This is a genomic window from Pseudoalteromonas galatheae, from assembly GCF_005886105.2.
GTDB lineage: Bacteria > Pseudomonadota > Gammaproteobacteria > Enterobacterales > Alteromonadaceae > Pseudoalteromonas > Pseudoalteromonas galatheae.
On record NZ_PNCO02000001.1, the window covers coordinates 1,614,731 to 1,730,073 of the forward strand.

General features: G+C 42.8%; 106 protein-coding genes, 1 tRNA gene and 2 pseudogenes (2 of these 109 running past the window's edge). 83 read left to right on the forward strand and 26 right to left on the reverse strand.

Annotated elements, in window-relative coordinates:
* The 21 genes from CWC29_RS07000 to CWC29_RS07100 all read left to right on the forward strand — a co-directional run.
* Positions 1 to 481 carry the 3' portion of an Hcp family type VI secretion system effector gene (locus CWC29_RS07000; RefSeq protein ID WP_010377064.1) on the forward strand. It extends 5 nt beyond the left edge of the window, so only the last 481 of its 486 coding nucleotides appear in the window; the start codon falls outside the window, past its left edge; the stop codon is at positions 479 to 481.
* Positions 482 to 559: 78 nt separating this feature from the next.
* Positions 560 to 961 (forward strand): type VI secretion system baseplate subunit TssE, encoded by a 402-nt coding sequence (gene tssE / locus CWC29_RS07005; RefSeq protein ID WP_039495807.1) that lies wholly within the window; start codon positions 560 to 562, stop codon positions 959 to 961.
* Entirely contained in the window at positions 961 to 2,685 is a 1,725-nt protein-coding gene (tssF, locus tag CWC29_RS07010; RefSeq protein ID WP_128728169.1) for a type VI secretion system baseplate subunit TssF, read from the forward strand. Before tssE ends, tssF begins: the two co-directional genes overlap by 1 nt.
* Entirely contained in the window at positions 2,686 to 3,651 is a 966-nt protein-coding gene (gene tssG, locus CWC29_RS07015; protein WP_235956540.1) for a type VI secretion system baseplate subunit TssG, read from the forward strand.
* A gap of 28 nt (positions 3,652 to 3,679) precedes the next feature.
* Complete coding sequence (gene tssH, locus CWC29_RS07020; RefSeq protein ID WP_138522810.1) at positions 3,680 to 6,367, forward strand: type VI secretion system ATPase TssH; 2,688 nt, start codon at positions 3,680 to 3,682, stop codon at positions 6,365 to 6,367.
* A gap of 26 nt (positions 6,368 to 6,393) precedes the next feature.
* Positions 6,394 to 8,433 (forward strand): type VI secretion system Vgr family protein, encoded by a 2,040-nt coding sequence (locus CWC29_RS07025; protein ID WP_128728167.1) that lies wholly within the window; start codon positions 6,394 to 6,396, stop codon positions 8,431 to 8,433.
* Between the two features lie 16 nt (positions 8,434 to 8,449).
* Complete coding sequence (locus tag CWC29_RS07030) at positions 8,450 to 8,872, forward strand: hypothetical protein (protein ID WP_128728166.1); 423 nt, start codon at positions 8,450 to 8,452, stop codon at positions 8,870 to 8,872.
* 17 nt (positions 8,873 to 8,889) lie between these two features.
* Positions 8,890 to 10,041 carry a hypothetical protein gene (locus tag CWC29_RS07035; RefSeq protein ID WP_128728165.1) on the forward strand — a complete coding sequence of 384 codons (1,152 nt, stop codon included), beginning with the start codon at positions 8,890 to 8,892 and terminating at the stop codon, positions 10,039 to 10,041.
* Complete coding sequence (locus CWC29_RS07040; RefSeq protein WP_209319032.1) at positions 10,028 to 11,068, forward strand: DUF2169 family type VI secretion system accessory protein; 1,041 nt, start codon at positions 10,028 to 10,030, stop codon at positions 11,066 to 11,068. The genes CWC29_RS07035 and CWC29_RS07040 overlap by 14 nt, the downstream gene beginning before the upstream one ends.
* Entirely contained in the window at positions 11,058 to 11,960 is a 903-nt protein-coding gene (locus tag CWC29_RS07045) for a hypothetical protein (protein ID WP_128728164.1), read from the forward strand. Before CWC29_RS07040 ends, CWC29_RS07045 begins: the two co-directional genes overlap by 11 nt.
* Positions 11,957 to 12,979 (forward strand): DUF4150 domain-containing protein, encoded by a 1,023-nt coding sequence (locus CWC29_RS07050; RefSeq protein ID WP_128728163.1) that lies wholly within the window; start codon positions 11,957 to 11,959, stop codon positions 12,977 to 12,979. The genes CWC29_RS07045 and CWC29_RS07050 overlap by 4 nt, the downstream gene beginning before the upstream one ends.
* A complete protein-coding gene (locus tag CWC29_RS07055; RefSeq protein ID WP_128728162.1) occupies positions 12,976 to 16,791 on the forward strand; it encodes a toxin VasX in 3,816 nt (1,271 codons plus the stop codon). The genes CWC29_RS07050 and CWC29_RS07055 overlap by 4 nt, the downstream gene beginning before the upstream one ends.
* A gap of 96 nt (positions 16,792 to 16,887) precedes the next feature.
* Complete coding sequence (locus tag CWC29_RS07060; RefSeq protein WP_128728161.1) at positions 16,888 to 17,841, forward strand: hypothetical protein; 954 nt, start codon at positions 16,888 to 16,890, stop codon at positions 17,839 to 17,841.
* A 51-nt stretch (positions 17,842 to 17,892) separates the two neighbouring features.
* Complete coding sequence (locus CWC29_RS07065; protein WP_128728160.1) at positions 17,893 to 18,849, forward strand: hypothetical protein; 957 nt, start codon at positions 17,893 to 17,895, stop codon at positions 18,847 to 18,849.
* A gap of 51 nt (positions 18,850 to 18,900) precedes the next feature.
* Positions 18,901 to 19,863 carry a hypothetical protein gene (locus tag CWC29_RS07070; protein ID WP_128728159.1) on the forward strand — a complete coding sequence of 321 codons (963 nt, stop codon included), beginning with the start codon at positions 18,901 to 18,903 and terminating at the stop codon, positions 19,861 to 19,863.
* 49 nt (positions 19,864 to 19,912) lie between these two features.
* A complete protein-coding gene (locus CWC29_RS07075; protein ID WP_128728158.1) occupies positions 19,913 to 20,866 on the forward strand; it encodes a hypothetical protein in 954 nt (317 codons plus the stop codon).
* A 136-nt stretch (positions 20,867 to 21,002) separates the two neighbouring features.
* Positions 21,003 to 23,519, forward strand: coding sequence for a DUF5666 domain-containing protein (locus CWC29_RS07080; RefSeq protein ID WP_128728157.1), 2,517 nt, complete (start codon positions 21,003 to 21,005; stop codon positions 23,517 to 23,519).
* Between the two features lie 319 nt (positions 23,520 to 23,838).
* On the forward strand, positions 23,839 to 25,878 hold the full coding sequence (locus CWC29_RS07085; RefSeq protein WP_128728156.1) for a bifunctional 2',3'-cyclic-nucleotide 2'-phosphodiesterase/3'-nucleotidase: 2,040 nt from the start codon (positions 23,839 to 23,841) through the stop codon (positions 25,876 to 25,878).
* A 326-nt stretch (positions 25,879 to 26,204) separates the two neighbouring features.
* On the forward strand, positions 26,205 to 27,245 hold the full coding sequence (locus CWC29_RS07090; protein WP_128728155.1) for an efflux RND transporter periplasmic adaptor subunit: 1,041 nt from the start codon (positions 26,205 to 26,207) through the stop codon (positions 27,243 to 27,245).
* Between the two features lie 9 nt (positions 27,246 to 27,254).
* A complete protein-coding gene (locus tag CWC29_RS07095) occupies positions 27,255 to 30,371 on the forward strand; it encodes an efflux RND transporter permease subunit (RefSeq protein WP_128728154.1) in 3,117 nt (1,038 codons plus the stop codon).
* A 166-nt stretch (positions 30,372 to 30,537) separates the two neighbouring features.
* Positions 30,538 to 31,419, forward strand: coding sequence for a patatin-like phospholipase family protein (locus tag CWC29_RS07100; protein ID WP_128728153.1), 882 nt, complete (start codon positions 30,538 to 30,540; stop codon positions 31,417 to 31,419).
* Positions 31,420 to 31,462: 43 nt separating this feature from the next.
* Here the strand turns inward: CWC29_RS07100 and CWC29_RS07105 are convergent, their stop codons facing one another.
* Together CWC29_RS07105 and CWC29_RS07110 are read right to left on the reverse strand one after the other, a co-directional pair.
* Entirely contained in the window at positions 31,463 to 32,293 is an 831-nt protein-coding gene (locus tag CWC29_RS07105) for a CvfB family protein (protein WP_128728152.1), read from the reverse strand.
* A gap of 2 nt (positions 32,294 to 32,295) precedes the next feature.
* Entirely contained in the window at positions 32,296 to 33,627 is a 1,332-nt protein-coding gene (locus CWC29_RS07110; protein ID WP_128728151.1) for a DEAD/DEAH box helicase, read from the reverse strand.
* Positions 33,628 to 33,835: 208 nt separating this feature from the next.
* On the opposite strand from CWC29_RS07110, the gene trhO reads away from it, so the two are divergent.
* The 9 genes from trhO (at position 33,836) to CWC29_RS07155 (ending at position 43,914) form a co-directional block, all read left to right on the forward strand.
* Positions 33,836 to 34,819, forward strand: a complete 984-nt coding sequence (gene trhO / locus CWC29_RS07115; protein ID WP_128728150.1) for an oxygen-dependent tRNA uridine(34) hydroxylase TrhO — start codon at positions 33,836 to 33,838, stop codon at positions 34,817 to 34,819.
* Positions 34,820 to 35,123: 304 nt separating this feature from the next.
* A complete protein-coding gene (locus CWC29_RS07120; RefSeq protein ID WP_128728399.1) occupies positions 35,124 to 36,506 on the forward strand; it encodes an NAD-dependent succinate-semialdehyde dehydrogenase in 1,383 nt (460 codons plus the stop codon).
* A 101-nt stretch (positions 36,507 to 36,607) separates the two neighbouring features.
* On the forward strand, positions 36,608 to 37,618 hold the full coding sequence (locus CWC29_RS07125; protein WP_128728149.1) for an L-threonylcarbamoyladenylate synthase: 1,011 nt from the start codon (positions 36,608 to 36,610) through the stop codon (positions 37,616 to 37,618).
* A 204-nt stretch (positions 37,619 to 37,822) separates the two neighbouring features.
* Positions 37,823 to 38,860: an efflux RND transporter periplasmic adaptor subunit gene (locus CWC29_RS07130; RefSeq protein ID WP_128728148.1), complete on the forward strand. Its 1,038-nt coding sequence runs from the start codon at positions 37,823 to 37,825 to the stop codon at positions 38,858 to 38,860.
* A gap of 45 nt (positions 38,861 to 38,905) precedes the next feature.
* On the forward strand, positions 38,906 to 41,956 hold the full coding sequence (locus tag CWC29_RS07135; RefSeq protein WP_193554586.1) for an efflux RND transporter permease subunit: 3,051 nt from the start codon (positions 38,906 to 38,908) through the stop codon (positions 41,954 to 41,956).
* Between the two features lie 234 nt (positions 41,957 to 42,190).
* Positions 42,191 to 42,562, forward strand: a complete 372-nt coding sequence (locus CWC29_RS07140; protein ID WP_010379077.1) for a hypothetical protein — start codon at positions 42,191 to 42,193, stop codon at positions 42,560 to 42,562.
* Positions 42,563 to 42,652: 90 nt separating this feature from the next.
* A tRNA-Ser gene (locus tag CWC29_RS07145) sits at positions 42,653 to 42,743 on the forward strand.
* Between the two features lie 53 nt (positions 42,744 to 42,796).
* A complete protein-coding gene (locus CWC29_RS07150; RefSeq protein WP_010604797.1) occupies positions 42,797 to 43,180 on the forward strand; it encodes a hypothetical protein in 384 nt (127 codons plus the stop codon).
* A gap of 119 nt (positions 43,181 to 43,299) precedes the next feature.
* Positions 43,300 to 43,914, forward strand: a complete 615-nt coding sequence (locus CWC29_RS07155) for an FKBP-type peptidyl-prolyl cis-trans isomerase (RefSeq protein ID WP_010379072.1) — start codon at positions 43,300 to 43,302, stop codon at positions 43,912 to 43,914.
* Between the two features lie 95 nt (positions 43,915 to 44,009).
* Here the strand turns inward: CWC29_RS07155 and asnS are convergent, their stop codons facing one another.
* Complete coding sequence (gene asnS, locus CWC29_RS07160; protein WP_010379069.1) at positions 44,010 to 45,407, reverse strand: asparagine--tRNA ligase; 1,398 nt, start codon at positions 45,405 to 45,407, stop codon at positions 44,010 to 44,012.
* A 228-nt stretch (positions 45,408 to 45,635) separates the two neighbouring features.
* Here asnS and CWC29_RS07165 point away from each other — a divergent pair, with 228 nt between their 5' ends.
* Positions 45,636 to 46,070: an AAA family ATPase gene (locus CWC29_RS07165; RefSeq protein ID WP_128728398.1), complete on the forward strand. Its 435-nt coding sequence runs from the start codon at positions 45,636 to 45,638 to the stop codon at positions 46,068 to 46,070.
* 272 nt (positions 46,071 to 46,342) lie between these two features.
* On the opposite strand, the gene CWC29_RS07170 is transcribed toward CWC29_RS07165, so the two are convergent.
* A complete protein-coding gene (locus CWC29_RS07170; protein ID WP_128728146.1) occupies positions 46,343 to 47,302 on the reverse strand; it encodes an integron integrase in 960 nt (319 codons plus the stop codon).
* 328 nt (positions 47,303 to 47,630) lie between these two features.
* Between CWC29_RS07170 and CWC29_RS07175 the strand changes: the two genes are divergently transcribed.
* Entirely contained in the window at positions 47,631 to 48,623 is a 993-nt protein-coding gene (locus CWC29_RS07175) for a hypothetical protein (RefSeq protein WP_128728145.1), read from the forward strand.
* 80 nt (positions 48,624 to 48,703) lie between these two features.
* On the opposite strand, the gene ltrA is transcribed toward CWC29_RS07175, so the two are convergent.
* The gene (gene ltrA / locus CWC29_RS07180) at positions 48,704 to 50,041 is read right to left on the reverse strand and encodes a group II intron reverse transcriptase/maturase (protein WP_138522546.1); all 1,338 of its coding nucleotides are present in this window, start codon (positions 50,039 to 50,041) and stop codon (positions 48,704 to 48,706) included.
* Between the two features lie 919 nt (positions 50,042 to 50,960).
* A complete protein-coding gene (locus tag CWC29_RS07185; protein ID WP_128725700.1) occupies positions 50,961 to 52,115 on the reverse strand; it encodes an IS110 family RNA-guided transposase in 1,155 nt (384 codons plus the stop codon).
* A 130-nt stretch (positions 52,116 to 52,245) separates the two neighbouring features.
* Here CWC29_RS07185 and CWC29_RS07190 point away from each other — a divergent pair, with 130 nt between their 5' ends.
* The 5 genes and pseudogenes from CWC29_RS07190 to tnpC form a co-directional block, all read left to right on the forward strand.
* Entirely contained in the window at positions 52,246 to 53,598 is a 1,353-nt protein-coding gene (locus CWC29_RS07190) for a DUF5336 domain-containing protein (RefSeq protein WP_128728143.1), read from the forward strand.
* Positions 53,599 to 53,711: 113 nt separating this feature from the next.
* Positions 53,712 to 54,074 (forward strand): hypothetical protein, encoded by a 363-nt coding sequence (locus CWC29_RS07195; protein WP_010606842.1) that lies wholly within the window; start codon positions 53,712 to 53,714, stop codon positions 54,072 to 54,074.
* 257 nt (positions 54,075 to 54,331) lie between these two features.
* Positions 54,332 to 54,634 (forward strand): IS66 family insertion sequence element accessory protein TnpA, encoded by a 303-nt coding sequence (gene tnpA, locus CWC29_RS07200; RefSeq protein WP_128728142.1) that lies wholly within the window; start codon positions 54,332 to 54,334, stop codon positions 54,632 to 54,634.
* The gene (tnpB, locus tag CWC29_RS07205) at positions 54,631 to 54,975 is read left to right on the forward strand and encodes an IS66 family insertion sequence element accessory protein TnpB (RefSeq protein ID WP_128728141.1); all 345 of its coding nucleotides are present in this window, start codon (positions 54,631 to 54,633) and stop codon (positions 54,973 to 54,975) included. The genes tnpA and tnpB overlap by 4 nt, the downstream gene beginning before the upstream one ends.
* 80 nt (positions 54,976 to 55,055) lie before the next feature.
* Positions 55,056 to 56,483: pseudogene (gene tnpC, locus CWC29_RS07210) on the forward strand (IS66 family transposase); the annotation flags it as partial.
* A gap of 359 nt (positions 56,484 to 56,842) precedes the next feature.
* Here tnpC and CWC29_RS07215 read toward each other — a convergent pair.
* Both CWC29_RS07215 and CWC29_RS07220 read right to left on the reverse strand, forming a co-directional pair.
* Positions 56,843 to 57,271: pseudogene (locus CWC29_RS07215) on the reverse strand (lysine 2,3-aminomutase); the annotation flags it as partial.
* A 214-nt stretch (positions 57,272 to 57,485) separates the two neighbouring features.
* Positions 57,486 to 58,457 (reverse strand): transposase, encoded by a 972-nt coding sequence (locus tag CWC29_RS07220; RefSeq protein WP_138524840.1) that lies wholly within the window; start codon positions 58,455 to 58,457, stop codon positions 57,486 to 57,488.
* Positions 58,458 to 58,605: 148 nt separating this feature from the next.
* On the opposite strand from CWC29_RS07220, the gene CWC29_RS07225 reads away from it, so the two are divergent.
* The 4 genes from CWC29_RS07225 (at position 58,606) to CWC29_RS07240 (ending at position 60,756) form a co-directional block, all read left to right on the forward strand.
* On the forward strand, positions 58,606 to 59,049 hold the full coding sequence (locus tag CWC29_RS07225; RefSeq protein ID WP_128728138.1) for a hypothetical protein: 444 nt from the start codon (positions 58,606 to 58,608) through the stop codon (positions 59,047 to 59,049).
* 209 nt (positions 59,050 to 59,258) lie between these two features.
* Positions 59,259 to 59,642, forward strand: a complete 384-nt coding sequence (locus tag CWC29_RS07230) for a hypothetical protein (RefSeq protein WP_128728137.1) — start codon at positions 59,259 to 59,261, stop codon at positions 59,640 to 59,642.
* Between the two features lie 131 nt (positions 59,643 to 59,773).
* On the forward strand, positions 59,774 to 60,199 hold the full coding sequence (locus CWC29_RS07235) for a hypothetical protein (protein WP_128728136.1): 426 nt from the start codon (positions 59,774 to 59,776) through the stop codon (positions 60,197 to 60,199).
* Positions 60,200 to 60,402: 203 nt separating this feature from the next.
* Positions 60,403 to 60,756 carry a hypothetical protein gene (locus CWC29_RS07240; protein ID WP_138524762.1) on the forward strand — a complete coding sequence of 118 codons (354 nt, stop codon included), beginning with the start codon at positions 60,403 to 60,405 and terminating at the stop codon, positions 60,754 to 60,756.
* A 475-nt stretch (positions 60,757 to 61,231) separates the two neighbouring features.
* On the opposite strand, the gene CWC29_RS07245 is transcribed toward CWC29_RS07240, so the two are convergent.
* On the reverse strand, positions 61,232 to 62,569 hold the full coding sequence (locus CWC29_RS07245; protein WP_128728134.1) for a KamA family radical SAM protein: 1,338 nt from the start codon (positions 62,567 to 62,569) through the stop codon (positions 61,232 to 61,234).
* A gap of 188 nt (positions 62,570 to 62,757) precedes the next feature.
* Positions 62,758 to 64,047, reverse strand: coding sequence for an adenosylmethionine--8-amino-7-oxononanoate transaminase (gene bioA / locus CWC29_RS07250; RefSeq protein ID WP_128728133.1), 1,290 nt, complete (start codon positions 64,045 to 64,047; stop codon positions 62,758 to 62,760).
* Between the two features lie 148 nt (positions 64,048 to 64,195).
* Here bioA and bioB point away from each other — a divergent pair, with 148 nt between their 5' ends.
* Genes bioB through bioD form a run of 4 tightly spaced genes read left to right on the forward strand, consistent with a single transcriptional unit; the run spans position 64,196 to position 67,853 of the window.
* A complete protein-coding gene (gene bioB / locus CWC29_RS07255; protein WP_010379433.1) occupies positions 64,196 to 65,239 on the forward strand; it encodes a biotin synthase BioB in 1,044 nt (347 codons plus the stop codon).
* Positions 65,240 to 65,242: 3 nt separating this feature from the next.
* Positions 65,243 to 66,385 (forward strand): aminotransferase class I/II-fold pyridoxal phosphate-dependent enzyme, encoded by a 1,143-nt coding sequence (locus CWC29_RS07260; protein WP_128728132.1) that lies wholly within the window; start codon positions 65,243 to 65,245, stop codon positions 66,383 to 66,385.
* Positions 66,382 to 67,161 carry a methyltransferase domain-containing protein gene (locus CWC29_RS07265; protein ID WP_128728131.1) on the forward strand — a complete coding sequence of 260 codons (780 nt, stop codon included), beginning with the start codon at positions 66,382 to 66,384 and terminating at the stop codon, positions 67,159 to 67,161. Before CWC29_RS07260 ends, CWC29_RS07265 begins: the two co-directional genes overlap by 4 nt.
* Complete coding sequence (gene bioD, locus CWC29_RS07270) at positions 67,158 to 67,853, forward strand: dethiobiotin synthase (RefSeq protein WP_128728130.1); 696 nt, start codon at positions 67,158 to 67,160, stop codon at positions 67,851 to 67,853. Before CWC29_RS07265 ends, bioD begins: the two co-directional genes overlap by 4 nt.
* 295 nt (positions 67,854 to 68,148) lie before the next feature.
* On the opposite strand, the gene CWC29_RS07275 is transcribed toward bioD, so the two are convergent.
* Positions 68,149 to 69,654 carry a hemolysin gene (locus CWC29_RS07275; protein ID WP_128728129.1) on the reverse strand — a complete coding sequence of 502 codons (1,506 nt, stop codon included), beginning with the start codon at positions 69,652 to 69,654 and terminating at the stop codon, positions 68,149 to 68,151.
* Positions 69,655 to 69,841: 187 nt separating this feature from the next.
* Complete coding sequence (locus CWC29_RS07280) at positions 69,842 to 70,045, reverse strand: hypothetical protein (protein ID WP_010604778.1); 204 nt, start codon at positions 70,043 to 70,045, stop codon at positions 69,842 to 69,844.
* A 114-nt stretch (positions 70,046 to 70,159) separates the two neighbouring features.
* On the opposite strand from CWC29_RS07280, the gene CWC29_RS07285 reads away from it, so the two are divergent.
* The gene (locus CWC29_RS07285) at positions 70,160 to 70,639 is read left to right on the forward strand and encodes a GNAT family N-acetyltransferase (RefSeq protein ID WP_128728128.1); all 480 of its coding nucleotides are present in this window, start codon (positions 70,160 to 70,162) and stop codon (positions 70,637 to 70,639) included.
* A gap of 44 nt (positions 70,640 to 70,683) precedes the next feature.
* Here the strand turns inward: CWC29_RS07285 and htpX are convergent, their stop codons facing one another.
* Together htpX and CWC29_RS07295 are read right to left on the reverse strand one after the other, a co-directional pair.
* Positions 70,684 to 71,544 (reverse strand): protease HtpX, encoded by an 861-nt coding sequence (gene htpX / locus CWC29_RS07290; RefSeq protein ID WP_010604776.1) that lies wholly within the window; start codon positions 71,542 to 71,544, stop codon positions 70,684 to 70,686.
* A gap of 137 nt (positions 71,545 to 71,681) precedes the next feature.
* Entirely contained in the window at positions 71,682 to 72,215 is a 534-nt protein-coding gene (locus CWC29_RS07295) for a TetR/AcrR family transcriptional regulator (protein WP_128728127.1), read from the reverse strand.
* 129 nt (positions 72,216 to 72,344) lie between these two features.
* On the opposite strand from CWC29_RS07295, the gene CWC29_RS07300 reads away from it, so the two are divergent.
* From CWC29_RS07300 to CWC29_RS07315, 4 genes are all read left to right on the forward strand, one after another.
* A complete protein-coding gene (locus CWC29_RS07300) occupies positions 72,345 to 72,551 on the forward strand; it encodes a hypothetical protein (RefSeq protein WP_128728126.1) in 207 nt (68 codons plus the stop codon).
* A 132-nt stretch (positions 72,552 to 72,683) separates the two neighbouring features.
* On the forward strand, positions 72,684 to 73,166 hold the full coding sequence (gene purE / locus CWC29_RS07305; protein WP_128728125.1) for a 5-(carboxyamino)imidazole ribonucleotide mutase: 483 nt from the start codon (positions 72,684 to 72,686) through the stop codon (positions 73,164 to 73,166).
* A gap of 1 nt (position 73,167) precedes the next feature.
* Entirely contained in the window at positions 73,168 to 74,316 is a 1,149-nt protein-coding gene (locus tag CWC29_RS07310; RefSeq protein ID WP_128728124.1) for a 5-(carboxyamino)imidazole ribonucleotide synthase, read from the forward strand.
* 356 nt (positions 74,317 to 74,672) lie between these two features.
* Positions 74,673 to 77,156, forward strand: coding sequence for a S9 family peptidase (locus tag CWC29_RS07315; protein ID WP_128728123.1), 2,484 nt, complete (start codon positions 74,673 to 74,675; stop codon positions 77,154 to 77,156).
* 25 nt (positions 77,157 to 77,181) lie between these two features.
* Here the strand turns inward: CWC29_RS07315 and rrtA are convergent, their stop codons facing one another.
* A complete protein-coding gene (gene rrtA, locus CWC29_RS07320) occupies positions 77,182 to 77,766 on the reverse strand; it encodes a rhombosortase (protein WP_128728122.1) in 585 nt (194 codons plus the stop codon).
* Between the two features lie 82 nt (positions 77,767 to 77,848).
* Here rrtA and ggt point away from each other — a divergent pair, with 82 nt between their 5' ends.
* The 7 genes from ggt (at position 77,849) to CWC29_RS07355 (ending at position 85,421) form a co-directional block, all read left to right on the forward strand.
* Complete coding sequence (ggt, locus tag CWC29_RS07325) at positions 77,849 to 79,609, forward strand: gamma-glutamyltransferase (RefSeq protein WP_128728121.1); 1,761 nt, start codon at positions 77,849 to 77,851, stop codon at positions 79,607 to 79,609.
* Between the two features lie 173 nt (positions 79,610 to 79,782).
* Positions 79,783 to 81,477, forward strand: coding sequence for an NAD-dependent malic enzyme (locus CWC29_RS07330; RefSeq protein ID WP_138524029.1), 1,695 nt, complete (start codon positions 79,783 to 79,785; stop codon positions 81,475 to 81,477).
* Between the two features lie 212 nt (positions 81,478 to 81,689).
* Complete coding sequence (locus CWC29_RS07335; protein WP_045963762.1) at positions 81,690 to 82,394, forward strand: SIMPL domain-containing protein; 705 nt, start codon at positions 81,690 to 81,692, stop codon at positions 82,392 to 82,394.
* 56 nt (positions 82,395 to 82,450) lie between these two features.
* Complete coding sequence (locus tag CWC29_RS07340; protein WP_128728120.1) at positions 82,451 to 82,825, forward strand: MAPEG family protein; 375 nt, start codon at positions 82,451 to 82,453, stop codon at positions 82,823 to 82,825.
* Between the two features lie 2 nt (positions 82,826 to 82,827).
* Positions 82,828 to 83,481, forward strand: a complete 654-nt coding sequence (locus CWC29_RS07345; RefSeq protein WP_128728119.1) for a sulfotransferase family protein — start codon at positions 82,828 to 82,830, stop codon at positions 83,479 to 83,481.
* Between the two features lie 41 nt (positions 83,482 to 83,522).
* On the forward strand, positions 83,523 to 84,095 hold the full coding sequence (locus CWC29_RS07350; protein WP_039495868.1) for a tRNA-(ms[2]io[6]A)-hydroxylase: 573 nt from the start codon (positions 83,523 to 83,525) through the stop codon (positions 84,093 to 84,095).
* Between the two features lie 45 nt (positions 84,096 to 84,140).
* Positions 84,141 to 85,421, forward strand: a complete 1,281-nt coding sequence (locus tag CWC29_RS07355) for a S41 family peptidase (RefSeq protein WP_128728118.1) — start codon at positions 84,141 to 84,143, stop codon at positions 85,419 to 85,421.
* 145 nt (positions 85,422 to 85,566) lie between these two features.
* Here the strand turns inward: CWC29_RS07355 and CWC29_RS07360 are convergent, their stop codons facing one another.
* A complete protein-coding gene (locus CWC29_RS07360) occupies positions 85,567 to 85,860 on the reverse strand; it encodes a hypothetical protein (protein WP_010605427.1) in 294 nt (97 codons plus the stop codon).
* Between the two features lie 1,287 nt (positions 85,861 to 87,147).
* Here CWC29_RS07360 and CWC29_RS07365 point away from each other — a divergent pair.
* From CWC29_RS07365 to CWC29_RS07385, 5 genes are read left to right on the forward strand one after another with little or no spacing between them, the layout of a single operon-like run.
* Positions 87,148 to 87,342 (forward strand): hypothetical protein, encoded by a 195-nt coding sequence (locus CWC29_RS07365; protein WP_138524031.1) that lies wholly within the window; start codon positions 87,148 to 87,150, stop codon positions 87,340 to 87,342.
* On the forward strand, positions 87,335 to 87,646 hold the full coding sequence (locus CWC29_RS07370) for a zinc ribbon domain-containing protein (RefSeq protein WP_010605425.1): 312 nt from the start codon (positions 87,335 to 87,337) through the stop codon (positions 87,644 to 87,646). Before CWC29_RS07365 ends, CWC29_RS07370 begins: the two co-directional genes overlap by 8 nt.
* Entirely contained in the window at positions 87,643 to 88,059 is a 417-nt protein-coding gene (locus tag CWC29_RS07375) for a hypothetical protein (RefSeq protein WP_138524033.1), read from the forward strand. Before CWC29_RS07370 ends, CWC29_RS07375 begins: the two co-directional genes overlap by 4 nt.
* Positions 88,034 to 88,684: a P-loop NTPase family protein gene (locus CWC29_RS07380; protein WP_138524035.1), complete on the forward strand. Its 651-nt coding sequence runs from the start codon at positions 88,034 to 88,036 to the stop codon at positions 88,682 to 88,684. Before CWC29_RS07375 ends, CWC29_RS07380 begins: the two co-directional genes overlap by 26 nt.
* A gap of 8 nt (positions 88,685 to 88,692) precedes the next feature.
* Positions 88,693 to 88,992, forward strand: a complete 300-nt coding sequence (locus CWC29_RS07385; RefSeq protein WP_138524037.1) for a hypothetical protein — start codon at positions 88,693 to 88,695, stop codon at positions 88,990 to 88,992.
* Here the strand turns inward: CWC29_RS07385 and CWC29_RS07390 are convergent.
* Complete coding sequence (locus CWC29_RS07390; RefSeq protein WP_138524039.1) at positions 88,989 to 89,441, reverse strand: hypothetical protein; 453 nt, start codon at positions 89,439 to 89,441, stop codon at positions 88,989 to 88,991. The genes CWC29_RS07385 and CWC29_RS07390 overlap by 4 nt on opposite strands.
* Before the next feature lie 313 nt (positions 89,442 to 89,754).
* Here CWC29_RS07390 and CWC29_RS07395 point away from each other — a divergent pair, with 313 nt between their 5' ends.
* The 11 genes from CWC29_RS07395 to CWC29_RS07440 are packed head-to-tail and all read left to right on the forward strand — an operon-like array spanning position 89,755 to position 95,147.
* Positions 89,755 to 90,564, forward strand: a complete 810-nt coding sequence (locus tag CWC29_RS07395) for a major capsid protein P2 (protein ID WP_138524041.1) — start codon at positions 89,755 to 89,757, stop codon at positions 90,562 to 90,564.
* A 9-nt stretch (positions 90,565 to 90,573) separates the two neighbouring features.
* On the forward strand, positions 90,574 to 90,894 hold the full coding sequence (locus CWC29_RS07400; RefSeq protein WP_138524043.1) for a hypothetical protein: 321 nt from the start codon (positions 90,574 to 90,576) through the stop codon (positions 90,892 to 90,894).
* 3 nt (positions 90,895 to 90,897) lie between these two features.
* Positions 90,898 to 91,020 carry a hypothetical protein gene (locus CWC29_RS23970; protein ID WP_017217398.1) on the forward strand — a complete coding sequence of 41 codons (123 nt, stop codon included), beginning with the start codon at positions 90,898 to 90,900 and terminating at the stop codon, positions 91,018 to 91,020.
* 20 nt (positions 91,021 to 91,040) lie between these two features.
* Positions 91,041 to 91,232 carry a hypothetical protein gene (locus CWC29_RS07405; RefSeq protein ID WP_235956542.1) on the forward strand — a complete coding sequence of 64 codons (192 nt, stop codon included), beginning with the start codon at positions 91,041 to 91,043 and terminating at the stop codon, positions 91,230 to 91,232.
* Positions 91,229 to 91,588 carry a hypothetical protein gene (locus CWC29_RS07410; RefSeq protein WP_010605418.1) on the forward strand — a complete coding sequence of 120 codons (360 nt, stop codon included), beginning with the start codon at positions 91,229 to 91,231 and terminating at the stop codon, positions 91,586 to 91,588. The genes CWC29_RS07405 and CWC29_RS07410 overlap by 4 nt, the downstream gene beginning before the upstream one ends.
* Positions 91,581 to 92,576, forward strand: a complete 996-nt coding sequence (locus tag CWC29_RS07415; protein WP_138524047.1) for a hypothetical protein — start codon at positions 91,581 to 91,583, stop codon at positions 92,574 to 92,576. Before CWC29_RS07410 ends, CWC29_RS07415 begins: the two co-directional genes overlap by 8 nt.
* A gap of 1 nt (position 92,577) precedes the next feature.
* On the forward strand, positions 92,578 to 94,014 hold the full coding sequence (locus CWC29_RS07420) for a hypothetical protein (RefSeq protein WP_138524049.1): 1,437 nt from the start codon (positions 92,578 to 92,580) through the stop codon (positions 94,012 to 94,014).
* Positions 94,014 to 94,472: a virion protein gene (locus tag CWC29_RS07425; RefSeq protein ID WP_017217403.1), complete on the forward strand. Its 459-nt coding sequence runs from the start codon at positions 94,014 to 94,016 to the stop codon at positions 94,470 to 94,472. Before CWC29_RS07420 ends, CWC29_RS07425 begins: the two co-directional genes overlap by 1 nt.
* Entirely contained in the window at positions 94,465 to 94,845 is a 381-nt protein-coding gene (locus tag CWC29_RS07430; RefSeq protein ID WP_138524051.1) for a hypothetical protein, read from the forward strand. Before CWC29_RS07425 ends, CWC29_RS07430 begins: the two co-directional genes overlap by 8 nt.
* Positions 94,846 to 94,848: 3 nt before the next feature.
* Positions 94,849 to 94,998, forward strand: a complete 150-nt coding sequence (locus tag CWC29_RS07435) for a hypothetical protein (protein ID WP_167815417.1) — start codon at positions 94,849 to 94,851, stop codon at positions 94,996 to 94,998.
* Positions 94,992 to 95,147 carry a hypothetical protein gene (locus CWC29_RS07440; RefSeq protein WP_017217405.1) on the forward strand — a complete coding sequence of 52 codons (156 nt, stop codon included), beginning with the start codon at positions 94,992 to 94,994 and terminating at the stop codon, positions 95,145 to 95,147. Before CWC29_RS07435 ends, CWC29_RS07440 begins: the two co-directional genes overlap by 7 nt.
* A gap of 63 nt (positions 95,148 to 95,210) precedes the next feature.
* Here CWC29_RS07440 and CWC29_RS07445 read toward each other — a convergent pair whose 3' ends face one another.
* Complete coding sequence (locus CWC29_RS07445; RefSeq protein ID WP_010605413.1) at positions 95,211 to 95,690, reverse strand: hypothetical protein; 480 nt, start codon at positions 95,688 to 95,690, stop codon at positions 95,211 to 95,213.
* Positions 95,691 to 96,088: 398 nt separating this feature from the next.
* Between CWC29_RS07445 and CWC29_RS07450 the strand changes: the two genes are divergently transcribed.
* The 9 genes from CWC29_RS07450 (at position 96,089) to CWC29_RS07490 (ending at position 108,382) form a co-directional block, all read left to right on the forward strand.
* Positions 96,089 to 96,472, forward strand: coding sequence for a response regulator (locus CWC29_RS07450; RefSeq protein WP_128728117.1), 384 nt, complete (start codon positions 96,089 to 96,091; stop codon positions 96,470 to 96,472).
* Entirely contained in the window at positions 96,469 to 97,374 is a 906-nt protein-coding gene (locus CWC29_RS07455; protein ID WP_138524053.1) for an AAA family ATPase, read from the forward strand. The genes CWC29_RS07450 and CWC29_RS07455 overlap by 4 nt, the downstream gene beginning before the upstream one ends.
* Positions 97,375 to 97,388: 14 nt before the next feature.
* Complete coding sequence (locus CWC29_RS07460) at positions 97,389 to 98,318, forward strand: DUF58 domain-containing protein (RefSeq protein ID WP_235956543.1); 930 nt, start codon at positions 97,389 to 97,391, stop codon at positions 98,316 to 98,318.
* Entirely contained in the window at positions 98,308 to 100,251 is a 1,944-nt protein-coding gene (locus CWC29_RS07465) for a transglutaminase family protein (RefSeq protein WP_138524057.1), read from the forward strand. Before CWC29_RS07460 ends, CWC29_RS07465 begins: the two co-directional genes overlap by 11 nt.
* A 1-nt stretch (position 100,252) precedes the next feature.
* On the forward strand, positions 100,253 to 101,581 hold the full coding sequence (locus CWC29_RS07470) for a Na+/H+ antiporter family protein (protein ID WP_128728113.1): 1,329 nt from the start codon (positions 100,253 to 100,255) through the stop codon (positions 101,579 to 101,581).
* 530 nt (positions 101,582 to 102,111) lie between these two features.
* Entirely contained in the window at positions 102,112 to 104,010 is a 1,899-nt protein-coding gene (locus CWC29_RS07475) for an EAL domain-containing response regulator (protein WP_138524059.1), read from the forward strand.
* The gene (locus tag CWC29_RS07480) at positions 104,000 to 105,139 is read left to right on the forward strand and encodes a response regulator (protein ID WP_128728111.1); all 1,140 of its coding nucleotides are present in this window, start codon (positions 104,000 to 104,002) and stop codon (positions 105,137 to 105,139) included. Before CWC29_RS07475 ends, CWC29_RS07480 begins: the two co-directional genes overlap by 11 nt.
* On the forward strand, positions 105,111 to 106,088 hold the full coding sequence (locus CWC29_RS07485) for a response regulator (RefSeq protein ID WP_138524061.1): 978 nt from the start codon (positions 105,111 to 105,113) through the stop codon (positions 106,086 to 106,088). Before CWC29_RS07480 ends, CWC29_RS07485 begins: the two co-directional genes overlap by 29 nt.
* A 2-nt stretch (positions 106,089 to 106,090) precedes the next feature.
* Positions 106,091 to 108,382 carry a sensor domain-containing diguanylate cyclase gene (locus CWC29_RS07490; RefSeq protein ID WP_138524063.1) on the forward strand — a complete coding sequence of 764 codons (2,292 nt, stop codon included), beginning with the start codon at positions 106,091 to 106,093 and terminating at the stop codon, positions 108,380 to 108,382.
* A gap of 236 nt (positions 108,383 to 108,618) precedes the next feature.
* Here the strand turns inward: CWC29_RS07490 and CWC29_RS07495 are convergent, their stop codons facing one another.
* Genes CWC29_RS07495 through CWC29_RS07505 form a run of 3 tightly spaced genes read right to left on the reverse strand, consistent with a single transcriptional unit; the run spans position 108,619 to position 110,721 of the window.
* Positions 108,619 to 109,053: an acyl-CoA thioesterase gene (locus CWC29_RS07495; RefSeq protein ID WP_010372783.1), complete on the reverse strand. Its 435-nt coding sequence runs from the start codon at positions 109,051 to 109,053 to the stop codon at positions 108,619 to 108,621.
* Positions 109,050 to 109,874 (reverse strand): M23 family metallopeptidase, encoded by an 825-nt coding sequence (locus CWC29_RS07500; RefSeq protein ID WP_138524065.1) that lies wholly within the window; start codon positions 109,872 to 109,874, stop codon positions 109,050 to 109,052. The genes CWC29_RS07495 and CWC29_RS07500 overlap by 4 nt, the downstream gene beginning before the upstream one ends.
* The gene (locus CWC29_RS07505) at positions 109,867 to 110,721 is read right to left on the reverse strand and encodes a 6-carboxytetrahydropterin synthase (RefSeq protein ID WP_138524067.1); all 855 of its coding nucleotides are present in this window, start codon (positions 110,719 to 110,721) and stop codon (positions 109,867 to 109,869) included. Before CWC29_RS07505 ends, CWC29_RS07500 begins: the two co-directional genes overlap by 8 nt.
* A gap of 240 nt (positions 110,722 to 110,961) precedes the next feature.
* Between CWC29_RS07505 and fabA the strand changes: the two genes are divergently transcribed.
* Positions 110,962 to 111,477, forward strand: coding sequence for a 3-hydroxyacyl-[acyl-carrier-protein] dehydratase FabA (gene fabA / locus CWC29_RS07510; RefSeq protein WP_010372774.1), 516 nt, complete (start codon positions 110,962 to 110,964; stop codon positions 111,475 to 111,477).
* 78 nt (positions 111,478 to 111,555) lie between these two features.
* Here fabA and rmf read toward each other — a convergent pair whose 3' ends face one another.
* From rmf to lolA, 5 genes are all read right to left on the reverse strand, one after another.
* Positions 111,556 to 111,726 carry a ribosome modulation factor gene (rmf, locus tag CWC29_RS07515; RefSeq protein WP_010372771.1) on the reverse strand — a complete coding sequence of 57 codons (171 nt, stop codon included), beginning with the start codon at positions 111,724 to 111,726 and terminating at the stop codon, positions 111,556 to 111,558.
* A 488-nt stretch (positions 111,727 to 112,214) separates the two neighbouring features.
* Complete coding sequence (gene serS / locus CWC29_RS07520) at positions 112,215 to 113,510, reverse strand: serine--tRNA ligase (protein WP_128728106.1); 1,296 nt, start codon at positions 113,508 to 113,510, stop codon at positions 112,215 to 112,217.
* Between the two features lie 7 nt (positions 113,511 to 113,517).
* Positions 113,518 to 113,898, reverse strand: coding sequence for a fluoride efflux transporter CrcB (gene crcB, locus CWC29_RS07525; protein ID WP_128728105.1), 381 nt, complete (start codon positions 113,896 to 113,898; stop codon positions 113,518 to 113,520).
* A gap of 2 nt (positions 113,899 to 113,900) precedes the next feature.
* Entirely contained in the window at positions 113,901 to 115,241 is a 1,341-nt protein-coding gene (locus CWC29_RS07530) for a replication-associated recombination protein A (RefSeq protein WP_128728104.1), read from the reverse strand.
* Positions 115,234 to 115,343, reverse strand: partial view of an outer membrane lipoprotein chaperone LolA gene (gene lolA / locus CWC29_RS07535; protein ID WP_128728103.1) — the end only. The gene runs 529 nt beyond the window's last position; only the last 110 of its 639 coding nucleotides appear in the window; its start codon lies off the right edge, out of view; it ends in the stop codon at positions 115,234 to 115,236. Before lolA ends, CWC29_RS07530 begins: the two co-directional genes overlap by 8 nt.

Below are 115,343 nucleotides of genomic sequence, written 5' to 3' on the forward strand. Positions count from 1 at the left end.
AATTCCAGCGTATATGTGGTTAAAGGACGACCAAGGTAACGACGTTAAAGGTTCAGTAACTGTAGCTGAGCGTGAAGGTTCAATTGAGATTTTGCATTTCGATCACGAATTGCGTATCCCAACTGATAACGACACGGGCGAGCTAACAGGTACTCGTAAGCACGAGCCTTTTGTTATCACAAAAGCTGTGGATGCTGCTACTCCGTACATGTACAAAGCGTGTTCAAACGGTCAAACATTAAAGCAACTTGAGCTTAAATGGTACCGTATTGATGACACGGGTACTGAGCGTGAGTACTTCCGCCATACGCTTGAAGACGTGAAAATCACTTCAATCACGCCAACAATGCACAACGTTAAAGATTTGGATAAAGAGCGTTATCCTCACCTTGAAACAGTGCACATGCGCTACAAGCGCATCACTTGGACGTACCTAGACGGTAACATTGAGTTCTCTGACTCATGGACTGAAGGTCGTTAATTTCGAGTGTTGGAGGCCTGTTGGCCTCCTTTTCAAGCTTATACTAGTTCGTGCAATGAATAGAGAGCGTATTTTTCTATGGCCTTATTTGATTTGCTAGCTCAGCCATCACGCCAAGCCTATAGTGATAACAATTTATCACATCTAAGCGACAGCGTATGTAAACACCTAACGCAACTATTGAATGCGCGTAGGGGAGTGCTTGAGCATTTAGGCGATTATGGTTTACCGGATGTGGAAGATCTATATGAAGGGCTACCTTATTCGCAGCAAACACTTGCCAATGAAGTAAAAAGAACCATAGAAAAGTACGAACCAAGAATTACCAACCTCATCGTTCGACCCATCGACATAAAAGAGGAAAACTGTGTGATTCGATTTGAGATAAGAGCGCAATTAAAAACCGGCGAGATAATCAGATTGAATACTAAGTTTGCGTCAGGTGGTAAAGCAAACGTCAATGCAGGAGGAGCAGACTAATGGATATGCAGCAATATTTTGATGCGCAAATGAGGCTGTTAACACAAGCAGGTAAACAATTTGCTCAGCAGTATCCTGAACATGCCGGTTTTTTAAATATTGACGCATTAAAGGATAGAGATCCTCATGTTGAGCGCTTGCTCGAAGGAGTCGCTTATTTAACGGCATTTACGCAAAAACGATTGGACGAGACGCTACCTGAAGTGTCTGAGCAAGTACTCAGACAGATTTGCCCAATATTATTAAACTACTATCCGTCTACGACGGTGCTAGAGTTTGCGCCAAAACTCACCATGCAAGGGTTGGTGAGTGTGCCAAAAGGCGCGAAAATCTCTTCCCATAAAAGTGACAACGCTCCTGTGGCTTGTCACTTTACTACCACCGCAGAAACGAAAGTGCTGCCGTTTGAGATCTATTCTGTGGACTATCATGAGATCCACACTGGTGCGACGTTAAACTTGCACCTCAAGCGGTTAGGCCAAGGCAGTTTAGATGATTACGATCTCTCTAAATTGCGGGTGTATTTACGTGGTGACACGCCGCTTTGTGCCAGCCTTTATCAAATGATGAAGAACCCAAACGCAGCGATAGAGGTTGAGACTGGAAGGTTGGGAAGTACGACGCAATATACCTTGAACAAGTCAAAAATAGATGCAGCTTTTCATAAAGACAGCACCGGAATGCTGCCGAACAGCGAACAGAGTCATCCCGCTTATGCCTTGCTACTTGATTACTTTAACTCTCGTGAAAAGTTCTATTTTGTTGAACTAACGGGACTGGATACGCTAAATATTGATCCAGACACTAATACTATCAGCATCAAAATAGCCAGTGATATTAAATTACCGCCCGGTAACAAAGTAAACGCAGATAATATTCTGCTTAATTGTGTACCCGCGGTAAATATCTATCCGGTAGATGCCGAGCCTATCCGAGTCAGTGAAAACCAAACCGAATACCAACTACATCCAGTGCAAAATAAGCTTGGAGAGAGCTTTTGTTATAGCGTTAAGTCGGTACAAGGCGCAAGCAGTAGCACTGGGGAAGCCATCGACTTTGTTTCTCGATATAGCACGGTATATGAAGATAACGCCCATTTGTATTCACTGATAAGCCGCGATATTGGCGGGGTATCGCCACAGACGTACATTCAGCTTTCAATGCAAGAAGTGGGTGATATTACTACTTTATCGACTGAGCTGTTGGCACATAACGCGGCGTGGCCAAGGCAAACACTGCAAGAGGGTGATATCAATGCACAAAGCGCTGATGTACCGTCGGTACTTAGCGTTAAAAATGTCGTAAGACCGAGCAAGTTGCTTAATTCTCCTGATCAGGCTTTACATTGGCAGCTCATTAGCTTGTTGAATATGCGTTTCTCTCAACTTGCGGAACCAACCCAGCTGAAAAAGCTATTGGCGCTGTTTGATTGGTCGGAGCGATCTGAAAATCGAAATCGTATCGAGAGCATCCAAGGCGCTGAGTCTAAACCTATCTCATTGCTACAAAAGGGCGTGTTTGTTAAAGGAATAGAGATACATTTAACCCTAAACGAAAAGAGCTTTGTTTGTACAGCCGACGCTTACCATTTTTGCGATGTGTTGCATCAGTTCTTTAAACTATATGCACCAATCAACGAGTGCTTAAAAACCCGAGTAACGCTGCTGCCAAGTTACCACGAGTGGGAGTGGGATGTGACTGCAGGCGATAGTTATCAGGTGTAAATGATGGAGCAGCAAAACCAACCTATTTGGGCAAAACTGCCAGAGCCAATCGCTAAATTGATGGCAACACCTTGGCGTTTTAGTTTGTACAAGGCGCTAACGCTTATTGAACAGCACTGGGCTAGCAATAACGAGTTACAAAGTGGCCACAGTCATCGCGTTGAAATTGCCCCCTATAAGGAACTTGGATTTCCAGCTTCAGATGTTAGACGCTGCGAATTACAAGTAAAGCAACGAGGCAAGCTAAGGCTCGAAACATCATTCCTCGGTTTGTATGGCGTTGATGCTGCGATGCCGCACTACTTGTTAGAACAAGCCGCAGGAGACGAGGAGATAGGAGCTAGAACACGTGCATTTTTAGATCTCTTCAATCATGTACTGTATTGCCAGCTATTTCAAAGTTGGAAAAAGTCTCAGATTAATCTCGCCGGCATTGGCGCGCAGCAATTTGACCAGATAGTTGCTGCGGTATTTGAAAATAATCAGTCAGATAAAAGCAAACTAAACCTCATTAGTGCTAAACAAACCAGTGCTGCTGGGCTTGAACAAGTATTAAAGCAAGCGCTACAAGATGAAAGCTTAACGATTAAAGACAATATCGTTGAATGGGAAGGTATTACTGAAGCGGGCAAGCTAGGGTCAAAACATAGCGGTTTTTCATTGGGTGGCAATGGCGTATTGGGTAAACGCGTACTGGTTACCGGCAATCGTATTTGCATTGAGCTTGGTCCAATGGACGAGGCTGAGGTGCACCTATATGAGCCAGGTGGTGTAAAGGCGAAACGTTTATCACAATTATTAAATTGGCACACCTCCACCAAAATGAACTGGCAGCTGTTAGTACAGATCAATCGCCAAGCACGCGAGGGGACTCGATTAGGGGCTGGCAAGCTTGGGATAAGTTGTGCGATAGGTAAAGTTAACGCACGCGTAGAGAAGAAAATATATTCACAATCACAGTTTTAATGCGAACGGGAATAGCAAGGATTAAAAGATGGACGCAACAGGCATAAAGAATCTCATAGACAAACTCAATCATCACAGCGCGACAGCGTTAGAAGCTGCAGCAGGATTCGCAGCGAGTCGAAAGCATTTTGAAGTGCTACCAGAGCATTACTTATTAAAGTTAATGGAAGAGCACAATGACGGCGATGTTGCGAAGATTTTACCTTTCTTCGAAGTTGATCAAGACGCATTGTGGAATAGCGCGCTAGAATTTATCAATCAACAAGATGCTGGTAACCCGAGCAAGCCGGTTTTCTCCCGTCGCCTCTATGAGTGGTTAGAAAAAGCATGGCTCAGTGCAAATATGCGCCATCAAAATGATTGGATCACAGGAGCTGCGCTGATTGACTCGTTCAAAGACATGGCGATATACAGCCCTGCATTTGGACTGGCGCGCGAGTTCGACAAGATTGATACGCACTTCTTAAAGCAGAACTTAAACAAGATCTGTAAAGGCTCGACTGAGCGTCAAGTATTTAGTAAGCCAAATGCTGATAACACGGTGTCGAATAGCCGTTCACAAGGTGAAAGCGCGCTAGAATCATTTTGTGAAGACCTCACTGAAAAAGCACGTTCTGGTGCAATTGACCCGGTTCTTGGGCGCAACGAAGAAATCCGTCTCGCAATTGATGTGTTGTGTCGTCGCCGCAAAAATAATCCAATCTTTGTCGGTGAGCCCGGTGTTGGTAAAACGGCAGTGGTAGAAGGGCTTGCTCAGCGCGTTGTTGAAGGGCAAGTTCCGCCAGAACTCAAAGAAGTTAAGATCTGCGTACTGGATATGGGGCTGCTACAAGCCGGAGCCGGCGTAAAAGGTGAATTTGAGCGTCGTCTTAAACAAGTCATTGATGAAGTAAAGAGTTCAGCGACCCCTGTTATCTTATTTATTGACGAAGCGCATACCTTGATTGGTGCTGGTGGCGACGCTGGCATGGGAGATGCCGCAAACCTACTAAAACCTGCACTTGCTCGTGGAGAAGTAAGAACACTTGCAGCAACGACATGGAGTGAATATAAAAAATATTTTGAGCGCGATGCTGCGCTTGAACGCCGGTTTCAATTAATTAAAGTCGATGAGCCAACCGAGCAAGCCGCAAAACTTATGCTCACGGGTCTTAAAGAGAAATACGAAAAGCATCACCAAATTCAAATCACAGACAGCGCAATTGAAGCCGCGGTTAGTTTGTCTGCACGATATATTACAGGTAGACAATTACCTGACAAAGCCATTGATGTACTAGATACTGCGGCTGCAATGGTCAGAATGGGACCGGCAACGTCGCCTGTGGTGATTGATAAAGCCAAAGAGCAGATCCGTTACTATCAAAGCAGAATTGAACGCTTGGCAATCGAGTCAAAGCTTGGGATTGCAGATCAAACTTGCATTCAAAGCCTCACCGATGCGCTTACACAAGCCCAAGAGCAGCTTGCTGAGCTTGAGCAAAGCCGTGAGCTGCAAATTGATACTTATAACGCCTTACACGGTGCGAGTGACGAAGAGAAACCTGCGATTAGACAAGCGCTTGCTGCGTTAAATCAAGATGATAATGCGATTTTCTCCGAAGTGACCAGCGATACGGTAGCGCAAGTGATCGCAAGTTGGACTGGGATCCCTGTCGGTAACATGGTGAAAGACGAGCTGGAGAACTTACTTAAGCTTGAGCAATCACTGGCACAAAGCGTTGTGGGTCAAAATGCTGGATTGACTGCGATTGCACAAACTTTACGGGTTGCAAAAGCGGGTGTATCGGCCTCATCTGGCCCATTGGGCGTATTCTTATTAGCGGGTCCTTCAGGGGTTGGTAAAACCGAAACCGCAAAACACATAGCCGAGCTACTATTTGGTGGTGAAAAATTCTTAACCACAATAAACATGAGTGAATATCAAGAAGCACATACGGTATCACAACTCAAAGGCTCACCACCGGGTTATGTGGGTTATGGTGAAGGTGGGGTGTTAACCGAAGCTGTGCGTCAACGTCCATATTCTGTGGTGTTACTTGACGAAGTGGAAAAAGCCCACGCAGATGTCATGAATATGTTCTACCAAGTGTTTGAAATGGGCGTAATGCGTGATGGTGAAGGGCGTGAAATCGATTTTAGAAACACGGTTATCATCATGACTTCTAATTTAGGGGCTGAGCAAATCATCAGTGCTTGTACACCAGAAACCGAGCAGCAGGCCATGCAACAAATGGTGGATGGGATCATTCAGCAAGGCGTACCCGAAGACGAAGAAGCACAAGACAACAACGAACAAGAAACACCGTTTGAGAGACCGAGCTTTCAGCAGCTAGTCAGCTTAATTAAGCCAAACTTGCTCGCGCATTTTGCACCTGCGCTTTTAGCGCGTATGCAGGTTGTGCCTTTCTTCCCGCTAGATACCGATGTGTTAAAACATATCGTGGCACTAAAGCTTGAGAAGGTCGCAGCACGACTTCGTGACAATCACGCAATACAACTGCGCGTAGATCAAACAGCGCTAGATTATCTAGCCGATAAATGCGCTATGTCTGATAGCGGCGCACGATTGGTTAACGCAACAATTGAACAACAAATTTTACCTGGGATCGCTCGCTCAATTTTGGGCTTCATGAGCGAAGAAGATATGCCAGACCTGCTGACGCTGACACTGGATGAAAATGGTGAAATTGAAGCCGTATTCGCCGACTTAAGCTAACGGTAGATACGAGTAAGGAGACAAAAATGGAAATGCTAGCATCACTTGCCGATAAACTGCCTAAGGCAAACGAAAGTCACTTTGCAATCGAAATTGCGGGGCTATCAGGAAGTTTATTTAAAGTATTGAGTTTTGAATCACACAATGACAGCTTATGCAGTGACTATCGCTTCGATATTGAGGTGTTAAGTGAAGAGCTAATTGAGCCTGATCTGGTGATTGGTAAAGATGTTACATTTTCCATTACGTGGGCTATGTCTGACAGAACGGTTTCGGGAATTATTACCGAATATGTTTGCCATGGTCGCAGTCATCAAGGCTACGTGTATACCTTATCTTTTCAATCTCTTTTGGTGTTGCTCAAACATCAACGATCAAATCGTGTTTTTACCGACATGTCTGCGGATGCCATCGTGAAAAGTGTGTTAGACAAGGCAGGATTCCCGTCAGGAAAATTGCAACTAAAGGCATCATCGCCAACCCTTGCTATGACAGTGCAGTATGACGAAAGCGACTTTGACTTTGTGACGCGTCTAATGCGCCGCTACGGTTTTGTTTACGGCAGCACAGAGTCAACGGGCAGTCAAGCCAATCTGTCAGTGTTTGGCAGCAGCAGTGATTTTTCTTCAGAGATGGAAGAGATAACTTTGCCTTACGCGTCACCTACTGGACAGGTTAGGCCGAGCGAGTCTGTTTTTGCCTTTTCTAAAAAGGCGAGCCTACTAAATAGCGGCTTTAGACTGTATGACGAAGACTATGAAAAAGGCTGTGCACTGTCTGTTAATAGCAATAATCAAACAGAGGTGGGCGGCTTTGGTGAAGACAGCATATTTGCTGAAAACTTCATGACAAAAGGAGATGGCGATACGCTTACCAAAGTGCACCAGCAAAGCATTGATTGTCAGCGAAACCTTTTTGTTATCGATACCGACTGTCGAGCGCTTCGTCCGGGTGTCGCTTTAACCATAACCGATCACCTTAATTACAGCGGTCGTTACTTAGTGGTGTCTGTTGCTCATAAAGGCTGCCAAGGCGGAAGCGTCGAATACGGCTCCAAGGTAAAAGGCTTAACCTATAAAAACCAAGCGACGATTATCCCAATTGATGTGCAGTTTAAAGCGCCTGTTATTAAGCGCAAAAAGGTCTTTGCATCGTTTAACGCCACGATTGAACAAGGGGTGGATGACAAAGGGCGCTATATAGTTAAACTGCCGTTTAACCAAGATGGTGAAGGGGAAGAGAGTAAACCGACTCGACTTATGCAGCACTATGGTGGACCTGGCGGGCATGGCATGCACTTTCCTTTAAACAAAGGAACCGAGGTTATGGTGGCGGGCGAAAATGGTGACTTAGACAGACCGGTCATTCTCGGTGCGCTATTTAACGATGAAGCGCTAAGCCCGGTTACTGCTGAGAATGCGACTGAAAATAAATTGGTGACAAAGGCAGAAAACACCTTGTTGATGGATGATAAACAAGGCGAAGAGAAAATCCAATTGTTCACTAAAGCACAAGAAAATATACTCGAATTTAATGCCACCGAAGGCAGCGAATTTATCAAGCTTGAAACCAAAAAAGGTTACATCGATATTAAATCGAAAGAAGCGATGACGCTGCAATCACAAGCAAATATTGTGGCACAAGCCGACAAAGAAATAAGCATTCGCGCAGAAGATGCGGTGTATATCCAAAGTATTGAGTCCAATATTGAGATCAATGCCAAAGAGGCGGTTCAACTCACCGCAGACACCGACATTAAAATTCAGTCTGCTGACAGCAATATTCAATTCGAAGCGCAGCAATCCATCAATCTTGAGGCAGCGCAAGACATCAGTTACTTCAGCGTTGATGGTAATGTTGAGCTTGCGGCGCAAAATGGTAACTTGACCATTAATGCCGATAGAAACATTTCTATCGTTGGCCAAGGTAGCGGCTCAATTCAGCTCTCTCAAGGTGGCGGAAAAATAGAAATCGATGCGGCAGGTAATATTACTATCGATGCGAACAACTTGAACTTAAGCGCCAGCAATATTTCAGTGTCTGGCTCAGCAATTAGCCATAACTAAGCAGGGAGCAAAGTCTATGAAAACCAATGTTGTACAATTTCCTCCGTCGTTAAGCAACATCGTATGGCGTGTATCCGCCATTGATAAATTAGGCAAAGTGTTACAAGTGAAGTGTGACGAATCAAAGGTAGAAATGAAGGTTAAAGGTCAACTAGACAGCGTGACACGCGTAAGTATTGACGATGAAGTGTTGCTTCATAGTGTGGCAATGCCTATCGTTATTGGTCGCTTAGCTGCACCGCAAGATTTTCCGGCAGCGTCGGTAACAAATAACAACGGCACTGTGGTGCTAAATGGCGAGCAAAAAGTCTGTGTCAAAACCAAAAATGGCAGCATTGCGATCAACGGCAATGGTGAGATACAGCTTGAAGGTAAACTGTTAAACGCCGATATTGAGCAAGATCTCAGCCTCCAAGGCTGGCCAATTCGATTAAATTAAGCTGATACGGTGTGACTATGTTTTTAGCTGCAACCAAATTGGCCGTTCACCGTCAACAACTTAAGTCGCTTTGGCGTCATTATCAAAAGTTTAATGCACGACAAGTAGTTGAGACTGGGCGTTTACATGCCCTTGAAAAACAACTATTAAATCATGTGTATACCTTAGCTGCGACGGACGAAGAACACTGGATAAACCGCTCACAACTAGATTGTATCGCGCATGGGTCGATTGATGATGTATTTAAGTTAACTCAAGAGATTGACTCACCTCAGCTGTTATTACTCATTAACCATCTTTTTGGGACAAGAGCGCTTGAAGATCAAGCCAGTGAAATAATCACGGCTATTAATCGCGAGCCTGCGCTTGCCGAGTTACTCATTCATAACTTATCAGCATGGCGCATTGATTTTGGTGATGCACTCAGGCAGAGAATTTTATCAACCGATGAAAATTGGCCTACGAGCCTTATCTATTTAGCATTTAGTACGGCTAACTTGTCGCGCCACCAACTTATGGCTGCACTTGAACATAGCAACCCTGAAATTGCCTACACGGCATTGGTTAATATGTGGCTGTGTAATACAGAGCAGCTTTCAGAGCACTTAGTGAAGCGGTTTGCGATGACAGATGATGCCGTGCTAAAAGCAAAATTATTGCAGCTTGCAGGTTTGCTCGACGAGCCTAAATGGGATGAGCCATGTTTACTTTATTGTCAGCACAATCCAAGCTACATTGCTGAAGTATTTCCGTACTTTTCTCATACCCGTTCGTTACAAAATCTAGTTAAGTTACTCGAAGCCCCCAGTACCGCACGTCCGGCTTACGAGGCGTGGAAACAAATCACCGATCTTGACTTACCTGAAGATTTCGCAATAAGTGATGCGAAAACTGGAATTAAATCTCAAAAATCGCAAAAACTACCCAGTTTTAAGCAAGCAGAGTATGAACGCCAAGCCTTAATAACCGCAAATACCCAACATCAACTCGCGGGGCGTAAAGTCTCCGAGCCTGCAGCTTGGTTACAACAGGGATTGGCTGGCCTTGCGATACAGCGCAAGCTTTCCAAAATTTCCTCGCATGCACTTGGCGCTGCGCTTTTTTACATGCCGATGGCTTATCTTCAATGGCAATCAGTAAAGCAGGAGTTGAACCATGCTAGTGAATGAATCCGAGTGGCAAAGTGGCACGGTTGAGGCTTGGGATGAGGAAAAAGATCCCATCGTAGTCATCGCTGTGAAGCAAAACTTTGAATACGACGTAAAGGGTAATGTGTATCCCGATCCAACTGGAGCGCCTGTTGTACTTGCTGATGACTTCGACGGTGAAGGGCTTGAAGCCTGCTTAACCGCCGTTAGCGAAGTTCAGCCCTATAAAACCGGTTTTGAGGTATATGGCGAATTGACCTGCTTTCCACCAACCGACAAGCAAGCGCGAGTGATTGAAGTTGGACTAAAACTCGGCTGTAACGATAGGGTCTTTGTTGATAAATTACTTCGAGTTACTGGTGAGCGTGTGTGGAAGCGATCGCTATTCGGGCCTGTGGCGAGCGATCCACAAGTATTATCGTCCTGTGTATTAAATTATCAACTTGCCTATGGCGGCACGAGTCTGTCGGATGAAGAACAAGTTTCGACCCAAAACCCTCTTGGTCGTGGTTATAAGCTCAAGAATAAAGAAGCGAAAGGCCAGCCATTGCCACAAGTGGAGTATGCTAATCAGGTATTAAAAAAACCGAGTCACGACACTGCGGTTGCAAGCTTTGCAGCGATCCCACCATTTTGGTCGCCAAGGGGTGACAAACTCCCAGAGGTTGACGAAGCCCAAGCCCTCGCGGGTAAGTTTCCATTTAAAGAAGTAGTCCCTGCTGCGCATTATCAAGTCGCGCCGCAAGACCAACAAACTCCAAACCCGTTTAGTGATGGCTGGTGGATTGAAATGATGGGCTTAACGCCAGACTTACCTTATGGACAAAGCCTAAAGCTAATGCTGCCCAGAATCGTGCCTCGCTGTCGTTTGGTTAATGGCCCAGACGCCGCGCCTATTGATATGCAGTGTGATACGCTGGTAATTGACTCACAAACACAGCAGTTTTCATTAATTTGGCGAGGAAAGGTAAAAAAGAGCCAAACGGGCAGTAACAGCGTGTTCTTAGTCGAAGAGGCACAAACGCAAGGAGTGGCACATGCAGTTTGAATTAATCGCGCTAGAAACCCCCGCCGGTAACCATCCTAGTGCTTTATATACCGCGGTCGCAAATAACATGCGCTTTTGCACGCCAAGTAAAGCCATTGTTAGGTACGATATAAGCCTCGACGCGCCTTACTTGCGCGCACAAATCGAAGAGATCTCGGTCACGTTACGTAAAGACCGCTGTTTAACCATTCTTGAATCTTTATTAAATCAGACAAAACAACGGTTTGATGGCAGTGCCAACACATGGGACGGCACCATTAATCTAATTGCTGGCTACGCAAAAGCAGAAGAGCCATATATAGAAGTGTCTGATGTTAGGACGCTTTGTGACCATCTTGAGCTGAACGTTGACGATATTCAGTTGCATAAAACGCTTGATATTGATTCGCTCTCGCCAAATAGTCTCCATGTATTTGTAGATAGTTGCGTTGGTTATGATGAAGCGTCAAAACCAAACTGGGTAGGAAAGCTACAAGTTGTTGGCGGCCCTGAAGGTGTTGTATTAAGTGAAGGCGGTTGCGCATTGCTTGGTACAAGTGCTAATAAAAATGCATGCCAAACCAAAGCATACCAGGGTGACTTAGGTGAGCTATTAAAAGAGCTGCACGCAGAGGTAAGTGAGCCCTATATTTCGACCCGCTTACTTAGTGAGCAGTGGCAAAGAGAATGGCTTAATGCTAGCCGCGTCTTGTACCAAGAACACGACGCGTTAATAGAGCTAAATAACACAGCAAATACCATTGGTTATATTGGCGCTGGCCATAATGCAATGGGGCTTGCGGTTGCCAGCAGTTATTTACACAACCCGTTAAATAGCCACATTGAAAGAGTGTGGCTGATCACAGAGCAAGAAAAACCACAATTAATCTCAGTAACAAGGAGTGTGTTATGAGCTTTATCGCAGCAGTAAAGGGAAAAGAGCCAGATTCGATTCAGTATGATCAAGATGCCATGTCGGCAACGCTGAGAGTAGGCGGGAGTGTGTCGTGGCGACACAACAATCCAGCATTGTTAAAGCTTACTATCGCAGCGAAAAATAATGGTGCCATTGGCTGTGTAAATGGGATAGCCGTATTTCCTGATAAAGCAAGCGGTGAAAACGCATTTATAGATGAGATTGCGCGCGCTAAATATGGCGATATGATGCTAGGTGAAATGATAACCGAGTTTGCCAGTGACTATATTGTTCCACCGCCTAAGTGGGACGATGAAAAAAACGAGCCGATTTTACCTCATGAAGAACCAGAAACAGGCATGGATATGCATAAGCCAATTGATGACGCCAGAGCGTTTTTAGACTTAGTTGAACGCAAAATAGGATGGCAAGCTGGCAGCGAGGAACAAATCGAAAAAGACGTAGATAGCGAAGCGCAGCAAGTCGGCATCGTAAGCGGCCAAAACGTATTAATCAATGGTCGCACCGCAGTACATAAAGACAGTGGTGGCATGCTAAATACCATAGATGTTTGCTGGACTAAAATTGGTAAAGTTGTCGTGCCAATTCCTTATAGCAATCTCGCCAAATCTAAAGACGCGGCAAGTACGGCAAGCTCCGTAAAAGTCAATGGCAACCCTGCAGCCAACATCAAAAGTAACTTTTCAAAGAGTACAGGTGATCAACCCGGTAAAAAGAAAGGCATTGCCAGCGGCACAATCAAAGGCAAAGCCGAATTCATTCTTGGCTCTTTTGATGTGTATATCGAAGGAAAGCCCGCCGTACGCCAAGGAGATCTTATGATCTCTAACAGTAAAAATACGCCGCCTTCTCCCCTTAATCAACCGGGCGGTGCTACTCCTAGCTCACTGTCAGTGGCAAAAAGAGATGCAACCCCCGATAAATCAGGAAGTAAAAAGTTAAAAGTAAGCGTATCAGGTAAAGAGTATTACAAGGATGGAGTGAAACTAGGATGAGTGATTTTACAGTACCAGACTTAACGAATCTTGAAACCGCTCACAGAGAGCTGGTTTTTGAAGGGCTAGCAAACGACCAAGAGAAAGTGTCTTTGATGGTTGCTGATACTAACCCAGATCTTGGCACCTCGGGATACTACAAAATACCACTTGGTACTTCTTCGGCGAATGACACTGCACAAGATGCAGAAGTGGAGTTGGTCCATATTTATCCGTTGAGAATGGGGATAGAGGGAGAAGATCAGCTAAGAGAAGGATTTATCTATATTTACGTTGACGGACACTTATGGCGAGAGCTGGAAGTACTTCCAAGGGAAAATGGTGAGGGTGTCGCGTTTAAAGATGTCAATTTAGCCTTTCAAAAGGGTCATAGAGTTATTCGTGTTGCTGAATACTCGTATAAAAAAGATAACTATGGCAAAGAGTGTAGTGTAGACAATACAGAATTAGCACTTCAGATGGTCGACAAAGGGGAGCGGAAAGCCACCACAGAAGAATTAAGTACTATCATCGTCCCAAACAAGTTGTATGGCCAACAGTGTAGTGTAGAAATCGCCTATTCAGAAACGCAATGGAGCTGGAAGCAAATTGAAGCATTTGGCGGTATGGCTGAAACGGATCCGCGTTTAAATTATGGACCAAGTGTAAAGCCCGGTCTTAACGGAGACCAAGCGACCAACAGACGTGCCAACAGAATGCAAAAACTCGATAAGTTGGCAAGTTTTAAGCAGGGTTTCGATAATTCGACATTGCCCGAGCACCTAGTTTTACCCGTTCCAGATATGTCTGGTGTGTATGTACCGATACTAACCGACAGTTTAGGGTTAGCCCGTGACACCAGCGCCAGAGTTGCGATATACCGCAAGGAGTTGTTAAGCCTTCCCGTAGAATCAATACAACAAGATCCTGAATTTAAATCAGAGTCAAACACAGAACGTTTTGAACCTAGTCCAAACCAATTGGCAAAGCATTCGTTAGCAACTGCAGTTCAGAGCACCTTCTTTCAATATCCAAATGGAATCAAAAAGAAGAAGGCGCTCGGAGTGGAAGTTGATGAAGACGCCGAAGATCTTGCACAGCAATATCAGGAGTATGTAGAAGATAGCTTCAGCACCACTGAATTTAGAAAATATCTTCACACTGACCGCGCCTTAGAACTTGGTCTATTAATAAACCAATCAAAAGCGAAGCTCTTTGAGATTATTAGCGACGAGCAAAAAAACAATTCTTTTTATTACTCCATTGAAGACTATGCCTACTACGATGATATACGCCGGTGCTTACTATACGCAGTATGCTCCGATGTACTCGGCCCAATAAAGGACTTAACCATTACTCTGATCAGTCATTTTGCGGTGTCAGATGATGATTTCAAAAAGTTAGATGAATTGGATGCGAATGACTTAGGGCAAGAATGTTGGCTAAAAGCGATGGGGACGCATCCGACTGAAAGGCTAAGATTAATTGAGCTGCTCTATCCTAAAAAGATAAAGGATGAGATGACTGCGTATGAGTGCCGTCTTAAAGGTTCAAACGACGAATTTGACACGCGCTTTGATCTTACGCTTATGCAAGATAACTTGCAGCCCTTACATGACCAAGACTCATCATATACAGATGTGGTAAAACAAGTGCTCCGAAGAGCCTCACAGGCGATGTGGGGATTCTTGGTGATTGGTCTCGAGGTGCCAACCGGATTAAATGCAGCACAAGGGCAGGATATCAAATCGGTATACGGTAACCGTAAAGACAAAGCAGAGGCCCTAGCGCTTAAAAAAAATGAATTGGAAAAGAAAAACGCCAAGTTAAAACGCGATATCAAAACCAAGAAAGCAGAAATTAACGCTCGAACCAAAGAACGTAACCGTGCTTTAAGCGTGGCTTCTGTAGAAGGAATGAATCGAAATTCAGCGATAGCAACATTGGATTTAGAAATAAAGAAGCTAGAGCAGGCCTTACGTGATTTTAAAAAAAGTGCTTCTAACACTCAGTATCAGTTGATGAACGCAAGGCGAGAACTGAGCGCATTATCTGGATCTTTTGAAGTTTCTAAATCATTTAGATTTGAGAGCGTGAGTGTTCGCGCAGATGTATTCAGTCGAACCAAACAGTTAATAGATGTGACGACAAATGGCTTGATAAAACAGATAAATCTATCAATTGCAGACTATTTAGATGGCAACTTACCAGATGGCTTTTTACCTCTGGATTTTCAGTCAAAAGCTGAGCGAGCGTCCAAACGGCTAGATGGACTTGCAAAAGCAGCCGAAGCATTTGCTGACAGTCATAAAAAAAATCCTTCACATCCTTTGGTTAAAGCTTCTTTAGGCGAGACGAAGAATCTTCAACAACCAATAGACAAAATCTTATCTTTGGATGGCTCTTTGGATGATATTGAAAAAATACTTGAGCGGCAAAAAATAAAAGCCGAATTTGCGCAAAAACGATTGCGGCAAAAAGTATTGGTGTTGGATACAAGTAAGATAAAAAAACTCAAATACGAAGTCGGAGACATGGGCAAAGCTACTAAAAAACTTAGGGGCGAGATTGATGTCAATAGCTGGAAATTGGAGAGCATTAATAAAGAAGTCGATGCTTTGGAGCGACTATCTATGTTTGGTGCAAAACCTCAAGTATACAATATGTTACTAAATGGGGTATTGCCTATGGTTGCAGTATTAGAAGTAATAAATTTTTACGACACAATAACAAATGCTAAAGCAAGTGGGCTTGCAAAAGCGTCAGCAGTTCTTGATTTTGCCGACATTATGATCAACATCAGTGTTAATTTGGTAGAAAAAAAGGTAGGGTTACCAACCCCTAGGCAAGTCAACGCCATATTACGAAATTCGGCATCGCACGTTTCAGGTATGGTTGTATTAAGAGGAGTACTTGTTTTTACTGCAAATGCGATTTCGTTACTTGCTGCTGTTGTTAGCGCTTATGCTGCTTTTAAAGATGCAATGTCAGAAAAAGAGAGCGGAGATACCGCGTTATATTATGCCAATATGACGATGATGGTGGGTTTTTTGTCACTAACCGCTTCAGCAAGTTTAGTCGCTGCAACACATTTAATTTCCGCTTTAAGTGTTGGCGCAGTCGCAACATTAGGCACTATTGCATCTACGCTAGGATTATTGGGTTTGTTGGTTCTCTTAATTGGTGTTGGTTTATTGCTTATATTTCATGAATCAGAAATTGAGGCATGGCTAAATGCTTGCCCTTGGAGTAAAAAACAGCAGCAAAAATACGTAGATGATACTAATAAATATTCATCAGCCAGAGCATCTACGTGGCAACGTAAAATGGAAAATGCACTGATCGATTTTTATAGTATGTTATATTCTCCGGCAGTTAACATCGAATCATCTTTTATTGAAGTCGTGAAAGTGGAAGTTAGTGCACCTTTAATTAGTAAAAAAGAAGGGTTTTCTGCTCGTTTTTTTTGGTCTAAAAAGGGTGAGGATAAAATACAAGAACTAAATAGTCATCAACTGGCTGAGCTAGGCAGAGGCTGGATTATATACCCTAATCGAACAGGTTTTTACTTTGAGTTTATTGAAAGTAAACTTCGTGAACTACTAAACCTAAAAATTGGAACTACCATTGAGCTTGTTGTTGAGGTAGAAAGCTATCCAAATGGAAAAGGTAATAAAGTGATAGAAAGTGCGACCGAGCTGTATTCTTTACCAACAGTTATTACAAAAAGTGATGACGAGTATGTGATTGATAAAGGTATTAGGTATACTGAGACTTTAGTGCGATTAAATGAATTGAATCCTGAAACAATAACTGAATATTACATTGACTGAATGCAATGCGCTGTTTTTAAAGTAAATATTTAGAAAAATCTTTTAATTAAAATTTAGCTCCTCAACAAGGGTACTGGCATAAAAAGGGCACTAAATATGAAAGAGATAAAGGACATGACTCATGAAGAAGTACGTAATTATTTAGCAAAGAGGGCTAAAGAAAGAGAAGTGCTCTACCAAAAAGGAGCTACTGAAGAAGAGAAGCGAGAAGCAGAACTAGATGCATATGGCGATAGACTAATGGGGTATTGCCTAGGTGATGCATATTATGAAGAACTACCAAAAGATCATCTTCATAACTTAAGCTATAAGGAACGCTTAGCTAAGGCTGAAGAATTAAACGGCTGTAAGTTTAAAGACGCAAAACCCTGTAAAGACGCGTTTGCACCGAGAGACGACTTTAGCGGCTCGAGTTACCCAAGTCAATGTGATGGTCGAATTGTTTCTGTGCCGCGCTCTCCAGGGTTATGGTCTCTAAGACTGCATGGATTGGTATTAGGCCCTATTATTGGAATTTGTCTGTTAGTGGTTAGTATGACAGACGATAGTCTGCCAGTTTGGCATTCATGGCTGGGGCTGTTTTTACTGACTTTATTTCCTTTAATAATGTACAAAATAGGGAATGCAATTCGCATCGTGGATGCAATCGAGTTTAACCGCCATACCGGGCTGGTAAGAACGCCCTACACCTTATTCAGAAAGCCATTTTATATCCCCATAGAAGACCTAGAGTTTGTTGTCGGTCCAGAGATAAAAAATATGCGAGGCAGCGCATCGATGCAAACGGGTTACTTAAGTTGTAGAAAATACCCCGAGCACTATTGGTTTGGAAATCGTATTGGTATTGCAGGGGGCGGCGATACTCACGATTGGTCACAAATGAATAGGTTTATGGATATTACTCAACCAATTGACGAGTACTATCACAGTGCTATGGAGTATACGTTTAAAAAGAATAGGAATGCTCATGGCAACGGCCCATTTCCAGAGGTGATGAAAAAGTACTTTGATGCCGACGACTGCCAAATTAATCGTATGGAAGTGTGGTAGGGCGTTAATCATTACAAGTGCTTTCTAGTAGTCAGCTAAAAGGAGTTGTTGATGAAAAAGATTGAAGAGATGACTCAAGAAGAACGGGATATTTATTTAATAGAAAGGGCTAAAGAAAGAAGCAGAAAATACCGCGAAGAAGCTACCGAAGAAGAAAAAGAAGACTTTGCAAAAACTGACGCATATATAGATAGAGAAACAGGTTACCGTCTTAGCGGTATTTTTTATGAAGAACTACCAAAAGATCATCTTCATAACTTAAGCTATGAGGAACGCTTAGCCAAGGCTGAAGAACTAAACGGCTGTAAGTTTAAAGAAGCAAAACCCTGTAAAGACAGATTTGCGCCGAGAGACGACTTTAGTGGTGTAAGTTACTCGAGTAAATGTGATGGCCAGATTGTTTCTGTACCGCGCTCTCCAGGGCTATGGTCACTTAGATTGCTTTCATTGGTATGGGGTCCTTTGGCTGGAATAAGTTTATTAGTAGTTAGTATGACAGACGACAGTATGCCAGCTGGGTATTCATGGTTGGGGCTGTTTTTACTGACTGCATTCCCTTTAATAATGTACAAATTAGGGAATGCAATTCGTTTTATTGATGCAATAGAGTTTAATCGCCATACCGGACTGGTAAAAACGCCTTACACCTTATTCAGAAAGCCATTTTATATCCCCATAGAAGATCTTGAGTATGTTGTTGGTCCAGAAGTAAAGAACGCACGAGGTAGCGCATCGATGCAAACGGGTTACTTAAGTTGTAGAAAATACCCAGAACATTATTGGTTGGGAAATCGTATTGGTATTGCAGGAGGAGGTGATGTTCACGATTGGTCACAAATGAATAGGTTTATGGATATTACTCAACCGATTGACGAGTACTATCACAAATCTATGGAGATCCAGTTTAAGAATAACAGGAATGCTCACGGCAATGGCCCATTTCCAGAGGTGATGAAAAAGTACTTTGATGCAGATGACTGCCAAATTAATCGCATGGAAGTGTGGTAGGGCGTTAATCATTACAAGTGCTTTCTAGTGGTTGACTAAAAGGAATTGGTGATGAAAAAGATTGAAGATATGACTCAGGAAGAGCTAGATAGCTATTTGGCAAATAAAGCGAAGGAAAGAGTGCGCTATTACCGAGAGGAAGCAACAGAAGAAGAAAAGAAAAAGGATGCTGAAATAGACGCGTATTTTGATAGACAATTAGTTTATCGTCGAAGCGGTATTTTTTATGAAGAGCAACCAAAAGATCATCTCCATAATCAAAGCTATAAGGAACGACTCGTCAAGGCTGAAGAATTAAACGGTTGTAAGTTTAAAGACGCAAAGCCCTGTAAAGACGCATTTGCCCCAAGAGATGATTTTGATGGCCCTAAACGCCTCTTTGGTGCTTGGAATTGTGACGGTGAAAAAGTTGCGGTAGTTCGCCACCCAAGCCTAATACTTTTTAGAATGGTAATAACCATATTGTCCGCAATTGCTGGGTTTATGTTGATTGTACTGACACTGGTTGATGCATTTCCGGTAGACTATTTATACTTGAGTTTGGCAGGTCTTTTCATCACGCCTTTCTTGTTGTTTAAATTTTCTGACGCTTTACGGTTTATTGATAACATAGAGTTTAATCGTCACACTGGGTTGGTGCGAACGCCTTATACCTTATTTAGAAAACCATTTTATATTCCAATAGAAGATCTTGAATATGTGGTGGGCGTTGAGGTGAAAAGCGCAAGAGGAGGTGGCTCGTTCCAAACGGGTTATCTAAGTTGCAGAAAGTATCCAGAAAAGTTTTGGTTTGGCCATGCGATTGGACTTGGAGATGGTGGGAACCTAAACGATTGGGCTCAGATAAATCGGTTTATGGACACTACCCAACCGATAGATAGGTACTACTACGAAATCATGGAGTATCACTATAAGCTCGATAAGAACGCTCACTTTAACGGCCCATTTCCAGAGGTAATGAAAAAGTACTTTGATGCCGATGACTGCCAAGTAAACCGCTGGAAAGTGTGGTAGAGGGTTAGTATTACAAGTGCTTTAAGTAGTTAATCAAAAGGAGTTAATGGTGAAAGAGATAAAGGACATGACTCACGAGGAGATACGTAATTATTTAGCAAAGAGGGCTAAAGAAAGAGAAGTGCTCTACCAAAAAGGAGCTACTGAAGAAGAGAAGCGGGAAGCAGAACTAGAAGCATACAGTGATAGACGAGTAGGTTACTGCCTAAGTGAAGCTTATTATGAAGATCTAACTAAAGACCATCTCCATAACTTAAGCTATGAGGAACGCTTAGCCAAGGCTGAAGAGCTAAACGGCTGTAAGTTTAAAGACGCAAAACCCTGTAAAGACAGATTCGCGCCGAGAGACGACTTTAGTGGCGTAAGTTACCCTAGCCAATGCGATGGTAGGGTTGTTTCCGTACCGCGCTCACCGGGATTATGGTCTATTAGGCTACATGGGTTGGTATTAGGCCCTATCATTGGGATTTGTCTGTTAGGGGTAAGTATGACAGACGACAGTATGCCAGCTTGGCATTCATGGTTGGGGCTGTTTTTACTGACTGCATTCCCTTTAATAATGTACAAAATAGGGAATGCAATTCGTATTGTGGATGCAATCGAGTTTAACCGTCATACCGGACTGGTAAGAACGCCCTACACCTTATTCAGAAAGCCATTTTATATCCCCATAGAAGATCTTGAGTATGTTGTTGGTCCAGAAGTAAAAAATATGCGAGGTAGCGCATCGATGCAAACGGGTTACTTAAGTTGTAGAAAATACCCCGAGCACTATTGGTTTGGAAATCGTATTGGTATTGCAGGGGGCGGCGATACTCACGATTGGTCACAAAAGAATAGGTTTATGGATATTACTCAACCGGTAAACCGATATTACTATAAAGCTATGGAGTATACGTTTAAGAAGAATAGAAATGCTCACGGCAATGGTCCATTTCCAGAGGTGATGAAAAAGTACTTTGATGCCGATGACTACCAAATTAATCGTATGGAAGTGTGGTAATGACGAAAAGTCAAAGTAGGTACAAGCAAGGCGTTAGTAAAGCGGGTATTCATTTTAGGCCGTCTAGAGTGCATGTTAAGTTTTTGTGGCTAGCAGCTGCATGTACTAAATGAGCCAAAATTTAGGAGATTATATAATGGATAAAAAATGGTTGTTACCATCGTTATTGGCATCGAGTAGCCTTTTTTTGGTTGCTTGTGGGGGCGGAAGTGGAAGTGATACCGATCCGCAGCCTGGTGATAACACAGGAACTAAAGGTTCAATAAAAGTCATTGTGCAGGGTTTACCAGCTGGTGCAGATGCGGACTTAACGCTAACAGGCCCTGCTAGCTATAGCGAAGATATTACAAGTACGACAACTCTAAATGCTTTAGCAAATGGGGAGTATAAATTAACGGCTACTTCTCGCTCTGTGAATCAAGCACTCTATCAGCCAAATGAAAACTCGGTTACTGTCGATTTGAGTGGTAATGAAGAAGAAACCATCACCATTACCTACCGTACATCAGTAAGTGCACAGGGAACGGTAACTGGATTTGGCAGTGTGTACGTAAATGGTGTGCGTTATGAGACGACGCCAGATCAGCAAGCCAATCTTAAAGTGGGTATGCAGGTAAATCTGCAAGGTAAGCAAGGCGCAGATGGTGATTTTGCATTAGCTGACTCCATTAGCTATGACGCAACCGCTAAAGGTGTGGTTACGGCAGTCGACTACGCCAAACAAATAATCACTGTTTTGGGTCAAGAATTTAGTGTTGATAAACGTACGAAATTAGAGGTAGCTTTCACAGAAGTAACCACAGGTGATTTCGTGGAGATCAGTGCGTTGCATCAAGGGCAGGGTCAGTATGTTGCTACCCGCATCGATGTGGAAGAACAAAATGGCGAGTTTGAGGTTGAAGGCAGGGTTTCTGAACTAAACCTTGATGCCAAGACATTTAAATTAGGCGCGCTTATTGTTGACTACAGTCAAGCAACAGCGGTTGAAGGCACAATAGAAAATGATGCAATAGTAGAAGTAGAAGCATCAAACTTACCTGTAGAAGGCGTTTTACTTGCTGATAGCGTCGAAGTTGAAAGCGCCAATTCAGCGCCTTCGGGAGCTGTGGCTAAATTCGAAGGAATAGTAACGCAAGTCAGTGACGATGCTTTTGCAATTGGCGGCCATACTTTTACATTGAGCGATGAGACTGACTATAAGAAAGGCTACGATGACGACTTACAAGTCGGTATGCGTGTATTTGTGCTTGCAGTTGCAACTGAAGAAGGTTTAATCGCCAAAAAAGTACGCTTTGATAAGCACTCTGAAATCGAATTAACCGGTGTCATTGACGCAATTGATCTTGAAGCACAAACACTAACGGTATTTGGTAGCAATTATTTTGTAGATAACTATACCCAATTTGAAGATGAGTCAGATGCTGAGGACAAAGAATTAAAACTCGAGAAGCTTAATATTGGCGATGTCGTTGAAATCGAAGCTTTTGGCTTTGAAAGTGCTTATGTCGTGAGAGACTTAGAGCGCATCTCTGCGAGTGATTTTAATGATCAGCAAGAGCATGAAGTTGAAGGAAAAGTTACTGCTGTGAATGCAGCTGAGCAGACAATCACTGTTGGTAAACTGGTCTTTGCTATCAATGGAGCAACCGAACTTGAGCTTGAGAGTGATGTTGATCTAACGGTATTTTTTGAACAAGTGGCAGCAGGTGATATCGCGGAAGTTGACTATGTGATCCAAGGTGATGCACTTATTGCCACGAAAGTTGAGGTTGACGACAAAGACGACGACTTTGATGACCGAACTTTTGAATTATCAGGTAAAGTTTCGGACTTTAACCCTGTCGATGCAACTTTTAGCCTCAATGGTAAAACCGTGTTTTTTGATGAAAACACCGAGTTTAAAAACGGCATATTTGTTAATGACGACTTCGTTGAAGTCAAAGCGATTCAGCGTGCCGACGGCTCAGTTTTTGCGCTTAAAATTGAAATCGAATCTGAAGACGGCATTGAGCTTGAAGTTGAAGGTGACGTCACCAACTTTGTCTCAGCGTCTGAGTTTATGGTGAATGGCATTTCAATTACCACGGATAACAATACTGAGTTTAAAGATGGAAGCAGTGAAAACTTAGCTAATGGCGTCTCTGTTGAGGTCGAAGGGGTGTTAACCCAAGATAACGTACTATTGGCTAAGAAAGTTGAATTTGATGATGACGATGCCGAAGAAGTAGAGATTGCGGGGGTTATTGAAGACTTAGTTAAGGACTCTCCGTTTGATTATCAGTTCAATCTCGGCGCGCAGCGTGTTCAAGTTACCGCAAACACAGAGTTTAAGCATGGTAATTTTGAAAAACTAGATAATGGTTTAGAAGTGGAAGTCGAAGGATACACCATAGATGGCGTGACAGTGGTTGCTAAAGAGCTGAAGTTTCAAGCAATAAAGTACGTAGAAGTTGAGGGGGTAATCACGCAAGTTGATTCAGCAACCATGTTTTATGTGCTAGGCCAAAAAATTAAAGTGTCTGAGCAAACTCAGTTTGAAGATGGTAGTCAGTCTGATATTGCAACGGGTAAAAACGTTGAAGTGGAGGGCTATTTAGTAACCGAGGATGGTGAAACTTATATTCAAGCAGAAAAAGTAGAGTTCGAAGACTAAGTATTACTAAATGTTAAGTAAGCAATTAAAGCCTCCAATGTGGGGGCTTTTTTGTATATTTGTCACTTTAAAGTTAATTCACTTCTCCTGACTTAGTACCGTCATATTTCTAGCACCTAACTGCCATAAAATCTTAGCTTTCCTGACTTTTTTACCTCGTATAGTGACACCCGCCACGTAAAACGCAACGGTTTATACAGACACGCTGTGCTTCTAGGTTCAGCTTCTATGAAGTGGAATAAGAAGAGACGTGATTTGGTATTACTGAAATAACTAAAAGCATGCGCACGGGTATGCAAACAAAGTAAAGAAAGGACTTATGAAAACAAAACTACTTCCAATCGCACTACTGTGCGGTGCCACAAGCATTATTACTGGTTGCTCAGATTCAGATAACGATGTTGATATAAATGTGCCAAAAGGGCCTGATATTCCAAAAGAGGGCACTGCGGTATCTTTACGTTTACTAGAAACCACAGATTTGCATGCAAACGTATTGAACTACAACTACTTTTCAGACAAACAAGATGACAAAGTGGGTCTCGTGAAAACCGCAGCGTTAATCCATCAAGCGCGAAGCCAAGTTAAAAACTCCATGTTGGTAGATAATGGCGACTTGATCCAAGGTAGTCCGCTTGGCGACTATATGGCGAAAATCAAAAACCTCAAAGAAGGTGAAGTTCACCCTGTTTATAAGGCCATGAACACACTAGAGTACGATGTCGCAAACATTGGTAATCATGAGTTTAACTTTGGTCTAGCATTTTTAGAAGAAGCAATCGACGACGCGAACTTTCCCTATATTAGTGCAAACGTATTTAAGGTTGATGGTGACGAAGATGAAACAAATGATGTGCCATTATTTAAGCCTTACCTAATTCAAGAAAAGCAATTCTTTGATGAGAATGACAAGCTTCAGGTGATTAAAGTTGGCTTCATCGGGTTTGTTCCACCGCAAATCATGCAATGGGATAAGGCCAACCTTGAAGGTAAAGTGATCGCCAAAGACATCGTAAAAATGGCAAAACACTACGTACCTAAGATGAAATCTGAAGGCGCGGATATTGTCGTTGCTATTCCGCACTCAGGCCTTGATGTATCTGCCGATAAGCCAATGGCTGAAAACGCATCTTATGCCTTATCTAAGGTGGATGATATAGATGCCATTATGTTTGGTCACGCGCATGCAAACTTCCCAGGTTCGGGTTACGCAGACTTAGCGGCCCATGGTGTTGATAACGACAAAGGCACAATCAATGGTGTTGCGGCTGTAATGCCAGGTTTTTGGGGAAATCATCTTGGTGTGATTGACCTAGATATTCAATTTAAATCAGGTAAATGGGTGGTGGTTGACTCAAAGTCGACGCTGAAAGCTATTTATGAAACGGATGAAAATCGTAACACGGTATCATTGGTGGAGAGCGATGCCGCAATTGAAGCGGCGGTACATCGTGAGCATGCTGAAACTCGCGCATGGGTGAATGAGCCTTTTGCTAAAATCACCAACACAGTGAACAGCTATTTTGCATTAGTGAATGACGATCCATCAATCCAAATCGTGACTGACGCACAAGCATGGTATACGGCAAAAATCGTACAAGGTACCGAGCTTGACGGATTACCTATTTTGTCTGCGGGTGCGCCTTTTAGAGCTGGGCGTGGCGGGCCTGATGACTTTACCGCAATACCTGCAGGTGATATTGCCTATCGCAACGTTGCGGATATGTATATTTATCCTAACGTACTTAAAGTGCTAAAGCTCAAAGGCAGCGAAGTGCGCGAATGGCTTGAAATGTCAGCAGGACAGTTCAATCAAATCACACCAAATACTGAGGGCGTTCAAGCGCTGATCAATCCAGACTTTCCTTCATATAACTATGATGTCCTTGATGGCGTAACGTATCAAATCGATATCACCGAGCCCGCACGCTACGCGGCAAACGGTGAAAAAGTGTCAAACGGTAACCGCATTAAGGCATTAAAGTATCAAGGTGAGTTGGTGAAGGATGACCAAGTGTTCTTGGTTGCAACGAATAACTATCGTGCATCTGGTGGCGGTAATTTCCCAAATATTAAGGGAGATAAAATCGTTGTTGACTCACCAAATGAGAACCGTCAGGTCGTTGCTGACTATATTACTTTTGTTAGCGACCAAAATGGTGCTGCAGGACTTGATCCATCTGCAGATATGAACTGGTCATTTGTACCTGTGGTTGGCGCGAATATTGAGTTCTTTAGTTCAACCAGTGCGGATGCTGAAACCTATAGTCAGCAATTTAATCATATCTTGCCAACGGGTAAGACGAATGACAAAGGATTCGCGTTATACCAATTAGACTTAACGCAGCCTCTAAACTAAATCCGCATGTCAAAAAGTAGGCGAGGGGTTGAGAGCTCGCCTACTTATTTTTCTGCTATAGCGGCTATCCCATGGCAATTCCAACTTTCTTCCCCTATTACGCAGCACATTTTGTGTAGCTCAACTTGTTTAGATAGTAATGATTGCTATTTGTGTTAATGTGATGACATTTTAGCGACTTAATCTTGCATAAAATGGAAGCTAATTTATCTCTGTATAAGTAGCAAGATAGAGATTTAAGACACACTAAGCTAAGTAAAAATCAATACGTATCATTGACGGTCTACGTGTTGAATGAAATAGGTATTACAATTGGAACGAACGACATGAAATGCGCATTAATATTACTCTCCCTGTTATCTTTTAATCTCTATGCTGCAGCGGTCAACGTTGTGGTCACTGATGTAAAGCAACAACAGCTTGAACGAACATTGTCTTTAACGGGCTCAATTAGTGCAGCACAACACGCACAAGTGTCAAGTTTAACCGATGGTGTAGTAACTAAGATTTCAGCTGAAGCCGGTGATATTGTTGAAGCAAATGCTGTACTTTTAAGTCTCGATGCAGCTCTAGTAAAAGCTGAGCTGAAAAGTGTAGAAGCCGCACTTGAGCGCGCCAAGGTCGATCGCAACAATGCGATAAGGTTGGTAAAAGAAGCGCAGTCTCTATCGCAGCAAAAATTATTTGCGCAAACTGAGCTTGCTGACAGACAGGCTAAGTTACAAGTATCAGAAGCCTCTCTTCTAGAAGCACAAGCTAATATCGCATATCAGCGAGAACTTGTTAACCGCCATCAATTAAAAGCGCCTTTTACGGGGGTGATAGCAAGGCGCACAGTTAATTTAGGTGAGTGGGTGACTCGTGGACAAACGGTGTTTGAATTAGTGAGTAGCGATACCCTATGGCTCGATTTGCAAGTACCACAAGAATACTTTCAACTTATTAACCTCGGCCGTGTCGTTAATTTTAGTGTTGCAAGCGCGCCAAGCGTGCAGCATCAAGCTCATGTATTGGCAAAGCTTCCGGTCGTCGATAAAACCAGTCGCTCGTTTCTATTAAGATTGGCAATCCCAAAAGATGCACAGTTGCGTGTGGGCGCATCGGCTACGGCAAAACTGCCGCTAATACGAGCACAAGATCAAAGCGTGATTATTCCTAGCGATGCGATTTTACGTCATCCCGATGGTGGGTTTAGTGTCTTTGTGGCCGTTGACGGTCAAGCAAAGCGGTTAAACGTTCAAATTGGTGAGCGAATTAATGGTCATATTGAAGTTTTATCCGGCTTAGAGATAGGGCAACAAGTGGTGGTTGAAGGCAATGAGTTATTGCAAGAAGGCCAGGCATTAAACATTGTACCGGGTTTATAGGAGCGGGTGATGTTAAAAGCCAGTGTAAATCATGCCATTTTAGTTGCTGTCACAGTATTGATCTGTTCGATATTGGGTATTGTTGCCGCATTTAAAATACCGGTGCAAATGATCCCAGATCTTGAAGTAAGAACCATCACTGTGGTGACTAATTGGCCCGGTGCCACGCCACAAGATGTCGAGAAAGAGATACTGATTGAGCAAGAAAGGTATCTTCGCTCACTTGCGAATCTAAAGCGCATGTCTAGTTATGCAAATACAGGTGAGGCTGAGATAGAGCTTGAGTTTCCATTTGGTGTCGACGTCAACGAAGCGCTCATAAACGTGAGCAACGCGTTATCTCAAGTGCCAAACTACCCTGAAAACGTCGACCAGCCGGTATTATACAGCAGCGCGTTTTCGAGCAATGCCTTTATGTTTTTTAATTTAAAGCCGCAACCGGGAAACCCACTCAACCTTGATATCGATATGCTTCGCGATTACGCCGAAGACTTTATCCGTCCAGAAATGGAGAGAGTCAGTGGAGTATCTCAGGTTGGTGTGCGCGGTGGTGCACTCTATCAGGTGCAAATTTTGGTAGATCAAGAACAATTGGCGAGTCGTGGAATTAGCTTAGTTGACGTTAGAAATGCAATACGCAGTCGCAACCAAGATGCCTCTGCCGGCGATATAGACAGTGGTAAACGACGTTATTTGCTGCGTATGGTCGGCCGCTTTGAGTCAGCTAAAGCGCTAGAAGAGCTGGTAGTCAGTCACCGTGCAGGTATCACAATTAAGCTCAAAGACATCGCACAGGTAAAGCTTGATCATTATGAAGTGCGCGATATTGCTTATAACAATGGCGAACGAACATTAATGCTCTCGGTAAGACGAGAAAGCGGCTCAAACGTGATAGCGATTAAAGAAGAAATGATGGAGGTGGTGGCTCGCATCAATCGTGATATGCTCGCAAGTAATGGATTGCAACTGACGCTATTGAGCGATGATGTTCGTTACGTTAAAGGATCTGTTGAAAATGTTTGGACTAATTTAGCACTGGGTGCGGTGCTTGCGACTCTGGTGATGTTTTGGTTTTTAAAGAGCCCACGCTCGACCTTTATTGGTGTGATGGGCGTACCAATTTGTACCATCGCGGCATTTTTGGGTCTGTTGCTATTTGACAGAACGATCAACGTGATTTCCCTCGCCGGCGTTGCGTTCGCTATTGGCATGACGGTTGATAACACTATCGTTGTACTTGAAAACATAGAGCAAGCCAGACGCCGAGGTCTCGACAAACTTCAAGCAGCTATTACCGGTGTTCAAGAGGTATGGCCTGCGGTGCTCGCTTCAACCCTGACCACAGTGTTGGTATTCGCACCCATATTGTTTATTCAGCAAGAAGCCGGACAGCTTTATTCCGATGTCGCAATAGCGATTTCAGCTGCAATCATCGCTTCTATGTTGGTTGCCTTGTTTGTGGTACCTGCGGCAAATGCAAATTTTGCCTGTAAGGAGATCTCTAGTGGCATGTTGTCCACGCCTAAACTGCCAACGTTTATTCCGGCGATGTTATCAAGTCCGCGAGCTCGCATCGTGTGTATTGTATTGGGCAGTATATTGTTACTCGGTGGTGCATGGTTATTTATGCCTAAAGCTGAATATTTGCCTGAGGGAGAGGAGCCAAAAGCTTTCTCTATGATGATAGCGCCACCGGGCTATAACCTCAGCCATATGCAAAAGATCGGCGATGAACTACTTCCTTATTTAAACAAGCACTTGGAAAATGATGACAGCGATTTTGTATCGGGTAAAACGTCATTGCCACCTTTAAAGTATTATTCGATGTCTGTTGGTGTTGGCAGTATTTGGCTATTGAGTGAACCATATAACAGTGATCATATCGATGAAATGATGGAGGCAATCACGACCAAGTTTAGAGGCTACCCGGGAATGCGTGCATTCTCGTCTAGAGGCTCGATTATCTCAAGTAATGATGGCGGTTCAAGAGCGGTAGCATTGGATATTAGCGGTACAGATCAAACGGCGCTCTATCGGGCGGCAGATGCAGTGTATCGGTTAGCGGGAGAGGTCTTTGATAATCCACAAGTGGATTCAGCACCGTCTTCTCTGACACTCGACCAACCACTAATAGAGATTCAACCAAGGTGGCAACGGTTGGCTGAAGTGGGTATGAGTGCTGAAGAACTCGGCTATACGGTTGCAGCCCTGAGTGACGGCGCTTATGTTGATGAGTTGATCTTAAACGATGACAAAGTAGACGTCTTTTTATTTTCTGAGTCGGGTAATCAGCAAAGTCTTTCGCAATTAGCGCAATCTCCGGTTGTCACGAAAGCTGGGCTGATCCCGCTAAGCGCTTTGGCCGACCTACGAGAAAAAGCAGACAGTGATAGTTTGCGTCGAGTTGATGGTCGAAGAACCGTGACTGTATATATTATTCCACCAAAAAATGTCGCGCTAGAGGAAGCGCAGGAATTAGTAAGAACCGATTTATTACCGCAGCTTCAAAGGCAGGGCGATCTGCTCCCTGGTGTTAATGTAAGTATCGGTGGTGCTGCCGATCAGTTAGACAAAACTAAAGAAGCACTGGGCAGTAACTTTATCGTTGCATTAGCGCTGTGTTACTTATTACTTGTTGCAATCTTCAAGCATTGGGGCTATCCGCTATTTATTATGGCAACAGTGCCGCTTGGCATGGCAGGGGGATTACTTGGACTAATTGCGATTAATGGTATTGGTAGCATAACAGGCACCTTCCACCAGCCTTTTGATATGATCACTATGCTTGGCTTTTTAATCTTGTTAGGGACGGTGGTTAATAACCCTATTCTGATAGTGGATCAAAGCCGCAGAAATCTTGAGAGTACCGCGATGAGTGTATACGACGCGGTGATCTCAGCACTACAAACGCGATTAAAACCGATTGTGATGTCAACGATGACAACCCTATGTGGTCTTGCGCCATTAGTGTTTATTCCAGGAGAAGGATCTGAGCTTTATCGAGGCGTTGGCATGATAGTGCTTTGTGGTATTGCCATGGCAACTATCGTCACGCTCACCATTTTACCCGCGTTATTAGTCTGTTTTTTAAAACGACCAGTAGAAAGCTCAGTGAGCAAACTCTAACCACATATTAGTCACAATGTGGATGTTATGTATGAATGCCTTGCTTGAACGTTTCTGTTCAGCAGGGCATTTTTAATTGCTAAGTGCCATGAAAGCTTGAAATTTACGCTCTTTGCCCACAAAGAAATAAGATGTGTACAGGTTTACATGGCAAATAGAGCACAACATGACAAATAACATACGCTCTGCAATTATCGCGGAGGGCGGAGGTCAAAAAGGCATTTTTACAGCGGGCGTGCTTGATGCTTTTCTTGAGAAAAAATTTACGCCTTTTGATTTAAAAGTCGGTGTTTCAGCGGGCGCACAAAATCTCGCGGCTTACTGCGCTCGCGCAAGCCAATATGCGCAAACCGCTATCGAATCCCTGACAACAGAGCAGCAGTTTTTCCGTCCTGCCCGATTTTTTACCGGTGGGAACGTTATTGACTTGGACTGGTATTTTCAACAAGTAGAGCACAGTGGCAAAGTACGGTTTCCTACCGAGCCTAACTATCTCACACCTGAGAGCAATTTTTATGCGGTTGCAAGTCACCTCGACTCGCTTGAACCACATTATTTGCATACCTGGCACGATAATATGTTTACCCATTTAAAGGCTTCTAGTGCAATCCCTTTTTTATATCGTCCAGGCGTTAAAGTTGCAGGTCACGGTATGATGGATGGTGGCGTGGCCGACCCCTTACCTGTACGCTGGGCACACAGTCAAGGGGCAAAGACGATTTGGGTGATCAGAACCATAGAGGCACATGACGACGGCAAAATGCCAGTGCTTGAGCGCTTAAAGCCAATCATGCGGCGGGTTAATCAATCTCCTCGAATGTTCGAAATGTATCATCACTATCAAAGCCGCTATGCCGATGCGGTTAACTTTATGAATTCACCACCTGAGGATGTTAACGTCATTCAAATAGCGCCCAGTAGACCATTGGAATCCATGATTTTAGGCTCAAGCCCTGAAACCTTAAAATCTGATTATAAATTGGGATTTGAACTGGGATTAAAAGCAGTAGATAAATGGCGTGATATGCTTGAAGTAAGTGTAATGTAACAAGCAAGTCTCAGGTTGAGACTTGCTTGTTATTTGCTTGTGCTTAAGACTTGCGAATTGAAATAGAAGTCGCTTCGATATCAATTCGGCCATCTTTGAATAAACCACCGATGGCTTTTTTAAAGTTAGCTTTAGAGGTAGAGAAAGTACGCTTGATGGCGTCAGGATCTGACTTATCGCCCAGCGGTAAATAACCGCCACTTTCTTCGAGCTTGCTATAAATGATTTCCGCAAGGTCTTTTACTTTACCAATACCTGGCTTTTCTAACACGATATCAATCTTATCTTCGTCATGAACCGCTTTTACAAAGCCTTTCATGCGCTGACCGATATACATGCGCTTAAATACATCATTGAAAAAGACCAATCCAAAATGTTTTTCATTGACGATCACTTTGTAGCCAAGATCGGTTTTTGCCGCGACGATTAGGTCTACTTCTTCGAACTTTTCGTACTCGGCTTTTGATTTACCTAAAAACTTACCCAGCGCACTAGAGGCACAAATGCGTTTACTGGCGTTATCGAGATACAACTTCACTAAATAGCTGTAACCATCGCGCATTTTTGGTTTTTGTTCATTGTATGGGGCAAGCACGTCTTTATCTATGCCCAAATCCATAAAAGCACCAACCTTATTGATCTCTTTTACGCGAAGCAGGGCAAATTCGCCGACTTGTGCAAGTGGCTTTTTGGTTGTTGCCGTTGCGTGTCCCAAGTTATCTAAATAGATAAATACTTCGACAGAATCCCCTTCTTCGGTATGCTTTGGCACTTCTGTTCGAGGAAGAAACACATCACCAAGCTCACCACCGTTTAAATAAGCGCCTTCCGCGGTAAGCTCTTCAATGGTTAACATTTTGATTTGACCTAACATGGTTATTCCTCGTCAGTTTGTGGTTTTGGTTTACGACGCATCGGCATAGTACCGTCAATATCAATCGGTGGCGGGACCACTTTTCTCGGTTGTGATTTTTTCACCGGCTTTTTCTTAGGTTTACTTGTTTGCTTTGGTGTAGACGCAGCAGGGCGATTTTTACTCTGCTGTGGTTTTTGCTTAAGTCCTTTGAATTTACCAACAAGACCAGAGACTTCTTCAAAACGTAGTGGCTCATCAAGGTAGTTTTTGATTGCCACATAGCTATCCCAATCTTTAGGGCCAACAAATGAAATCGCAGTGCCTTTAAACCCAGCACGTCCTGTACGACCGATACGGTGGACATATTCTTCTGCCTGCTTAGGCAAGTCAAAATTCATAACATGGGTAACGGAGAGCAAATCGAGACCACGAGAGGCAACGTCTGTGGTAACCAGCACTTTATAGATCCCACGGCTGAAGCTTTCCATAATGTCTAACCGCTTATTTTGTGGCATATCGCCCGACAACGATACCGCTTTAATCGACATCTCATTTAGCAGTTTGCTTAATCGGTCTGTGTCGCCACGGGTTGCGGTAAAGATAATGCACTGTCCTACGTCATCCTGTGTGATGAAGTGTTTAAGCAGTGCTTCTTTATGATCTAAATGATCGGCAAAATAGAGCGCTTGCTTAATGTCTTCATGCTGCTGATGGGCATTGCTCAACATAATGCGCTTTGGCGATTTAAGTAATTGACGTGACGAAGCTTCTACTTGTGTATGATCTAGCGTAGCTGAAAATAGCAGCGTTTGTCTTTGGCGGTGATCTGCAGAGTCATTAATGACGTCTAACTGTTTTTCAAAGCCAAGGTCAAACATACGATCTGCTTCATCAAAAATAAGCAGCTCAAGACCACCTAAAAATAATGAGCGATTTTCAACGTGATCGGCAATACGACCAGGAGTACCCACCACAAAATGTGGGTCGCGGCGTAGCGCTTTTACCTGATCATTGTAGTTTTCACCACCCAAAATCTTACAGACTTGAATATTAGTGCCAGCACACAGTGCACGACACTCAGAGAACACTTGAGTCGCGAGTTCACGAGTTGGGGCTACGATAACAACGCGAGGATCGCGTTTGCTTAGCGCTTTTTGTTTCATTACACGCTGTACGGCAGGCAGCAAGAAGGCTAGGGTTTTGCCAGAGCCTGTTTTAGACTGCGCAAAAACATCGTGGCCAGCTAGAGCCGTTGGGATGGCATGCGCTTGGATCTCGGTCGGTTCCGTGATCCCTTGGTGAGCCAGTTGTTGTTCTAGGCGCGTATCTATCCCAAGTTCAGTGAATCTCAAGTCAATTTCTCCAAGTCTTGAATTTTAAAAACACGAGATTATACCAAAGCATAGACGCTATCGGATATAGAATTTGTGTTTTTTGCATTTTAATCAAAAATCCGTAAAATACGCGCCTCAGCGCCGGGTTTGCGACTCGGTTTTCGTGCTTTACACATCGTCATGCTTAATGTGTAAGCTAATCAAAGCTTAAATCTAGGAAAATACAATGTCAGAACAATACGTTGTTTGTGCTATGTACAAGTTTGTCTCTTTACCTAACTATCAAGAGATAAGACAGCCACTTCACGATGTGATGGAAGCGAATGAAGTTCGCGGTACGTTATTACTTGCAGAAGAAGGTATCAATGGTACCGTTGCCGGTAAACGTGAAGGCATTGACGCGCTACTGGCATGGTTATACAAACAACCAGGCCTTGATAACATCGTTTATAAAGAGTCGTTCGATGAAACTTGCCCTTTCTACCGCACTAAAGTAAAGCTTAAGAAAGAAATCGTGACCATGGGTGTACAAGGTATAGACCCAAAAGAAGTGGTTGGTACGTACGTAAAACCACAAGATTGGAATGCATTGATTTCAGACCCTGACGTTGTACTCGTTGATACGCGTAACGACTATGAAATCGAGATCGGTACGTTCAAAAATGCCATCGATCCTAAAACCAAGACTTTCCGTGAATTCCCTGAGTGGGCGCAAAATAACTTAAACCCAGAAAAACACAAAAAAGTGGCGATGTTCTGTACTGGCGGGATCCGCTGTGAAAAATCAACAGCGTATATGAAAGAGCAAGGCTTCGAAGAGGTTTACCACTTGGAAGGCGGTATTCTTAAATACTTGGAAGATGTGCCAAAAGAAGAAACCATGTGGGAAGGTGAGTGCTTTGTCTTTGATAACCGTGTTGCTGTTGATCATGACTTGAACAAAGGGTCTTATGATCAATGCCATGCTTGCCGTATGCCAATCACGGAAGCAGAGAAGCAACTTGAAGAATATATGGAAGGGGTGTCTTGTCACCACTGCCATAAAGACCTAACAGAAGAGCAAATTGCACGATTTGCTGAGCGTCAAAAGCAAATTGAGCTGGCTAAACAACGCGGCGAAGGTCATATCGGCCATGAAGCACAGGATGCTATTCGTAAGCGCAAAGAAGAAAAGCTAGCGCAAAAAGAAGCGCAACGTCAAAAGCGCTAAAGGCGCATTGTACTAAGAATACATAATAAAGGGACCGGTTGGTCCCTTTTCTCTGCCAAACCTTTCACTGCCAGCTGTTTGCGCAAGCGCCATTTGCTTTGCAAACTTTTCATATTAAGTGTGTAGCCTTTTCTAATTCCCGTTTTCAAATTCTTCGAAATCTAATTCTGCAATTAAATTAATTCATAATAATCAATGGGATATTCATTATTCTCAGATTGGTGCCTTCCTTGCTTATTCAAAGGCTATCGTTGTAAATCTACAAATTGATTTACGCCGTTAAACTTTTCGAAGGAGCTTTATGATGTCAAACACGGTAACCACAATTAATCCTGCGACAGAGCAACCCGTTAACGAATATACTTTAATGGGTTTGGATGAGGCGCAAAAGGCGGTGGACTTAGCCAATGACTGTTATTCATTTTGGAAGAAAACCACATTCACGCAAAGAGCGCAAAAGCTAAACAGGCTTGCTGATTTAATTGAGCAAAATAAATCCAAGTTAGTTTCACTGATGACCGAGGAAATGGGCAAAGTGACGGAGCAGGGTGAACAGGAAGTTTCCTTGTGTGCTGAAATTTGCCGATATACCGCCGAGCATGGCGAAAAAGAATTACAGGATGAGCATCGGGTATTTGAGCAGGGACATGCCATTATCACTTATCAACCAATAGGCGTGATCTTAGGAATACAACCTTGGAACTTTCCACTTTATCAGGTTATCAGATACAGTGTTTCAAACGTGATGGCGGGCAATACCACGGTCATGAAACATGCCTCAAATGTATTTGGTATGGCTAAATTAATTGAAGAGTTGTATTTAGAGGCAGGCTTTCCAAAAGGTTGCTACCAGTCACTATTAATTGACGGCGAGACAGCAAGCGAGTTGATAAAAAACCCACATATTCGCGGTGTTACATTTACCGGAAGCGATAAAGTAGGTAAACAAGTTGCCAAACAAGCTGCTGAGCTTTCTAAAAAAACTGTCCTAGAGCTTGGCAGTAACGATGCCTTTGTGGTGCTGGCAGATGCTGATATTAACAAAGCGGTGTCGGCGTGTATTCAAGGTCGTATTGTCAACAACGGTGAAACCTGTGTTGCCGCGAAGCGCTTTATTATCGTTGATGAGATTTATGATCAATTTAGAGAGGCTTTTGTGGCTGGCTTTAAGCAGCTTAAGGTGGGAGATCCTACCGCAGCAGACACCGACTTAGGGCCTATGGCGCGCAAAGACTTACGTGATGAATTACACCAACAAGTTGAAGCGTCCGTTGAGGCTGGAGCGACTTGTACGCTCGGTGGAGAAATTCCGAAACAACAAGGCTTTTATTATCCAGTCACCATTTTGGAAGACGTTAAACCCGGTATGCCAGCTTATGATGATGAATTGTTTGGCCCTGTGGCGTCGCTAATTCGTGTGAATGATGAGGCTGAGGCAATGATGGTAGCCAATGATTCACGCTATGGTTTAGGTGGCGGCATTTTTTCAGAAGACACCCAACGTGCAACAGAACTCGCTATTAAGGAGTTTGACACTGGCATGGTGAATATTAATGGCTATTCGCTGGCACAACCAAATTTGCCGTTTGGTGGTGTTAAAGACAGTGGCTATGGTAGAGAGCATGGTGGCTTTGGGATAAAAGAGTTTGTTAACGTGAAAACCGTAATGGTCGCAAGCGCTGAATAACGCAAACCGATCCTAGTTTTTATGCTGGAGCCAGTAATACTGGCTCTTTGCATTTTAAATTGGTTATAATTCGCGTCCATTTTTTACAGCGAGAAAGACACGTGGGCGAAGCGAGCTTAACAACCTTACATTTATTGGCAACTGATCCAAGCGCAGTGGCGCAAGCAGCTGAACTTGCACGTGATGGTCAACTTGTTGCGGTTCCAACAGAAACCGTTTATGGCTTAGCAGCAGATGCAAAGCAACCCGATGCGGTTAAAAAAATCTTTGCAGCAAAAGGACGCCCAGCTGATCACCCGCTAATCGTACACCTCGCTGACAAGTCTTTGGTCACTGAGTGGGTGGAAACATTACCTGACTATTTTGACGCTTTAGCTGATGCGTTTTGGCCGGGACCACTGACGATCGTTGCCAAAAAGCAAGCACATGTGAGCGACATAGTGACAGGCGGCCACCCAACCGTGGGTATACGTGTGCCAAATCATCCTGCAATGCTAGCATTATTACAGCACATTAACTCCGGGCTTGCTGCGCCTTCTGCTAACCCTTATAAAAAAATTAGTCCAACCACCGCCGAACAAGTATTGTTTGGATTGTCGGGAAAGATAGCAGCTGTGTTAGACGGCGGCCCATGTGAAGTGGGACTTGAGTCTACTATTGTCGATATATCTTCAGCCACACCGAGGATCTTGCGAGCAGGCCCTATTACTAAAGCTGCACTTGAAGCGGTGCTCAATATTGAAGTGGATGAGCCTGATGTACACACTGTAGCAGTCCCTGGTAACGTAAAAGCCCATTATCAACCAAGCAAACCGCTCACCCTGTTGTCAACGGAAGAGTTAGTTGCTCGCCTATGCGGCCAGTGCGAAGCGAATACCGGTGTATTGTATTATTCATCGCAAATTGAGCGAATGCTCTCTGAGAATTCAGCAAACAACGAGCTGGTGGATCTCAAACTTGGTGCTGACAAAGCCAAATATGCGCAGGGCCTTTATCACGGGTTACATCAGTTGGATCAATCAAGTGCAACCGAGATTTTGTTGGAAGCACCACCAACTGCGCCCGAGTGGCGCGATGTTAACGATAGACTGATGCGCGCGGCCGCACAATAGTCATGATTTGGCGCGGTAGTTTATCGCGCCTCACTCTCCCTCTCCCTCAATCTTTACATAACTTTACCTTACTTTACATGAGCTTATCTTGCCTTTGAAACGCTGCAAGGCATACTGCATCTCATCGCACTTATACTGTGTGTTATCGAATAGTTTATCTTGATGTGAGTGATTAACTGTTACACTCAAATATAGCTAAGAACAATGGAAATTATTAAGGTTAATATGTGTAAAGTAACGCGCTTGGTGGTTTTTACGGCCACTATGCTGATAACTAATGCCGCTTTGGCGAAACCTTCGCAAGTGATTGCAGAGCCTATTCAATTTGAAAGCAGTAGCCAGCAAATTCAGGCTGTAGGTAATGCTGAAGCTATTCAATCGGTTATTTTGTATCCCGCGATTGGTGATAGGGTGACTGCGGTACATTTTAAACCGGGCGATGAGGTTAAAGCGGGTACTTTGCTATTGGAGCTAGACTCACGCCGCCAAAAAGCGGCGCTTGAAGAAGCTAAAATTCGTCTTGCAGATGCGCAGCGCACCGTCGACCGCCTAACTGATAGTCAAAAGCGCGGTGCCGTCCCAATTAATGAATTAGATAAAGCGGTAACGGACAGAGACTTAGCAAAGGTCGCCTTGATCCAAGCTGAGAATGAATTAGAAGACCGCCAAGTGATCGCCCCTTTTTCTGGCGTAATGGGACTCACCGACGTTGAGGTTGGAGATCGCATTACCACCCAAACCGCGATTGCGAGTATCGATAATTTTGATAAGTTGTATGTTCAATTTGCGGCACCGGAATCGGCGTATGGCATGCTTAAATCGACCGATAGCGTGCTACTGACACCTTGGAATGATAATTCAACACGGATAGACGCAAAGATAGCGCAAATGGACTCTAGAATAGACCCAACAGCCCGCACACTAAAAATCAAAGCCATCTTTGAAAACCGCAATGATCGTTTTTTGCCTGGAATGAGCTTTAGAGTATCGCTAACGGTATTAGGTGAAGAGTTTGCCGTTATTCCTGAAGCTGCATTACTTTGGGGCGCAACAGGTCCTTATGTATGGAAAGAAGTAGATGGTAAAGCTAAGCGTATTGATGTGAAAATCCAACAGCGTTTGCCGGGTAAATTGCTGGTATCAGGCGATTTGGCTGCAAGAGAGTTATTAGTTGTAGAAGGGGTGCAACGTCTTCGTCCTGGGCAAGAAATTGCGGTGACGAATGCACTGGCGAAGGAATAAATCGTGACTAAACCGGAGTTACCACAGTTACAAGATTTACCGTCGATGGCAATTCGCCGTCCGGTATTAATCGTTGTATTAAATTTATTGATTATTATTGCAGGTATTGCTGCTCTTGCCGGCGTTGAAGTTCGTGAACTGCCCGATGTAGATAGGCCGCGTTTAACGGTGTCCGCATCGTTTCCTGGCGGCTCGCCTGAAACTGTCGACACCGAAGTCACGAGTAAGTTAGAAGGCGCAGTCGCGCGCGTCAGTGGTGTAAAGAGCATTCGTGCACAAAGTGAAGAAAATAATGCGAGGATTGTTGTTGAATTTCGTCCGGGCATCAATTTAGATGATGCAGCCAACGAAACACGCGAATCCGTTTCTCGAGTACAAAGAGAGCTACCTGAAGAAGTTGAACGGGTGTCCATTATTAAAGCGGATAATGATGCAGAAGCCGTGGTGTCTTTAACTGTAAGTAGTGCCTCTTTAACACTTGAAGGATTGACCGAGCGAGTAGAAAAAGACTTAGCGCCGCAGTTTTTAACTATTCCAGGCGTGGCCGATGTGCGCCTGAACGGCGATAGAGAGCGGGTGCTGCGCGTAAGACTTGATCCCTTAAAACTGACAAGCTTTAATCTAACCGTTCCAGATGTAGCTGCGGCGCTAAGACAAGCCCCGTTTGATGTGCCCGCCGGCAGTTTAAAGTCGAACGATCAACAGCTGATTGTCCGTGCCGATGCCACTTCTGTAACCGCTGAGCAGGTGAGTGATATCATCATTCGTGGTGAGACTCGGGTGGGGGATATTGCCTCTGTGTATTTTGGACCGGCCGATCCTCGTTCTATGGTGAGACTCGACGGAGAGCCTGTAATTGGGCTTGAGATCATTCGCCAAGCACAGTCCAATACCATTGAAATCTCAGACGAAGTGCTGCAGCTAGTTGATAAGATAAAAGTACGCTTTCCAGATCTGGAGCTATTCGTCACCTCCGATGATGCACAGTTTATTCGCTCATCCGTAGATGAAGTCTTGAGCTCCTTAGTGATAACCATATTGCTGGTGGTATTCACGCTTTGGGTATTTATTGGCTCGTGGCGTGCGACGCTTATTCCAGCTTTTGCGATCCCGGTCGCGCTTATCGGCTCTTTGGCGCTTATCTGGGCGCTTGGCTTCTCTGTTAACATTTTAACCTTGCTAGCACTGGTGTTGGCCACTGGACTTATCGTCGATGATGCGATTGTTGTTAGTGAGAATATTCAGCGTCGTCGTGGCGAAGGGATAGGTCGTCGCGCTGCGGCAGTACTTGGGACAAGAGAAGTCTTCTTTGCTGTAGTTGCGACAACCGCAGTACTTGCTGCGGTATTCGTACCGATCGCCTTTTTACCCTCAACTGCGGGCCGACTGTTCAGGGAGTTTGGTGGCGTGTTAGCTGGTGCCGTGATTATTTCTTCATTTGTGGCACTGTCATTGGTGCCAGCATTAACGTCTAAGTTAAAAGTAAAGCAAGATAGCAAAAAGCACTTGTTTTCGAGTATTGGTGTGAAACTCGCAGAAATGTATCGCGGTACGATCCACTGGGTGCTTGACCATGCATGGCTAACTTTTGGTGTATTTGTGGTTATTGCGAGTTTATCTGGTGCGCTCTATTCGCAATTGGATAATGAACTTTTGCCATCTGAAGACAGAGGTAAAATTCGCATTTTCGCAAGAGGGCCTGACGGTGTTGGTCTTAACTTTATGGATAGACAGGCCAAACAAATGGAAGACATTTTATTACCCTTTGTAGAAAGCGGAGAAATAGAGTCAATCTATACGGTTGTTGGTCAGTGGGATCCCAATATTGTATTTATCACTGTGCCATTAAAGCATTGGGATGAGCGTCATTTCTCGCAACAGGAAATTATCGATAAGATCAGAGGACCGCTTGGTAATATACCCGGTGCGCCTGCGCGTGCCTTTGGAGCAAATAGCTTAAACCTAAGAGGCCAAGGTGGTGGTATCGAGCTTGCGCTACTTGGTAATGACTATTTAGAGATTTTTAAAGCAGCGCAACAATTTGCGGCTTTGGTTGAAAAAGAAATGCCAGACGTGGCTCCGGTACAAATCTCTTATCAACCCTCACAACCTCAGCTGCGCGTAAACATTGACCGCAGAAGAGCAGAAGAGCTTGGCGTTAGTTTGAGTGATATCTCAACGACGCTTAGGGCGGCGATTAATGGCGATGATGTTGCTGATTTGAATGTTGGCGACCAATCCATACCAATTATGCTGCAGGCTCAAAACCATACCATCAGAGATCCAAGTGATTTGGCTAACCTTTATGTTGGCAGCCGCACTGGTGCGTTAGTTCCGCTAAGTAGCCTCGCCGTTATTGTCGAAGAGGGCGTAGCTGCTGAGCTTGAACGCCACGCACAGCGTCGTAGTATCGAGCTGGATATGAAACAGCCAGAAGACATGCCTATGGCAGAAGTGGTTGAAAAATTACGAACGCTGGCAGATCAGAGTTTACCTGACAGCGTGACGCTGGCGTTTAAAGGGGAAGCCTTAACGTTTGAAGAAACGGCCAATGAAGTGTTACTTACTTACGTGCTGGCGTTCTTGATTGTGTTGCTCGTACTTGCTGCGCAATTTGAAAGTGTAAACAGTGCCGTTGTCGTGATGATCACAGTTCCGTTTGGGATCACCTCTGCCATATTGGCGCTGTATCTTACTGGAACTTCGCTAAACATATATTCGCAAATCGGCTTAGTGATGTTGATTGGCTTAATTGCTAAAAATGCCATTTTGTTAGTTGAGTTCGCAGATCAATTACGTGATAAAGGACGGTCAGTAAGACAAGCTGTTGAAGAAGCCGCGGTGATCCGTTTGCGTCCTATCATGATGACCTTGGTATCTACATTACTCGGTGCTTTACCGTTGATTTTATCGGTTGGCGCAGGTGCAGAGTCGAGAAATGCAATCGGCTGGGTTGTATTTGGCGGTTTAGGCTTAGCGGTTTTCTTTACGCTTTACCTCACACCTGTCGTTTATCTCGGTTTAGCGAGATTTACGAAACCGAGGGCGGATGAAACCAAATTATTAGTGGATGAACTTGATAAAGCTGAAAGTTAAATTCCCCCGTTAAAAATAAAGTAAGTTGAGCGCAGCAATAGCTGCGCTTTTTTTATACAACGATTAATGTTGTGGTAACACATTCTTTGATACTTTTTGTTGAACTTTTCATTATTTAAACTGTCACAACCGATGTGGTTGTTTTATAGCCATTATGTTTGCTACTCTAAGACAGTAAATCCTGTTTTCTATAACAATAATAAAAATAACAAGCTAATTGAAAGAAGATGTGTCATGGGTAATTTATTTTTAAAAGAACGGGAAAATTGGACCGCCTGGATTATTTGGAGCTTGATAGGATGCACGGCAACCGTTGCATTATCGAGTTATACCAGTGAGATATGGATGGGGCTATTAGCGCCTATCTTGGTATTAGGATTACTAACAACATGGATGAGTTACACCAAGCGATTTGATTTTTCCAGAGCATTCAAAGTGCTCAGTACCGTAGTGTTGTTTTCATCTATTCCGGTTATCATTGAAAAAGTGCTGCCTGCAAAAAATGCAGTCATTGGCATGATTGATTCAGGGATAATCGTGATAGCAATGGTTATCGCCAGTTGTATTTTTGCTTACATTGCCAAAAGGCCAAAGCAATATTATTGATTATTCGGCTATTATTTGCGCTTTTGAATGCAAAAATTGAAATAGTGCTTTACAACCGATGGATAACTCCATAAAATGCGCGCCAACAACGGAGAGATGGCTGAGTGGTTGAAAGCACCGGTCTTGAAAACCGGCATACGTTAATAGCGTATCTAGGGTTCAAATCCCTATCTCTCCGCCACCTCATTCCCAAAACCGCCTCCAAATGGCGGTTTTTTTCGTTTGGAGGCGTGTATGTCTGCGGCTAGTAACATGGCAATAATAAAACATAGTTCTATTTGGATTGTATTTAGTTATTTTTATCTTAGTGGTCTAAATATGGCGCTAACGTTGTCGATTGATTCGCAACAAGACCCTGATATCACAATGACGCTGCTGCATGTTTTTTTATTCAATTGCCTTGTTGGCCATCTGATCACTAAATATGAAAAATCTTGGCCAGAAATCGCCAGTGTGGTTATTGCATTATTTGGTGTGGTTGGATTTGGACACTACTTTGTTGGTAGCTTGGGAGAGTACAGTGATGAGCTTAATATTGGTCTTGTATTATTGCTGCCATTTGCAACCTTTGTAATGAAAAAACTCAAACAATATGCCGAAGAGAAAGCCGCTAGTTAGCGGTTTTTTTGTGTCCGACGAATAGCTTGACTGCTTGATAATCAAGCAGCTCCGGTATCTTGCCTATTTTGGCTGTGATACAATCTAAGATTCTTGTTAATAAAAAATATGGAAAGACTATGTCTCAATTCAACACAGACGCAGATAAAGCGAGTTACGGTATTGGTTTACAAATGGGGGAGCAACTTAAAGCAAACCCTTTTGAAGGTCTAAACCTTAACTCTGTATTCGAAGGTATGAAAGACGCTTATGCTGGTGACAGCTTCCGCGTTGAGATCCCTGAAATTCAAGCGGCATTTGAGAAGATCAATGCTGAGATCCAACAGCGTCGTGAAGAAGAAGCTAAAGTGTTAGCTGCTGAAGGTGTTGCATTTCTAGAAGAAAATGCGAAACGTGCTGAAGTAACAGTAACTGAGTCAGGTCTTCAGTATGAAGTAGTTGAAACTGGCGAAGGCGATAAGCCTGTTGAAGATTCAAAAGTACGCGTTCATTACCACGGTACTCTAATCAACGGTACGACTTTTGACAGCTCTTACGAGCGCGGCCAACCAGCTGAATTCCCAGTAAATGGCGTGATCAAAGGTTGGACTGAAGCACTTCAAATGATGCCTGCAGGTTCTAAATGGCGTCTATACGTACCGCATGAGCTTGCATACGGCGAGCGTGGTGCAGGTGCTGCAATCGCACCTTTCTCAACGCTAATTTTCGACGTAGAGCTACTAGAAGTTTTATAATAGTATCGTGTGATCAAAAAAGGCCTTCTCAATGAAGGCCTTTTTGCGTTTAGCCAAAGCTGCTGAGAACACAACTTTGGCTGTTCGACAAGACTTTAGTAAGTCGCACTGCCTTTAGTACGAGGGAAGGCAATAACGTCACGTACGTTGCCCATGCCAGTAACATAAGCAACCAAGCGCTCAAAGCCAAGGCCAAAGCCTGAGTGAGGCACTGTTCCATACTTACGTAGGTCACGGTACCAGCTGTAATCTTCTTTGTTTAAGCCCATCTCTTCAAGACGCGCATCTAGCACATCTAAACGCTCTTCACGCTGTGAGCCACCAATGATTTCACCAATACCAGGCGCAACGACGTCCATAGCGGCAACGGTTTTACCGTCTTCGTTTTGGCGCATGTAGAATGCTTTGATATCACGAGGGTAGTTTTTGATAACTACTGGTGCGTTAAAGTGTACTTCAGCAAGGTAACGTTCGTGCTCTGATTGTAAGTCGACGCCCCACTCAACAGGGAATTCAAACTCTTTATCACATGCTTTTAGAATTTCGATAGCGTCTGTGTAATCTACCTGAGCAAAGTCTTTATCGATGAATGATTCTAGGCGAGTAATGGCATCTTTTTCGATGCGCTGTGCGAAAAACTCCATATCATCACGACGTTCATCAAGTACTGCTTTAAACACATACTTCAACATGTCTTCTGCAAGCGCTGCGATGTCGTTAAGGTCGGCGAATGCCACTTCAGGCTCAACCATCCAAAACTCTGCTAAGTGACGAGAAGTGTTTGAGTTTTCAGCACGGAATGTTGGACCAAAAGTATAGATTTTTGAAAGGGCACTCGCGTATGTTTCACCGTTAAGCTGACCAGATACGGTCAAGAATGCTTCTTTACCAAAAAAGTCTTCTGAATAGTCTACATCGCCTTTGTCTGTGCGTGGTAGGTTGTTCATATCAAGTGTAGATACACGGAACATCTCGCCTGCGCCTTCACAGTCACTTGCGGTAATGATAGGCGTGCTGATCCACTGGTAGCCACGCTCATGATAAAAACGGTGAATAGCTTGCGCAAGACAGTTACGTACACGCGTAACCGCGCCCATAACATTAGTGCGAGGGCGAAGGTGCGCATGTTCGCGTAAGTATTCAATACTGTGGCGTTTTGCAGCCATTGGGTATGAATCTGGATTCTCAACCCAGCCTAATACCTCAACGCTGTTCGCTTGGATCTCAAAAGATTGACCTTGACCTTGTGATTGTACAAGCACACCAGTCACCGCTACTGAACACCCAGCAGTAAGACGAGTCACTTCGTCATAATTATTCAGCGAATTAGGGACTACGGCTTGAATAGGGTCAAAACAAGAACCGTCATGAACGGCTAGAAATGAAATACCTGCTTTTGAATCACGTCGTGTACGGATCCAGCCCTTTACTGTTACTTGGCTGTCAACCGCAACGGTGCCTGCTAGTAGCTCCGTTATCGCTGTGTGGCTCATCTTTACTCCAAATGATTTATTTTTTATTTGTAAATTAAAAGACAGAGTGTCTTATCGTCATGTAAGCCGTATCTTACCTGCGATGGACAAATAAAAAAACACTGAAATGCAAAAAACTGGGCTGAAAAGAATGAGTAAAAGCCATGAAAAAACAGTCGGACTGTGGCATTATGAATGTTCGATGATAAAAATAGCTTTATTAATACTAACAGTGACGTTCAAAACTCGATGAAACAAGTTTTTATTTTGAGGGGTCTACCTGGCTCTGGAAAATCGCATTATGCGCAAACGCTAGCCGACGATCTCGTCTCCGGCGATGAAACACAGTATTTTATCTGTTCAACCGATGATTATTTTCTTAATGAAAACGGCGAGTATCATTTTGAAAAACAACGCCTTTCAGAATATCACAATTTAAACTTAGCCCGGTTTATTAATGCCTTAGCTGAAGATATCCCTTTGGTCGTTGTAGACAACACCAATATCAAGAAGTGGGAGTTTGTTGCTTATGCGTCAGCTGCTGTGGCAATGGGTTATCAAGTGAAAGAAGTCATTGTTGGTGAAATTAAAGATAAGTCCCTACAGCATTTATATGCCAAACGTAATAGCCATGGCATTGGCTTGAAAACAATTTCAAAAATGGCCCACCTTTTCGAATGGTGATAAAGCTTAGGGTCGAGCAACCCTAACAACGCTCGTGCATGTTAAACAGGGTAGTATCGTATCCGATCTTACAGTTAAAAAGAGCGGGTTTAGACTTCGCCTTCGAGCAAACAAGAGACGGTCGTCAATGTTAGTTTCATTCTACATAGCGGCCGGTTAGTCAACTCATTCCTGCTCCATTTCGATTCAGCAGTGGAATGTGCGACCAACTTTTTTAGCTTCAGTTGGCCCAATTTTAGTAATGCTAGTGAGTTTCGAAAGGGCTCTGACATTTATATAGTGTCTAACGGGCTAGTTGTACCTGCAAAATGTTGGCCAAGTACATGTGTATAGATTTGTGTGGTACTAACGTCATTGTGGCCCAGTAATTCTTGAACACTTCTTATATCACGACCAGCTTTAAGCAAATGGGTTGCGAAGCTATGCCTAAACGTATGGCAGGTGACGCGTTTATTTATTTGAATATTACGCACGGCATTCTCGAGCGCTTTACGAATAACACTTTGATGTAAATGGTGCCTGCAAAGTGTTCCTGTATAAGGATTGATACAAGTATTGCTGGAAGGGAAAATAAACATCCACCCATGCTGCCTAAACGCGTTGGGATACTTGCGTTCTACTGCATTTGGCAGAGATGGACCTATCCCGTGAAGGTTGTCATCCTGTTGAATTTTAATAGCCATTTCAATATATGTAGTGAGCTTTTTTGAGCATCTATTGCTGAGGATGGTTTGCCTATCTTTATGCCCTTTACCGTCTCTAACGGTCAGCGAAGCTCTATCAATATCAATATCTTGGATACGTAACCTGAGGCATTCTGAAACTCTTAGTCCGCTACCATAGAGTAGTTCTATTATTAGTCTATCACGGCCATCAAGTTCATTTAGTATTAGTGAGATTTCTGATGGGGATAACACTGTAGGTAAATGTCTTTGTTTAGTGGCATAGCAAAAACCTAAATCCCCAAGCTCATGGTGCAAATGCTTCTGATACAAATAGGCTAACGCGTTACGTGCAATTTTTTGTGTGTTGATAGCCACATTTCGTTGGTTGGTAAGGAAGGTTAAAAATTGTGTAACCTCTTCCGTTCCCATTGTTTCAGGGTGACGCTTGTGGTGAAAGTTAATGAATGCCTTAATCCAATATAGGTAGGTTTTTTCTGTTCTAATGCTGTAACCACGCATACGCATTTCTTCCTGAAGACCTTTCAGAAATGGGCTTTTTAGACTCATGATAACTCCTTAGCCCATATTGCTGTGTATGTATACAGTGTTATCTGGAATTCTCGGATATCAAGGGAAATAATGAAAAAATTTTTGCGCGTTTATGCATGAATAAATTAAAAATATTGTTGTTTATCATGAGGTTATATATCTTCGATTTGAAATAATAGGTTTGGGAAACGCGCATGCGCATTTTTCCAGATGGTATATTTAGCAGAATGCTGATAAGTTCTTTGCATACTGATAGTTAACTGTGCGCATTTTCACTGGTCCAACGAGGTAAACGCGCATGTGCACGAATAAAATGTTAAACGCTAACAACCTCTAGGAGAGATAGATGAAGAAAATTGGAATTTTGATAATGGCTGTTTTTCCATTGCTTGGGTGTCAGACTACTGGGCCTAAAACATACACTGGCAATACCCAGTCGATAGCTGCGACAAATTCAAAAAGTTGTAGTTTCGACCAAATCACTGGCAAAGCGTATTTGATTGCTCCTGACTTTAAAAAATATGTAACCAATAGCTTTTTCTACGATTCCGAAAAGGAAACGGTCTGGCAGCTTGATAAAGGCAATTACTCATCCTTGACTTCTCAAAAGTTCAAAATAGTTGACACGGGGCTCGTTACTAAAGAAGACGTCAAGTCACGACAGCCATATCTTTCCAAATACAGATATAGTGAAGATGATATAAAAGGTATACCTTATGTAAGAGATAAAGCATTCTCATCTAAGCTAGTGACAGAAGACTGCTCAATTTATTATCTGAGTGGTGGAACCATTATTAAATCTTTATTATCTAGCATCGTAAATACAGATGGTACAAAAATTAATGAAGATGATGTATTAGCGTTTTATGGAAGTGAACCGTTATCAAAAAAAAGCATGGATGCGGTGATTGAGTATGACCGTTTTGAGAAAAGACTCAAAGTAAAAACGCCATACTATGACGACATGCTTATCAGGGGGTCATTAAACGCCAAGGATCAATCAATATCACTTGTTCAGCTTTATGTGGACCTTACTTTTTTCGATAAATGGGGCTTTATTTCTAATGCCATTGACACAGATGGTGTAAACCATGAGGTGGTAAAGATTTCAACTGACACAGACTGTAGTAACTCTGATATGTTTGGTTGTAAATTAACAGAGACTGTTGGAGTTACAATTAGTGAGGAGTTTTTGAATAAACACAGGGATGGTTTTGAATTAAAACTTTTTGGTACTAAAGAAAAAATCGTCAAAGTGTCAGGCTATATGGTTGAAGGTTTTTTATCTGGAATGAGAAAAGCAAAGGAGCAGCTAAAGTCTGGTGACTTTGGCGTTTAATCGGGTAGCCGAGGGTATCTAGCCCTCAGCCCCCACAACACCCTGCATGCGGGTCCGCACAGGGCGTTTCATCTAACAGATTACCCGTTTGGGTAATGCACTTTTATCCATCCGTCTCTGAGTGAATATAGTCCCTCGTTTTTCAGATAATTTAAGCTTAAAGCCTGTTGAATACCGGGTGTTTTGGAACTGCGCCAAGGCCCTTTACTTGTGATGCCACAGGCAACGGCTGCTTGCACATGAACTCCACGCTTCATCAGGTTTCTCACTTTAGTTCTCGGTTTTCGCCATTGTCGCCAGTAGCACATCCTGATCCTGCGCCTTATCCAGTGGTCTAGGTCAACACATTGCTGGTATGCGTTTGCAATACCAAAATAATTGATCCATCCGCTTAGATATTGGCTTAATTTAAACAACTGATATTGCATGCTCACGCCCCAATTACGGTTAGTTAGAATGCGTACCTGTCGCTTAAATTTATGCAGGGTTTTGTCATGCCATTTGATTGCACCACGTTTAAAGGTAAACCCTAAGAATTTACTTTGTGTGGTTTTAACCACCTGACTTTTATCCGTGTTAACAAGCAATTTGAGTTTAGTTTCAAGGAACCGAGTAACGCTGGCAAGTACACGTTCGCCCGCACGTTTTGATTTTATTAAGATTATAAAATCATCAGCGTAACGGGCAAATTGGTGACCTCGTTGCTCCAATTCTTTGTCTAAATCATCCAACATAATGTTGGATAATAAAGGAGAAAGAGGGCCGCCTTGCGGTACTCCTTCTAAACTCGGAATTAGCGTGCCATTGTCATCAATTCCAGCTCTGAGATAACGGCCAATGAGTTTGATCAAGCGTTTATCTTTGACATGACGTGATAAATTTCGCATCAATAAGTCGTGATTGACTCGGTCAAAGAACTTTGACAAATCGACATCTACCGCAATATTGCGTTTAGATTTAATGATTTGTTGAACTTGCTTCACAGCTTGTTGGCCGTTACGGTTAGGACGAAAACCAAAGCTGTTATCTGAAAATGTGTTATCAATGATGGGCGATAAAACCTGAGTAATGGCTTGCTGGATAACTCGGTCGACCACGGTGGGTATTCCGAGTTGCCGCTTTCCACCATCGGGTTTATCAATTTCAACGCGTTTGACCGGCTGAGGACGATAAGTCCCATTTTCGAGTTGAGCTTTGCACTGTTGCCAGTGTTGTTTTGCCCAGTCGATAAATTGGGCTATTTTCATACCATCCACACCCGCTGCGCCTTTGTTGGCTTTAACCTGCTTCCATGCGCGTTGAAGGTTATCGTTTGATAAAACGTGTCCGAATAAATCAAAGTTGAAGGTTGATTGCACTGCATTACGCTGCATATCAGAACCACAGGGCTGTGGCGTATAGTTATGTAAGTAAGACATGAAGTATTCCTTCGGTTAAATGTTCAGGCCTTCACCGTGTCTCATCCATTACGATGGGTGTTTGGCTACTATGCCGTCTGCTGACTGCTGGATAATCACAAAATAAATTGCTCTAAATTGCGCTGCGTGCGTATCGGTGGGTGTTGCAGTGGTTTCGCTCGTAGACTATTTCGCAACCAAATAGCAACGCCAAGGGGTTGATTGACCAGCCACTTACTGGTATTTTCCGCAGCGATAGCGCAGGCCGCATGTCATCCAGCTCTCCCCGAATAAGAACATTAACTTTCATTGCACAACTGCATCATTTACGGTGGCCGTTAGATCACGTGACTTCGTTATCTTGTGCTAACTCGTCTTCAGCCTACGCCTAGTATGATGTTTTTGTTCATCAGCTCGCAATTTTGCTAGCGGCTTCCTCCATACAAACCCTCGCGGATTTGCACTTGCCATTCGCTAGTAGTTATCTTTTAATAACAATCAGTTATTTAAACGGTGATCTTCCTACAGAGGACTTTCACCTCATTAGTTAATGCCCATGTCGGGCGTACACAAACGCGTCAATTGGGACTGGTTTTCCGCTGGCGCTCCAAACCAGCCCATTACGCGGGCGTTGGTATGACTCCCACTGTCAAGTTAAACACACTGATCCTTGCTTAACTTTAAGCCATAATTTCTTAACTCGAATTAGAGAGAGTTAATGCACTAGGATGAAGCAAGTAATTTCGTCGGTTTTCTTGCTGGTATTCGTTGGTTACTCATTTTCATGAGCAGAGCAGACCTTACTTAACTCGACGTGGCACCTGTTTTCAGTCTATGTTCGTGGTTCAATGCTGCGTTAGCTGCATTGCCATCCTAACGCCGTCGGTGGTTGTGCCACACCCGATGCTTGACCCAATACATTAACTCTAATTCGTTCATTTTAAGCTGGTACTCTGGATAATCTTAATTTGGGATTTACCGGTGAGAGCACAACCTGTTTTGCGATTGCCCAGATATAAGCAATCATTTCACGGGCAATGGCGGTGACAACGAGGTTGTAATGCTTGCCTTTATTTATAAGCTTTTTATAACGTTTACAGAGCCTTAATTGTGCTTTCCATGCAATATCAATAAGTTGCTTTGGTAAGCCTTCTTGTCGTTTTTGTAACTCAGTCGATATGTTGGCTGCATGACGGTAACTGTGAGCACCTTCGACTAATAAGCGCCTTGCACGACCATTGCCACATTTAGTAATTGCGCCAATATGCCTTTTACCACCACTCGAGTGTTCACTCGGAACGAGCCCAAGATAACTCATGAGTTTTCGCGGATGGTCGAAGCGGGTTAAATCACCAAGCTCAGAGACAATACCAGCGGCCACGAGTAAGCGAACGCCGCGCATAGCTTGGATTGCTTTAACTACAGGGTAGTAACGCCATTGATAAACATGATGAGAGAGCTCATTGTCGAGTCGCTCCAATCGTGCAGTTCGCTCGTTTATGGTTTGAATAAACTCTTGTAAAACGATTTGTTGTGCAGGATGTGGCAATACCAGCTCTGTGAGCCAACGTAAGTGTTTGAGAGACCAGTTTGCTGTGCCAGCATAGTTAATGTTGTTGCGAAGAAGCATTGCTTTTAGCTGGTACTTTGCATCTTTTAAATCTTTCATCGCAACTTCTCGAGCACGAGATAAATCACGAATAGCTTCATCTTCCGGCTCAGGTACATAAATAGGGGTTAAGTCTTCAGACTTAAGTAATTTAGCTAGTTTAAGTGCATCACGTTTGTCAGTTTTTACACGCTCGCCAGGTTTTTTAGGAATGAGAGAAGGGGCAACCACATAGCAGCAATGACCAAGACTAGTGATTAACCGATAAATCCAGTAACCGCAGGGGCCAGCCTCATAAACGAAATGGAGCGTAGTGTTAGGGTATTTAGATTCAAATTGTCTGATAAGCTTTTTAATAGTGACTTTAGATGAATAAATACGACCGAAATGAATGGGTTGTGCACCTCGATTGTCTTCAATATAGGCAACTTCAATGAACTCTTTATGAGTATCTAAGCCAATGAAAAGTATGTTATGTTTAGTCATGCTAGCCTCTGCTATTTAGTTATTTGACAAACTAATTATGGCTCTGGCTTTAAGCTAACCCACGAAAATGCGGAGGCTAGCACCGTGTGGGAGTCATTATGTCTATATTCATTCATCGAAGTAGGGAATTATGAATCAGAATCAAATTAATCAAGTACAAGGACATGTTGATAGGTATTTTCAACTTAATATGACAAGCCTGCTGAATGCATCTTTTCCAGAACTAAATGAAAATGAAGTGTGCATTGGACAATATACCCTTAAGGAATTCCTATCACTTAGCAATAAAGTCTTCAATCAATTTAGGGAAGAACTAAAAACTTCATTCTTAAAGTCGCTTCCATTTCAGTATCAATTTCACAACGAATTTGGTGGTGGAGATTTAAACTCAGACTTAGCTAATTTCATTGCTTACAGTGAAACTAATAGGTTTCCAAATGCAGTATCTCACTTATCAAGATTAGTTCATTATCAAGCAGTTAATGGTTTTTGGGAAAAAACAAAAAGAAAGTACTTTAGGCACTCGGAAGAAAACTTGAATTCTGAACGTGAAAGAATTGAGCTTGTTAGCAAACAGTTAGAAAGCTCTCTGAATAAATATAATGAACAGCTGAAAAGTTTGGAGGCTACAAAAGAAGATTTATCTCAATTTACTCAAGTAAAGCAAAAAGAGCTTAGTGAAATTGAATCGCTTTTGGGCGCCTCAAGAAATCATAACTCAGAGATTTCAGAATTACATTCTACAGCTACATCTTTATCAGAAAGAATCCAGTCACTATTAGATAGCTCTGATACCAGAAAGGAAGAAATCGAAGAGATTAATAAAGAAGCAAAAAATGAATTAAACAAAATTGCCAATACTCTTGAAGAACAAATCAAAACGATTAAAAAACAAAACACCTCATTTGATTCATTGGAAAGTTCTTTTGATGAAAAATTAGAACTAGTTAATTCCAAGACCTCACTTTTCGAAGAAAGAAACAAATATTTAGATGACTTAATTGGTCGTGAGGTCGGTGCTTCATTGTTTGAAACCTTTAAACAACGAAAAGGCGAGCTTTCATCTTCTATCACCTTTTGGACTTGGGCTGTTCCTGTAACAGCTTTCGCTACAATTGCATGGATATTTTTCTTGTTCGGAAACGGTGATCTAAATGCATTGGGTTGGCAAGTAGTATTTGTTAATTCTCTTAAAGCATTACCCGCTATAGGTCTATTGTTATTCGCTATTTCTCAATATACAAAAGAGCGAAACTTCCAAGAAGAATACGCTTTTAAGTCTGCGGTTGCATTGACGGTAAATTCATATGCTGATCAATTACAAAAAGAAGAAAATAAAGACCAGTTAATAATGGATTCAGTTAATGCAATTTATAAAACTCCCTTACCAACGAAAATTGCTAAGAATGCAGATAGCAAAGGTTTAGCCGAAACAGCCAAAGAACTAAAAGACCTTGCAAGTACTTTTGTGTCTAAAAAATGAATATAACAAGGCGCTCAAACGGAAAAATTACAGTTGGCTCGCGCTTCGCACAATTTAGCCTAACTGTATTTTTCCGCTTAGCTTAGCGTTAGATGAATAGTAGGTAACGATTTATGTCAGACAACGAATTACCTTTAGAACGTAAGCAAGAAGAGGAAGGTTACAGGCTGCTTTATGATGTTATGAAGCACCTGACAACTATAAGCACGGGTACGCTAGTGATATTAGTTTCCTTTTTAACTAAAGTGTTTTCGCAGCCAGAATGGGTATACCTAATTCCAGTAGTGATGGTGTCATTCCTTATTTCAATCGTCTCCAGTCTATTTTCCATGCTTTATATTAGTGATGCTATTCAAAAAGTTGAGATGAATGAAAATACTAAGACTTATGCTCAGAATTCCTATTTAGTAGCTGGTGGATCATTTATCATGGGCATCATCATGCTAATTGTTTTTGCAACAAAAAATTTGATTTAAAAACATCTAACAAGCGCATGTTGCCAGACTGATTTTCCGCTGTGCTCCAAACCAGCCGCAAATGCGGGCGTTAGCCCATAGAAGTCTTTATGCGAAACTCACCTAATACAGACGTTCTCCCAACTCGTTTTGTCCAAATACGAGTCAGTCGAGTGTCCGTTATCGCAATTAGATTGTAAGCGTCGCTTAAACCCCACCTAGCTACTGAATACGCTCGGCTTATAAAGTACAGCTCTGATCTCAATTCGGAGCTGAATATGCCTAAACATAAAACCGCGGAGCAATGGCTGCAACTTATCGAACAACAGGAACTCAGTGGTTTGTCTGTCTGTGATTTCTGCACGCAGCACAATCTCAGTACCAAGTCTTTTTATAATCGCCGAAGTAAGCTTCGCAATGAAAAATCACCTGAGTCATCTTTTATTGCCGCTAAGCCCGCTGCATCTGAGTCCGTTTCTCTGCCTGAGTTGTTGCAGCTCAAGCACGCTAAGAGTACGGTGTTGTTGCCATCAAATACTGATGCTCTGTGGTTGGCTGCACTGCTCAGGGCGCTGTCATGATCTGCTGGCACAATGGAGCTGTTTACTTGCACCGCCAGCCGGTAGACTTTCGTAAATCCATCAATGGCCTCGCGGCGATTGTTGAGCAAGAAATGGATGAGTCTGTGATGAACGGCCAGGTGTTTGCGTTTTGTAATAAAAACAAGGACAAGCTGAAGGTGCTGTACTGGGATAAAACCGGCTTTGCCTTGTGGTACAAGCGCCTTGAAAAAGACAAGTTTAAATGGCCCGACAAAGAAGACGATGACGTCGTTACACTCAGCGCTGAGCAATGGCAATGGTTGCTATCGGGCTTATCGGTCATCGCACATAAGCCACTCAGCTATGGTTATAACGTATGATCATAACAGGGGTTTTTAGAACACGAATTAATCTAACCTATTAATTTAAAAACAGTTACTTAGCTGATAAAGTAATACACATGCAAAACGAACTTGATGTATTACGTCAGCAGCTCGCAAAGCAAGAAGAGATCATTGCTCAGCTTCAGGCGCGTAATAACTACCTCGAAGAACAATTCAGACTGGCCCAGCAAAAACGCTTCGGTGCCAGCAAAGAGTCACACCCCGCGCAAGCTGACTTGTTCAATGAAGCCGAAACGCTGGTTGAAGAAGCACCTGAGCAAGACGTGGAAACCATCGAATATCAGCGCAAAAAGCCGACACGTCAGCCACTGCCAAAAGAACTGCCCCGTGAGCGGATTGTCCATGACATAGATAATAAACAGTGTGATTGCTGTGGCGGTGAGCTGCACAAAATGGGCGAGGATGTGAGCGAAAAGCTGGAGTTTATCTCGGCTCAGGTCAAAGTCATCGAACACGTCAGACCAAAATATAGCTGTCGACACTGTGAAAAAACGCACACTCAGGTTGAGATAAAACAAGCCCCAGTACCACCGAGTCCAATCCCGAAAGGCATTGCCACAGCCAGCTTACTAAGCCAGATCATCACCAGTAAATATCAATATGGCTTACCGCTGTATCGGCAGGAAAGTCTGTTCAAACAATATGGTATCGCGCTGGGAAGAGGAACTATGGCAGACTGGATGTTACGCTGCGCCAGTTTATTCAAACCGCTCTACGACAGGCTGCACGAAGTGTTGCTACAGCAACCGGTACTGCATGGTGATGAAACCACGGTTAAGGTGGTGAAAGAAGACAAACAGACCAGTTACATGTGGCTGTATTGCAGCGGCATGGACTCGCCTGCGCCAGAGGCAAGCATCCCCAATATCGCTCTGTTCGACTATCAGAATAGTCGTGCGGGTCGCTGTCCTGTGGCGTTTTTACAGGGCTACGACGGCTATCTGCAAGTTGACGGGTATGCGGGTTATGAGCAAACGCAGGCGACACTGGTTGGCTGCTGGGCGCACGCAAGACGCAAGTTCAAAGAAGCCGCAGATGCGCAGGCCAAGGGCAAAACCGGCAAGGCGAACTGGGCACTCAACCAGATCCAAAAACTATATCGAGTTGAAACTGCAAACAAAACAGCAAGCGCAGAGGCGCGGCAGGCTGTACGGGTACAACAAAGCGCACCGCTGCTGGCCCAGTTTAAAACCTGGTTAGATAAATCAGCACAAACGGTGGTACCAAAATCGAAGCTGGGCGAGGCCGTCCACTATACGCTAAGGCAGTGGCCGAAACTCATTCGCTACCTCGATGACGGACACCTAAAGATAGACAACAACCGGGCCGAGCGGGCCATCAAACCGTTCGTCATAGGGCGAAAGAACTGGCTGTTTAGCTTCACCACAAGTGGTGCTGAGAGTAGCGCAACCCTCTATAGCGTGATCGAAACAGCCAGAGCAAACGGCCACACCCCATTCGACTATGTGATGCATTGCTTAAACTAATTAGCTCAGCCACAGTGCGATATCGACAGTTTACTGCCTTGGCATGTTAGCCTCCAGGTGTAGTTCGCCGCACGCTTACATTAGATTAATATATGAAGTTGCTGTTGAACCGCCGAATTTGGCCCTTATTCGACAGTCAGATTTGATTAATTCCTAGCAATCAAACCTGATAGATACAGTTAAGACTTATCCAAATTAATGCTTTTAACAGCCAGTTATCCGCAAAACGCTCTGGCTAGATAAGGAAATAATTTACTGTGATTTTATAAGCAATGAGTTAGCCCAGCCCTTATCCATTAAATGCGCCAGATAAAATAAAAGCCAGCAGTTTGCTAGCTTTTTTGATGTTTTTACATTTACATGGCGTCGTACTCGTCCTGCCAGAAAAACTTCTCTTCGCCAAATGCTGGTTTTAAGTCATCCAGCCAGTGGGCATTTTCGTCGAACTTGGCAAAGAACGGACGCTGCACCCAGTCTTGGTTTCGTGCTTGAATAAAGCGCAGTACAAACACCTTTTCGCCTGCGACTTCGGTTACGCCAGACACTTCAACTTTACCAGGACCCGCACTCATTGATGGTCCTCGAACTGTACGACTCACACCAGAGACTTGCTTATAAGCTTCACGGAATGTTTCCCACGTTTTGTGTAACGGGATTTCAAAGTAACGCTTAGCGCCGGTATCTCGTTCGATAAACATGTAGTAGGGGATCATGCCAAGCTGCGTTTGCTCTTTCCACATGTCAGCCCACATATCAGCGTCTACGTTTATATTATTTAAAAGCGGAAAAACAAATGACACCCATCATAATTAGCATCAAAGCTGAGGAAGTGAAGTAAAAGAGTATCTAAACATTCCAGTCATTTTGGTCAAAAACGTTTATCGATAGGCTAATTCTTATCGCCTCGGCATATCTCTACACTAAAACAGGGTTATCGCGCACGGCAAAGCGCTGAAAATACAGCAGCAAGAAACTCTAGAATTGAAAATGTTCGTTTTACTAAGCCAGCAAGCGCTCGCAGTTTGTTAGGTTTGTCCGTCGTCGTTTTTGCAATGTTTCACAGTAAGCGGTTATTTTTCGCTCTCGACCAACAGCACCGTGGAATACCCGAGAAAATTGCGTAGTAAGTTTTATCCAGTTCTCAGGCTCTATATTTAATCGAGTGAGTATGGGTTGAGACTCAAAGATATAGCCTCGCTTGTTGGCTCGAATGCACTGGCCTGTGAGTTCAACTAATTCGATATAGGGTTTGAGTTCAAAAGGCAGGCCTTTTGGCATATGTTTTCGTGGGCTGCCAGCAAAGCGTAATAGGCTTTTTGGTTGTTTGCCCAGCTTTGCGTGGTCAATGCGCTTTTTGATGCTGGTGTAGTCTGAGGTTTCAGGCGTTGCGGTAATTTTGGCTCTAATGGGGTTTAGGTCTACGTAAGCGAGACAAGCAGCCAATGCAGCCTCGTCTAGTAGTGCTTGGGATTTGAATCGTCCTTCCCAAAACCGGCCTGTACAGTTATCTTCTATATTTGCTCGGCGGGCGATATCTTCGTTGAGTACTCGCATAAACCAGCTAATATCTGCGAGCCTTTCTCTGTATTTGGCGACATGCTCATTGAGTATCAACTGCTCCGACTCATTGAGTGGCTCACCTTCAGTAAACTTTTGGCTTATCCAGTTGCCCTTAAACAACTTGTGCCATCGTATCACAATCGCTTTATCCGACAGGCGCTTAGCTTTTTTATCATCAACATATAAAACAATGTGAGTGTGATTACTCATCACCGCATAAGCACAAATATCAATACAAAACACAGACCCCAACATCAGAAGTTTTTCTTCAACCCAATCTCGGCGGTGTTCGTATGATTTTCCGGTAAATTTATCTTCACCGCACAGAAAGGCGCGCCTTACGCAACGGGAGATACAGTGATAATATTTGGTGTCGGTTAAACTGATTTGTCTTTTACGTGCAGTCGCCATAATTTGTTTTCCTCAATCCTTTGAGTGCAGAATTAAAGCTTAGGCGGTATATTTGGAAGGTGCAAATTAATAGTGGGTGTCAGTGATTTGTTGTGGTGGTGGGTGTCAGTGATTTGTTTCAGCGATTTGTTACTTTGTGAGGTCAAGTGTGAATAAGAAAGAGTGTAGGGAAAGCGGTATTTTATATGCCGTCTTCATTACCGTGTTGTTGTATTTCTTCTTTAAAATTACTTTAATTTTCTCAATGGTGTCAGATAGAGACTTCACTTGCCTAAGCTCTATTTGGAGTAACTCTGATACTGTAATAACACCTTTCTCTGCATTTTTTATTCTGGCGATATTTAGCTGTATTTGGTTTTTTTATTGTGGCATAAAGTACAAACAAAAAGCAGGAAAATCTGTATATTTACTATTAGTCGTCGGAACTATGTTCTATTACTTTTGGTTCAAAGGGTTTTACGGTTTATGGCACCTAATGAGCTACGAGCAAAAAGAAATTACATTACAAGAGTTTTTTGAAAAAACAGGTGGTACAGAAAGGTTAAAGTTGTATGGTAATGGGACTAGTCAAAATGTATTGTGTAAATTGTGATACAACAAAAAAGCAAATTAAAAGTACGGACAAAAAACAGTTGGCTTTGTTCGTATCTCACAAATTTTAGCCAATTATTTTAGCCGTTTATTTGCGGCGTTATATCTCATTGTTGAAAGGGGCTAAGCATGAAGTTTTGGATTTTGGCTGTAGTTGTTTTTGTTGCAACGAGATGTGCATGAATACCGACGTTCCAATCTAAGTACAACTTGACAGAGTATCAACCAAATAGAGTTATAGGCTTGGAAAGTGACAATATCTATCAAGTGAGAAAAGGTATGGTTACTTGGTTTTTTGGAGTTAAAAAAGGTAGCTATATCGCAAAATATCAAGACGAATCAGGTTATTATTTTGAAGGTTCAAACTATTCAGCCTGTATGGGAACGCAAGGTAAAACGGGAGAGTGTACCTCACGCTTGATGGGCGGAATATGGCAATCAAAAACCGACCCAACTGATTTTCGCATGTATTCCATCGATGGTTCGTCAGAGGAAGAGAGCTCTAGTGTTCAAGGATATGCTCTTACTTTAGGCAAGTATGTGATTGAAACTAAATCAGAAGAATTTTCAAAGAAAGTCGGTGGAAGTTTTTAAATTGAGATATAACAATCAAATTATGTCGCCCGTCAGGGTGGGCTGGGACGCAAATACACGGGCGGCTTCGCCATTCTCGCATCCACATCCCATATTTGGGCGTTAGATTTTCATTTAAATTAGGAGAAGTTGTGAGAAACACATATTCGTTTTTAGTTATTCTGTTGTCTATTTTCTCTTCGTTTACATTTGCTGACGAGTTTTATAGTGGCTGGGAGGGTAAATGTTTCGAGGATAAGTACGTGATTCAGCTTTACTTTGGGTGGAGTGAAGAAGGATATGCGCAATATAAAAAGAAAATAAAATCGACTATAAAAGAATGTAAGCTGGGTGAAAAGGTGTACAAAATTTTACATAAACCAGCCGGTTATATTGCGACTGGACGCTGCGGAGCTCATGATCCTGTGTTCTTACTTATAGGAGAGGAGAATAAATTAATATTTGAAGATTTTGCTTGGGATTGCGATTGGTCTGCAGATAGTTATCTATCAAAAGTTGAAATTATAAAAGGCGTTAATAAGCCAATAGTAACTAGAGTAAAAGGTGATCCACGTTAATCTAACAAGGCCAATCATTATAGCGCTCTACGCTAGAGGAAAATAAAGACACCCACGACTATTAATGAATTAAGTTGTACCCCATACAAACTAATTAAACAGTGGACGCAAAGCAGCAGGCTTGCGCTTATTCTTTGCTTAGTTTAGTCTGCTATTTCCCGCTGTTTATTAAGGCGTTATGCATGAACGGAGTGTCAGTAAATATGAAATGGATTATCTTCAGTTCGATCTTAATGATCGTTTCAGGTTGTGCTATTAATCAACCGAGAAGTATTGATCAAGAGCCTAGTATTAGCGAAGTAGTGACCATACAAAAGGAATTTCCACCACAAATTTGGTCTGATCATATATTACTGGATATAAGTGAATCTAAATACGCGGATAAAAGTATAGAAATATTGTCATCACTTGGATTCGTCGGGGTTGTCAAAAGCTCCCACGGGGAGTTTGTGTGTGGGAATTATTCAAATAATAGAGCCGCTATAAAGTGTACTCGGGTAGAAGGTAAGACCTTTGTTTACGCAGTGGTTGCAGGCCCCAAGGTTGAGGTCGTTTAAAAGCTAAGAAATGAGATAATGTGGCAACTCTAAAAAATGCATAACAAATTGGTTAACAGGAACTAACTACGCGGCATAAGCGACCTCATTACCAAAGTGCTAGCCCTTAGAAATTTTTATGCGAAATTTGCCTTGCACAGCCGGCGACCTAAAGCGTTTTTGTCCTAATACGAGTTGGTTGAGTGCCCGTTATCGCAATTGGGTTTAAGATATGAAGTTGCTGTTGAACGGCCAAGTTTGGCCCTTATGCGATAGTCTGATTTGATTAAGCCGTAGCAATCAAACGTGATAGGTATAATTAAGACTTATCCAAATTAATGCTTTTAACAGCCAGTTGTCCGCAAAACGCTCTGGCTAGATAAGGAAATAATTTACTGTGATTTTATAAGCAATGAGTTAGCCCAGCCCCTATCCATTAAATGCGCCAAGTAAAATAAAAGCCAGCAATTTTCTGGCTTTTTTGATGTTTTTACATTTACATGGCGTCGTACTCGTCCTGCCAGAAGAATTTTTCTTCCCCAAATGCAGGTTTTAAGTCATCCAGCCAGTGGGCATTTTCGTCGAATTTGGCAAAGAACGGACGCTGCACCCAGTCTGGGTTTCGTGCTTGAATAAAGCGCAGCACAAACACCTTTTCGCCTGCGACTTCTGTTACGCCAGACACTTCAACTTTTCCAGGACCCGCACTCATTGATGGTCCTCGAACTGTGCGGCTCACACCGGAGACTTGCTTATAAGCTTCACGGAATGTTTCCCACGTTTTGTGTAACGGGATTTCAAAGTAACGCTTAGCGCCGGTATCACGCTCGATAAACATGTAGTAGGGGATCATGCCAAGCTGCGTTTGCTCTTTCCACATATCAGCCCACATATCAGCGTCTACATTTATATTATTTAGAAGTGGTGCTTGTGTTCTGATCTGTGCACCAGTTTTGCGGATAAGTTTAATCGCTTCACGTGTGACTTCAGTACGCAGTTCTTGTTTGTGGTTAACGTGCGCCATGATTGACACATGCTTTCCGGCATCAACCAGCTCTTTTAGTAAGGCTAACAACTCTTGTGCGTCCGGATCGGTGACGTATCTAAATGGCCAAAAAGTGAGAGATTTAGTGCCGATCCTGATGGTGCGAATATGGTCAAACCTTGGCTCTTTTAGTGCCTCAAGGTATTTACGCAATTTAACGGTGCGCATTACCATAGGATCGCCACCAGTCATCAATAGATCGGTCACTTCAGTGTGTTCGGCCAAGTAGTTGTGGAGCAGCTCGGCGTCGTTATTGTTAAATCGGGTAGCCTTGCCAACAAACTGCGCCCAGCGGAAGCAGAAAGTGCAATATGAGTGGCAGTATTGTCCTTGAGACGGGAAAAACAACACTGTTTCTTTATATTTGTGTTGGATCCCGTCTACACGTTCACCTTCATACTCAGGAACATTTTTTTCCATTTGACCCGCAGGGTGCGGGTTTAACTTTTGACGAATTTTGGTTGCGAGGTTAAACACTTCTTCTGGGGTATGTTCGCGACTTAACAAGTCGGCCATTTGCTCGTAAGACTCATCGTCTAGCATGCCACGTTGTGGGAAAGTTAACTGAAAAACGGGGTCGTTAGGCACTTTATCCCAATCGATGAGCTCTTCAATCACAAAGTTATTAACGCGAAAAGGGAATACATTGGCGACGACTTTCATTTGAAAGCGAAGGTGTTCAGGTAGTTTATCCAATTGCTCAATCTTATCGATTTGACGGTGTTGGTAAACAGTAAAACGAGGGGGCTGATAAGCTTCAGCTGGCTGCAATTTGACGGTTTGCTGCATAGATAATATGTCTCTTTTCTCACTTGCTAATGATAAAAGCCACCATGGTAACATGTCATTGATATCATTTCAGGTACAAGGCGAGGAAAGTTCAAAATAACGCAATTTTGCTGACTACGCGCCACCGTTTTAGATTACATTGTTGGAATTAGGTCAAAAAATAGACCTAATTCCAGATTTAATGTGCTTTAGAAATGTTCGCCTTCAATGGCGGCGTAAATCGCGTCAATGAGTGTTTCAATATCTTCATTTGAGGTGATATACGGCGGCATAATATAAATTAGCTTGCCAAAAGGTCTTATCCATACACCTTGTTGAATGAAGAATTTTTGGATTTTTGCAACATCAACAACTCTTTCTACTTCCACCACGCCAATCGCTCCAAGGACTCTGACATCTGTGACTGCACTTTGATTAAGACAGCGCTTGAGTGCGTTAAGCGCGCTCTCGACTCGTTCAATATTGGCTATTGTTTCTTGGCGTTTTAAGATTGTGAGACTAGCTACAGCGGCGGCACACGCCAGCGGATTTCCCATAAAAGTTGGTCCGTGCATTAATACTTTCGCCTCGCCTTGGCTTATACCCAAAGCCACTTCCTCTGTTGTCAAAGTGGCCGCAAGCGTCATGTTTCCGCCAGTAAGCGCTTTGCCAACACACATAATGTCCGGCGCGATATCTGCATGTTCACAGGCAAACATTTTACCTGTACGACCAAACCCAGTCGCAATTTCATCTAAAATTAGTAGCACCTCATACTTATCGCATAGCGCTCGAAGCGCCTTGAGATATTCTGGGTGGTAGAAGTTCATGCCGCCTGCATTTTGCACTATTGGTTCAATGATAAATGCCGCGACCTTTTCATGATGAGCGGCAAATGCTTTTTCTAAGGCGTTAAGTTCATCTTGACTTTGGCAGCCGTAAAACTCACTTCTAGGGGCATCGACAAACACCTGCTCGGGTAAAAAACCTTGGTACATGGCATGCATCGAATTCACAGGATCGCAAACGCTCATCGCCGCGAATGTATCACCGTGATAGCCTTTTTTGGCTGTCATTATTTGGTTTTTTTTCTTTTTGCCTTTACTCAACCAATATTGGATCGCCATTTTGATTGCAACTTCAACACTGACTGAGCCGCCGTCGGCTAGGAATACTCGATTAAGTGGGGCTGGGGTTAGCTCCACGAGTAGTTTGCATAACTCCACGGCAGGCTGATGAGTTAGCCCGCCAAACATGACATGGCTCATCGTGTCCGCTTGATTTTTTATCGCCGTGATTATTTCTGGATGACCATAACCATGCACAGCACTCCACCAGGATGCCATACCGTCAATGAGAGTTTCGCCAGTTTCAAGCTCAATTTTGTTCTCGAATGTTCTTGCGGCTGGATAGACGGGCAGAGGGTCAATCATCGATGTATAGGGGTGCCATATATGCTTGCGATCAAATTCAATATCAATTGTATGTTTATTGCTCATTTGTAAACCTTTTGGGCGCATGTAACGTTGACAATACTAAGCTAAGAAGTAGACTAAGCCAATCACCGTCAGTTTGACTGCGCTAAATTTAATCACTAGAAAATACGCGTGTTGTAAATTTAGGCAAGAATAAAAAGAGAATGAAAATATGGAATTAGGCGCGCTAAGACACGATTGGACACATGAAGAAGTAAAAACACTGTTCACCATGCCTTTTAACGACTTACTTTTTTATGCAGCAAGTATTCACCGCAAAAACTTCAATCCCAATGAAGTTCAAATCTCCACTTTGCTGTCTATCAAAACGGGTGCCTGTCCTGAAGATTGCAAATACTGCCCACAGTCAGGTCATTACAAAACGGATCTTGAACGTGAGCGTTTGATGGAAGTGGAAAAGGTTGTAACTCAAGCTAAGTTGGCGAAAGAAAAGGGCGCGACGCGTTTTTGTATGGGCGCCGCTTGGTCTGATCCAAAAGACAGAGATATGCCTTATATCGCCAAAATGGTGAAAGAAGTTAAAGAGCTAGGCCTAGAAACCTGTATGACTTTGGGTAAATTGGATAATCAAAAAGCGCACACGCTAAGAGAAGCGGGCCTTGATTATTACAACCATAATTTGGACACCTCACCTGAATACTACGAGCAAATTATCACGACAAGAACGTATCAAGACAGACTCGATACCCTTGATCATGTAAGAGATGCAGGAATGAAAGTGTGCTCTGGTGGTATTGTAGGAATGGGAGAGCAGGCATCTGATCGTTATGGCTTGCTGATCCAATTAGCAAACCTGCCAAAACAACCAGAAAGTGTACCGATTAATATGCTTGTTAAAGTGAAGGGCACGCCACTAGAAAATGTTGATGACCTCGATCACTTTGAATTTATCCGTACTATCGCGGTTGCGCGTATCATGATGCCACACAGTTACGTGCGTTTATCTGCAGGTAGAACGGCGATGAATGAACAGATGCAGTCTATGTGTTTCTTCGCTGGCGCTAACTCAATTTTCTATGGTGATAAGCTATTGACCACGGAAAACCCAGAAGCAGACGCCGATATGAATCTCATTAGAAAACTTGGGATGAACCCTGAAAAACGTGAAGATTATTCGGATGAAGCCTATGAGGCATCGTTAAGCTCTGCAATTGCAGACAAAGCGACATCAGAGCTATTTTACGAAGCCAACTAATCAATGTCGTTTGAGTATATTCAATCTGCTTTAGCAGCCCGTCACGCTGAAGGGTTGCTAAGAAAGCGCATTGTGGTTGAAAAGGCCTCTGCAAGTAAAATAAAAATTGCTGATCAGCAATATATTAACTTTGCTAGTAATGATTACCTAGGGCTTGCAGACTCGTTGGAGTTTAACACGCTCGCATGCACTGAAGCCGGAAGCCGAAGTTCGGCGCTTGTTACGGGTTATCTTGATATTCACCGTCAGCTAGAAGATAAGCTTTGCAGCGTTTTGGGTTACGATGCAGCACTGTTATTTCCAAGCGGTTTTGCTGCTAATATCAGTGTGTTAAAGGCATTGTTCACGCCCCAAGAAAAGCAATTAAGCGCTGCGGTGTTCCAAGACAAGCTCAACCACGCCAGCCTGTTGGACGGTGGTTTAGCGGGCAGCGCTAAGTTTGTTCGCTTTAATCACAATGATTTGACGCACTTAAGGTCTCGATTAGAAAAAACCAAAGCCGACAGTAAACTCATCGTGACTGAAGGGGTGTTTTCTATGGATGGAGACAAAGCGCCAGTATCTGAAATCAGTGTGCTGGCTCAGTCTCATTCTGCGTGGTTGATGGTCGACGATGCTCATGCGTTTGGTGTTGTTGGAGCGCAAGGACTTGGCACGATTGAAAGCGGCATTAAACCTGAAATTTTGGTGATCACTTTTGGCAAAGCGATGGGCTGTCAAGGAGCTGCGGTATTAGCGAGTCATGATGTGATAAATTACATGACGCAATTTAATCGTGAGTTTATCTATACAACGGCGTTGTCGCCTATTATGGCAAGCGTTGCACTATGCCAATTGAATAAGTTGCTTGCTGCATCTGAAGCGAGACACAAATTACAAGTAAACATCGACTATTTTAAGTCGTTAGTTGCGCAAACCAACTTATCTCTCATTCCAAGTGATACGGCCATACAGCCTCTTGTGTATGGTAGCAGCGAAAACGTATTAACGGCGCAACATAAGCTAAAGGAAAAGGGGCTTTGGGTTGGCGCTATTAGGCCACCAACTGTGCCGCAAAATACCGCACGATTGCGAATAACAATAACGGCACAGCACAGTCAAGAGGATATAGAAACATTAGTCTCGGCCTTAGTGGAGGGAGCATGAGCAAAGCACAAAAGACGCAAACAGCGAAGTGCTTTTCAAAAGCCGCGCAATCGTACTCTCAACACGCTAACGTGCAAAAACAGGCTGCAGATATACTCTTTTCACGTTTAACACAGCAAAATAGTGAGCTTGGTGCTGTGCGTATGTTTCCTCGGTTGCTCGATTTAGGATGCGGGCCACATGAAAACTTTCATAGATTAAACGCCTTCACGAATCATTATGTTGGAGCGGATCTAAGCTTGGCTATGTTGGCAAGCGCTGAAAATACGACAAATAGTGTTTGCTGTGATATGGATAAACTCGCTATTCAGTCAAATTGTATCGACTTAGTCTTTAGTAATTTTGCAATTCAGTGGTCTAATTCCCCACAAGCGTTGTTTGCGCAATTGTATGAAGTACTAAAAAAAGAAGGACGAGTGTTGCTAAGCTCAGTGCTAGACGGCTCGTTAAACGAAATCGATAACGCATGGCGAGCCATCGATGAGTGTGGCCATATCAATTCATTTTATTCGCTGTCTGCACTTAAATCTTTTGCGCTACAGGCCGGATTCGAAGTGACTTGGGCGGATGAAGCGTTATTGATAGATAGTTATGACACGCCATTAAAGGCGTTGCGCTCGGTAAAAAACATCGGTGCCAACGATGTAAAAACTGCTTCTCGCCGACAAGGTTTGTTAGGCAAATCAGCCTACGCTCAGCTGCTGAGCAGCTACCCTGAGAGTGAAACTGGTTTTGATGTAAGTTATCAAGTCGGATTTTTGGAGTTAAGGAAATGAATCAAGCATATTTTGTAACTGGGACCGACACTGAGGTAGGTAAAACCTATATTTCTACTTTATTACTAAAACTGTTGGCCAAGCACGGTAAAAAAGCTTTTGGCTTTAAGCCGATTGCAGCAGATGCTGAAGAGGCATTTGGTGAACTAGTGAATGTGGATGCTATCAGTTTAATGGAAGCTGCGACGGTTCACGGTACTTACGAGCAAGTTAACCCATTTTGTTTTGCACCACCAATTGCCCCGCATATTGCAGCCAAGCAGGTAAATGTTGACATCACAGTCGATAAGCTACACGAGTGTTTTAGTGAAATTCAGCAACTGGGCGCAGAGTATATATTATGTGAAGGTGCAGGTGGCTGGGCATTGCCCATTAACGACAATGAATATCTGTATGATTGGGTCGTCAGAGCACAACTTCCCGTAATTTTAGTGGTTGGCATGAAGCTAGGCTGTTTGAATCACGCATTCTTAACGGCAGAATCTATCAAGCAAAAAGGACTGAATTTGGTTGGGTGGGTAGCAAATCAGATTGACCCTGAAATGTCTGTATTTGAAGAAAACCTTGAAAGTTTAAAGCTTCGCCTAGACTGTCCGCTGCTTGCAACAGCGCCTTACAGTGAGGGCACACCAAAGCTACAGCTTCGTTCAGCGTTACTAGAGTTGTTTGAGCTTAAATCAGGTACCAGTTAATACTAAATAACCTGAGCTGCGGATAATTAATGCCTTTCTAGCAGCCAGTTTTAGCGCTAACTGCGCTGAATTCACTTCCAATAGCCAGCTATTGGTGCGTAAATTTGCCTTGCCTACAAGGATGTAGGTACCTAGGCGGTAGCAGGACGCGAGAGCGGAGTTATCTCCAAAACTCTCTGGCTAGATAAGAAGATAGTTTAAGGTGATTAAAAAAACAGTGAGTTAGCTCATTCCTTATCCAAACCTCAGGTTTAAACAAAGCGGCTTCTAAAAGTAGTAAGCCGCTTTGAGTCTGTTAGTTACAACCTTTTTGAATGGTTTGTGTTGTCACACTGACCTCAAAGTCATTGTAATCGTTATCGTTTTGGTCTTCCCAACGTTGGTTGGTACCTGAAACTTGGTACTTGGTTGATAGAGCATTACTGTTACCATCAATAGCGAGCACATAGGTAAAGGATTGTCCTTGAAGGATATCATAGCTGCCGGCACTGCCGTATTCATCAAGCAATTTAATATATTGGCCGTTTACTTTGATACCCCAGTCATTATTGAATAACGAGTCTTCTTTGACGAACGCGTAATTGATCCTCGTATAGTTGTCAGGCACACATGCGGTTTCATTGTCGAGTATGTTTCCCGATAGGGTTTCATTGCCTGAGGTATTGCTCACGCCTGTTACGCTCAAAGAGAGTTCCCGATCGCCAGTGTACTCAGTATCGTCTATTGTTGCTATTTGAATGGTAGCAGTTGTGCTGCCAGCCGGTATTTCCAATGAGGTAGGTGGTGCTACGTAGTCATCTGATTGCGTTGTCACATCATTGACCGCCACCGAAAAGCTGACGTCCTGCTCGAAGGCGTTACTTAAGGTAATTTGATAGCTAAGGGTACTTCCCTCATAAACCGCGTTTTCAATACTCGTTAACGTAAAAGACGGTGGCGAAGGAGGGGTTGGTGTACCGCCGCAACCAGAAACGGTATAGCATGTACTGCTGCCATTTGGGTTATATGCAAGGTCATTTACTCTTATTGGTAATGTATTGATATAACAGGTGCTTCCTGTATCAGGGTTTAGTTTATAAATCGCGCTTTTGTTGGTGTGTCCAGCGTCATTAATGATAACGCGACTGATAATAAGCTCTCCATTGCTATTAAGGCTTGCCCCTGTAACGGAAGTTAAGTCGTGATCAGATAATTTAGTCACAGAAAAGTCGTTGGTATTAACTTGGTAAACGGCTGCACTAGTGACTAGGATTAAGCGACCATTATAAAACTCAAGATCGCCGCGGTATTTTCCCGCCAGTGAGGGGAGATCCGAGAGCTTAGTCGCGTCGCCTGTGTTTTTATCTATGCTGTAAATAGAATCGTAACTCGTTCCAATGAGCCTATCGTTTATGCTGTCATATGCCAATCCCACCAAATAAGCCGTTCTACCGACTATGGTATGAGAGGTTCCATCAAAATATGCCAATTGAACATAGCGATGTTTTTTACCTTCAATGGGAATATCTGCGTCAGCTGGTAAGTTTAGATGACTGGTATCAACTTTATAGTCGATTGGCCTTGGTGCGGATGCATAGTACCAACGTGCACTGCTAGTATCAAAGGCGAGTGCAGCCGAACTAAAAGCGGCTAAACTATTGGCGCTGGCTTGTCCTGCACCTTCATCTAGACCAAACAAAATACCAATATCGCCGCGGCCAGCGTTAATACCAAAAACCTGACCTGGGCAACTATCTGCATAGGTGTATGTGGAAAGTAATGTTGAGATTAAACCAAGTGTTGTGAGTGATGCTTTTAACATAGCAGGAACCCTAAAAAGTTTACGTCCTGTAACTTAAAACAACACAAAGCAATGTCTTCGCAATTAAGTCCAACTCAATGCGATGACTTAATCCTTTAAGGCGGGCGCTTCCATTATTGACTTTGCAATCTAGCGCTATAATTGATCATAATTTACACTTTTACAACAGTGAAATAATTAAAAAGTATTAATTATTTGATTCTTGCCTATTTTTAAAGTTTGGTAATAATGACTCAACGATTTCTTTTGCTGAGATGGTATAGCGTACGCCAGAGAACATCACTGATGCGTTTTCATCGATCCCTGTAATGCCCGTTAACGTCCAACCTTCACCTCTCTCTGGGCAGTAAACCTTTGTCGTTGGGGGGATAACGGTAAACTCTTGACTCATATTCATTCTCCAAAAATGCTAAATTATAAAGCAATACAATCGCTTATAATATTGAAGGTGTATTTGCTGCAATCAGTGCTACCATTGCACCAGATACTTAGACCTGAGCATTTTATGGAATTTGAAACACCAAGGCTAGTCATCAGGCCCATAAGGCACAAAGATAATCCGCAGTTATTAGCGCTACTTAATTTACCGCAGGTAAAAGCGCATAACGATTACGGTGATAACCTCACTGAAGTAGATCTTAAATGTATGATCCAAATGGATATTGAGCGTCAATATGAAGGTAGGGGTGGACGTTTTTGCCTTGTGTGTAAAAGCACTAAAGCGGTGATTGGTTGTATTGGTTTCTATCATGAAGGCGGTGATATTGAGGGCCTACATATTGGATATGAATTAATGCCTGATTATTGGGGGAAAGGCGTGATGTTTGAGGCATTATGTTGTCTATTTGCAAACAAAAGCCAAATTGAGTTTGAGCTCAATGTGATTTTGGCGCATGTATCTGCCGATAATAAACGTTCATTAAATCTACTCAAGCGTTTAGGGTTTAGCGCTGTTGGAAGTAATCTGTATAAAATTGAGGTATAAAAAAGGGCAACTTAATCGTTGCCCTAGTACGAATGTGAAAAGAGCTACGAAAGTGCTCTAATTCTTTCATCTAGTGGCGGGTGAGAAGCAAAGAAGTCTGCAATAGATTTACCTGAAGCAATACCAAAAGCCATCATTGAGCCTTCTAATTGCGATTCATGGTTGTGCTTCAAACGCTCTAGTGCTGAACGCATTTTTTGCGCACCGACTAAATCCGCTGCACCTTTATCCGCTGCGAATTCTCGTTTACGACTAAAGTAAGCGACAACAACAGAAGCCAAAATACCAAAGAGGATCTGGAATATCATATCAAAGATAAAATATGTCCAGCTTCCACCTGATTCTTCTTCATCGCCATTCAAGAAGTTATCAACAATACCGGCCAATACTTTAGCGAAGAATATAACAAAGGTATTTACAACACCTTGTATCAAGGTAAGTGTAACCATGTCACCATTCGCCACGTGCGACACTTCATGCGCCAGGACAGCTTCCGCCTGGTCTTGATTCATGTTGTGGAGTAGGCCAGTACTTACAGCAACTAAGCTGTTATTTTTACTCGGCCCGGTTGCAAATGCATTCATTTCAGGGCTGTCGTAAATCGCAACTTCTGGCATTGCTATTCCTGCTTTTTTAGCTTGCTCTGCGACAGTAGAAACTAACCAATGTTCAGTTTCGTTTCGTGGTTGCTCAATAACATGGGCACCTGTAGATTTCTTTGCAATCCACTTAGACATGTAAAGAGATATAAAAGAACCACCGAATCCAAATACGGCAGCAATAACCATTATGCCTGTATAGCTTCGGCTAGAAATACCAAATACAGACATTAGGATAGATAACACGATCCCTAACACAAGCATCACTGCTAAGTTAGTGATAAGGAATAAGATGACGCGTTTCATTTTGACCTCGTTAGACAAAAATAAGGAACTAAGTAACTTTTCCCAAGCACTTGCTTATTACATTAGTCCTACATGCTTTATATGGTCAGAAGCTCAAAAGCACAAGTAAATTCGTATGAATATTTTATAAAAACACATCATACAGATGGTTGGCTAACCAATTTCAATTTCTGAGATAAGGAATGCAACATTTGGTCAACAGAGCTACGTTCATTGCTTAACCCTTCTAATAAGGTCATAAAGTAGCAATCCATCATAACGGTTGCTTTCAATTCATTGTATTCCTGCTCACTGAATAACAAATGTTTAAACAAATTAAGTTGTTCAGTAAAGAATTCGCCATGCCAAATAATCCCACAAAGCAGCTCTTTACTGAAATCTCTATTGCTAAGATAAAAAGCAAATAAATACTTTGCATAGTGGTGTAATTTTAAGCTGGCACTATGCTGCTTATCTGATGTTTTCGCTTCATTAATTAGCTCATCTATTTGATTATGCATTGCGACTTTGAGCATATCGAGCTTAGTGGGAAAGTGAGAGAAAACTGTTCCTGTCGCTACATTTGCAGCTTGGGCAATTTGCCGAGTGGTAGTGTTTTCAAACCCATTGTCCTGAAAGAGCTGCCAACTAACGCGGAGAATTTTATTGTACGTAATTTCTCTTTTTTTCATATGGTTACCTTTCTATCTGCGCCAGGATTGTAGCACAATTTCAGATTATTTAAGAGATAAAGTTTGCAAATAATGAGCGCGCTCATTATTATAATTGAGCGTGCTCATTAAATTTCAATAGGAGTTGTTATGCAATATTTGAGCTTATTCATCGGATACATTCTGTTCGTCCCTTTTATCTTCTTTTACAGCTATATTCTTGGCCCAGCTTTAAAAATGGTGCTGATCCCAGGAGGTCTGGCGGTGTTATGCTTAATTATGGGTCCTAAAACGTTTTTCTCTCACTTTAAGCGTGCGAAAGCATTAAGTATTGAAGAATTGGTGGTGTCTAAATAACTCAGGGTGCCATCGCGTGATAATTGCAATAAGTTGATTCTTCGCATTAAAGACGAACTCAGGTATAATGCCCGCAGCTAAGGTGTGAAGGACCTTAGCCCTGTATCGTTCAAAATTAGTCGAGGAATTATTATGACCGTTGGCATCATTATGGGCTCAAAATCAGACTGGCCTACAATGCAACATGCAGCTGAAATGTTAGATAGATTTGGTATTGATTATGAAACTAAAGTGGTTTCAGCTCACCGTACTCCACAGCTTTTAGCGGATTATGCTTCGACAGCAGCAGAACGTGGGATCAAAGTTATCATTGCCGGTGCTGGCGGTGCAGCACACCTACCGGGTATGGCGGCAGCATTCACAAGTCTGCCTGTACTTGGCGTTCCAGTAAAATCAAAAACACTAAATGGCGTGGACTCATTGCTGTCAATTTGCCAAATGCCTAAAGGTGTTGCGGTAGGTACGTTAGCAATTGGTGACGCTGGTGCTGCAAACGCAGGTTTGCTAGCAGCTCAGATTTTAGGTTGTCAGCAGCCAGAAATTTTTGCAAAAGTAGAAGCGTTCAGAAAAGAACAAACAGAAACTGTACTAGCTAATCCAGATCCTGCGAAATAACATGAATATTCTTGTTTTAGGGGCGGGACAATTAGCCCGTATGATGAGTCTATCGTCAACTCATCTTGATATAAAAGTGTTGGCTTATGATGTTGGCAGCCAAACGGTAATAAACCCCGTTACCTTTGCAACAACACCAGAGTCATTACAACAAGCCATTGACAAGGCTGATGCCATCACTGCCGAATTTGAACATATTCCACATGATGTTTTAGCGCTTTGCGAACAAAGCGGTAAGTTTTATCCTGGCGCAGAAGCGATAGCCACTGGCGGTGACCGCGCGAAAGAAAAAGCGCTACTAGATAAAACATCTGTGCCTTGTGCTCCTTTTAAAATCATTACCGATAAAACGCATTTTCTCACAGCTATTAATGAGTTAGGCATGCCGTTGGTCGTTAAAACTTGTCAGGCAGGCTATGATGGGAAAGGGCAATGGCGAGTAAAATCAGAGTCTGAAATAGACAACACTTGGGCCGAAATGTCGGAGTTTTTGCAAGCAGGCACTGAAGCACAACCACACTCCATCGTTGCTGAAAAAATGATACCGTTTGATCGTGAGGTATCAATTATTGGTGTGCGCGCTAAAAATGGTGAATGTAAAATTTATCCGCTGACTGAAAACCAGCACACCAATGGTGTACTGACTCTATCGATTGCTGGGAAAGAAAAAGCTAATATTCAAGCGCAAGCGGAAGACGCATTTGCAAAACTCGCGAATGCACTTGACTATGTTGGTGTACTTGCTATTGAGTTTTTCGATGTTGAAGGTCAATTATTGGTTAATGAAATAGCTCCTAGGGTACATAATTCAGGACATTGGTCTCAACAAGGCGCCCATGTGAGTCAATTTGAAAACCATATTCGTGCCGTTGCAGGTTTACCTATTGGCGATACAAGATTGCTTCGCCCAACCGCGATGATTAATGTTTTAGGGCAAAGTCACATTCCATCGCAAGTTCTTGCTGTTTCAGGGACAACCAGCCACTGGTATGGTAAAGATGCGAAACCGGGCAGAAAAATGGGGCATATCAACGTTTCAGCTGACTCACTTCATAAGTTAGGTGAAGCGCTAGCAGAGCTTGCTGAAATCTTGCCAGAAGCAGATTACCCTGGGGTCATGGAAACCGCTCAACAATTAATTTTGAATTAGTACTACTGTTTTTAGCGAAAAAGGTCCATTGTTAACTAAAAACCTAAGCTTATGATAATTATTGAGTTAACTCATTATTTATAACAGAGCTCAGGTTGGATATAAAAAATTTAATTTTTTTACTGTTATTTTTGGAACTCTTTTCTGATAGTGCGGTCTACTATTGTGAGGCGCGGATAGGCCTCATTTCATACTCGTTGTCCATCAACGACTATGTGAGCGCAGAGAGTATTTGGCCAGCATCCCTATGCTGGCCTTTTTTTGTCCCACCCATCGTGCTTTTAATCTTAAATCTGTCGATATTCCGCTGGCTTTCTGCTTAAATTAAGCAAATTTAACTATTATAAGAAAGTCACATGTTGAAACTCTCTCTTATCTCGATGGCTGTCGCTTCAGGTTTATTCCTTTCTGGCTGTCAAACCACTGAAGTAAGCCCAAAACCACAACAAGTAGAAGCCAATTCACCAGTCCCACAAGTCGTTGCTACTCCCGTTGATTTCGGTGGTGAGCAGATCACCTTAAAACAAGCAATGGCGCATCCTGATTGGTTGGGAAGACAACCAGAAAGCGCGTACTGGGGAGCTGATAGCAAAACCGTTTTCTATAAGCGTAAGCAAGCTGGTTCAGAGTTAAGAGATCTATTTAAAGTCAGTAGCGCACAAACAAGCGAAGCAGTTTCACTGTCGGATTTGCACGCCGTTGGTGCTGCAAACGCGGTCTATAATGAAGAAAGGACGCTACAATCTTATGAATTTAAGGGCAACATATTCGTTAAAAACCTGAAGTCTGGCGCTTTAACACAAGTTACTCATTCGTCGAACTATGAGTATGCACCGCAATTTTTAAGCGATAACCGATTAGCTTACCGTTCAGGCAATACGCTGTTTGCGTTTGATTTAGCCACTGGCTTAACGAAAGAACTGGTAAAGTTACATTTAGCGGATAAGCCTGAAGGGGTAAAAGAGCCAAGTGGATATATCGCTGAGCAGCAACATAAGCTTATTCAATTCGTCGCGCTAACGCACAAAAACAGCAAAGATCGAGAAGCGAGAAATCAAGAGATAGAAGCGAATAACGCAAGCATTCAAGATAACCAGTTTTATCTTGGTAAAGGAAAAACGCTTATCTCAGTTAGCCTTGCACCTACGGGTGACAAGTTAATCGCTGTGATCACGGACGATAAACCGAGTCGTTCCGACTCTGACATCATGCCTAACTACGTCAGTCAAAGCGGTGACATTGATCCGGTGAAAGCTCGTCGCCGCGTTGCAGACACTAAACCAATAAGTTCTGATGTGATTTTCATTGATTTAGTAAAATCAGAGCAAGTCACGCTAAGCTATGATACTTTGCCGGGCTTTGATGAAGATGTACTAGCCGAGGTGAAACGCGAAAATGCTAAGGCAAAAGGTGAATCATATAAGAGTGAAAAATCCCCACGTGATATCAATCTGATCGACACATGGGGCTGGAGTCAATCTGCTATTCAATGGAATAGTGACGGCTCTCAAGTCGCGGTGATGCTCGGTGCTTGGGATAATAAAGACAGGTGGTTAGCGACGGTTGATTTTGATAAACAACAATTCGTTTCTCAGCACCGCCTACACGATGATGCATGGATCAACTACACCTACAATGATTTTGGCTGGTTAAACAACCAAGACACTTTGTACTATCTTTCAGAGCAAACTGGATATAGTCAGCTTTATGTTAAGCCGCTTAACGGTAAAGCAAAAGCAATGACCGCAGGGAAGTTTGTGGTTTCTGAGCCAACCTTAACCCACGATAATCAATTTGTTTATTACAAAGCCAATAAAGATCACCCCGGTTTATACGAAATTTATCGCGTCAATTTGGCAAGCGGTGAAGACGAGCAGTTAACAGATTTAGATGGCCTGACTGATTACCAGCTAAGCCCAGATGAGCAAAAGCTGTTGTTAACTCACTCAAAAATCATGATGCCTCCAGAACTTTATGTGGCGGATGCAGCGCCAAAAGCAGCGGTGTCACGACTCACTAATACAGTCTCAGATGCGTTTTTAAATAAGAAGCTAATTGCACCTAAGATTGTCGCGGTTCCTTCAAGCCATCAAGGTGAGCCTGTCTACGCAAAAGTATATTACCCGGCAGATTATCAAGAAGGCGAAACGGGTAAAAATCGTAAGGCTGTGATCTTTAACCATGGTGCGGGCTATTTGCAGAACTCACATATGGGCTGGTCTAACTACTTTAGAGAGTTTATGTTCCATTCACTTCTTGCGAGCGAAGGCTATGTCGTCATGGATATGGACTATCGTGGCTCTAAAGGTTACGGGAGAGACTGGAGAACGGCAATCTATCGTCATATGGGTAAACCAGAAATCGAAGATTTGGCAGACGGTGTCGAGTGGATGGTGAACAACGCTAATGTTGACCGTGGTGCTGTAGGTACTTACGGCGGTTCATACGGCGGCTTTATGACATTTATGGCGCTATTTACTCAGCCTGATCTATTCCAAGCAGGCGCGGCTTTACGTCCAGTCACCGATTGGGCCTATTACAACGACCCGTATACCTCAAATATCCTTAATCGCCCAGATGTAGACCCAATTGCATACAAACGCAGTTCGCCTATCTATCATGCTGAAGGTTTGAAAAACAAGCTACTGATCAATGCTCCTATGGTTGATGATAACGTGTTTTTCCAAGACGTTGTACGTTTGGTGCAACGCCTGATTGAGCTAGAAAAGGAAGACTTTGAAACTGCGATTTATCCAGTTGAACCCCATGGCTTTAGACAGCCATCAAGTTGGTTGGATGAATACCGTCGTATATACAAGTTGTTCAAAGAAAACTTGTAATCAAATGAGTGGATAAAAAGCCAGCTTAAGCTGGCTTTTTTGTTTTATAAAATAAATAGATAACAGCTAAAACCACACCACCAACCGCACCAAATAGATGTGCTTCAATGGCGACTCTCGAGTCTATCAGTTTGGCTACATCTGCGCTTGCACCCGCATATTGCTCCCAACATACCTTTGCCCACACACCAATAAACAACAGATATCCAGTTGTTAGCTTGCGCTTAATATCTTCAAGCGCTCCCCATACGATAAGCCCATGTAATAAGCCACTCAAGCCTGTATATACAACAATGTTTGGGGAAAATAGCAAGATCATGAGCCCGGTAAAGAGGCCAAGAAAAAACACATTCAGCCAATATTTTCTTAGTCTTGTATACTCGGCATGTAATAGCCAAATAAATAAGATACCAAGCAGGTTTAGCATCAAGTGATACCAATTACTATGGGTAAACTGGCCGCTCAAAATACGCCATAATTCACCATCAGCAATTGCATTTCTGTCAAAATCTAAGTGTGGGCCAAGCCCGAACAACATTAGTATTGTTGATAATATCGCCAAAGACGCAGGGCCAATGAGATATTCTTTGTTCGTTGGAAGTTCAAACATACGATTTCACGTTATTATTTTTGCATATTGTGCCTAATTGCTTTTATGATGCCAAATATAAGACGTAAGCAAAGTGGGTATTATGAAACATACACTTGCATCACTAACCGTGATTGCCGCATTCAGCTTTTCAACCAACACCTTAGCTGAGCAACAAAAAATCGAAATTAGAGAGCCGGAAGCCGCAACCGGCTTCCAATCTAAAGAAGCACGCACCGCAGAAAAGTACATGGTCGTTGCTGCCAACCCCTATGCGAGTAAAGCAGGTCAATTGATGCTCTCAAAAGGGGGAAGTGCGGTTGATGCCATGATAGCGACTCAACTTGTGCTTACTTTGGTTGAGCCGCAATCTTCGGGCGTGGGTGGCGGGGCGTTTATCCTGCACTACGACAAGAAAACCAATGAATTAATTAGTTTTGATGGTAGAGAAACCGCACCAAAGCTTGCAGGTTCTGATCTATTTTTAGATGATTCGGGTAATGCGGTTAGATGGATTGAGGCGGTTGTGGGCGGTCGCTCTGTTGGTGTGCCTGGTATTCTGCACGCGTTTAAATCAGCACACGACAAATACGGTAAACTGCCGTGGCAAGAATTATTCAAGCCAGCGATTGAATTAGCTCGAGATGGATTTATTGTCTCTCCACGTTTAAACATGCTGCTTGAAAAGAAACTCAATCCTGGTTTGACAAAGCTCAGTCCTGCAAAAGAATATTTCTATCCGGATGGTAAAGCACTACAACCAGGGACCCTTAAAAAGAATCTGCCTTTGGCAAACCTATACTACAAGGTAGCAACACAAGGGATCCAAGCCTTTTATGAAGGGCAAAATGCCACCCAATTAGTGGAAGCTGTGCAAAAGTCTGAAATCGCACCTGGCAAATTGACGCTGAGCGACTTAGAAAATTATAAGAGCAAAACTCGAGACGCTATCTGTACTGAATATCGTGTATATAAAGTTTGCTCTATGGCACCGCCTAGTAGTGGCGGTATTGCCGTTTTGCAAATGATGAAACTGTTGGAACCGTACGACCTAGGTAAGTATAAGGCAAATGATCCAGAAGCTTTGCACCTCTTTACTCAAGCGTCTCGCCTAGCGTTTGCCGATAGAGACTTTTACGTTGCTGATCCTGATTTTGTTGAAGTGCCAGCAAAAGCATTGCTTAACGAACAATATCTACTAGGCCGCAGCAAACTTATCGGCGACATAGATAATCACGACTTTCCAGTAGGCGACCCAACTTCGGGCACACTCGCTTATGCTATGGATGATAGCTATGAATTACCTTCAACGAGCCATGTGTCGATTGTAGATGCAGAGGGTAATGCTATTTCAATGACAAGCTCGATTGAAATGGCATTTGGCTCGACGGTGATGGTCAACGGATATTTACTCAATAACCAATTAACCGACTTTGCGCTTTCTCCAAAAGTAGGGGATAAATGGGTTGCAAACAGGGTAGAAGCAAACAAACGTCCAAGAAGCTCTATGGCACCCGTAATGGTGTTCAATAAAGATGGGTCGCTTAAATTAATAGTCGGTTCGCCTGGTGGCAGCCGTATTATTAACTATGTTGCTCAAACCTTAGTTGGTGTTTTGGACTGGGGATTATCTGTGCAGGCAGCAATTGATTTACCAAAAATCACCAATCGCAATAAGTACACAACGCTTGAAAAAGGCACTGAGCTGACAAAACAAGTACCTTACTTTGAGAAAAAAGGCCATAAAGTACAGATCCGTGACTTAAACTCAGGACTACATGCCATTGAGGTTCGTGGAACACATTTAATTGGTGGCGCAGATCCAAGAAGAGAAGGTGTTGCTCTCGGTGAAAGCAGCGAATAAGCCGTGGTTTCTTAAGTGCTTTTAGGCTATAATTTCGCGTTCCAGAAAAATTGTGTTTAACGTGCTCTGGAGCGCGTTAATAATGGTCTGATGAGCACTAAATTCATTGTAATTTAATCCTTTTCGACAATAATGAACCCTTAGACTAAAAAATTAGTGTCAAGCTTGTAAATATGACTAAACAAACCGATCCAAATTATCTCTACATTCCCTATTCAGGTCCTACATTATTAGAAACGCCACTGCTTAACAAAGGGAGTGCATTCTCTCAACGCGAGCGTGAAAATTTCAACTTAGCAGGACTACTTCCTCCTCGTTATGAAACAATTGAAGAGCAAGTTGAGCGTTGTTATCAGCAATATTCAAGCTTTAGCGACAACCTAAATAAGCACATCTACTTGCGTGCGATTCAGGACAACAACGAAACGCTGTATTACCGTTTAGTACGCGATCATTTGGAAGAAATGATGCCAATCATCTACACCCCAACAGTAGGTGATGCATGTGAGAAGTTTTCTGATATCTATCGTAGTTCTCGTGGTTTGTTTATTTCATATGAAGACCGTTATCAAATCGACGATATTTTACGAAATGCCACTAAAGGCAAAGTAAAAGTTATCGTGGTTACAGATGGTGAACGTATTTTAGGCCTTGGTGACCAAGGTATTGGTGGTATGGGGATTCCTATCGGTAAGCTGGCACTTTACACCGTATGTGGTGGGATCAGCCCAGCTTACACGCTGCCTGTTATGCTTGACGTTGGGACAAACAACGAAAAGCTACTCAATGACCCAATGTACATGGGCGCAAGACACCCGCGTATCGGCCAAGCTGAATATGACGAATTCCTGGATCTATTCATTAAAGCGGTTAAACGCCGTTGGCCTAATGTGCTGTTACAGTTTGAAGATTTCGCACAACCTAACGCAATGCCGTTATTGAAACGTTACCGCGATGAAATCTGTAGCTTTAACGATGATATCCAAGGCACCGCTGCGGTTACTGTAGGTTCGCTATTAGCCGCTTGCCGCGTGAAAGGAGCGAAACTCTCGGAACAAAAAGTAGTTTTTGTTGGCGCAGGCTCTGCTGGCTGTGGTATTGCTGAGCAAATTATTAGCCAAATGATTTCAGAAGGGGTAACCGACGAGCAAGCGAGAAGCCAAGTATTTATGGTGGACCGTTTTGGCCTTCTGACAGAAGGCATGGAAGGGCTAAGAGATTTCCAAGAAGCGCTAGTTCAACAACAAGCAAACCTTGCGGATTGGACATACAGTGGTGAATTTGCATCTTTATTAGATGTAATGCACTGTGCAAAACCAGACATCTTAATTGGTGTATCAGGTCAAGCGGGCCTATTCACAGAGCAAGTGATCCGTGCGATGCATGCAGGGTGCGAGCAGCCGATTATTTTCCCACTAAGTAATCCGTCACGCCAAGTTGAAGCGCATCCAAAAGATGTGATTGAGTGGACTGATGGTCAAGCAATTGTAGCTACTGGAAGCCCATTTGAGCCTGTAGTGTATGGTGAGCAGACAATCATCATACCGCAATGTAATAACAGTTATATCTTCCCAGGGATCGGCCTCGGTGTACTTGCAGCTAAAGCGAACCGTATTACAGATAGCATGTTGATGGTATCTAGCGAAATGCTTGCTGAATCATCACCACGTGCTAATACCGGCAAAGGTAGCCTACTACCAGCACTAACTGAAATTGAGCCGTTGAGTAAGCGTATTGCTTTTGCAGTTGCTAAAAAAGCAATGGAAGAGGGCGTTGCACTTGAAATGGAAGACGATGCAATTTGGGCCGCGATAGAGAAAAACTATTGGCTCCCTAAGTATAGAAATTACAAACGCTGTAGCGTCTAATTGCTTTTACTTAACTAAAACAAAAATCGCCGCCAACTCATATTGGCGGTGATTTTGTTTATCAATCACGCACAAAATTTGGGAGTACCACATATAACCTCTCAAAGTGATAATCGCTCATTTTGTTAAAGTTTGTTACCTTGAAATCCAATTCAGTAGTTGTTAATTGAAATATGCTTGAATATGCAGGTATCACTTTTTAGGAGCAAAAGATGCGAATTTTAACTGGCTTACTGGCATTATGTTTATCTGGATTTAGCTTTGCGGGCGCATTGCCTGACTCGCCGCATTTATATGTTAAAGGCACTTCATTTATTCAAGTACAACCCGATGTTGCAACCATACGTGTCGCCATTACCGAAAAGCAAAAATCGCTACCCACAGCCAAAGAAAACGTCGATAAGATTATGGCTAAGGCTATCGAAATCGCTAAACGCTTCGATATTAAAGAAGACGATATTCATGCGGAGCAACTGAATGTTTACAGACAGACACGCTACAATCGCGAATCAAATGAAGAAGAGTTTGATGGTTTTCGTGTGAGCCGAAGCTTGACTGTAAAACTTAAAGACATCAAAAAATACCCAGAGTTACTTCAAGAGTTTGTAGACAGCGGCATCAATCAGTTCAATAACACAGAATTTGGTGTTGAAAATGAAGGCAAATATCTGCAAAGCCTCAAAAAAGCCGCCATTAAAGATGCAAAGAAAGCAGCTAAAGAACTAGCAGGCGAGTTTGATGTTGAGTTAGCAAAACTGTACTCAGTTTCATTCCAACCAATGCAAACGCCAATTCAGCCCTACGTGCGCTCTGCAGCAATGGCGATGGAAGCAGATCAAGGCGCATACAAAAATGCGTATAACACAGGTGCAATTACATTAAACGCGGAAGTCTATGCTGTTTACTTAATTGAGTAATACTGGCTGTAAACTAATTAAACTTATACACTAAGCCCTCCATTGGAGGGCTTTTTATGATCACTGGTTTATATGCGGCATTACTGGCACTAATCTATATTAAACTTAGTTTTAACATAATATCACTCAGACACAGACATAAAGTATCGCTTGGAGATGGTGGTATCGATGAACTGCAAAGTGCAATTCGGATCCACGGCAACTTTATCGAGTACACACCTTTCGTACTGTTAATGATGTTGTTACTCGAAACTCAGCAAATCAACCCGTATCTACTTCATGCTTTTGGCGTCGCTTTTTTGCTTTCTCGAGTTGCACACTATGTTGCACTCGGTAAAACTAACTTATCGATCAGAAAAGTAGCGATGGCGACAACATATGGAGTAATACTTATTTTAGCGTCATTCAACCTCGTGTATTACTTTATCTAACTATGACAAAACAAAAATTTCTGGTGACGGGTTTACCCCGAACCGGCACAACAAGCCTATGTATTGCTGCATTAGGTGCTGGATACAAAACAGCACACACTGCATACACGAGGCAAGCATTGGACAATGCTGAATTTATTGCTGATACTCCTGTCTTTGCTGACTATGAAAAATTATATGCTTTATATCCTGAAGCCAAAATAATCCAGTTAACACGAGATTTAGAGCAATGGCTTCCCTCAATTAAACGTTTGATGACGGCAATGAAAGAAAATTTACTGTCACAAAGAGGGGGCTTTAACGACACCATTAAGCGTTGTTATTTAGAAACTTTTCCTGATTTTGAAAAACATTTTGAAGATGATGGTTATTGGCGGGGTTGTTATAGTAAGCATCATGATAGGGTACTTAACTTTGCAAAAATGAATCATATTCCTTTTATTATGGTCAACCTAACCGCGACTGATGCCGAACACACGCTTGCCGAATTTATCGGTGTAACTCAAGACAAAGTGATCATCCCGCATGTTAATATCGGCGGTAAAGTAACTGCATGGAAGTGGTTTTCACATCCCAATAAAGTGGGATCAACACGTAATGGCAAAGCAGATAAAGACACGACGCTGTTTAGCATGCAAGTTCGCTCAAGCCCTTGAGTTTGTTATACTCACTACAAATGTATATACAAGATAGAATTATGTTTGAATTAAAATATCACACACCTTTTAGCTGGACTGAAAAAGTCCTAGCCGACTTTGATACCTTTCTTCAAGATCACGCCGCTGCAGAAAAAAAAGCAGCGGGAATGGCGATGGCAATGCTTGGTCATTACCCAGATAGGATCAAGCTGGTAAAAGCAATGGCAGATCTCGCAATAGAAGAAATGATCCATTTTAAACAGGTACTTAAGATCTTAACCGAGCGTGGTACGCTACTAGGTAACGATCAAAAAGACCCCTATATAAAACAAATGCGCGCACTTTTCCGCCAAGGCACAGATGAATATTTAATTGATAGATTGCTGATTGGCGCAGTAATTGAGGCTAGGGGCCATGAGCGTTTTTCTTTAGTTGCAGAAGCGCTTCCTGAAGGCAAAGAGAAAGACTTTTATGTTGCCATTGCTAAGTCAGAAGAAAAGCATAAAAACCTCTTTGTGGAGCTCGGCTATGAGTATTTCGACAAATTAACAATAGATAACCGCCTAGAAGAAATTCTCATCGCAGAAGCAGATATCTGCAAAGGCATTCCATTTAGCGCTGCGCTTCATTAGTATGAAATAACTGGGATTAAATAATAATAACAAGGACATAACAATATGAAATTAAGTGCTTTTTTATGCACCAGCTTCATTCTAACTTCAAATTTTGCAGCAAAAGCTGAGACCTTTAGCGCATTGAATGCTTGGAAAGAACTCGATCATAACTTGCAAACCCATTACGCTTATTTAGAGGACTTTAAAGGTTACCAACAAACTCGGCAGTTATTTGAAAAGAAGTTAAATAACTTAGACTCGAAGCAGGCCTTTATTGACTTAAGCCAAGCATATTTACGCCACTTTACAGATCCGCATCTCAATCTAGGTCCATTAAATGAAGAGGATTACAGTGTCTATCCAACAGGTGCAGATATGTATGTCGAATTCTATGATAACAGTGCACTTATTATTGACGTCAAGCGTAGCAGCGATGCAGATGTTAAAGGATTAAAACCCGGAGATATCGTGGTGAAGATAGATGGAAATACGATAACTCAAGCCATCCAAGACGTAATGCAGGTGCCATTGAGTCAATTAAATAAGGCTCAGAAGAGTTACGCACTGAATGTTGCGTTAGGAGGAAAACGTTATAAAACACGCGAAATTGAATTTAAAAGGGATACAAAGTTAGTCACCGTCGAACTTGCCGCAAGTTACGATGCAATAAATGCGCTAGGCAATGGGCCTAAAGTATCCTACGAAAAAATAGATGAATTTGGTCATATTCGATTTAATAACGCCATGGGTAACACCCAAACCGTTGCTGAGTTTAAGGCTGCATTAAAGTCTCTAGGTGAAGTGAAAGGTTATATTATTGACCTTAGAAATACTCCCAGCGGCGGAAATACAGGCGTAGCAGAACCCATACTTGGACATTTTACTGCTGCGCCAAGCGTATATCAAAAGTACCGTACGCAAACAGGAACTGTACAATTCAACAAATCAGAGTTAAAAGACGCACTCACTAAACCAGCAAAGCAACAGATAAAGGTTCCGTTTGTCGTACTTGCTGGACGCTGGACTGGCAGCATTGGAGAAGGAATGACAATAGGTTTTGATGCTTTGGGTGCGGATGCAATAATTGGTGCACCGATGGCTGATTTACTCGGCGGGATCAAACGTCTCGACCTTGCTCAAAGTGACGCTTGGGTTGAAGTTGGATTTGAACGTTTATATCACGTAAATGGTGGTTTTCGTGAAGACTTCGAACCAAATATAATCGTGGCTGGCGACATGGATAAAAATGGTAAAGACGTAGCATTAGAAACAGCAGTGTCAGTTTTACATTCGAAAACGATTTCAGGTCAAAAAGTATCCCGTAAACATCCAACGAAATTTTGATTGTATAAGAGAGTAAGCTAGTCTCTCTTTTAATTTATCGTATTTAACATAATATAAAACATAAGTTTACCGATTGTCTGGACAGTAGAAGTGGTGCGGTTTTAACATGCTATTTACCCGCAAATTGACGGGGGAAAAATGCTGCTTACGCAACACTTTGCCGCCAAAATTTTGCAGCTTCTTCATCGCCGTTCTTCTCAGCCTTAAAAGCCTGTAAAATTGCCATAGTTTCAAGGGCTTCTGGATGGTCACCCACTAAAAGTAGTTTCAAGGCTGTATATTCTGAAAACTCGTTCTTTCCATTCCTTACGGCACTAACTGACTGTGTGGTTAAGCCTGTTAGCTTAGCGACCATGTAGTCAGATTCAACGTCTATCGCGGCTTTAAACCAATCAAGCAGCTCAATTGAGTTGGTTATTTTCATAAGTTTTCTCATCATCAACAATAATCCCTATTTCTGATTGTAGACGTAGTCAGGCCAGCTTGCACTAGGTAGGCCAGCTTGCGTAGTAAGTCTGGACTGTATAAAGTTCACCTCGTTACTGGTTTTCTCAACTGGAAACAATCCCTTGGCTTTAGCTACTGAGTGTTTACTCGGTAGCTATTTTTCAAAACAAAAATTAAGCCAAGGTGAATATTTACCCATAACCAAGCCAAGGTGATTTTATGTGTTCATTAAGCGCAAGCGCTAAATTCCGTTATCTACGTTCTTTAACTGCTCAACAAAGGGCATTAATTAGAGTTCAACGTGACAGGTACTCAAAGCTGATTAGTGAGTCTGTGGCCAGTAAAAGGTCAGCCTGAACATCCGTGTTTATAGCTAAAGCTATCACGGTAGCTTTAGCTATAAGCACTCGTTAAATAAACGGCTTTAGGGTTTCGTATTTGCTTTGGATCATAGTGTAAGTGGAGCAGTACGCTTTAGCCGTGCGGGTTGAGTGCCCGAATGGGGTTATCACGGGAACATTGTCAATAGCCCCACCTGTACGAAGCGATAGCGCTACGGCTAGGAGAAGCGCCCAAAGGGGATAATAGGAGTTTCGCAAACTCCCGCTCATGACCACTAGGAATACGGCCAAAGCTATGAGAGTGAGCAGGCGGCAACAGGGGAGCGTTAGGTTGAAAGCTCTTGAATAGTCACTCTTGCGGAACGTTTACCACAACGTCCCGCCATCTGAAGCAGGGCTTGGCAAGTAACACTAGCTTTAGCGTTACTTGCCAAGCCTACCTATAGCGTTTCAGATGCAGCGCCGACATTACGATTAGCTTTAGATACCGATTCAGTTCGGTTAGTTCTTTAGCGGTTCGTAAGGGGCTTGCTGCATCTGAAGCGCAGCGAAGATGTAGCAAGGGTGAAGAGCTTCGACCTACGGGAGGCATTATAAACCCAATGAATCGCCCCGCGAGGGGCCATCCTTTTTCTGGGGTGAAAAGGGGGTTATTTTCACCCCATACAACCCCAAGGGCGTAAGTGAGGAGCAAGGCCCTGCAAGGGCTTTCATTATCGCGCCCTTTGGGCGCAAAAAAACATGACCTGTTCATTTCATAGCAAACAAAAAATCTTATAGGGCGGTGCGGTATGTGCGTCAACAAGCCCGCAAGGGCTTTTGTCCACATATCCACGGCTTATTGAGTTGTGCGGTAAGTGTGTCAGCAATCCCGCTAGGGATTCTGTCCACTTATCCACAATTTTCGTTTTTTTCAATAAAATCATAAGGATAGAGTTTTGAGTGATACAAAATCTAAGATATTCAATGAGTTAGAGCGAATAGCTGTACTTGAAAAGCAGGTAGAAAAGGCCAGCCCGCTCAACATCAAAGCGCCAGCAATTGCACTGGCTAAGTCTCAGCGTAAGGTCATCGCGATGCTGTGCAGCGTTGTATTTGAACCTGAGCATCAACAAGGGGGCGCGAATGGCTAATGAAGTTTTGGGCGTTGTTACGTGTCCACATTGCGGCAGTGACGCCACAGTACACCGTCAGGCGAGCCGAAACGCAAAATTGTACTACCGATGCTACGACGGCCCCAAAGGCCCGTGTGGAACCGTGCAGATCACCTTAGAGGGCGGTCAATGGTGGCTCACTAACAATATGCGCCCATTAACTGGCGCTGAGGCTGAAGAAGCCGCCCACGAAGCCGCAGAGCTTGCCAGAGAGGCACAGCTCAAAGCAGCAAAACAAAAATCAGGAATATTTACCGCATTATTTGGAGATGACGACGCATGAGCAACGAAGCAGATCAGCAAGCAATAGACACAATTGCAGAAGAACTAGGCCAACCAGACTTTTCAAGCTTTGAGACAGACAGCCCAGAAATAACGGGCGAGATAATGGCAAGTGAGGGCGGTGGTCAGTCCGTTTCAGTGGGCGCAGGCGATATGACCGTGATTGTCGCAAAGTTTGCCACAGGTTACATGGCAAGGCGTAATGGTGATCACTGGAACTTGCAACCAGAGGAAGCCGAGGAACTGAGCAAAGCAATGGATGCACTTGTGCCAGATATGAATCTATCGCCAACGTGGGCGGCTGTGGCCGTAGTAACAGGCATCTTTGCACCGCGCATTATCACAGATATGCAAATTCAAGAAGAAATCGAAATTAACGGGGGTGAAGATGACCAGAGCAAAGCGGCCAGCTAAGCGACAAGACCCATCATTACCGAATGAAAACATTCTCATCGTTGGTGCTTCTGGTAGCGGTAAATCTGCGTTCCTACGTGAAACGGTGGATTTTAAACAGCGTAGGATTATTGCATGGGACCCTGAAGAAGATTACCCGCTCCCGAGAGTACGCAGCCTAGAGGCATTCTTAAAACTCGCTAAAAAGAGCGGTTTCGGGCCTATACGGTGTGCCTTGACTGTAGCGCCTACAGAGGAAAACTTCGAGCAGTTCTCGGCAATCGCCTTTGCGCTGGCTCATGCTGCTGCACCAATGACGATAATCGCGGATGAAATCGCAGACGTTACACGGGTGAGTAAGGCGAGTTTCCACTGGGGGCAATTATGCCGCAAGGTGCGCAAATATGGCGGGCGGCTATGCGCTATCACCCAGCGTCCACAGGAAGCGGACAAAACGATTATGAACCAAGTGGAATACACATGGTGTGGTGCACTAAAGACAACGGCCAGCGCTAAGTATATGGCCGCTGAAATGGGTATCACATTAGAGAAATTACAGTCAATTCAAAACATCCACCGCAAGCAGGTTCAATATTGGATCCGTAAAGGAACGGATGCGGCCACAATGGAAACTATCAAGTTTTAAGGATAACTATGATTTTATATATATTTGACCTCATGCTCCGCCTGTTCATGGCACCGTTGTTTATTTTTGGCTTTATCTTCGATTTGATAGAGCAACTATTCGGTGAGTTCATGGCAATCATTTTAATTGGGTTTCTTGTACTCTCGCTAATTACTTTAGGGGTTGTTTGGTTTGCTCAGTTCTTTGGTGAGAGTATGTGCCTAGATGTAGGTGAAACGATGGGCTTACAAACGCATTACACATCGTTTCATTGTTTCGTGACCGAAGACGGTAAAACCATACCACTCAGTAACTACAGAATAGACTAAAGCAACTCGGCCAAGGGGTTGTCTTCTAGTTTATCCAGTTTACCAGATAGGTACTTCATCAAAGCGCTTTTCGAAACTTCACCTTTCTTTGAAATCCTGCGCAATCGTAAAATCATCTCTTTTTCTTCGTCAGTGACGCGATAAGGTGTCTTTGTTTCTTCGGAACGTGGCCGACCAGCTCCATCTCGTTTACCACCATGGCCAATAGGTAAGAAATCACTTTCTACTAAGCTAGTATGTTTGATTAGCCCAGTTTTATAGTACGTGTTTTTTAAAATATCTAAGTCTGTTGTTATGGGTAAGCAAGTTACGATAGTCGGCTTTTTCCCATCTGGCGCATATTCAAAGGTGAATGAGCCATCAGTACCTAGTGTAGCGAAAGCATCATTTGCAGAGTTTTTAAACATTGTCGTGCCAGTTGGGAATTGGATCACTTCAATCTCGACCATGACTTTTCCTTGATTAATGTTACACAAATCAAATTCTATCTCAATTTGAATAATGTAACAACAATCAAAATAATTTAGCTAAAGCTACCGACAAAAAAACTTTACCCACCAAAAATAGCTTTAGTTATAGCCCAAACAGCCCATAGCAAAAGGGCATATCTTCGCGCTGTCAATTCAGACAATAACGGAGATAAATACATGTTTAGTAAAAACCGCCTTATCACTATAGGCATGACAATCGCTATTCTCGCGGTCATCAATAAAGCCTCACCGCTTCGCCCAGTTAAACGACTAATCAACTAGGGGGTAGAAGATGCGCGAGATTGTAGCTTTACCAACCATTTCAGGTGTAGCACCTAAAGCCAGTGTGTCTCAGACATTACCAATCGGCATGACCTATGACCGCATTCACATGCAGTATTCAGGGGTAAAACCGTCACAAATTACCAACGTGCGCCTTGAACTCAATGGCCGATTGGTTACGCAGTACAGCACATTGCAAGACCTTATCGAAGAAAACACACGTTTTAAGCGTGAAGTGAAAGCAGGGATTGCAACGTGGCACTTTGTACGCGATGACATGTCCAGTGCGCTTTATCCTGAACTCATAGAGCAACGCTTCTTTGCATTGGGTACAAATGGGCTAAACACCGCACAAATTCGCTTTGACATTGCACAAGAAGCCACAGCGCCAGTTATCGAATGCTTTGCTGAAAAGTCAGCGGCCAACGTGCCAGGTACTTTGATGAAGCGAAGAACGTTCGTGTACAAGCTAAACAATGGCCGTACTGAAATCGACAACCTGCCACGCCCAACGAACGCAAGCATTATGGCGATTGCGATTAAAGCGCCGGGCGTCGAAGGGGTTGAATTTCTGGTCGACAACGTGAAGTGGCGTGAATCAGTGCCGCTAGAGCTGCACAAGCACATCATGCGCCAGAATGGCCGCACACCAATCGCAGACGAGTTTTATCTCGACTTCTGTCTTGAGGGTGACAAGTACAACACCTTGAAATTAGATCCCGCTATTCGAGATATGCGCCTACGTGTGGACTGCACGCAGGAAATACAGGCCGAAGTTGCGGTGTATTACTTTGATGACTTTGCCACAAGTTCATTCTAAGGGGGCTAAATGTCTAACCAAACCATGCTGCCACAAGGTTCACCGCAGCCAACCTCTTGGTTGGGGCAAATCGGTGGATTCCTTAGTGATGCAGTTGGCGCCTACGCCAATTTCGAGGCGGTCAAGGCGCGTAAGAACTCGACAGGTCAGGGGCGGCTGGAACATGCCGCCACACCTGAACTAGAAAATGGTGCAGCCGTTCAGGTCGAGACTCCAAAAACGACACCTAATTCAACTCAGCAAGAGACCCTTGTATTTGGTGTACCGCAAAAGACGCTTTTGCTTGGTTTTGGTGGTCTTCTGGTGGTTGGCTTACTGCTAAGGAAATAAGCGATGCAGACACCAAGAAACGTGAAATATTTTGCCTATGGTGTGGCTGTGGCTGCAGGAGGCGCACTACTGGCCGAAGTAGTACGCAGCCTTTACCGCAAGTACACCGCAGGGGGTGAACAATGATGCCATTACTGGGGGCCGCGATGGGTGGAATGCCAGGCATGACGAATGGGGCGGGCAGTCCCATTAGTTCCAGTGCAAGCTCATCGACAGGTGACCAAACGCAGCGTAACGGGTTCACAGGTGGCGGGGTGTCCTTTGGCACCAATAACAACAATCAGTTGTTGATTATTGGCGGTATTGCCTTAGTGGCGCTGTTCCTTTTGAAGAAATGAACATAGCACCAATTAGCGAGCTGTGGCGGATTAAACGGGCGGCTGGAAGTCCCGCAGATTATGAAGCTATCGCACAAGAGATAAGAGCCAGACACGCAGTTTTTATCCACCACAACGCTTGCTATGCGGTACTACGTAACGACCAAGACGGCCTATGTGTCGTGTGTGCCGAGGGCAGCGCCCTTGGTCAGTTGGCACCTTACATCGTTCAAATTGCCAAAAAGCTCAGCGCCCCCTCAATCGTATTTCATACCAAAAGGCGGGCACTGGCACGCCTACTTAGCGCTTACCACTTTCAATATGAAATGACCGATATCAACGGTTACTTAGTTTACAGGATGGTTCTCAATGGGTAGTAAATCCAAAAGTTCCAGCCGTCAATCCACCAATAACACCAGTGTTTCGTTTGGGGTTCAAGGTGATAACAACGGCTTTATGAATGTTGGGGACGGCAACACATACAACATTCAACAAACAGATCATGGTTTAGTAGACGCAATGTCGAACATCGGTGCAGATATGGCCGATACGTTTCAAACGATGACCGATTATCAAACACAGTTTGCATCTGATGCACTGTCAGACGCATTTAACTTCGGCTCTGATATTAACCGCGATTCGCTAGATTTTGCAGAGAATAACAGCGCTCGCGCCTTTGATTTTGCAGAGGATAATAGCGCTCGCGTTTTTGATTTTGGCTATGACGCAATGAGTCAGGTAGGGACTGCAACGCAAGGCGCTCTTGATTTTGCGGAGAATAACAGCGCTCGCGCCTTTGATTTTGGCTATGACGCAATGAGTCAGGTAGGGACTGCAACACAAGATGCTCTTGATTTTGGATCAGATGCACTAAAGATGGGCGGCAACTTAGCGCTCGACGCGATGCAGTTTACCAGCGACACGGCCAATACAGCCATGTTAGAAAATGGCGACTTAGCCCGCGCGGTCGTCAACTCAGCAAATGACATGCACGCAGCCAATAACGACTTTGCATCAAACCTATTTGGGGATGCGGTTAATGCCGTGAATGACAGCAACGAACGTGTATCAGAAATGGCGTACTTCACTGCGAACGCGACCAGCGATTTAGCCCGTGATGTTGCGGCCAGTAACGCAGACTTAGCAGGGCTTGCCATTGGCAGTACACAAGATGCGCTAAGCGATGCCTATGGCGATGCAGCCGACCAAAGCCGACTGGCGCATAAGCAAGCGCTTCAGTTCGTTGACAATATGAGCCGCAGTGACGGCCAGCAACTCGCATTACAAACCAATAAAACCATGATGTATGTCGTGGTGGGTGTCGTTGGGGTCACCGTTGTCGCCATGATGGCAGGGAGAAAATAAGATGTTAAGCAAACTCAATATTGAAGCCAATTTTCCGACTGAGTTAGTTGGCGAAGGCCAGTTCATCAAAGTGATGAATAGTGAGGCTGAAGTCAGGCTAACGGCCTATAACGCCTATGGTTCCGAAGTGTTTTCCACTGAGGCGCGTGCAGGCTTTGAAATCACGACAAATCAGGTATTTGCTCGTCTTGTATTACAGAGCCAGCAAGCCCAAAAAGTTGAAGTATGGTCGTCTGCCCATCGTTTAAGTTATGACGCATTAAGCACCAAAGCGAGCCGTTCTTTATCTTTCATTGTAGACCACTTTGGCCTGTCACAGCGCTTGTTACCGTTTGACCCGTCACAGTCAAATGCGCGCATATCTTGCGATAACGTTGGCTTTTGGGTTGGTGGTGAAGGGGTTAACGCTGAAACGGGCATGTATATTCCAGCTCAAACGATATACGAACATAACTCAGCTGCACCTTTGTATGCGTTTATTGCGGCAAGGCCCGACCAACGTGTTAGTCCATCAAGCATTTACACTGTGAATATTGATGCCAATCTGACAGCAAGAAGTGCTATTTACCATAATGGCTACATTATCCATGAATCTGCGGGTGGCAGTAGCACATGGTATGCAACCAATGTGGACACTGGCGTTAGTCGGCAATATGTCGAGCCACTAGAAAGCCCCATCTCATACGGCGATTATATTTATGCGCTCAGGGGGTGGGATAAACGGGATTTAATCATTGCTGATACTAATGGCATTCTACAAAAACCCCGAAACCCAAATCACGCTGATTTCACTGCAAATTGTTTGGTAGAAAAACACGGTGTCTTTTATGTGCTTGGTGCAGGTTACGGCACAGCACCGAATAAAATCATCACCTTTGTTGATGGGGTATGGAGTACTAAAACATGCCCAGAAATCCTACTAGACCGTGATATTGAGCGTGCGTATAGCGACCCATACAGCAATGATATTTTGCTGTTTTGTGGTGACTCCCTCTATGTGACCAACGATGAATTTGTGACAGTACGCCGAATAGAGGGCGTGACACTACCCATAGGTATAAAAGAGCCGCCCACATTCACAGATAGCACGATTATGTTTACCACTTCTAGCGGCGCAATTGCCTATATTCGCGATTCGGGCGAGGTCGTGGATATTGGTGCTGCGTTCCCTGAATTTGTTGGCGGTTGCCTGATTGGTCGTCAATGGGTGATTTTGGCAGGTAATAAAATCTATACGACTGATGACGCATTAAAAAGCTATCACGTTGCCTACACACATCCAGAGGCGTTTGCGACGAGCACCACATATTGCAAACCTGTTGGGAATGAATTGCAGATATGGCAAACGGGCGCAACATCAAAGCTATTGCGGATGACACTAGAGCCTGATTTAGATAGCCCAAAAGCGCGCTTTAGGGTGTTCAAGGAGTCGTTTTAATGCAACAGAAAACCCTGTTTTTAGCATTAGGACTGATATTACTAGGAGGATATTTTATGAAGACCGGTTCACCAAAAGGCATACGTAACAACAACCCGCTGAACATCGAAAAAGGCGAAGATTGGATTGGCATGGTGGGCGATGATGGCCGCTTTGTTATCTTCGAAACGGTAGAACATGGACTAAGAGCAGCAGGGCGCATATTGCGCACCTACGCCTTTAGACATGGCCGTACAACCATCAATGGAATTATCTCCCGTTGGGCACCACCGTCAGAGAACAAAACACAGAACTACATCAATTTTGTGTCAAAGCGTGCTGGTATTCCAAGTGACAGGCCACTGGCCCAAGCGGAATACCCGAAAGTCATGGAAGCCATGATAATGATGGAGAACGGCGAACAGCCATACAGCATGGAAACCATTCAACGTGGCTTCGATTGGGGGTTCAATGGGTAATTTCATTTCAAAAAATGTCAGCCTATTTGCCACGCTGTACGGTGTGTGGTGGGTATATAACTACTTCAAAGTAGAGAGTAAACCGTTTACCAAATCTGTCGCCAGCGTACTGGCTGAAGTCCAATTCGCGGCTAATGGCTCTAACTATATTAAGTACCCCAATGCGGGCTTCGTTTTAGACCCAGACAAACTGAACCCAGATTATACCGTTAGGGATAAGACGTGGTTAAAAGCAATGTCGATGACGCATGATGATCACATGGATTATCTAGAAAGACTGTTCGACGGAAACTTACAGCTTAGGCCACGATACCAGCCGCTAATCGGCCAAATCGTAACGGCTCAGGCATTAGATATGATTGATAAAGGATAGGGTATGGATATGTCTACTGTCGTGGTAATCGGTGTGCAAGTAGGTGGTTTCATTGCCACCATTGCCACGCTAAAAAACGACATCAACTGGCTGAAAGTCATTATTAACGCGCAAGACGAGCGCATCAAACAATTGGAGGCAAAGATATGCTAACCACACTAGGAAAATACCTGTTAACGAAGTTGGCCACAGAGGCATTCATCAAACGAGTCTGTTTAGCAACGGCCAAGCACCTAGCGGCCAAGAGCAACAACAAACTGGATGATGAATTAGTAGGGGCTTTGGATGAGGCTTTGAAGTAGTTTGCATTTTGATAGTTGTAACGTAAATCAAAAAAATGGGCTGCAATATCGCAGCCCAAAACACTAAGCCGACTTGTCCTTTTTCTGCTCAAACCTGAGCATGGCGTCCTTGAACCTAAAGCGGTCTGACATTTCTATCAAATCCCGTCCCATTTCCTTGAGTTTATCACGAGCAATGACCAGATCCTTAAGGTGGTCAATTTCAGCTTGTAATGAGGCTGTATGCGCTTCGTGATAGCGTGAAGTCCTTTGTAGAATGTCTATTTTATTTATGTAATCGGGTTCATATCTTGCGCCTCGTGGTGTCCACAAATAACCATCACGACAGATAAAAAAGCCGTCCCATGATTTATGGTTAGATACGCTACCGTTAATACGCATTTCCAAGAGCCGAACCGCACGGGGGCATGGTTTATTTTTGCTGATCCAACGCTCAAGCGTGCGCTCTTTGACCATTAAAAACTCGCATACCTGTTTGCGGTTTAACTTACCGAAGTTCATAAATCCCGCTCTGAAAAGTAACTCTTTAAAGTCAGTCATCATCAATCCTTACTTCCTTTGACGTTGTTTTTGCGTCGAGCGTCCTGCACGGAAGTGGGTTTTTATATGAAATTTTTCGATTAATAAATTTAGAACAATCAATTTTGCTAATGATACAGGAAAACGAGAAAACTTATGAAAATAAGGCTTAGAGAGGGATTTTTGATTGAACCATGAAACACCCGCAAAAGTGTCGCAATTTAGGTTATTTAACATAATATAAATTATAGGATGTTAAATATGTAGTGATTGTAATATCAAGAAAGCTAATTTAATCATCTCCAATATGTCCAATACTAGACGGTATCGGACATTAATAAAAAGTTTACCGTATTTTCTATTGAGCTATGGTTTAGCTTTTTATAGTATGTGGTTGAATTTGTAATTTGAAGTATCGACATATGGAATTTGTAAGACCGCTAGAACCAATCTTGATAATTGATGACGCTGTTGAGATCAGAGATTTTCTGACACAGATTTTGGAGAACTTAGGGTTTGAAGAAGTTTATGGTTGTGAAGACTTTGACTCCGCAAAGCCGCTACTAAAGCATAAGCAGCCCAGTGTTGTCTTTTTAGATATTGAGCTTCCCGATACAGATGGTACCGAGATCCTATCCTACATTAACGAAAACTTTCCAGTGTCTCATGTCATCATGTGCTCTGGCCATAATAGTATGGAGAATGTTCAAAATACTTGGGAACTTGGTGCTAAAGGCTTTATCGCTAAACCTTTCAATGCACACAAAGTGGATTCGGTAATGAAGCGTTTAGAGCTGGTTACATGAATGAAGAAATAAAGAAACTTACCGATGCGCTTTCTACCGTTATTTTAGAAAAGCCTGAACAAGTAAAACTCGCTATCTGCAGTCTTTTGTGCCGAGGTCATCTGCTAATTGAGGATTTGCCTGGTATGGGTAAGACGACGCTGTCTCATTCTCTTGCCGACGTGCTAGGTCTGACATATCGTCGAGTGCAATTTACTAGCGATCTACTCCCAGCTGATATTACAGGTACTTCCATTTTTAACCGTGAAAATCAGTCATTCGAATTCCATCCTGGTCCTATTTTCAGCCAAGTTTTACTGGCCGATGAAATCAACCGCGCAAGTCCAAAGACGCAAAGCGCCTTATTGGAATCCATGGAAGAACACCAAGTAACCATTGATGGCGTGAGCCATGAACTCCCTAGCCCATTTTTTGTGATTGCAACGCAAAATCCTCAGCATCAATCTGGCACGCATCCATTGCCAGAATCGCAACTAGACCGCTTTTTTATGCGTATAAGCTTGGGATACCCTTCGGAAATAGCAGAAGCACAGTTAATTAAATTAGCTGGAAAAGCGAGAAAACTGACTCAAGCACCGCAAGTGATCGATGGCAAAACACTTTTGGCGTATCAGCAAGTTGTGCCCAATATTGTGCTAAGTGACGCCATTATTGATTATATCCTTCGCTTAGTTAACTACACACGCAGCTCAGGTCAATTTAGTGACCCTTTATCGCCAAGAGCTAGTATCGCGCTTGCAGCCGCAAGTCGTGCATATGCGTTTATTAGTGGTCGAGATTTCGTCATACCCGATGATGTTCAAGCCGTTTTCACTTCAGTCTGTGCCCATCGACTTGGCGTCACCACAACTAATGAAGCAGAAGTTCAGACGCAGGTCTTTCAAAACGTACCGGTACATTAAGCATGATTAACCGCTTGAAACGGAAAGTTCAGCAGCATATTTATAAACGACATCAACGTTCAGAAATACGGTTATCTCATAATAATATCTACATACTGCCATCTAAGGATGGCGGTTTTTTTATCGCTGTGGCTTTGCTTAATTTCATATTGGGGATCAACTATCAGAATAATCTGATACTTGCAGTGTCCTACATTATGGCTGTGATGATGATAGCCGCCCTATTTTTAGGTTTTTTCAACCTGAACAATACAAATGTTCGGTATCTGGGTAGTAATGCTAATTTTAGCCCATATAGTTCATCTATTAGACTCAGTATTTCATCTGGCGCAGAGATCCAATCACTCAGACTATCAAGTGAATACAACCAAACGGCAACCCATATTTCGAAAGTAAGTGATGAAAAAGTTATCGAGTTAGCCGCCCCTGAATTACCTCGTGGTATATATGATACTGGGGTAATTAAAATTCTCAGCTACTTCCCATTTGGTCTTATTCGTACCTGGTCGTATATAAAACCACACGATGTTTTCTACGTTTACCCTACTCCATTATCCGTTATAAACACGGAGTTTAGCTACGGCAATGCATCAAATACCAGCCAAGGCATACAACAGAAAGAACGCTCAGCTGAATTTGACCATCTCGCACAATATCAAAAAGGCATGAGCTTGAGTCGTGTTTCTTGGAAGCATTACGCCAAGACGGAACAGATGTTAGTAAAACAAAACGCGCCAGAGTCTGCTGACTTACACCGCGTTATCTTTGACTATTCTAAGCTTTCTGGTAGCAAGGAAGAGCGCCTGAGCAAGCTCTGTAGTATGGTACTTGACGCCGATAAGCAACAAACAAGTTATGCTCTGTTACTTCAACAAAACAGGATCCCCTTCGGTCAAGGTGAAGCTCATAAACAATGTTGTTTGGAGGCGTTAAGTGAATTCTAGCTTTCCAAAATGGTACTACAGCACGTCATTCTTCTTATGGTTGTTGAGCATTATTCTTGTCGATGATTTTGGTATCGGCTTTGTCGGATTATGTACCGTTTTAACACTGTGGCAAGCATCAAGATTAGTGACTAAGCCAAACATGTTAAGCATTCGCTTTATTAACTTGGTCACTTTACTCGGCGCTATTGCGACGGCCTCATTAATAGGTCTAAAAAACAGCGTGAATGTTTTTGTGGCTCTGATGTTGGTTGCATCGCTGCTTAAGCAAATTCACGCTACGCAAGCTCGCCAATTTACACAAATATGTATTTTGAATTTTTTTACTTACCCGTGCTTATTTCTTTTTACACAAAGTATATTTGCTGCATTTTTGGTATTAATTTTGTTGGCAGTTAATTTAGCTATCATGCTTAATCTTGAGCAAAACCTAAGGTTCAAATCTGCGCTTAAGGTAAGTGCAAAGGGATTGGTATTGGTGCTGCCTGTGGCTACTTTATTAGTCGTTTTTTTACCAAAACTCCCAGCATTTTGGCAGTTACCTGCACCGCAGAATCAAGCAAAAACAGGGTTATCTGAGAATGTAGATCCTTTTAATATCGCAAACCTATCCCAATCCAGCGACTTGGTATTTAGGGCATCATTTGAAAACACTCAACAAACTGGACCTTTCTATTGGCGTGCGATTATTCACGATGAATTTGACGGACGACAATGGAAAGTTTCTGAGTATCAAGGTACCAATATTAGAGCATTACCCAATGAAGCGACTGGTAAAGCGACTATTATTGCTCAGCCTAGTCAACTTCCTTGGTTATACGGCCTAGCATACTCGTATTCGAGAAGCGCTAAGTTAAATAGTAACGTATTTGGTACGGTTTATTTAAAAAAACTATCGGCAAAACCTGTCGAGTATCAAATCGATTTCACTGATTTTGAGCCACAAGATTCGTTGAGACCCTGGTATTACAGGCGCAACACCGCATTACCTGACGGCATTAATCAACAGGCAAGACAACTGGCGCGCGATTGGGATAGCCAATCGACAACAACGAGCCAATTCATTGAATTAATGCAGCGCTATTTTTTGCAAAATGGTTTCGTCTATACCTTAACACCAACTACAACCCAATCGGACGATAGAATTGATGACTTTCTATTTAACTCGTTTAATGGATTTTGTGGTCACTATGCCTCCGCAGCTGCATTTTTGCTACGAAGCGCGGATATCCCTGCTCGCTTAGTATCAGGTTATTTGGGCGGTGAAAAAAATGACAATCAAGGCTATTACAGCATTTATCAATATGACGCACATGCTTGGGTTGAGTATTTCACACCAGGAGTTGGCTGGCAGCGCTTAGATCCAACTGCTTGGATTGCTCCAGAAAGAATGACAGGAAGTCTTTCTCAATTAGAGCAATTATCAAGCGAGTTTAAAAGTGGTTTAGGCTACAGCTTAATTGGACTGTCTAATTGGCAGTCTATTAACTGGTTACGATTACAGCTTGAAGAACTAGACTATCAGTGGACTCGTGTCGTTATTAATTTTGATAAAGAAAAACAAGGTGCATTGTTTAAGGAATGGTTCGGTAGCAGTGGCCAACTTTGGGCGGGAATATTCTCACTGTTTATGCTGCTTTTGGTTTCAATCGCATTATTTTACCTCAGTAAGCGGTTCACTCAGCATAAACGCCCTATCGAACTTGTCTATTACAATGCTATAGTGTCCGATTTCAAAGAGCAGCTAAGTGGCACAACGGCGAAGCAGCATATTGCTGAGTTGTCTAAGTTATTTCCTGAATTAGAAGTATCACTTTGGCAGTTTTATCAGTTAATTGAAAAGTCACAGTATCAACAGAAACCACTCACCAAATTTGAGCTTAGTGAGTTGAAGATGTTGTACAAATCAATAAAAAGAAAGGCAAGAAAATAGTATGAATGCTGTTATTTTGGGCGTCTTGCTCATGTTGGGGTTAACCCTATGTAGAATAAATGTGATTGTCGCTATGACCGTCAGTGCAATGGCAGCAGGTTTAGTGGCCGGTTTGGATTTGAAGACAACCTTAAACGCCTTCAATGATGGCTTATCTGGAGGAGCAGAAATAGCTCTGAGCTATGCCATGTTAGGTGGGTTTGCAGTTGCTATTTCAAAGTCTGGCTTGACGCAAATACTCGCGCAAAAGCTTCTTAGATTAGTTAATGCCAATGATAGTGAAGGCTCAACTTTCTTAAGCATGTTTATAATGGTCATTATTTTGGCTTGCTCAATTGCGTCACAAAACCTTGTGCCTGTCCACATTGCGTTTATTCCGATCCTCATTCCGCCGCTATTAGTCGTACTGAACAAGCTGACGATAGACCGCCGTGCGATTGCATGTATTTTAACGTTTGGCTTAGCGACCAGTTATATGGTGTTGCCGTATGGATTCGGTGGCATTTACCTTTACTCTATTTTGCATAAAAACCTAGTAGACAATGGTTTAGAATTGGTTAAGTTTGACGTGCCTTATGCTATGGTGATCCCTGCGCTTGGTATGTTGATAGGACTGTTGGTTGCCGTTTTCATTACTTATCGTAAAAAGCGAGTTTATGAAATGAGTCAACAGCAAAGTACTCAATCAAGCACGGTACCTGAAGGCCAAGAAGCAACTAAAGTGATGATCGTCGGCGGCGCAGCAGTGTTGGCTTCTCTCATTGCGCAAAATATCAGTGGCTCAATGATATTAGGTGGGCTTGTTGGCGTGATGATTTTTAGCCTCTTTGGTATCGTGAAATGGGAACAAAACTCCGATGTTTTCAGCAAAGGCGTAGCGATGATGGCCATGATAGGTTTTATCATGATCTCTGCTCAAGGCTTTGCCTCTGTCATGAAAGCAACGGGCGATGTGACAAGTTTAGTAGCAAGTTGTGCCGATTTTGTTGGCGATAATAAACCACTTGCTGCAGCAATGATTCTACTTGTTGGTTTACTTATTACCATGGGAATTGGCAGTTCATTTTCAACCGTGCCAATCATTGCCACGCTATTTGTACCTTTGTCTCTAGAAGTTGGTTTTTCGGCTATGGCGACCGCAGCCTTGGTGGGAACAGCGGGAGCACTGGGTGATGCGGGCTCCCCAGCGTCAGATTCTACACTTGGACCAACCTCAGGACTTAATGCCGATGGACAGCATGATCATATCTGGGATTCCGTAGTACCAACGTTTATTCACTTCAACATCCCTCTATTATGCTTTGGCTGGATAGCCGCAATGGTGCTATAGACTTCTTATAAATCGGAAGGTACCAAGCCCGTCAGCTTTGGTACCTTTAGCTCATCTCCCTTGTTGCTTTTATGAGACCAATAATTATAAGAGTTTAACCAATTCAATTAAGCGAAACCTCCAATTATTGAAACTTACACCTATGCTGAGTGAGTCGCTCTCTTTTGAACACCTTATATCGCTTGTTTGCGAGTACAAAATGCCCTCTCAAAAGACTTTATTAGCGACTATCAAATTGCAGAAAGTGGTCTACACTCTGATAAAGAATGATAATTAGCTAAGGTACTAACATAGATGATAAACCCGAGTACAGAAAAGCGATATGTTCAGTGATAGAAAAAAGTTATTTTATACAAAAAGCTGGTGATTGCTTTTAGCAAAAAAGTTGAGTTTGAAACGATTAAGGTTTTGGTTGCCTCTGCATTAAATAATTTTAAACTTGAGAAAGCCAAAGCTACAGATGCCCTTTCGACACTAATTGATAATTCTTTTCTGTTAGAAAGATTTAATGCGCTAATACAGGGGTAGCTATGAGTGTACCTATCATATTGGTTGATGATGAAATTGATATTCTAAAGTCACTAAAGCGCACTTTGCGTTTACTACATTATGAAGTTATATATACCGAGGACCCCAAACAAGCGCTAAGTTTGATAAAGGAGCACAAACCTCAAGTACTGATCACTGACTTCAAAATGCCTAGTATGAATGGTCAGGAGCTTATTCAGGAAGCAAAAAAGCATGATCCTAATATAGAATGCATCGTCCTTAGTGGGCAAGCTGACTATAATGATATGAAGTCACTAATCAACGCTAACAATACCTTTAAATTTTTATCCAAGCCTTGGAATAATGAAGAGCTTTACACAACGGTTGAAGCGGCACTCACTAATCATCACAAAAACGAATTAAAAACCCAGATATTGCGCAGCAATAATACGCCTTTAGTGGAAGTTAATAGCATTGGTAATGTTATTGACTGCAATTACGCCTACACAGAATTAGTTTTAAACGAACTAAATAAAGGTAATTTTTTTCAACTGTTTAATTTTGAAAGTGATAAATGTCTTGATGACTTTGCTGAACGCAGAATTGCAACACTAACAAGCTCTAGGGTACTATGCCAAGTTGAGCTCAAGCTAAAAACAGAGTCAAGCTACTTACTTATCATCAAGCCCCTTTCCAACCAGCAGGATCAATACCCTAATTTCTATCAGAGCAAACTTAGCTTTCTAGAGCATATTAATCGCACTGATAATTCTGTCATGATCTGTCTTAAAATTCGTGACTTGCTTGTTAAGAATATTATTTCTAATACCCCGATATATTCAGATACTTTAAAGAAAATAATAGATTATGCGTTACTAAGTGAAACGACTCGTTTTTCTATGCTTGAAATCAGTTTTGATCAAGCAATATTTTGGTTAGATTCAGTACAAAGTGAAATTGAAGTTCATAAATTTTTAGATGAGCTGATCGACTCAATTAAGCAGTTCTTCGTTCGCAAAAATATCCAAATCAAATTTGCCGCCTCTTATACTATGATTGAGCCCAAGCAGCCACTGTCGGAGGCGATAGACCGCCTAGTGATCTATACCCAATTCGTCTGTGAATCTCGGACTGACTTCTACATGCGTTATTCACAATCGCTGCTTTCAGAGAAGCTAAATGAGCATAAAGTGTCTGAAGCATTATTCAACGCTGTCGATAATGGTGAATTTTATCTAAGGTTTCAACCAAAACTCAGTTTAAAAGAACATTCGATCAATAGCTGCGAAGTGTTGATCCGTTGGAAGAACAGCCAGTTTGGCGCTAACTCACCGGATTATTTTATTCCGTTGGCAGAAAAAGACGGACAAATAGTTAAAATAGGAAATTGGGTGCTAGAGCAAACGTGTATCGCACTGTCTGAGTGGCGAAAAGAGGCGCTTAATATTAAAAAAGTTGCAGTGAATATTTCACCTTATCAACTCTCCGACCCTGACTTTGTGCAAACCATGTATTCAATTATCAAAAAGTATTCACTTCAACCAAAGCAATTTGAATTAGAAATCACCGAGAATTTTGTTTTGGAAAACCTCGAGCAAGCTAAGGCTAAATTAATACAGTTAAAAGAAATCGGATTCTCTATTGCTATTGATGATTTTGGCAGAGGGTATTCCTCTTTGGGTTATATTTCAAAGTTGCCAGTAGATGTTATTAAGATTGACAAAAGTCTGATAGAAAATATCGACAGTTCCAAATCGGCTCGTGATCTTGTCCAAAATGTCATTCGATTAGTTCATGACCTTGGATTAAAAGTTGTTGCTGAAGGGATAGAGACCGTCGAGCAGCTTGAAATTTTAGAGCAGTTACAATGTGACGAAGTACAGGGATATCTAATCGGAAAACCTGTTTTGTTTGAGGAGCTTACTCACTATGTCTATTAAAAACCAAGTACCACGGATTGTACTCGTTGATGACGATGAGTTAATGTTGAAGTCGCTCTACCGTCACTTCAATATAAGTATGGAAGGTGCAGATATATTGACCTTCTCATCCCCTAAACAATTTATTGAATCCCTAGATACGTTAACTAGCATCGATATCTTAGTTAGCGACTACCTTATGCCGGCAATTAATGGTGTTGAATTAATCAATATTGTGAGACGTCGCTATCCGCAAGTCCTCACCGTATTGTTAACCGGTGATACTACAGGAAAAGTACTGTGTAAGTCGTCAATTTCCGCGACCTTTATCGTAGCTAAGCCATTTAGAAGAGAAGAATTTGATGATGTTATTACTGCATTTTATCGACTCTGTGAGTTGCCATTAAGTGAGTCTATAAAGCAGGCGTTAAATGAAACTTTCATCCAAAACGAATTGCCTATTTTGCTAAGTAGAATTGAGGATATTGATTTAGATTTTCATAAGCTTGAAGCGATGCTTGAACAAGAAGTCCTCATTCAAGCTAAGTTATTCCACTTATGTAACAGTGCTTATGTCGGGTTATCGACAAAGCAATACTCCTTGTCTACCGCAATAAAGACACTCGGTGTGGACTTAGTTTCCGCAATTATTGTCTCTGCGTGTTATCACAATATGGTCGCAGCCAGATACAATATCGTAAACTGTGAGCAGTTAAGTGATATTAACTTTAGAAAGGTTAAGTTACTAAAAGAATTGGTACAAAAACGACGTGATTCATCAGTTGACACCGAGCGTATTGTTTTTATTCAATCTCTATTATTTCTTGGTGAGTTGGGCTCAGAAATAGTCCAGCTTATAACTGAAAACCAATGCCACTCCCCAGGGGGCTGCTATACAGAGAAATTACATATGGCCCTCTACACCGCTACCTTAATAGGCTACGAGTCAGCCATCACTGATGAACTGTATGCACTCATTGAAGCCTTAGAAACGGGAACCTCAGATAGTAATACCACTACATTGTTGTTGCTTACAGATACAATTACCAATAAGGAAGTGAATCAAGGCGTCATCGACATGTTTTGTGATCAAAAGGGCCTAGATTGGTTGGAGCTTTTCTATGAACTCAGAAGTAAATACTTTAGCTAGTTATAACATACTGATTTTAGACGATGAACTGTCTGTACTTAACGCATTAAAGCGACTTATAAGTCTGCCGCTAGTAGAAGTTGTCTGTTTTGACAATCCGTTTGAAGCACTTGAGTATTTAGACTCGCACCCTGTTCAGGTTATTATCTCCGATTTTAGAATGCCAATTATGAATGGCGGAAATTTTCTAAAACGAGCCAAAGAAATACGCCCAGGTGCAGTAAGCTTGATTCTCAGTGGTTATACTGACTCCGACATACTTATTGATATGATAAATAGCAAGGTTGCACATAAGTTTTTGTGTAAACCATGGGAGAACGACAAATTACTCGCAGAAGTCAACGCAGCAATAGATGTGTACAACCACAACTATTTTAAAACAGTGTTGCAAGAACAACTTAAAAAGCGTGATTGCCCTCGGGTCTTAATCAATAATGAAGGTCTAGTTGTCGAACATAATCTCAGTCACGATATAGAATCTCAGATACTTGCTGAATTTTCGGCATGCTTTAGTGGTAACGGTATCTACCACACCCCTCTTGGTGTTTTAAGATGTGAGATCCGTAGTAATCCAAAAGACGAAGAGTTCTATTTGATCACTATTGAAAAGGTTGATGTTGCAGATGAAATAAACATCTATGAAGTGATCAATGAGCTTCTATTGTGCTACTCGATAAACCCTTTTTTAACTTACTATGCGTTGCCAACCTGCGAGCTCACCTCAGCGAAACTCGCTGCTGCGGCCCATGAAGTTTTTAGAAACTATAAAATACTACCTTCACCTACACATCATTATCTGTTCGTACTGGATAACATTGAAAATTCTTTATTGCCAAGAAAACAAATAGAACTAGAAATTCAGCTGGAAAAGTTACTCAATACTGCACTGCCTCACGAAATACAAAGTAACACGACTCAGCTTACCGAATTTTTAATTAATGGGGAGTGAGCGTGGATACTTTTGCAAAAGTCGAATTAACACAGGATTTAGTCGAATCAAGTTTTCCACTCGCTGACCTCAACACCCTGCTCACTTCTCTATCAAACTATTTTGATGTACCAATTACTTTGGTTACCGTCATTGAAGGTCAATGGCAACACCTAATCGCCAAGCATGGGATTCTTGTTGATAAAACACCAGAACAAGATGCTTTTTGTAAGCGCTTAATCAAGCATAACAAATCACTACTGATTCCAGATACTTCCTTAGATGAAAACTATGCAAATAATCCTCTTGTTACTGGTGAACCTCACATTCGCTCATATTTGGGTGTGCCTTTTCGGATCGATGGCAAACCAATTGGTGGTGTATGTCTAATCGATACCAAACCAAAGAATTATGCCGAGCGAGATATTCATTTGCTCGAGACAATTAGCGGCCTGATCACCACTATTTTGGAGCTACAAAAAAATTACTCGCTGTACCTTGAGGATCAAGAGCTAATCCGCTTTTCACCAATCGTATTAATAAAATGGAAGTACAATAATGGGCTTCACATTCGTACCGTATCTCCTAACATTGAGCGCGTCATTGGTATTGACACTTTTAACTTATGCTCTGGTGAAATACATTTTGAAGATTTACTTACTGAATCAAGCGTTGAGAAGTTTCATTTTAACTTGCAAAACCATTTAGCTGGTTTAGAAGCGTCTGAAATTTTGCTAGAGATGGAACTGGATTCAAAACAGATCTGGATCCGAATGATCACGGTGGCGCATTTTAACCACGAAGGCAGAATGACGAGTATCCAAGCCTTTATTACCGAAAATACCGCACAAAAGTATACTGAAGACAAGCTCAATGAAACAAACCGGCAGATGCGTTTGTTATTAGAAGCTTCAGAACTTGGAACATGGGATTGGAATATTCCAGCAGATATAAACAAAGTAAATAAAAAGTGGTGTGATATGCTTGGGATCGAATTTGAATATGTCGAAACCAGCGTTAATTATTTCCGTCAGCTTATTCACCCAACCGACCGTAGTCATGTAGAAACAAATCTAGCTCAGCACCTACAGGGGCTAACTGATGCCTACACCACTTCTTATAGAATGAAACATGCTGATGGACACTGGGTATGGATTGAAACCTATGGCAAAGTGGTTGAGCGTGATAATAGCGGTAGAGCACTACGTCTTGCTGGAACTCACCGTGATATTACCGACCGAATGGAAGCCCAGCTACAAGAACGCAAGCAAAAGCAGTTGCTGTCGTTTATCAGTAAGGCACAGTCAGCCTATTTAAAGACGGGTGATCTTTCTAAATCATGCCGTGAAATTCTAGAAGAGCTCATTGACATTGCTGATAGTCAATTTGCGTTGATCGGCGAACTTGAACATTCCGCTGGTGTACCTAGGCTTTTTATCCATGCAATTTCGGAGATGCAGTGGAATGATCTAAGCTCTCAACTGGTTCAGCGATATTATGATAATGACCTCTATTTTACTGATTTTAATAATTTATTTGGTTCGGTTATCCTAACGAGAGAGACCGTCATTAGTAATGAACGAGGTAAACATCCTGCATCGAAAGGTACGCCAAAAGGACACCCTAGGATCTCTAAGTTTTTAGGGCTACCGATAAAGCTCAATGGTGAGTTAATCGGTATGATTGGGCTTGCGAATAAGTTTTTTGACTATACCGAAGAAGATGCACAATTCTTACAACCACTAGTCGACTCTCTAGCGGGTTTATACTATGCGGTTAAACTCGATAAAGAGCGCCAGGAAGCGGAAAACAAGCTGCTTGAGCTTGCGATGACCGACACCTTATCGGGCCTGCCCAACCGACGTGCCTTTATGGAAAAAGCCGCCGAAGTTGGTGAGATTTCCTTCCCCTATTTAATTGGTATGGTAGATATCGATAACTTTAAGTCTATTAATGATACCTACGGTCACGATGCTGGTGACAAAGCCATTAAGCTGATTGCTCACACTATAAAGGACGCGCTACGCAGTGATGATTTTACCGCGAGAATGGGAGGTGAGGAGTTTGCATTTGTGTTACTTGATGCTACATACGGATCGTCTAGTTCGCTGATTGAAACCATAAGAAAGTCAATATCTGACTTAGAAATTACCTTGTCAGAAGAAAAAAGCATCCATCTCACGGTTAGTATTGGTGTAAAAGCAGTACTTCCCGAGATGGAAAAAATGTCTATTACTGGACATCTAAACGATGCTGACAAAGCATTGTACGAGGCTAAACACACAGGCAAAAACAAGGTAGTTTGGTTTAAATAATCAATATATTAACTCCACCGCTTTGAACTAACAGATAATGACTAACCAAAAAAGTGACCTATTTTTCTTTAATGAGTTAAGTTCGAGAAGGAAGGTTTGATTACATCTTCCTATATTCTTTAACTGCTGCAGATATCATAAATTTTTAATTTATCAGTATGATGTGTTCTTTATGTAATATTAAATATAGGGCTTAGCCCTATATTTGCTTCATAGATAGATTATTAAAGATAAAACTAGCTATCAAAGCCATTTAGCATCTTGTCACAAACCACAGGAGTTGGCCTATGATTGTCATCCACGGCAACAAAGGTAAAACTGCCTGTAATTGCTAAGTGTTTATCATCTTTGTGCATTCTTTCGAGGTAAATTTCAACATCAACCTTTAAGCTAGTATTACCAACATGCACCACTTTCGATACTAATTCCGCAAAAGTACCTGCCGGAATTGCCTCTTTGAAATCAACTCGGTCTGAAGAGATCGTTACCAAGGGTTTGCGACAAAAACGCGTTGCAGCAATAAAGGCAACTTCGTCCATCCAAGCCAGAGCGTCACCACCAAATAAGGTGTTGTGATGGTTAGTACGGCCCGGGAATACAGTCTTTGTTACGTGTGTGATTGAGCTTTTAATGCGTTGCTCAACGATGGCTTGTCTTTGTTCATCTGTCATTTTTGTACTGCTTTATCCGCTAGTGTATCATTCATAAGTAGAGCTGGGTCGAGTCGCTCCCCGAACCAATTAAAGCGCCAATCCAAATGCGGGCCTGTTACCCTACCCGTTGCGCCAATTTCTGCGATTTTATCGCCTGTTTTTACTGTATCACCAACTTCAACGCCCAGTTTACTCAGGTGGATATACGTAGAAGTAATTCCATGACCGTGGTCAATAATCAAAGTGCCGCCACTGTAGTAAAGATCTGGATTTGCAAACACCACTTTACCCGATACCGGCGCTAAGACTGGTTCACCGGTTTTATTTGCGATATCCAAACCAAAGTGTGGGCGTCTTGGCTCACCATTAAAATATCTTTGACTACCATAAACGCCTGAAATACGGCCCTTCGCAGGTCTAAAAACAGGGTCTTTAAAGAATAATAAATCCGAATTACCTTGCCTTGCTTTTGATACGGCTTGTGCTTCTTCACGTATGCGCTTTAGCACCGACTCTGGTGGCGAAACATACTTCTTAGCAACACCTGTGATCTTGTCTATATCGTAATCTCGTTTCGTGATCACTATCGCTTGGCGATGCTTTTGGCCATCATCAGATTGCCAACTCAAAGTATGGTTAAGTTCTGCGTCACGGCCAAAACCAAACACAAAATAGCCATCTTTAGAGCGCTTTAATTTGGTCTCGTTTAGTTTTATCTCAGTTGCATTTTCAAGCTTGCCGACGACTAAGCCACCTTGTGTAAGGTTACCTTTTAATTCAAGCGCCTCAGCAAATAATGTAGTGCTCGCAAGCAATATGACAATTGCACGTTTAAGCATACGCAATCGCTCCTTTTCCAACCCCTTCGTACGCCCTTACTTCAACCTTATCATGTGGGTTTTGCAGCTTTATTTGGCCAGCAAGATACTCCGCAATACATTCAACTGTTGTATCACAAGGTAATATATCGCAACGTGATTTGCTGACCGCCAACTCAAAATATCCCTGCGACGAGGTATACGCGAACGCATAATCTTTATCTTGAGCGGTTACATACTTAAGCAAACTAGGATCAATTAAATCTTCTTCACTACCAAGATAAATATCTTGCCATTTATCCGCCCATTGTTTTTGTAATCTAGGCATGCTGATATCATTTAGCTTCACACCAATCAATGAGCGGTGACCATGAATAATACGTTGACAGTTACCATCGTGTTTCTTTAAGCCATGGCTATAGTGATAATAGAAGCCTGTAGCGGCCTCTGGGCGCAGTGTTATATCTAAATCTTTCACGTTTTCAGGCATATGCGGCATAATAACAGACTTAAGGTAAGCGATTGCATTGGCTTCATTGATTTCATCCCCTTCCACTACACAGACCGCTTCTTCCGGTGCATTCATGGCTAAGTGATTTCCATCAAATTGCATATCAAATCCAAATCGGCCTTCACTGTGCTTTGCATTACACACAAGCCCGCTGGGTACCGCTAATTTATGGTCCAGCTTTTCATCAATAATACGTTTGATTTGCTTTTTAACTTTTGCAAAGTCTAACACCATAGACTCTTCGTTTAGCTCACCATGCAACATAATATCGGTGATCCAACTTTCACCTACCGCACCACGACGTGGGCAAAGGTACGAAAAATCAATTACGGTCAAAGAGTCAACAAAAAGGAGCATAGATCACCTAAAATAGCCTGCTAAAAAATCATCCCAGATTATAATGATTTTCACATTATAAATCGCCCCTAATTGGAACTGATTTGCATTTAATCTCTTCAATTTTTTGAAATTTAATCAAATAGACATATCTTTAGCTCAAAATTTACAAGTCTCCGTACGCTTTTTAACTGTTCGGAGTTGTTTAGCGTACATCTGTACGCTAAAGTAGCGTCAATTTGCAAGCTAAGAAGAAGATTTATGGAACCGAAGAACAGCTATACAAAAGAAGAACTTATTTTATGTGGTCGCGGAGAAATGTTTGGTGAAGGCAACTGCCGCCTACCTAGCGACAACATGTTAATGATGGATCGCATCGTTCAAATTAATGATGACGGTGGTGAGCATGGTAAAGGTCAAATTATTGCTGAACTCGACATCAATCCTGATCTGTGGTTCTTCGATTGCCACTTTAAAGGTGATCCAGTAATGCCTGGTTGTTTAGGTCTGGATGCAATGTGGCAATTAGTTGGCTTCTTCCTTGGCTGGTCTGGTGGTCCTGGTCTTGGCCGTGCACTCGGTGTGGGCGAAGTAAAGTTTACGGGTCAAATCTTACCAACTGCTAAAAAAGTGACTTATCGCATTGAAATGAAGCGCGTTATCAAACGTAAGCTATTTATGGGTCTAGCAGATGGTATCGTCGAAGTTGATGGTCGTGTGATCTATGAAGCAAAAGATTTGAAAGTAGGTCTTTTCCAAGATACCAGCGCATTTTAACTTTTTAGCTATTATCGTTTAATAGCTTTAAAAACACACAAAGCCCCATTTGGGGCTTTGCTCTCCTAAAATTCGGTATCAGGTTTTAAAGATGTTGCGATTATCCATCGCTTCTCGCCATCCGCCTAACCATTCTGATCTGTGTTCTACTTGTTGATAGGGACAATTTTCTTTCGACCGACCGGCTAATCCTGCCTTAAATCCTTGTGAATGTGCTCTTTCTAAACGGTCTCTTTTCTGTCTCTTCATAGGTAATATCCTCACCTTTTTCTCGTTCAGCATTAGCGTTTCTAATACTGCGTAGTTCAAACTTAAGCGAACGTCACTCAAAACGAAGATAGTGACTTACGATGTAATGACAATTCGTACTAACAATTTAAATTAAAGATTTTATTGAGAAAAGTTAAACACGAGCGACATCGTATATTATACAGATGCGCTACTTACCGATGAGATTTGGCCAAACCCATACCTTCAATAAATCACATCTCAGCGAGTCATGCAACGATCAGAAATGTAATTCTTGTACAGCTGAGCACAAAAAGCATAATTATTTTACTTTTATATAGATATCTAGATATTCAAGACTTAAATTATTGGTTGATGATCTTGTTTTTCTATATTTCTCTGTAAAAAAACATTCATAATATAGTAATAAAAAGAGGCTGGACGAATCCAACCTCTTTTCAATAACTTGAGTTTTTAAATCGAGCAAAGCTCAATTAAGCAGTACTATCTTAGCTTGCTTTAATAACCTCTACACCACCCATATATGGTTTTAGTGCATCAGGCACAATAATTGATCCATCTGCCTGCTGGTAGTTTTCTAAAATCGCAACTAGAGTACGACCTACCGCTAAACCAGAACCATTAAGAGTATGAAGTAGTTCTGGCTTCTTCTCACCACTACGGCGGAAACGCGCTTGCATACGGCGCGCTTGGAAGTCCCACATGTTTGAACAGGAAGAAATTTCTCTGTAGGTATTTTGCGCTGGTAACCAAACTTCCAAATCGTACGTTTTCGTCGCACCGAAACCCATGTCTCCAGTACAAAGCACCACTTTTCTGTAAGGTAAGCCAAGTCGCTGTAAAATTTGTTCAGCGTGACCTGTTAACTCTTCAAGCGCTGCCATAGAATCTTCAGGTTTTACAAGCTGGACAAGTTCAACTTTATCAAACTGGTGTTGACGGATAAGTCCGCGCGTATCACGACCGTAGCTACCTGCTTCGCTTCTAAAACAAGGCGTGTGCGCCGTCATCTTAATCGGCAGCTCTTTTTCGTCATAAATAACGTCACGAGCGCAGTTCGTTAACGGTACTTCTGCTGTTGGAATTAGACTAAAGCCATCTTGGTCTTCAGATAATGCTTCTGTATGGAATAAATCTTCTGCAAACTTAGGAAGTTGACCCGTGCCAAACAAGCTCGCTTTATTTACAAGATATGGTACATACATTTCTGTATAACCATTTTGCTCAGTGTGAGTATTCAGCATCAGTTGGACAAGTGCTCTATGCATACGTGCTACGCCACCGCGCATCACTGTAAAGCGAGAACCACTTAGCTTAACACCAGTTTCGAAATCGAGGCCCTTATCAAGCGCTTCACCAAGGTCAACATGATCTTTAACTTCAAAATCAAACTGCTTTGGTTCACCCCAAGTGCTTATTTCAACATTTTCTGATTCATCAGCACCTGCTGGTACCTCTTCAGCAGGAAGGTTTGGCAACGACATTGCGTAGTCATTAAGTTCAGCAAGAATTTTATCCTGCTCTTCTTTTGCCGCACTTAATTGGTCGCCCAAGTTTGCAACAGCATCTAGTAAAGGTTGAACGTCTTCCCCTTTCGCTTTAGCTTGACCAATCGCTTTGGAGGAACTGTTACGCTCACTCTGTAATTCCTGAGTTTTGGTTTGTAGCGCTTTGCGCTTTTCTTCTAATTCGGTGATCTTAGCAACATCGAGTTCAAAACCACGCTTTTTCAAACGCGCAGCGGCTTCCTCGATGTCTTGACGAAAGTATTTAGAATCTAACATTGTTTTTTTAACCTTTTTGCATGATGAGGCAGAGACCAACCCAGGCCATAAAGATACACGCCACCACGTTTAATGTGACGTTAAACGCCATTTTCATATATTGCCCTTGTTGAAGTAACAACAAGGAATCCATTGAGAATGTAGAAAAAGTAGTCAGCGCACCTAAAAAGCCAATACCTATCAACGTTTTAGATGGAGAAGCTGAAATAACTTCTTTTTCAATTAAACCGTAAAGCACACCCATCAATAATGAACCAAGAATATTAACGATCAACGTCCCAAAAGGGAATCCCTTACCTAAGAGTTTTATCGACATATCGCTGATAAAAAAGCGTAACATTGCACCAAACGCTCCACCTAGCGCGATTGTGAGATAATTTATCAGCATCGCTACTTGTACCTCTTGGTGCTACTTTGTGCATTTTGCGCCTGTAGATAGTTAAGCTTGTCAGCTATTTGTTTCTCAAGTCCCCTGTCTGTCGGATGATAATATTGTCGCTCTTGAATGGCTTCTGGAAAGTAATTTTCTCCAGCTGCAAACGCGCCGGGTTCATTATGTGCATAACGGTATTCTTCGCCAAAACCCAGCTCTTTCATTAGTTTTGTCGGTGCATTTCTGAGATGTTCAGGTACGGGGTAATTCGGATCACTTGCAGCATCGCGTTTAGCTTGATTGAACGCCATGTAGACCGCATTACTTTTCGGCGCACTTGCAAGATAAAGCGTTGCCTGTGCTATCGCACGCTCTCCTTCGCTTGGCCCAACACGATGAAATATATCCCAAGCATTTAACGCAACTTGCATCGCTCTTGGGTCTGCATTGCCGATATCTTCGGTGGCGATCGCCAGTAATCGCCGTGCAACATAGAGCGGATCGCCTCCGCCTGCTAATATTTTGCAATACCAATAAAGTGCTGCATCTGGTGCGCTGCCGCGAACTGACTTATGAAACGCTGAGATTAGATCGTAGTATAAGTCGCCCTTATTGTCATAACTTGATAATTGGCTGGGCAACACTTGTTTTAGTACAAGTTCATTCACCAAATGAGTGTTTGAGTTTGGCTCAAAACTTAAGTCAACCGCCTGTTCTAGTAGATTAAGCGCCTTTCTCGCATCTCCCGAAGCGGCTTTGGCGATAAGTTCAAGTGCGCTGTCATCAATGTTGATGGTTAATTTCGACAGTTGTTCATCACGTGACAACGCGTCTTTAAGTACTTGACCTAATTCATCCTCTACAAGTGATTGCAGAGTATAAACACGCGCGCGAGACAAGATCGCATTATTTAGTGCAAAAGATGGGTTTTCAGTGGTCGCGCCAATAAAAATAAAGGTGCCATCTTCAATATGAGGTAAAAAACCGTCTTGCTGGGATTTATTAAAGCGATGTACTTCATCAACAAATAACAGCGTACGTCTACCAAACTGAGCTAATCGATTTTTAGCATCGACGACTGCTTCACGAACCTCTTTAATTCCCGCGCTAACAGCGGAAAGCTTAATAAGCTCTGCATCCGCATAGTTGGCAATGATCTCAGCAAGGGTGGTTTTACCCACTCCGGGTGGCCCCCAAAGGATTAGGCTATGACAGCGTCCAGATTCAATTGCACGATAAAGTACAGAACCCTTAGACAAAATATGGCTCTGCCCAACATAATGCTCTAACGAGGTTGGCCGCATTCTTGCGGCCAACGGTCGTACATCTGGTGTGAAATCAAACCCTAAACTAGTCACTGCCTCTTTGGTCGTCTACGACCACTCCTTGTGGAATTGTAAACTCAAACAAACTCTCTTTTACTGGCGCATTGACTTTGCTTTCCTTAAAGCTAAAAGTAG

Excerpts from the sequence above, each read along its gene's own strand:
- tssE (WP_039495807.1), top strand. The coding sequence starts at position 560 with ATGGCCTTATTTGATTTGCTAGCTCAGCCATCACGCCAAGCCTATAGT.
- tssF (WP_128728169.1), top strand. The coding sequence starts at position 961 with ATGGATATGCAGCAATATTTTGATGCGCAAATGAGGCTGTTAACACAA.
- tssG (WP_235956540.1), top strand. The coding sequence starts at position 2,686 with ATGATGGAGCAGCAAAACCAACCTATTTGGGCAAAACTGCCAGAGCCA.
- tssH (WP_138522810.1), top strand. The coding sequence starts at position 3,680 with ATGGACGCAACAGGCATAAAGAATCTCATAGACAAACTCAATCATCAC.
- CWC29_RS07025 (WP_128728167.1), top strand. The coding sequence starts at position 6,394 with ATGGAAATGCTAGCATCACTTGCCGATAAACTGCCTAAGGCAAACGAA.
- CWC29_RS07030 (WP_128728166.1), top strand. The coding sequence starts at position 8,450 with ATGAAAACCAATGTTGTACAATTTCCTCCGTCGTTAAGCAACATCGTA.
- CWC29_RS07035 (WP_128728165.1), top strand. The coding sequence starts at position 8,890 with ATGTTTTTAGCTGCAACCAAATTGGCCGTTCACCGTCAACAACTTAAG.
- CWC29_RS07040 (WP_209319032.1), top strand. The coding sequence starts at position 10,028 with ATGCTAGTGAATGAATCCGAGTGGCAAAGTGGCACGGTTGAGGCTTGG.
- CWC29_RS07045 (WP_128728164.1), top strand. The coding sequence starts at position 11,058 with ATGCAGTTTGAATTAATCGCGCTAGAAACCCCCGCCGGTAACCATCCT.
- CWC29_RS07050 (WP_128728163.1), top strand. The coding sequence starts at position 11,957 with ATGAGCTTTATCGCAGCAGTAAAGGGAAAAGAGCCAGATTCGATTCAG.
- CWC29_RS07055 (WP_128728162.1), top strand. The coding sequence starts at position 12,976 with ATGAGTGATTTTACAGTACCAGACTTAACGAATCTTGAAACCGCTCAC.
- CWC29_RS07060 (WP_128728161.1), top strand. The coding sequence starts at position 16,888 with ATGAAAGAGATAAAGGACATGACTCATGAAGAAGTACGTAATTATTTA.
- CWC29_RS07065 (WP_128728160.1), top strand. The coding sequence starts at position 17,893 with ATGAAAAAGATTGAAGAGATGACTCAAGAAGAACGGGATATTTATTTA.
- CWC29_RS07070 (WP_128728159.1), top strand. The coding sequence starts at position 18,901 with ATGAAAAAGATTGAAGATATGACTCAGGAAGAGCTAGATAGCTATTTG.
- CWC29_RS07080 (WP_128728157.1), top strand. The coding sequence starts at position 21,003 with ATGGATAAAAAATGGTTGTTACCATCGTTATTGGCATCGAGTAGCCTT.
- CWC29_RS07085 (WP_128728156.1), top strand. The coding sequence starts at position 23,839 with ATGAAAACAAAACTACTTCCAATCGCACTACTGTGCGGTGCCACAAGC.
- CWC29_RS07090 (WP_128728155.1), top strand. The coding sequence starts at position 26,205 with ATGAAATGCGCATTAATATTACTCTCCCTGTTATCTTTTAATCTCTAT.
- CWC29_RS07095 (WP_128728154.1), top strand. The coding sequence starts at position 27,255 with ATGTTAAAAGCCAGTGTAAATCATGCCATTTTAGTTGCTGTCACAGTA.
- CWC29_RS07100 (WP_128728153.1), top strand. The coding sequence starts at position 30,538 with ATGACAAATAACATACGCTCTGCAATTATCGCGGAGGGCGGAGGTCAA.
- CWC29_RS07105 (WP_128728152.1), bottom strand. The coding sequence starts at position 32,293 with ATGTTAGGTCAAATCAAAATGTTAACCATTGAAGAGCTTACCGCGGAA.
- trhO (WP_128728150.1), top strand. The coding sequence starts at position 33,836 with ATGTCAGAACAATACGTTGTTTGTGCTATGTACAAGTTTGTCTCTTTA.
- CWC29_RS07120 (WP_128728399.1), top strand. The coding sequence starts at position 35,124 with ATGTCAAACACGGTAACCACAATTAATCCTGCGACAGAGCAACCCGTT.
- CWC29_RS07130 (WP_128728148.1), top strand. The coding sequence starts at position 37,823 with ATGGAAATTATTAAGGTTAATATGTGTAAAGTAACGCGCTTGGTGGTT.
- CWC29_RS07135 (WP_193554586.1), top strand. The coding sequence starts at position 38,906 with ATGGCAATTCGCCGTCCGGTATTAATCGTTGTATTAAATTTATTGATT.
- CWC29_RS07140 (WP_010379077.1), top strand. The coding sequence starts at position 42,191 with ATGGGTAATTTATTTTTAAAAGAACGGGAAAATTGGACCGCCTGGATT.
- CWC29_RS07150 (WP_010604797.1), top strand. The coding sequence starts at position 42,797 with ATGTCTGCGGCTAGTAACATGGCAATAATAAAACATAGTTCTATTTGG.
- CWC29_RS07155 (WP_010379072.1), top strand. The coding sequence starts at position 43,300 with ATGTCTCAATTCAACACAGACGCAGATAAAGCGAGTTACGGTATTGGT.
- asnS (WP_010379069.1), bottom strand. The coding sequence starts at position 45,407 with ATGAGCCACACAGCGATAACGGAGCTACTAGCAGGCACCGTTGCGGTT.
- CWC29_RS07165 (WP_128728398.1), top strand. The coding sequence starts at position 45,636 with ATGAAACAAGTTTTTATTTTGAGGGGTCTACCTGGCTCTGGAAAATCG.
- CWC29_RS07170 (WP_128728146.1), bottom strand. The coding sequence starts at position 47,302 with ATGAGTCTAAAAAGCCCATTTCTGAAAGGTCTTCAGGAAGAAATGCGT.
- CWC29_RS07175 (WP_128728145.1), top strand. The coding sequence starts at position 47,631 with ATGAAGAAAATTGGAATTTTGATAATGGCTGTTTTTCCATTGCTTGGG.
- ltrA (WP_138522546.1), bottom strand. The coding sequence starts at position 50,041 with ATGTCTTACTTACATAACTATACGCCACAGCCCTGTGGTTCTGATATG.
- CWC29_RS07185 (WP_128725700.1), bottom strand. The coding sequence starts at position 52,115 with ATGACTAAACATAACATACTTTTCATTGGCTTAGATACTCATAAAGAG.
- CWC29_RS07190 (WP_128728143.1), top strand. The coding sequence starts at position 52,246 with ATGAATCAGAATCAAATTAATCAAGTACAAGGACATGTTGATAGGTAT.
- CWC29_RS07195 (WP_010606842.1), top strand. The coding sequence starts at position 53,712 with ATGTCAGACAACGAATTACCTTTAGAACGTAAGCAAGAAGAGGAAGGT.
- tnpA (WP_128728142.1), top strand. The coding sequence starts at position 54,332 with ATGCCTAAACATAAAACCGCGGAGCAATGGCTGCAACTTATCGAACAA.
- tnpB (WP_128728141.1), top strand. The coding sequence starts at position 54,631 with ATGATCTGCTGGCACAATGGAGCTGTTTACTTGCACCGCCAGCCGGTA.
- CWC29_RS07220 (WP_138524840.1), bottom strand. The coding sequence starts at position 58,457 with ATGGCGACTGCACGTAAAAGACAAATCAGTTTAACCGACACCAAATAT.
- CWC29_RS07240 (WP_138524762.1), top strand. The coding sequence starts at position 60,403 with ATGAAATGGATTATCTTCAGTTCGATCTTAATGATCGTTTCAGGTTGT.
- CWC29_RS07245 (WP_128728134.1), bottom strand. The coding sequence starts at position 62,569 with ATGCAGCAAACCGTCAAATTGCAGCCAGCTGAAGCTTATCAGCCCCCT.
- bioA (WP_128728133.1), bottom strand. The coding sequence starts at position 64,047 with ATGAGCAATAAACATACAATTGATATTGAATTTGATCGCAAGCATATA.
- bioB (WP_010379433.1), top strand. The coding sequence starts at position 64,196 with ATGGAATTAGGCGCGCTAAGACACGATTGGACACATGAAGAAGTAAAA.
- CWC29_RS07260 (WP_128728132.1), top strand. The coding sequence starts at position 65,243 with ATGTCGTTTGAGTATATTCAATCTGCTTTAGCAGCCCGTCACGCTGAA.
- CWC29_RS07265 (WP_128728131.1), top strand. The coding sequence starts at position 66,382 with ATGAGCAAAGCACAAAAGACGCAAACAGCGAAGTGCTTTTCAAAAGCC.
- bioD (WP_128728130.1), top strand. The coding sequence starts at position 67,158 with ATGAATCAAGCATATTTTGTAACTGGGACCGACACTGAGGTAGGTAAA.
- CWC29_RS07275 (WP_128728129.1), bottom strand. The coding sequence starts at position 69,654 with ATGTTAAAAGCATCACTCACAACACTTGGTTTAATCTCAACATTACTT.
- CWC29_RS07280 (WP_010604778.1), bottom strand. The coding sequence starts at position 70,045 with ATGAGTCAAGAGTTTACCGTTATCCCCCCAACGACAAAGGTTTACTGC.
- CWC29_RS07285 (WP_128728128.1), top strand. The coding sequence starts at position 70,160 with ATGGAATTTGAAACACCAAGGCTAGTCATCAGGCCCATAAGGCACAAA.
- htpX (WP_010604776.1), bottom strand. The coding sequence starts at position 71,544 with ATGAAACGCGTCATCTTATTCCTTATCACTAACTTAGCAGTGATGCTT.
- CWC29_RS07295 (WP_128728127.1), bottom strand. The coding sequence starts at position 72,215 with ATGAAAAAAAGAGAAATTACGTACAATAAAATTCTCCGCGTTAGTTGG.
- CWC29_RS07300 (WP_128728126.1), top strand. The coding sequence starts at position 72,345 with ATGCAATATTTGAGCTTATTCATCGGATACATTCTGTTCGTCCCTTTT.
- purE (WP_128728125.1), top strand. The coding sequence starts at position 72,684 with ATGACCGTTGGCATCATTATGGGCTCAAAATCAGACTGGCCTACAATG.
- CWC29_RS07310 (WP_128728124.1), top strand. The coding sequence starts at position 73,168 with ATGAATATTCTTGTTTTAGGGGCGGGACAATTAGCCCGTATGATGAGT.
- CWC29_RS07315 (WP_128728123.1), top strand. The coding sequence starts at position 74,673 with ATGTTGAAACTCTCTCTTATCTCGATGGCTGTCGCTTCAGGTTTATTC.
- rrtA (WP_128728122.1), bottom strand. The coding sequence starts at position 77,766 with ATGTTTGAACTTCCAACGAACAAAGAATATCTCATTGGCCCTGCGTCT.
- ggt (WP_128728121.1), top strand. The coding sequence starts at position 77,849 with ATGAAACATACACTTGCATCACTAACCGTGATTGCCGCATTCAGCTTT.
- CWC29_RS07330 (WP_138524029.1), top strand. The coding sequence starts at position 79,783 with ATGACTAAACAAACCGATCCAAATTATCTCTACATTCCCTATTCAGGT.
- CWC29_RS07335 (WP_045963762.1), top strand. The coding sequence starts at position 81,690 with ATGCGAATTTTAACTGGCTTACTGGCATTATGTTTATCTGGATTTAGC.
- CWC29_RS07340 (WP_128728120.1), top strand. The coding sequence starts at position 82,451 with ATGATCACTGGTTTATATGCGGCATTACTGGCACTAATCTATATTAAA.
- CWC29_RS07345 (WP_128728119.1), top strand. The coding sequence starts at position 82,828 with ATGACAAAACAAAAATTTCTGGTGACGGGTTTACCCCGAACCGGCACA.
- CWC29_RS07350 (WP_039495868.1), top strand. The coding sequence starts at position 83,523 with ATGTTTGAATTAAAATATCACACACCTTTTAGCTGGACTGAAAAAGTC.
- CWC29_RS07355 (WP_128728118.1), top strand. The coding sequence starts at position 84,141 with ATGAAATTAAGTGCTTTTTTATGCACCAGCTTCATTCTAACTTCAAAT.
- CWC29_RS07360 (WP_010605427.1), bottom strand. The coding sequence starts at position 85,860 with ATGATGAGAAAACTTATGAAAATAACCAACTCAATTGAGCTGCTTGAT.
- CWC29_RS07370 (WP_010605425.1), top strand. The coding sequence starts at position 87,335 with ATGGCTAATGAAGTTTTGGGCGTTGTTACGTGTCCACATTGCGGCAGT.
- CWC29_RS07375 (WP_138524033.1), top strand. The coding sequence starts at position 87,643 with ATGAGCAACGAAGCAGATCAGCAAGCAATAGACACAATTGCAGAAGAA.
- CWC29_RS07380 (WP_138524035.1), top strand. The coding sequence starts at position 88,034 with ATGACCAGAGCAAAGCGGCCAGCTAAGCGACAAGACCCATCATTACCG.
- CWC29_RS07385 (WP_138524037.1), top strand. The coding sequence starts at position 88,693 with ATGATTTTATATATATTTGACCTCATGCTCCGCCTGTTCATGGCACCG.
- CWC29_RS07390 (WP_138524039.1), bottom strand. The coding sequence starts at position 89,441 with ATGGTCGAGATTGAAGTGATCCAATTCCCAACTGGCACGACAATGTTT.
- CWC29_RS07395 (WP_138524041.1), top strand. The coding sequence starts at position 89,755 with ATGCGCGAGATTGTAGCTTTACCAACCATTTCAGGTGTAGCACCTAAA.
- CWC29_RS07400 (WP_138524043.1), top strand. The coding sequence starts at position 90,574 with ATGTCTAACCAAACCATGCTGCCACAAGGTTCACCGCAGCCAACCTCT.
- CWC29_RS23970 (WP_017217398.1), top strand. The coding sequence starts at position 90,898 with ATGCAGACACCAAGAAACGTGAAATATTTTGCCTATGGTGTGGCTGTG.
- CWC29_RS07405 (WP_235956542.1), top strand. The coding sequence starts at position 91,041 with ATGGGTGGAATGCCAGGCATGACGAATGGGGCGGGCAGTCCCATTAGT.
- CWC29_RS07410 (WP_010605418.1), top strand. The coding sequence starts at position 91,229 with ATGAACATAGCACCAATTAGCGAGCTGTGGCGGATTAAACGGGCGGCT.
- CWC29_RS07415 (WP_138524047.1), top strand. The coding sequence starts at position 91,581 with ATGGGTAGTAAATCCAAAAGTTCCAGCCGTCAATCCACCAATAACACC.
- CWC29_RS07420 (WP_138524049.1), top strand. The coding sequence starts at position 92,578 with ATGTTAAGCAAACTCAATATTGAAGCCAATTTTCCGACTGAGTTAGTT.
- CWC29_RS07425 (WP_017217403.1), top strand. The coding sequence starts at position 94,014 with ATGCAACAGAAAACCCTGTTTTTAGCATTAGGACTGATATTACTAGGA.
- CWC29_RS07430 (WP_138524051.1), top strand. The coding sequence starts at position 94,465 with ATGGGTAATTTCATTTCAAAAAATGTCAGCCTATTTGCCACGCTGTAC.
- CWC29_RS07435 (WP_167815417.1), top strand. The coding sequence starts at position 94,849 with ATGGATATGTCTACTGTCGTGGTAATCGGTGTGCAAGTAGGTGGTTTC.
- CWC29_RS07440 (WP_017217405.1), top strand. The coding sequence starts at position 94,992 with ATGCTAACCACACTAGGAAAATACCTGTTAACGAAGTTGGCCACAGAG.
- CWC29_RS07445 (WP_010605413.1), bottom strand. The coding sequence starts at position 95,690 with ATGATGACTGACTTTAAAGAGTTACTTTTCAGAGCGGGATTTATGAAC.
- CWC29_RS07450 (WP_128728117.1), top strand. The coding sequence starts at position 96,089 with ATGGAATTTGTAAGACCGCTAGAACCAATCTTGATAATTGATGACGCT.
- CWC29_RS07455 (WP_138524053.1), top strand. The coding sequence starts at position 96,469 with ATGAATGAAGAAATAAAGAAACTTACCGATGCGCTTTCTACCGTTATT.
- CWC29_RS07470 (WP_128728113.1), top strand. The coding sequence starts at position 100,253 with ATGAATGCTGTTATTTTGGGCGTCTTGCTCATGTTGGGGTTAACCCTA.
- CWC29_RS07475 (WP_138524059.1), top strand. The coding sequence starts at position 102,112 with ATGAGTGTACCTATCATATTGGTTGATGATGAAATTGATATTCTAAAG.
- CWC29_RS07480 (WP_128728111.1), top strand. The coding sequence starts at position 104,000 with ATGTCTATTAAAAACCAAGTACCACGGATTGTACTCGTTGATGACGAT.
- CWC29_RS07485 (WP_138524061.1), top strand. The coding sequence starts at position 105,111 with ATGAACTCAGAAGTAAATACTTTAGCTAGTTATAACATACTGATTTTA.
- CWC29_RS07495 (WP_010372783.1), bottom strand. The coding sequence starts at position 109,053 with ATGACAGATGAACAAAGACAAGCCATCGTTGAGCAACGCATTAAAAGC.
- CWC29_RS07500 (WP_138524065.1), bottom strand. The coding sequence starts at position 109,874 with ATGCTTAAACGTGCAATTGTCATATTGCTTGCGAGCACTACATTATTT.
- CWC29_RS07505 (WP_138524067.1), bottom strand. The coding sequence starts at position 110,721 with ATGCTCCTTTTTGTTGACTCTTTGACCGTAATTGATTTTTCGTACCTT.
- fabA (WP_010372774.1), top strand. The coding sequence starts at position 110,962 with ATGGAACCGAAGAACAGCTATACAAAAGAAGAACTTATTTTATGTGGT.
- rmf (WP_010372771.1), bottom strand. The coding sequence starts at position 111,726 with ATGAAGAGACAGAAAAGAGACCGTTTAGAAAGAGCACATTCACAAGGA.
- serS (WP_128728106.1), bottom strand. The coding sequence starts at position 113,510 with ATGTTAGATTCTAAATACTTTCGTCAAGACATCGAGGAAGCCGCTGCG.
- crcB (WP_128728105.1), bottom strand. The coding sequence starts at position 113,898 with ATGCTGATAAATTATCTCACAATCGCGCTAGGTGGAGCGTTTGGTGCA.